Annotated in this window: 99 protein-coding genes and 1 tRNA gene (1 of these 100 running past the window's edge); 35 read left to right on the forward strand and 65 right to left on the reverse strand. The window is 68.2% G+C overall.

The genetic code is table 11. From position 1 onward, the window contains the following. The 5 genes from pstA to phoB all read right to left on the reverse strand — a co-directional run. Positions 1–1,028: the 5' portion of a phosphate ABC transporter permease PstA gene (gene pstA / locus LRF89_RS00765; protein WP_201167522.1), read on the reverse strand. Its footprint begins 649 nt before the window's first position; 1,028 of the gene's 1,677 nt are visible here — the first part of the coding sequence; it begins with the start codon at positions 1,026–1,028; the stop codon falls past the left edge of the window. A 19-nt stretch (positions 1,029–1,047) separates the two neighbouring features. Beyond that, positions 1,048–3,381, reverse strand: a complete 2,334-nt coding sequence (locus LRF89_RS00770; RefSeq protein WP_238635207.1) for an ABC transporter permease subunit — start codon at positions 3,379–3,381, stop codon at positions 1,048–1,050. Between the two features lie 185 nt (positions 3,382–3,566). Further along, entirely contained in the window at positions 3,567–4,532 is a 966-nt protein-coding gene (locus LRF89_RS00775) for a PstS family phosphate ABC transporter substrate-binding protein (RefSeq protein WP_274522047.1), read from the reverse strand. A gap of 68 nt (positions 4,533–4,600) precedes the next feature. After that, positions 4,601–5,941, reverse strand: coding sequence for a phosphate regulon sensor histidine kinase PhoR (gene phoR, locus LRF89_RS00780; RefSeq protein ID WP_238636435.1), 1,341 nt, complete (start codon positions 5,939–5,941; stop codon positions 4,601–4,603). Between the two features lie 24 nt (positions 5,942–5,965). Beyond that, positions 5,966–6,655 (reverse strand): phosphate regulon transcriptional regulator PhoB, encoded by a 690-nt coding sequence (gene phoB, locus LRF89_RS00785; protein WP_201242042.1) that lies wholly within the window; start codon positions 6,653–6,655, stop codon positions 5,966–5,968. Between the two features lie 197 nt (positions 6,656–6,852). Here phoB and LRF89_RS00790 point away from each other — a divergent pair, with 197 nt between their 5' ends. Beyond that, positions 6,853–8,034 (forward strand): OprO/OprP family phosphate-selective porin, encoded by a 1,182-nt coding sequence (locus LRF89_RS00790; RefSeq protein ID WP_238636436.1) that lies wholly within the window; start codon positions 6,853–6,855, stop codon positions 8,032–8,034. A gap of 155 nt (positions 8,035–8,189) precedes the next feature. Continuing rightward, a complete protein-coding gene (locus tag LRF89_RS00795; RefSeq protein ID WP_238636437.1) occupies positions 8,190–9,935 on the forward strand; it encodes an EAL domain-containing protein in 1,746 nt (581 codons plus the stop codon). An 85-nt stretch (positions 9,936–10,020) separates the two neighbouring features. Here the strand turns inward: LRF89_RS00795 and LRF89_RS00800 are convergent, their stop codons facing one another. Then, positions 10,021–11,925 (reverse strand): pyruvate kinase, encoded by a 1,905-nt coding sequence (locus LRF89_RS00800; RefSeq protein ID WP_238636438.1) that lies wholly within the window; start codon positions 11,923–11,925, stop codon positions 10,021–10,023. A 253-nt stretch (positions 11,926–12,178) separates the two neighbouring features. On the opposite strand from LRF89_RS00800, the gene LRF89_RS00805 reads away from it, so the two are divergent. The 3 genes from LRF89_RS00805 to phnE all read left to right on the forward strand — a co-directional run bounded on the left by LRF89_RS00805 (position 12,179) and on the right by phnE (position 14,807). Further along, positions 12,179–13,078: a PhnD/SsuA/transferrin family substrate-binding protein gene (locus LRF89_RS00805; protein WP_238636439.1), complete on the forward strand. Its 900-nt coding sequence runs from the start codon at positions 12,179–12,181 to the stop codon at positions 13,076–13,078. 79 nt (positions 13,079–13,157) lie between these two features. Continuing rightward, positions 13,158–13,949 (forward strand): phosphonate ABC transporter ATP-binding protein, encoded by a 792-nt coding sequence (phnC, locus tag LRF89_RS00810; protein WP_238636440.1) that lies wholly within the window; start codon positions 13,158–13,160, stop codon positions 13,947–13,949. Positions 13,950–14,003: 54 nt separating this feature from the next. Further along, positions 14,004–14,807, forward strand: a complete 804-nt coding sequence (gene phnE / locus LRF89_RS00815) for a phosphonate ABC transporter, permease protein PhnE (protein WP_201167561.1) — start codon at positions 14,004–14,006, stop codon at positions 14,805–14,807. A gap of 86 nt (positions 14,808–14,893) precedes the next feature. On the opposite strand, the gene LRF89_RS00820 is transcribed toward phnE, so the two are convergent. Then, positions 14,894–15,310: a CBS domain-containing protein gene (locus LRF89_RS00820; protein WP_238636441.1), complete on the reverse strand. Its 417-nt coding sequence runs from the start codon at positions 15,308–15,310 to the stop codon at positions 14,894–14,896. Between the two features lie 274 nt (positions 15,311–15,584). Here LRF89_RS00820 and LRF89_RS00825 point away from each other — a divergent pair, with 274 nt between their 5' ends. Next, complete coding sequence (locus tag LRF89_RS00825; RefSeq protein ID WP_201167567.1) at positions 15,585–16,208, forward strand: Yip1 family protein; 624 nt, start codon at positions 15,585–15,587, stop codon at positions 16,206–16,208. Positions 16,209–16,283: 75 nt separating this feature from the next. Next, positions 16,284–16,754 (forward strand): thioredoxin-dependent thiol peroxidase, encoded by a 471-nt coding sequence (bcp, locus tag LRF89_RS00830; protein ID WP_201167570.1) that lies wholly within the window; start codon positions 16,284–16,286, stop codon positions 16,752–16,754. Positions 16,755–16,778: 24 nt separating this feature from the next. Here bcp and LRF89_RS00835 read toward each other — a convergent pair whose 3' ends face one another. From LRF89_RS00835 to LRF89_RS00855, 5 genes are all read right to left on the reverse strand, one after another. After that, the gene (locus LRF89_RS00835; protein ID WP_238636442.1) at positions 16,779–17,990 is read right to left on the reverse strand and encodes a hypothetical protein; all 1,212 of its coding nucleotides are present in this window, start codon (positions 17,988–17,990) and stop codon (positions 16,779–16,781) included. 77 nt (positions 17,991–18,067) lie between these two features. Continuing rightward, the gene (gene sohB, locus LRF89_RS00840; protein WP_238636443.1) at positions 18,068–19,075 is read right to left on the reverse strand and encodes a protease SohB; all 1,008 of its coding nucleotides are present in this window, start codon (positions 19,073–19,075) and stop codon (positions 18,068–18,070) included. 97 nt (positions 19,076–19,172) lie between these two features. Then, positions 19,173–19,787 (reverse strand): hypothetical protein, encoded by a 615-nt coding sequence (locus LRF89_RS00845; RefSeq protein ID WP_238636444.1) that lies wholly within the window; start codon positions 19,785–19,787, stop codon positions 19,173–19,175. A gap of 297 nt (positions 19,788–20,084) precedes the next feature. Beyond that, the gene (locus LRF89_RS00850; protein ID WP_238636445.1) at positions 20,085–20,687 is read right to left on the reverse strand and encodes a hypothetical protein; all 603 of its coding nucleotides are present in this window, start codon (positions 20,685–20,687) and stop codon (positions 20,085–20,087) included. Between the two features lie 435 nt (positions 20,688–21,122). Beyond that, positions 21,123–21,199: transfer RNA gene (locus tag LRF89_RS00855), tRNA-Glu, on the reverse strand. 128 nt (positions 21,200–21,327) lie between these two features. Here LRF89_RS00855 and LRF89_RS00860 point away from each other — a divergent pair. The 3 genes from LRF89_RS00860 to LRF89_RS00870 all read left to right on the forward strand — a co-directional run bounded on the left by LRF89_RS00860 (position 21,328) and on the right by LRF89_RS00870 (position 24,215). Beyond that, entirely contained in the window at positions 21,328–22,827 is a 1,500-nt protein-coding gene (locus LRF89_RS00860) for an AAA family ATPase (RefSeq protein WP_201167582.1), read from the forward strand. Positions 22,828–22,900: 73 nt separating this feature from the next. Continuing rightward, positions 22,901–23,959, forward strand: a complete 1,059-nt coding sequence (gene fliK, locus LRF89_RS13445; protein WP_274522048.1) for a flagellar hook-length control protein FliK — start codon at positions 22,901–22,903, stop codon at positions 23,957–23,959. Continuing rightward, positions 23,946–24,215: a hypothetical protein gene (locus LRF89_RS00870; protein WP_201167585.1), complete on the forward strand. Its 270-nt coding sequence runs from the start codon at positions 23,946–23,948 to the stop codon at positions 24,213–24,215. Before fliK ends, LRF89_RS00870 begins: the two co-directional genes overlap by 14 nt. Here LRF89_RS00870 and LRF89_RS00875 read toward each other — a convergent pair. The 3 genes from LRF89_RS00875 to gltX are packed head-to-tail and all read right to left on the reverse strand — an operon-like array spanning position 24,176 to position 27,427. Continuing rightward, positions 24,176–24,601, reverse strand: a complete 426-nt coding sequence (locus LRF89_RS00875; RefSeq protein ID WP_201167587.1) for a DUF2802 domain-containing protein — start codon at positions 24,599–24,601, stop codon at positions 24,176–24,178. The genes LRF89_RS00870 and LRF89_RS00875 overlap by 40 nt on opposite strands. Before the next feature lie 13 nt (positions 24,602–24,614). Beyond that, entirely contained in the window at positions 24,615–25,994 is a 1,380-nt protein-coding gene (gene cysS, locus LRF89_RS00880) for a cysteine--tRNA ligase (RefSeq protein ID WP_238636446.1), read from the reverse strand. Further along, positions 25,994–27,427 carry a glutamate--tRNA ligase gene (gene gltX / locus LRF89_RS00885; RefSeq protein WP_201167591.1) on the reverse strand — a complete coding sequence of 478 codons (1,434 nt, stop codon included), beginning with the start codon at positions 27,425–27,427 and terminating at the stop codon, positions 25,994–25,996. The genes cysS and gltX overlap by 1 nt, the downstream gene beginning before the upstream one ends. Positions 27,428–27,542: 115 nt before the next feature. Here gltX and LRF89_RS00890 point away from each other — a divergent pair, with 115 nt between their 5' ends. After that, positions 27,543–28,271, forward strand: a complete 729-nt coding sequence (locus LRF89_RS00890) for a UDP-2,3-diacylglucosamine diphosphatase (protein WP_238636447.1) — start codon at positions 27,543–27,545, stop codon at positions 28,269–28,271. 19 nt (positions 28,272–28,290) lie between these two features. Here LRF89_RS00890 and dusA read toward each other — a convergent pair whose 3' ends face one another. Then, complete coding sequence (gene dusA, locus LRF89_RS00895; protein WP_201167595.1) at positions 28,291–29,277, reverse strand: tRNA dihydrouridine(20/20a) synthase DusA; 987 nt, start codon at positions 29,275–29,277, stop codon at positions 28,291–28,293. Between the two features lie 97 nt (positions 29,278–29,374). Here dusA and LRF89_RS00900 point away from each other — a divergent pair, with 97 nt between their 5' ends. The 3 genes from LRF89_RS00900 to LRF89_RS00910 are packed head-to-tail and all read left to right on the forward strand — an operon-like array spanning position 29,375 to position 30,566. Further along, positions 29,375–29,629 (forward strand): glutaredoxin family protein, encoded by a 255-nt coding sequence (locus LRF89_RS00900; protein WP_201167597.1) that lies wholly within the window; start codon positions 29,375–29,377, stop codon positions 29,627–29,629. Positions 29,630–29,634: 5 nt separating this feature from the next. Beyond that, positions 29,635–30,213, forward strand: a complete 579-nt coding sequence (locus LRF89_RS00905) for a L,D-transpeptidase family protein (RefSeq protein ID WP_207189875.1) — start codon at positions 29,635–29,637, stop codon at positions 30,211–30,213. A gap of 53 nt (positions 30,214–30,266) precedes the next feature. Further along, positions 30,267–30,566, forward strand: coding sequence for an Lpp/OprI family alanine-zipper lipoprotein (locus LRF89_RS00910; protein WP_201167612.1), 300 nt, complete (start codon positions 30,267–30,269; stop codon positions 30,564–30,566). A gap of 160 nt (positions 30,567–30,726) precedes the next feature. Here LRF89_RS00910 and LRF89_RS00915 read toward each other — a convergent pair whose 3' ends face one another. From LRF89_RS00915 to lipA, 3 genes are read right to left on the reverse strand one after another with little or no spacing between them, the layout of a single operon-like run. Beyond that, on the reverse strand, positions 30,727–31,761 hold the full coding sequence (locus LRF89_RS00915) for a L,D-transpeptidase family protein (protein ID WP_238635249.1): 1,035 nt from the start codon (positions 31,759–31,761) through the stop codon (positions 30,727–30,729). A gap of 36 nt (positions 31,762–31,797) precedes the next feature. Beyond that, positions 31,798–32,403 carry a CoA pyrophosphatase gene (locus LRF89_RS00920; protein WP_201167624.1) on the reverse strand — a complete coding sequence of 202 codons (606 nt, stop codon included), beginning with the start codon at positions 32,401–32,403 and terminating at the stop codon, positions 31,798–31,800. A 7-nt stretch (positions 32,404–32,410) separates the two neighbouring features. Beyond that, a complete protein-coding gene (gene lipA / locus LRF89_RS00925) occupies positions 32,411–33,415 on the reverse strand; it encodes a lipoyl synthase (RefSeq protein WP_201167630.1) in 1,005 nt (334 codons plus the stop codon). Positions 33,416–33,591: 176 nt separating this feature from the next. On the opposite strand from lipA, the gene LRF89_RS00930 reads away from it, so the two are divergent. Beyond that, entirely contained in the window at positions 33,592–34,722 is a 1,131-nt protein-coding gene (locus LRF89_RS00930) for a ChaN family lipoprotein (protein WP_238635250.1), read from the forward strand. A gap of 77 nt (positions 34,723–34,799) precedes the next feature. Here the strand turns inward: LRF89_RS00930 and LRF89_RS00935 are convergent, their stop codons facing one another. Both LRF89_RS00935 and LRF89_RS00940 read right to left on the reverse strand, forming a co-directional pair. Further along, positions 34,800–35,108: a c-type cytochrome gene (locus tag LRF89_RS00935; RefSeq protein ID WP_201167644.1), complete on the reverse strand. Its 309-nt coding sequence runs from the start codon at positions 35,106–35,108 to the stop codon at positions 34,800–34,802. Between the two features lie 209 nt (positions 35,109–35,317). Beyond that, positions 35,318–36,178, reverse strand: a complete 861-nt coding sequence (locus LRF89_RS00940) for an alpha/beta hydrolase (RefSeq protein WP_201243115.1) — start codon at positions 36,176–36,178, stop codon at positions 35,318–35,320. 102 nt (positions 36,179–36,280) lie between these two features. Between LRF89_RS00940 and pepN the strand changes: the two genes are divergently transcribed. Continuing rightward, positions 36,281–38,917: an aminopeptidase N gene (gene pepN, locus LRF89_RS00945; RefSeq protein ID WP_201243114.1), complete on the forward strand. Its 2,637-nt coding sequence runs from the start codon at positions 36,281–36,283 to the stop codon at positions 38,915–38,917. Between the two features lie 51 nt (positions 38,918–38,968). Next, on the forward strand, positions 38,969–41,089 hold the full coding sequence (locus tag LRF89_RS00950) for a carboxy terminal-processing peptidase (RefSeq protein ID WP_238632868.1): 2,121 nt from the start codon (positions 38,969–38,971) through the stop codon (positions 41,087–41,089). A gap of 39 nt (positions 41,090–41,128) precedes the next feature. Here the strand turns inward: LRF89_RS00950 and recJ are convergent, their stop codons facing one another. The 5 genes from recJ to alaC are packed head-to-tail and all read right to left on the reverse strand — an operon-like array spanning position 41,129 to position 47,560. Next, positions 41,129–42,862 (reverse strand): single-stranded-DNA-specific exonuclease RecJ, encoded by a 1,734-nt coding sequence (gene recJ / locus LRF89_RS00955; protein ID WP_201167657.1) that lies wholly within the window; start codon positions 42,860–42,862, stop codon positions 41,129–41,131. After that, positions 42,855–43,856 (reverse strand): hypothetical protein, encoded by a 1,002-nt coding sequence (locus LRF89_RS00960; RefSeq protein ID WP_238632870.1) that lies wholly within the window; start codon positions 43,854–43,856, stop codon positions 42,855–42,857. The genes recJ and LRF89_RS00960 overlap by 8 nt, the downstream gene beginning before the upstream one ends. Then, positions 43,853–44,992 (reverse strand): threonine synthase, encoded by a 1,140-nt coding sequence (gene thrC / locus LRF89_RS00965; protein ID WP_201167663.1) that lies wholly within the window; start codon positions 44,990–44,992, stop codon positions 43,853–43,855. Before thrC ends, LRF89_RS00960 begins: the two co-directional genes overlap by 4 nt. A gap of 4 nt (positions 44,993–44,996) precedes the next feature. Next, positions 44,997–46,307, reverse strand: a complete 1,311-nt coding sequence (locus LRF89_RS00970; protein ID WP_201167665.1) for a homoserine dehydrogenase — start codon at positions 46,305–46,307, stop codon at positions 44,997–44,999. Positions 46,308–46,357: 50 nt separating this feature from the next. Then, the gene (gene alaC / locus LRF89_RS00975) at positions 46,358–47,560 is read right to left on the reverse strand and encodes an alanine transaminase (RefSeq protein ID WP_238632872.1); all 1,203 of its coding nucleotides are present in this window, start codon (positions 47,558–47,560) and stop codon (positions 46,358–46,360) included. 101 nt (positions 47,561–47,661) lie between these two features. On the opposite strand from alaC, the gene LRF89_RS00980 reads away from it, so the two are divergent. Beyond that, complete coding sequence (locus LRF89_RS00980; RefSeq protein WP_201167668.1) at positions 47,662–48,033, forward strand: Mth938-like domain-containing protein; 372 nt, start codon at positions 47,662–47,664, stop codon at positions 48,031–48,033. Here LRF89_RS00980 and LRF89_RS00985 read toward each other — a convergent pair. Then, positions 48,030–49,850, reverse strand: a complete 1,821-nt coding sequence (locus LRF89_RS00985) for a diguanylate cyclase domain-containing protein (protein WP_201167684.1) — start codon at positions 49,848–49,850, stop codon at positions 48,030–48,032. The two genes, LRF89_RS00980 and LRF89_RS00985, sit on opposite strands and share 4 nt — an antisense overlap. A 35-nt stretch (positions 49,851–49,885) precedes the next feature. Further along, on the reverse strand, positions 49,886–50,671 hold the full coding sequence (mazG, locus tag LRF89_RS00990) for a nucleoside triphosphate pyrophosphohydrolase (RefSeq protein ID WP_201167694.1): 786 nt from the start codon (positions 50,669–50,671) through the stop codon (positions 49,886–49,888). Positions 50,672–50,769: 98 nt separating this feature from the next. Between mazG and LRF89_RS00995 the strand changes: the two genes are divergently transcribed. After that, positions 50,770–51,402, forward strand: coding sequence for a TetR/AcrR family transcriptional regulator (locus tag LRF89_RS00995; protein WP_238635269.1), 633 nt, complete (start codon positions 50,770–50,772; stop codon positions 51,400–51,402). Positions 51,403–51,437: 35 nt separating this feature from the next. Here the strand turns inward: LRF89_RS00995 and LRF89_RS01000 are convergent, their stop codons facing one another. Beyond that, a complete protein-coding gene (locus tag LRF89_RS01000; RefSeq protein ID WP_238636448.1) occupies positions 51,438–52,064 on the reverse strand; it encodes a glutathione S-transferase N-terminal domain-containing protein in 627 nt (208 codons plus the stop codon). A gap of 107 nt (positions 52,065–52,171) precedes the next feature. Between LRF89_RS01000 and ispG the strand changes: the two genes are divergently transcribed. Further along, positions 52,172–53,413, forward strand: a complete 1,242-nt coding sequence (gene ispG, locus LRF89_RS01005; RefSeq protein ID WP_201167702.1) for a flavodoxin-dependent (E)-4-hydroxy-3-methylbut-2-enyl-diphosphate synthase — start codon at positions 52,172–52,174, stop codon at positions 53,411–53,413. Between the two features lie 37 nt (positions 53,414–53,450). Here ispG and LRF89_RS01010 read toward each other — a convergent pair whose 3' ends face one another. From LRF89_RS01010 to LRF89_RS01025, 4 genes are all read right to left on the reverse strand, one after another. Then, a complete protein-coding gene (locus LRF89_RS01010; RefSeq protein ID WP_201167705.1) occupies positions 53,451–53,981 on the reverse strand; it encodes an Rrf2 family transcriptional regulator in 531 nt (176 codons plus the stop codon). A gap of 95 nt (positions 53,982–54,076) precedes the next feature. Then, the gene (gene thiD, locus LRF89_RS01015; RefSeq protein ID WP_201167708.1) at positions 54,077–54,892 is read right to left on the reverse strand and encodes a bifunctional hydroxymethylpyrimidine kinase/phosphomethylpyrimidine kinase; all 816 of its coding nucleotides are present in this window, start codon (positions 54,890–54,892) and stop codon (positions 54,077–54,079) included. Between the two features lie 2 nt (positions 54,893–54,894). Beyond that, positions 54,895–56,490 (reverse strand): AMP-binding protein, encoded by a 1,596-nt coding sequence (locus LRF89_RS01020; RefSeq protein WP_201167711.1) that lies wholly within the window; start codon positions 56,488–56,490, stop codon positions 54,895–54,897. A gap of 32 nt (positions 56,491–56,522) precedes the next feature. Beyond that, positions 56,523–57,440, reverse strand: a complete 918-nt coding sequence (locus LRF89_RS01025; protein ID WP_201167713.1) for an MBL fold metallo-hydrolase — start codon at positions 57,438–57,440, stop codon at positions 56,523–56,525. Positions 57,441–57,505: 65 nt separating this feature from the next. Here LRF89_RS01025 and LRF89_RS01030 point away from each other — a divergent pair, with 65 nt between their 5' ends. Then, the gene (locus tag LRF89_RS01030) at positions 57,506–58,666 is read left to right on the forward strand and encodes a PQQ-dependent sugar dehydrogenase (RefSeq protein ID WP_201167721.1); all 1,161 of its coding nucleotides are present in this window, start codon (positions 57,506–57,508) and stop codon (positions 58,664–58,666) included. Positions 58,667–58,674: 8 nt separating this feature from the next. Beyond that, positions 58,675–60,606 carry an ATP-binding cassette domain-containing protein gene (locus tag LRF89_RS01035; RefSeq protein WP_238632882.1) on the forward strand — a complete coding sequence of 644 codons (1,932 nt, stop codon included), beginning with the start codon at positions 58,675–58,677 and terminating at the stop codon, positions 60,604–60,606. Between the two features lie 31 nt (positions 60,607–60,637). Here LRF89_RS01035 and LRF89_RS01040 read toward each other — a convergent pair whose 3' ends face one another. The 3 genes from LRF89_RS01040 to LRF89_RS01050 are packed head-to-tail and all read right to left on the reverse strand — an operon-like array spanning position 60,638 to position 62,945. After that, positions 60,638–60,964 carry a hypothetical protein gene (locus tag LRF89_RS01040; RefSeq protein ID WP_201167725.1) on the reverse strand — a complete coding sequence of 109 codons (327 nt, stop codon included), beginning with the start codon at positions 60,962–60,964 and terminating at the stop codon, positions 60,638–60,640. An 11-nt stretch (positions 60,965–60,975) separates the two neighbouring features. Next, on the reverse strand, positions 60,976–62,178 hold the full coding sequence (locus LRF89_RS01045) for an iron-containing alcohol dehydrogenase (protein ID WP_238632884.1): 1,203 nt from the start codon (positions 62,176–62,178) through the stop codon (positions 60,976–60,978). 11 nt (positions 62,179–62,189) lie between these two features. Next, on the reverse strand, positions 62,190–62,945 hold the full coding sequence (locus LRF89_RS01050) for a c-type cytochrome domain-containing protein (RefSeq protein WP_201167729.1): 756 nt from the start codon (positions 62,943–62,945) through the stop codon (positions 62,190–62,192). A 294-nt stretch (positions 62,946–63,239) separates the two neighbouring features. Between LRF89_RS01050 and LRF89_RS01055 the strand changes: the two genes are divergently transcribed. Genes LRF89_RS01055 through LRF89_RS01075 form a run of 5 tightly spaced genes read left to right on the forward strand, consistent with a single transcriptional unit; the run spans position 63,240 to position 68,451 of the window. Further along, positions 63,240–65,429, forward strand: coding sequence for a hypothetical protein (locus tag LRF89_RS01055; protein WP_238636449.1), 2,190 nt, complete (start codon positions 63,240–63,242; stop codon positions 65,427–65,429). 31 nt (positions 65,430–65,460) lie between these two features. Continuing rightward, positions 65,461–65,802: a molecular chaperone DnaJ gene (locus LRF89_RS01060; RefSeq protein WP_201167733.1), complete on the forward strand. Its 342-nt coding sequence runs from the start codon at positions 65,461–65,463 to the stop codon at positions 65,800–65,802. Then, entirely contained in the window at positions 65,802–66,455 is a 654-nt protein-coding gene (locus tag LRF89_RS01065; protein ID WP_201167734.1) for a nucleotide exchange factor GrpE, read from the forward strand. Before LRF89_RS01060 ends, LRF89_RS01065 begins: the two co-directional genes overlap by 1 nt. Then, positions 66,455–68,194: an Hsp70 family protein gene (locus tag LRF89_RS01070; RefSeq protein ID WP_238636450.1), complete on the forward strand. Its 1,740-nt coding sequence runs from the start codon at positions 66,455–66,457 to the stop codon at positions 68,192–68,194. Before LRF89_RS01065 ends, LRF89_RS01070 begins: the two co-directional genes overlap by 1 nt. Then, positions 68,194–68,451: a hypothetical protein gene (locus LRF89_RS01075; protein ID WP_201167736.1), complete on the forward strand. Its 258-nt coding sequence runs from the start codon at positions 68,194–68,196 to the stop codon at positions 68,449–68,451. The genes LRF89_RS01070 and LRF89_RS01075 overlap by 1 nt, the downstream gene beginning before the upstream one ends. A 21-nt stretch (positions 68,452–68,472) precedes the next feature. On the opposite strand, the gene LRF89_RS01080 is transcribed toward LRF89_RS01075, so the two are convergent. The 5 genes from LRF89_RS01080 to LRF89_RS01100 form a co-directional block, all read right to left on the reverse strand. Then, on the reverse strand, positions 68,473–72,042 hold the full coding sequence (locus tag LRF89_RS01080) for a S41 family peptidase (RefSeq protein WP_238636451.1): 3,570 nt from the start codon (positions 72,040–72,042) through the stop codon (positions 68,473–68,475). Between the two features lie 80 nt (positions 72,043–72,122). Next, positions 72,123–72,719, reverse strand: a complete 597-nt coding sequence (locus LRF89_RS01085; protein ID WP_201167738.1) for a cytochrome b/b6 domain-containing protein — start codon at positions 72,717–72,719, stop codon at positions 72,123–72,125. Next, positions 72,716–74,350, reverse strand: a complete 1,635-nt coding sequence (locus tag LRF89_RS01090) for a tetrathionate reductase family octaheme c-type cytochrome (RefSeq protein ID WP_207190259.1) — start codon at positions 74,348–74,350, stop codon at positions 72,716–72,718. Before LRF89_RS01090 ends, LRF89_RS01085 begins: the two co-directional genes overlap by 4 nt. A gap of 140 nt (positions 74,351–74,490) precedes the next feature. After that, on the reverse strand, positions 74,491–75,339 hold the full coding sequence (locus tag LRF89_RS01095) for a PHP domain-containing protein (RefSeq protein ID WP_201167739.1): 849 nt from the start codon (positions 75,337–75,339) through the stop codon (positions 74,491–74,493). Further along, complete coding sequence (locus tag LRF89_RS01100) at positions 75,336–77,156, reverse strand: ABCB family ABC transporter ATP-binding protein/permease (protein WP_370645259.1); 1,821 nt, start codon at positions 77,154–77,156, stop codon at positions 75,336–75,338. The genes LRF89_RS01095 and LRF89_RS01100 overlap by 4 nt, the downstream gene beginning before the upstream one ends. Before the next feature lie 119 nt (positions 77,157–77,275). Between LRF89_RS01100 and LRF89_RS01105 the strand changes: the two genes are divergently transcribed. Further along, positions 77,276–77,716: a VOC family protein gene (locus LRF89_RS01105; RefSeq protein WP_201167744.1), complete on the forward strand. Its 441-nt coding sequence runs from the start codon at positions 77,276–77,278 to the stop codon at positions 77,714–77,716. 5 nt (positions 77,717–77,721) lie between these two features. Continuing rightward, the gene (typA, locus tag LRF89_RS01110; protein ID WP_201167746.1) at positions 77,722–79,539 is read left to right on the forward strand and encodes a translational GTPase TypA; all 1,818 of its coding nucleotides are present in this window, start codon (positions 77,722–77,724) and stop codon (positions 79,537–79,539) included. Here the strand turns inward: typA and LRF89_RS01115 are convergent. The 13 genes from LRF89_RS01115 to tssJ are packed head-to-tail and all read right to left on the reverse strand — an operon-like array spanning position 79,536 to position 96,929. After that, on the reverse strand, positions 79,536–81,500 hold the full coding sequence (locus LRF89_RS01115) for a contractile injection system protein, VgrG/Pvc8 family (RefSeq protein WP_238636452.1): 1,965 nt from the start codon (positions 81,498–81,500) through the stop codon (positions 79,536–79,538). The genes typA and LRF89_RS01115 overlap by 4 nt on opposite strands. Next, a complete protein-coding gene (locus tag LRF89_RS01120; RefSeq protein WP_201167763.1) occupies positions 81,500–83,563 on the reverse strand; it encodes a contractile injection system protein, VgrG/Pvc8 family in 2,064 nt (687 codons plus the stop codon). The genes LRF89_RS01115 and LRF89_RS01120 overlap by 1 nt, the downstream gene beginning before the upstream one ends. Then, complete coding sequence (locus LRF89_RS01125; protein WP_238635314.1) at positions 83,560–84,522, reverse strand: type VI secretion system baseplate subunit TssG; 963 nt, start codon at positions 84,520–84,522, stop codon at positions 83,560–83,562. Before LRF89_RS01125 ends, LRF89_RS01120 begins: the two co-directional genes overlap by 4 nt. Then, the gene (locus tag LRF89_RS01130; RefSeq protein WP_201167769.1) at positions 84,507–86,204 is read right to left on the reverse strand and encodes a type VI secretion system baseplate subunit TssF; all 1,698 of its coding nucleotides are present in this window, start codon (positions 86,202–86,204) and stop codon (positions 84,507–84,509) included. Before LRF89_RS01130 ends, LRF89_RS01125 begins: the two co-directional genes overlap by 16 nt. Further along, the gene (tssE, locus tag LRF89_RS01135) at positions 86,182–86,616 is read right to left on the reverse strand and encodes a type VI secretion system baseplate subunit TssE (protein WP_201167772.1); all 435 of its coding nucleotides are present in this window, start codon (positions 86,614–86,616) and stop codon (positions 86,182–86,184) included. The genes LRF89_RS01130 and tssE overlap by 23 nt, the downstream gene beginning before the upstream one ends. Positions 86,617–86,672: 56 nt before the next feature. Then, positions 86,673–87,158 carry an Hcp family type VI secretion system effector gene (locus LRF89_RS01140; protein ID WP_201167775.1) on the reverse strand — a complete coding sequence of 162 codons (486 nt, stop codon included), beginning with the start codon at positions 87,156–87,158 and terminating at the stop codon, positions 86,673–86,675. 34 nt (positions 87,159–87,192) lie between these two features. Continuing rightward, entirely contained in the window at positions 87,193–88,698 is a 1,506-nt protein-coding gene (gene tssC / locus LRF89_RS01145) for a type VI secretion system contractile sheath large subunit (RefSeq protein ID WP_201167778.1), read from the reverse strand. A 3-nt stretch (positions 88,699–88,701) separates the two neighbouring features. Beyond that, positions 88,702–89,289, reverse strand: a complete 588-nt coding sequence (tssB, locus tag LRF89_RS01150) for a type VI secretion system contractile sheath small subunit (protein WP_238636453.1) — start codon at positions 89,287–89,289, stop codon at positions 88,702–88,704. Positions 89,290–89,308: 19 nt separating this feature from the next. Next, complete coding sequence (locus tag LRF89_RS01155; RefSeq protein WP_201167784.1) at positions 89,309–90,805, reverse strand: type VI secretion system domain-containing protein; 1,497 nt, start codon at positions 90,803–90,805, stop codon at positions 89,309–89,311. Further along, a complete protein-coding gene (locus LRF89_RS01160; protein ID WP_238636454.1) occupies positions 90,802–94,248 on the reverse strand; it encodes a type VI secretion protein IcmF/TssM N-terminal domain-containing protein in 3,447 nt (1,148 codons plus the stop codon). Before LRF89_RS01160 ends, LRF89_RS01155 begins: the two co-directional genes overlap by 4 nt. Further along, a complete protein-coding gene (locus LRF89_RS01165; protein WP_238636455.1) occupies positions 94,245–94,955 on the reverse strand; it encodes a DotU family type IV/VI secretion system protein in 711 nt (236 codons plus the stop codon). The genes LRF89_RS01160 and LRF89_RS01165 overlap by 4 nt, the downstream gene beginning before the upstream one ends. Continuing rightward, complete coding sequence (gene tssK / locus LRF89_RS01170; RefSeq protein ID WP_238636456.1) at positions 94,952–96,304, reverse strand: type VI secretion system baseplate subunit TssK; 1,353 nt, start codon at positions 96,302–96,304, stop codon at positions 94,952–94,954. The genes LRF89_RS01165 and tssK overlap by 4 nt, the downstream gene beginning before the upstream one ends. 1 nt (position 96,305) lies before the next feature. After that, on the reverse strand, positions 96,306–96,929 hold the full coding sequence (gene tssJ / locus LRF89_RS01175) for a type VI secretion system lipoprotein TssJ (RefSeq protein ID WP_274522049.1): 624 nt from the start codon (positions 96,927–96,929) through the stop codon (positions 96,306–96,308). 278 nt (positions 96,930–97,207) lie between these two features. On the opposite strand from tssJ, the gene LRF89_RS01180 reads away from it, so the two are divergent. Next, the gene (locus LRF89_RS01180; RefSeq protein ID WP_238636457.1) at positions 97,208–98,830 is read left to right on the forward strand and encodes a methyl-accepting chemotaxis protein; all 1,623 of its coding nucleotides are present in this window, start codon (positions 97,208–97,210) and stop codon (positions 98,828–98,830) included. 93 nt (positions 98,831–98,923) lie between these two features. Here the strand turns inward: LRF89_RS01180 and LRF89_RS01185 are convergent, their stop codons facing one another. From LRF89_RS01185 to LRF89_RS01200, 4 genes are read right to left on the reverse strand one after another with little or no spacing between them, the layout of a single operon-like run. Next, positions 98,924–99,397 carry an FKBP-type peptidyl-prolyl cis-trans isomerase gene (locus tag LRF89_RS01185; RefSeq protein ID WP_201167811.1) on the reverse strand — a complete coding sequence of 158 codons (474 nt, stop codon included), beginning with the start codon at positions 99,395–99,397 and terminating at the stop codon, positions 98,924–98,926. Positions 99,398–99,416: 19 nt separating this feature from the next. Next, the gene (locus LRF89_RS01190) at positions 99,417–100,790 is read right to left on the reverse strand and encodes a hypothetical protein (protein ID WP_238635335.1); all 1,374 of its coding nucleotides are present in this window, start codon (positions 100,788–100,790) and stop codon (positions 99,417–99,419) included. Positions 100,791–100,792: 2 nt separating this feature from the next. Further along, a complete protein-coding gene (locus LRF89_RS01195) occupies positions 100,793–101,164 on the reverse strand; it encodes a DUF6164 family protein (RefSeq protein ID WP_201167814.1) in 372 nt (123 codons plus the stop codon). Positions 101,165–101,212: 48 nt separating this feature from the next. Next, positions 101,213–101,887, reverse strand: coding sequence for a haloacid dehalogenase type II (locus tag LRF89_RS01200; RefSeq protein ID WP_201167817.1), 675 nt, complete (start codon positions 101,885–101,887; stop codon positions 101,213–101,215). Positions 101,888–102,029: 142 nt separating this feature from the next. On the opposite strand from LRF89_RS01200, the gene LRF89_RS01205 reads away from it, so the two are divergent. Continuing rightward, complete coding sequence (locus tag LRF89_RS01205) at positions 102,030–102,839, forward strand: TatD family hydrolase (RefSeq protein WP_201167820.1); 810 nt, start codon at positions 102,030–102,032, stop codon at positions 102,837–102,839. Positions 102,840–102,898: 59 nt separating this feature from the next. On the opposite strand, the gene LRF89_RS01210 is transcribed toward LRF89_RS01205, so the two are convergent. Beyond that, entirely contained in the window at positions 102,899–103,546 is a 648-nt protein-coding gene (locus tag LRF89_RS01210; protein ID WP_238635337.1) for a copper chaperone PCu(A)C, read from the reverse strand. Between the two features lie 116 nt (positions 103,547–103,662). Then, positions 103,663–104,358: a zinc metallopeptidase gene (locus LRF89_RS01215; RefSeq protein ID WP_201167825.1), complete on the reverse strand. Its 696-nt coding sequence runs from the start codon at positions 104,356–104,358 to the stop codon at positions 103,663–103,665. Positions 104,359–104,521: 163 nt separating this feature from the next. Between LRF89_RS01215 and LRF89_RS01220 the strand changes: the two genes are divergently transcribed. After that, positions 104,522–104,884, forward strand: a complete 363-nt coding sequence (locus LRF89_RS01220; protein WP_201167827.1) for a hypothetical protein — start codon at positions 104,522–104,524, stop codon at positions 104,882–104,884. Positions 104,885–104,928: 44 nt separating this feature from the next. Here LRF89_RS01220 and LRF89_RS01225 read toward each other — a convergent pair whose 3' ends face one another. The 3 genes from LRF89_RS01225 to ilvD all read right to left on the reverse strand — a co-directional run bounded on the left by LRF89_RS01225 (position 104,929) and on the right by ilvD (position 108,056). Then, positions 104,929–105,768 (reverse strand): hypothetical protein, encoded by an 840-nt coding sequence (locus tag LRF89_RS01225; RefSeq protein ID WP_201167829.1) that lies wholly within the window; start codon positions 105,766–105,768, stop codon positions 104,929–104,931. Positions 105,769–105,842: 74 nt separating this feature from the next. Then, positions 105,843–106,280 (reverse strand): CBS domain-containing protein, encoded by a 438-nt coding sequence (locus LRF89_RS01230; RefSeq protein ID WP_201167831.1) that lies wholly within the window; start codon positions 106,278–106,280, stop codon positions 105,843–105,845. Positions 106,281–106,358: 78 nt separating this feature from the next. Continuing rightward, entirely contained in the window at positions 106,359–108,056 is a 1,698-nt protein-coding gene (gene ilvD / locus LRF89_RS01235; RefSeq protein ID WP_201243051.1) for a dihydroxy-acid dehydratase, read from the reverse strand. Positions 108,057–108,226: 170 nt separating this feature from the next. Here ilvD and LRF89_RS01240 point away from each other — a divergent pair, with 170 nt between their 5' ends. Continuing rightward, entirely contained in the window at positions 108,227–109,888 is a 1,662-nt protein-coding gene (locus tag LRF89_RS01240; protein ID WP_201167835.1) for an AMP-binding protein, read from the forward strand. A 20-nt stretch (positions 109,889–109,908) separates the two neighbouring features. Here LRF89_RS01240 and LRF89_RS01245 read toward each other — a convergent pair whose 3' ends face one another. Continuing rightward, a complete protein-coding gene (locus LRF89_RS01245) occupies positions 109,909–110,061 on the reverse strand; it encodes a hypothetical protein (protein ID WP_201167838.1) in 153 nt (50 codons plus the stop codon). Positions 110,062–110,194: 133 nt separating this feature from the next. Here LRF89_RS01245 and LRF89_RS01250 point away from each other — a divergent pair, with 133 nt between their 5' ends. Further along, the gene (locus LRF89_RS01250; RefSeq protein ID WP_201167841.1) at positions 110,195–112,321 is read left to right on the forward strand and encodes a mechanosensitive ion channel domain-containing protein; all 2,127 of its coding nucleotides are present in this window, start codon (positions 110,195–110,197) and stop codon (positions 112,319–112,321) included. A gap of 141 nt (positions 112,322–112,462) precedes the next feature. On the opposite strand, the gene petA is transcribed toward LRF89_RS01250, so the two are convergent. After that, entirely contained in the window at positions 112,463–113,068 is a 606-nt protein-coding gene (gene petA, locus LRF89_RS01255; RefSeq protein WP_201167844.1) for a ubiquinol-cytochrome c reductase iron-sulfur subunit, read from the reverse strand. Between the two features lie 240 nt (positions 113,069–113,308). On the opposite strand from petA, the gene LRF89_RS01260 reads away from it, so the two are divergent. Continuing rightward, a complete protein-coding gene (locus tag LRF89_RS01260) occupies positions 113,309–114,208 on the forward strand; it encodes a TIGR01777 family oxidoreductase (RefSeq protein ID WP_201167847.1) in 900 nt (299 codons plus the stop codon). Positions 114,209–114,239 lie beyond the last annotated feature (31 nt).

The raw sequence follows: 114,239 nt of genomic DNA on the forward strand, positions 1-114,239 counted from the left end.
GGCCCCTGCCGGGCGTACTCACGCAGGTAGATCGCCGCGAGCACGCCGAAGGGTGTGACAAAGACGGCCATGACGATGGTCATCAGCACCGTGCCGAAGATCGCCGGCAGGATGCCGCCCTCGGTGTTGGCCTCCCGCGGATAGCCGCTGACGAAGTCCCAGAAGTCGCCGACGTAGAAGCGGGCCTTGTCCCAGACGCTCATGGCGTTCGGTCGCCATGGCTTGACCACGTCGCCCATGGCGATGACCACCTCTTTACCCGCGGCGGTCTCCATCCCCACGGCGTAGCGTCCGACCTCCTCAAGCAGCTCGTTGCGCCGCTGCTCGAGCTCCGCGTACTCCCCCTCCCAGCGGTCCCGTTCGGCCTCCAGGGCCTCGAGCTGCTCGGTGCGCTCCTCCTCGCTCAGGGTTAGGTCGGCCTCGATTTGGCGCTCGGTCAGGCGGATCTCCTCGATCTCGGCGTTAACCGCGCCGATCTCCACGCGCTCGATGCGCTGGATCTCCTGGATCCGCGAGCGATTCTCCTCGTAGAGCTCCAGGAAACGGTCCCAGGTCGCGTCGCCCTCGTCGCTGACCGTCTCGACCTTCTCCCCGTCGATGCGCACGTCGCGCAGGTAGCCGATGAAATCCCCCCACTGCCGGCGCTCGATGACCACCGCATCCTTGGGGTGACTCCACTCCGACATGTTGACGTCGGCGTACCAAACAAAGTCCCGGCCATCGACGTCCCGGTTGCCGCGCTTGATCCGGTAGCGGGTGATCAGCGCATCGTCGTCGTCCACCTCGAAGCCGCGCTCGCGGGCCGCCGGCGCGGTCAGGGTCTCCGCGGCGTCGACCTCGCCGAGAACCTGCTCGGCGTCACGCCCGGGCTCTTGGTATTCGAAGGCCACGACATTGCTGGGCCAGAAGTGCTGCAGGCCGTTGTAGGCAATATGGCCGATGAGCCCCGCCACCATGACCAGTGATACGGCCACGGCCCCGGCGTTGAGCCAAATCCAGGGTGTTCCCTTGTTGAACCAGTCGCGCATCGTTGCGGCATCCTCCGTATCAGAGCGCGCTGTACTTCTTGCGCAGGCGGTGGCGCACGATCTCCGCCACGGTGTTGACCGCGAAGGTCAGGACGAAGAGCACTAAGGCGGCAAGGAATAGGATCCGGTAGTGGCTGCTCCCCTGCGCGGTCTCCTTCATCTCCACAGCGATGTTGGCCGAGAGCGTGCGCATGCCCTCGAAGAGGTTGAAATTGGTGACTGGCGAGTTGCCGGTGGCCATGACCACGATCATGGTCTCGCCGACGGCCCGGCCGAAGCCGATCATCACCGCCGAGAAGATGCCGGGGCTGGCCGTCAGCAGGACCACGGTGGCCACTGCCTGCCAGGGCGTCGCGCCGAGCGCCAAGGCCCCCTGCGAGAGGTGGCGCGGCACGTTGAACACCGCATCCTCGGAGATGGAGAAGATCGTCGGGATCACCGCGAAGCCCATGGCGATCCCCACAACCAAGGCGTTGCGCTGGTCGTAGTCGATCCCCTGATTGGTGAGCCACTGGCGCATATCACCGCCGAAGAAAGCGAGCTCCATGTAGGGACTGGCGGTGACGCCGAGCCACCCGACCCCGATCACCACCGGGATCAGCAGTGCGGCCTCCCAGCCCGGCGGCACCCGGCTGCGGATGCCCTCGGGGAAGACCCGGGTCCACAGCCAAGCGGCCATCACCATGGCGATGGGCAGGGCGATCAGGATGGAGAAGACTGCCGGGAGATTCCGCTCGAAAAACGGCGCAGCCCAGAGCCCCGCGAGGAAGCCGAGGATGACCGTTGGCAGCGCCTCCATGATCTCGATGGCGGGCTTGGTCATCTGCCGCATGCGTGCGGACATGAAGTAGGCCGAGTAGATCGCCCCGAGGATCGCGATGGGTGTCGCAAAGAGCATGGCGTAGAACGCCGCCTTCAACGTGCCGATGGTCAGCGGTACCAGCGAGAACTTGGGCTCGAACTCGTCGGTAGCGGAAGATGACTGCCAGACGTAGGCGGGCGCATCGCGACCCTCGTACCAGACCCTCTGCCACAGGGCCTTGAACGAAACCTCCGGGTGCGGGTTGTCGACGTCCAGGTAGTTGAACCGCTCATTGGCACCGACGGCCATCAGCGCGTTCTGTCGCGGCGCCATCGACAGCGCGGCCACTGAGGGGCCGCCCTCCAGCGCCAGCTGCGTCAACGTGCGCGACGAGGTGGCGTAGTGCAGCTGCAGCGTGCCGTCGGCGGCGCCGGTAGCGAAGCCTTTACGGGCGTGCTCCGGTGCGATGCCAGTCACCGCCGCCGGGTGGCCATCGAAGGTACGGATGCGCGTGAGCTGCCGATCCCCCGCCTCGTCCCGGGTCACCATGTATTGCGACACCGATCCGTCGGAGCCACCGGCGATCATCGACGCGGCCCCGAGCAGGAACTGAAGCTGCGTGACCTCGGCATCGTCCCCCTCGATTGCGCGCACTGTGCCGACCAGACGCGGGCGGTTCAGGTTTGAGACATCGAAGTAGTGCAACCGCCCCTTGGCATCGCCAACGAAGAGGTTACGCATGGTGGTGTCGAGGAGGATCCGTGTGACCTCGATCCCCGACTCCGGCCAAGGCAGGTCGTAGACCTCGCGCTCAACGGTCGCCTCGCCGGTGATGAAGTCCGTCTCCTCCTCGAAGAGCACCAGGCGCAGGGCCTCCTGCTCGTTGCTGGCACCCACCACGGCGGAGCCACGGCGCCCCCGCTGGACCCCGATGGCGTCGAGCGGATGGCCATCCTCGGCCCAGATCGCCAGGGGTTCGCCCTCGCCCTCCGGATAGGTGATCGACGGGGTGACCTGGCGCTCGCCGTCCGGGTAGCTGACGTCGTAGTCGTGACGGGCGAAGATCGCCGTGCCGTCATCGAGGCCGTAGCCCACCAGCCGATGGCGGGCTTCGGCCGTGTCGAAACTGCGGATCTGTGCCCCGGACGGCTTGTTCAGCTGCCCCTGCTCGATCAGCTCGCCACTGCGGGGATTGAAAAAGGCGTAGCCGGCCCGGTCGGTAAAGCGCACTCCGACCTCGCGGTAACGCTCCATGGCAACGTGGACCGTCTCGCCAAGCTCCGGTCCGCCGGGGGCGGCGTAGCTGGCAGCGGGCCGGATCTCCGGCTCGCCAAAGATGGGCATGGTTTCGGAGAAGAGGTAGACGAACATCAGCGCCAGCGCGCCGATGACCCCCACGCCGAAGGTGGCCACGCTGCCACGACTGATCCAGTCCTTGGCCCCGCGCCAGCGGCGCAGGCGGCGCCGACGGGCCGCGTCCGGCAGGCCCCGGGACGGACCCTTGCCACTGCCTCGGCCCGGTTCGGTGAGCCCTGTCGTCTGATCGCTCATGATCTTTGATCGCACCCTGCGAGAAATGAACGCTGACGCAGCCTAAGGGGGGCGGATGACGGTTTCGTGACGAAACGATGAACACCCGCTGAACCCCCTAAACAGAACGGGCCGGCGTAGGGCCGGCCCGCGTAGCGCTCAACGATGGTGCCGGGGCGTATGGGCCCCGGCCAGTGGGTTGCCCCTTACAGACCGAGACGCTCGCGCTCGCGCTCGGCGGCCTGTGCGGGCATGGGGATGAAGCCGTCGCGGCGGACCACGTCCTGGCCTTCCTCGGAGAGGACCAGTTTCAGGAACTCCCGCTCGATGGGCGGCAGTTCGCCGTTGGGGTCCTTGTTCACGTAGACGTAGAGGAACCGCGACAGCGGGTAGTCGCCGCTGACCGCATTCTCGGCGTTGGGCTCGTAGAGGTTGTCCTCGTCGTCGCCCAGGGCGATCGCCTTCACACCGGAGGTCTGGTAGCCGATCCCGGAGTAGCCGATGCCGTTGAGCGATTCGGACACACCCTGGACCACCGAGGCGGAGCCCGGCTGCTCGTTGATGGCGTCCTTGAAGTCGCCGTCGCACAGGGCGTGCTCGCGGAAGAAGCCGTAGGTGCCGGAGACGGCGTTGCGGCTATAGAGCGTGATGTCCCGATTCTGCCAGGGGCCGTCCAGCCCCACGTCGCCCCAGCGCGTGACATCGCTGCCACCACAGCGCTGCGTGGCCGAGAACATCCCGTCCACCTGCTCCATGGTCAGCCCGTCGATCGGATTGTCGCGGTTGACGAAGACCGCAATGGTGTCGATGGCCACCCGCACCTTGGTGGGCTCGTAACCGTGGGCATCCTCAAAGCTCTCGATCTCCGAGGAACGCATATCCCGGCTCATCGGGCCGAAGTTCGCAGTCCCCTCGGTCAGCGCCACCGGCGCCGTCCCCGAGCCGGCCCCCTCGATCTCCACCGAGACGTTGGGGTAAAAATCCTGGAACTCCTCCGCCCATAGCGTCATCAGGTTGTTGAGGGTATCCGAGCCCTGACTGCCCAGGTTGCCGGAAATGCCCGAAACCCGCTCGTAACTCGGCAGGTCGTCATCCACCTCGGCAGCACCCAGCGGCCCGCCGGCCACCAGGGCCATGCTGGCGATGCCCAGGAAACAACCTCTCTTCCACATGATCTCTGCTCCACTCAGCTTGTTCGGGAAGCCTGACTCCAGGCACGAAAGAGTCTGCGCCGCTTCCCTTACCGGCTCGTGAAGGCAGGGTGACGATTCGATGAAACGCCGTCGCGCTCCAAAGTCCGCGCCGGGAAGACCAACGTGAAGGTGGATCCCTGGTCGGGCTCGCTGCGCACGTTCAGCCAACCACCGTGGCGATGCATCACGTGCTTAACGATGGCCAGCCCCAGCCCGGTACCCCCGGTGGCGTTGGAGCGGGCCTTGTCCACCCGATAGAAACGCTCGGTGATCCGCGGCAGGTGCTCGCGCGGGATGCCGATGCCGCTGTCCGCGACCTCGCACCGGGCCGTGTGCGCATCGGCCTGCCAGCGCACGCGGATGGCACCACCGCCCGGTGTGTAGCGCACGGCGTTAGAGACCAGGTTCGCAACCGCGCTGCGCAACTCTCCGTACGATCCGCGCACGAACAGGCCCGGCTCCGCCTCAAGCTCGATCCGATGATTCTGGTCTCCGGAGAGCGTCCGCGCCTCGGCACAGACCTCCTCGAGCAGGGCCTGCATATCCACCGGATCCTCTTCCTCAGCCAGCGACCCGGTCTCCAGACGGGACAGGGTAAGCAGATCCTGGACCAGTCGCTGCATCCGCGCGGATTGCTCCTGCAGCAGCCGAATCGAGCCGGCCCAGACAGGCTGTTCCGCGGCCAACTCCTCACCCATCTCCTCGGCAACGCCGTAGATCACGGTCAAGGGGGTCTTGAGCTCGTGGGAGACATTGGCCACGAAGTCCCGCCGGATCGTCTCGAGCCGCTGCGTGCGGCTGATATCGCGGGCGATGAGCAACCGCTGATCGCGGCCGTAGGGGACCAGACGAAGCTCCAGTGTGATCCGCGGGTCGACCGGCGACGGCATGGTCAGCGGCGCGCTGTGTTTGGTGGCGGTATCCAGGAAGGCCCTGAACTCCGGTTGCCGGAGCAGGTTGCTGATACGCTGCCCCTCGTCGCCCGGCCAGGTCAGGCCGAGGAGCTCGCGTGCCGCATTGTTCCACCAGAGCAGACGATCATCGGCGTAGAGCACCATGGTGGCATCGGGCATCGCCTTGGCGGATTCCCGGTACTCGCGGATGACCCGGCGCAGCCGGTGCCTGCGCTCCCGCTGTCGGCGCTGGCGGCGATGCAGGGCATGGAACACCTCGCCCCAGACCCCGCGGGAGATGGGCGGATCCAGCTTGCGGCCGACCCGCAGCCAGCGCTCCAGCCGCCAGAGTTGATACTGGTTCCACAGGTAACCCAGCGCCAGCAGGATCGCCGCGGCCTCCACCCACCAGCCGGTGGCCAGCCCGGCAATCAACCAGACCGCCAGCGCGGCGAGGAGCGTCAGCAGAAACCCCGGCCAGGGATTGCGTGTCATGGGATCCGCTCTCTCAGCCGCGGATCAGGTCTGTTCCGAGAACCGATAGCCGGCCCCACGGACCGTCTGGACCAGGGCGTCGTGGCCCGTCGCGGCCAGGATCTTGCGCAGTCGGCGGATGTGCACATCCACGGTGCGCTCTTCGACATAGACATTGGTGCCCCAAACTTGATCGAGCAGCTGCGTGCGGGTAAAGACGCGATCGGGATGCGCCATGAAGAATCGCAGCAGCCGGTACTCGGTGGGACCGAGTTCCAGCGCCTGGCCGTGTCCGGTAACCCGGTGGCTGACCGGATCCAGGCGCAGGCCGGCCGCCTCCAGAGGGGCATCGGTTGTCGCCGGGGCCGTGCGCCGGAGGACGGCCTTGACCCGGGCAGCCAGCTCGCGCGGCGAGAACGGCTTGGTCACGTAATCATCCACCCCGGAATCGAAGCCCCGCACCTTGTCCTCCTCCTCACCCCGGGCGGTGAGCAGGATGATGGGGATCCCGCGGGTCTGCTCATCCTCCTTGAGTCCCCGCGCCCACTCGACACCGCTGACCTGCGGCAGCATCCAGTCGAGCAGAATCAGATCCGGCGGCCGCTCGCGCAGCTGCTCCGAGGCCTGCATGGCATCAACCACCGGTATGACGTCGAACCCCTGCCGCTCGAGGGAGGTGATCAGCATCTCACGCACCGCCGAGTCGTCCTCAACCACGAGTATCCTTGCTGCCATCAGGCTGTATCCCCTTTTTCGGCATGGCCGTTCATGCCCGCGTCATTAAAAGGCAAGCACATTGCAGGATTGTGACAACGCAAGCTTCACACAAACCCCACACCACCGTCATCGCGACGTAAGAAACACCGCCTAGCGTGTCCTCCGAGTCGGGGCCGTGCTCCCCGGCGACGCTCCAAACCCGAGGAGGACCCTTGATGACAACGAGACGAATCGCGCCGTACCTCTCGACCACCGCCCTGCTGGGCGCGGGCCTGGCCGTGGCCTTCCCCTACGAGGCTCTGGCCAACCCCGAGTTCGACATCCGCGGCCGGCTGCAGATGGACTACCACATGATCGACGAGGACGAGACCGACTTCGTCGACGGCTTCAACAACCGTCGCGCCCGCCTGGGCATGGACGGCAGCATTGACGAGCACTGGGACGGCCGGGTGGAGATCAACGTGGCCGAGGGTAGCGTCAGCGCCGCTGACTTCCGCCTGCGCCGCAGCCTCGGCCCGGGGCGGCTGTGGCTGGGTCAATACAAGGTGCCGCAGGGTCTGAACCAGCTGACCAGCTCCAACAACTACACCTTCATGGAGCGCTCCTCGGTCAGCAACATCATCCCCGACTCGCGGCGCATCGGTATCGCCTACGAGCAGACCGGCGACGAACTCGGCTTCAAGACCATGTTCTTCGGCCGGTCGCTGGGGGACGATGAGGGTGAAGATGAAGGCGGTGCTCACAAGGACTACCGAGGCAATCAACCTCAAGGTTATGCCATCCGCGGTGTCTACGCCCCGTTCCTGACCGCCTCCCGCCACAACGAGGCGCCGCGGCTGCACCTGGGCGCCTCGCTGGTCTACGAGGACCAGGATGACCCACTGGACATCGGCTTCAGCGATCGCCCCGAGCTGCGCGATGGCGACGGCGGCAGCCAGCGGCTTATTGGCACGACCGTTGAGGATGTCACGGACACCACCAAGCTCGGTCTGGAGGCGGCCTACATCTCTGGCCCCCTCTCCGCCGAGGCGGAGTACCTCACCGTCTCGATGAATCGCGACAACGGCGACGAGCCCACCTTCAGCGGCTGGCACGTCCAGGGCAGCTACGTGCTCACCGGCGAGAGCCGCACCTACTCCACCGGCGGCTTCGGCGGCGTCACCCCCAGCGGCTCCGGCGGAGCGTGGGAGCTGGCGGCCCGCTACAGCCACATGGACCTGAACGACTCCGGGTTCGCAGGCGGTGAGCAGAACAACCTCACCCTGGGCATCAACTACTACGCCAGCAGCAACCTGCGCCTTATGGGCAACGTCGTCTTCGCCGACGTCAAGGACCGCAATGGGGAGCCGGACGAGAGTCCGACCCTGGTCGGCGCCCGCGCCCAGTACAACTGGTAGGTGTCACTGCGACGGGAGGTCCCGGAGACCCTGACCGGGCCTCCCGTACATGCCATGGATCCCGGCAGCGCCGGGATCGGGTGCTCCCTCTGGCCACGGCCAGCTTTAGGCGGCGGTCCAGTCGGGGCGCCGCCGTTTTCTCGGTAGCCAACACCATGACCGAATTCGCATTGAAATCGGCGTCGCTCGATGCGGTCATCCAAGGTGGAGGGCTCCGCCCGTTCTTTCAGCCGATCCTGGATACCCGCAGCGGCGATATCTTCGGGTATGAAGCCCTGATCCGTGGCCCGGTCTGCACCGACCTGGCCACGCCCGCCGCCCTATTCCAGGCGGCGGCCGAGCAGGACAGGCTGCTGGAGCTGGACTGGGCGGCACGCCGCGCGTGTATCCAACGGTTCGCGTCGCTGGACCTACCCGGGCTCCTGTTCATCAATGTCATGCCCCAGTCCTTGCTCGACCCGACCTTCCAGCAAGGACTTACGCTGCATTTCCTCCATGAGTACGGCGTATCGCCACATCGGGTCATCATCGAACTCACCGAACAACACCCCATCCACGACTACACGCTGCTCGGCGAGGCTGTCGCTCACTACCGGCGCATGGGCTTCCGCGTGGCGCTGGATGACCTCGGCACCGGCTATTCCGGATTGCGCCACTGGTCGGAGTTGAAACCGGATTTCGTCAAGATCGACCGCCACTTCGTGCAGCAGATCGACCATGACGCGGGCAAGCGCCGTTTCATGGAGTGGCTTCAGGAGGTCGCCGCCGACCTCGACTGCCAGGTCATCGCCGAAGGGGTCGAGACGCAGGGGGAGTATGACTGCCTCTGGGCCCGCAATTGGCGCCTGATGCAGGGGTTCTTTTTCGCCCGTCCAAGCGCCGTACCGCCCCGGAAGCTCGATTGCGCCGCCGGATCGAATCGCCGACACACGAGCCCCCCACGGGGGACCGTCGCCTCGCTCTCCCGACGGTGCGCGACCGTTGCCGCGGAGACTCCGATGGCTGAAGTGGCCCAGCTGCTCCGATGTGCCGAACAGCCGCCGCGGACCATCGCGGTGACCGAGGGGACAGAGCCGGTCGGCCTGATCCGTACCTCCCGATTCCTGTCCCGATTCGCCAACCCCTACGCCCACTCCCTTTACGGCAGACGGCCTGCCCGGGCTTTCGCCGATCCTGAGACACGATTCGTCCAGGAGGACACCTCGCTCGAGGACCTCAGCCGGCAGCTCACCGAATGCAACGAAACCATCGAGGAAGATTTCATTATCGTGGACACAGCCGGCCGATACGCGGGAACCGCTTCCGCAATCGACCTGCTACGCGAGATCACCAACCTACAGTTACGCAATGCCCGGCACGCCAACCCGCTAACGGACCTCCCCGGCAACGTCCCCATCAAAGAGGAGCTTGCGCGCCGCCTGGCCACAGAGAGGGCATTCGTGGTCGTTCACTGCGATATCGATGCCTTCAAGGCGTTCAACGATTACTACGGGTATGCTCAGGGTGATCAACTCATCCAGGCCCTGGCGGACACACTCCGGCAACAACTGCATGAGCGCGACGACTTCCTCGGACACATCGGGGGCGACGACTTTCTCATGATCCTCGGACCGGAGTCCTGGCAAGCGAAGTGCGAATCCGTGCTGGCGCGTTTCGCATGGCTGGCGCCGGAGCATTACGACGCCCATGCCCGCGGCCGTGGCGGTATCGAAAGCATCGATCGACAGCAGCGGCGTCGTTTCTTCCCCATTTGCAGCCTGTCGCTGGCCGTCCTGCCCGTGACGGCGGCGCGCTACAGCCAGCCCCACGAGATCTCCGATACGCTGGCCGAACTCAAGGCTCAGGCAAAGCGTCAGCCCGGCAACTCGATCTTCGTGGAGCGGCGAACAGCCGCCGAGTGAGCCAGGCCTCGAATGAGGAAGGAGACGTAAGCGCGCCCGGTCACAGCCCCTCCCCCTTGAGCAAGGCGCCCGGGTCCCCCCAGCACTACTCGTCCGCCGCAGGCTGCGGCGCCGGCTGATTCTGCACAATGCCGAGCGCCCGCAACCGAGGGGTCTTCTTGCGCTGGTGCTGCTGCATTCGATGGAGGATACCGTCGAGCGTGCGCAGGGCCGTCACGATGTAGGGCCCCTTGTTCAGCATCACGCACTCGGCGCGGCCGGACATCGCCGCATCGGTCAGTTCCGGGCGCGAGGCAATGCCTTTCTTGGCCAGGCTCTCCAGGACCTGCGTGGCCCAGATCACCGGCACATGGGCAGCCTCGCAGAGCCAGAGCAGTTCCTCCTGAACCTCTGCAAGACGCTCGCCGCCGATCTCCACGGCGAGATCCCCCCTGGCGATCATCACGCCCAGATCGAAGCGCCCCATCCCGCCGAGCAGGATGTCCGGTAGGTTCTGCACGCCGCGTTGGGTCTCGATCTTGGCGATGACACCCAGGTCCACGGCGCCGCGCCGGGCCAGCGCCGCCCCCAGCCCTTCCAGATCCGAGCGGGACTCCGTAAAGGAGAGGGCCACCGTGTCCGCGAGCTCGGCGACGAAATCCAGATCCTGCTCATCCTGCGCGCTCAGCGCCGGCAACCCCAGATCGAGCCCTGGAAAGTTCAGGCCCTTGTCTTCATGCAGCACGGCACCCTGCGGACGGCTCCGCGTAATGCGCAACCGGGCGCCGTGGGCGTCGACACACTCCACCTCGGCACCGATCTTGCCGTCGTCGATCCACACCGCCTGGCCGGGGTCGAGCTGGTCGATCACCTGCGGGGGCGAGCACGCGATGCGCGCGGGCACAACCATCCCCCCGTCCTCGTCCCGCCGCCCGGGGGTTCCCGGCTCCGGCCGACGCAGGAGCACCAGGGTGTCCCCTTCAAAAAGGCGGATTTCCATCTGCGCTTCCACAAATCCCCCGCACCGGAGGCCGCGAATCACGGTCTGCCACTTACCAGCGCCCCGCCGCTGGAGGGCAAAGCGGGTCCTGGGCGTCACGTAAGCCGTGCTCCCGATATCCGCCCGAAAGCCGCCCGGGATCGCCTCGCGGACCGCCAGCAGGCGACTGGATTTCCGGGCATCCCGAAAGCGCAGACGGTCCCCGACCCTCATACTGGCCAGGGTTTCACCGTCCAGGCAGAGACGGGGGACACCGCCCCGGCCGGTGTCACCGGTCTGCTCAGGGTGCACCAGATCGACCTGTGCGCGTCGAACGGTCCGGCCGTAGGCATCCCGCATTGGTTTCAGCCGAACCACTGGAGTCCGCGGGGCAACAGGGCCGGTGCGCACCTTGTGGCCAGCCAGGTCCATGTGGACCCGACAGGAACGCCCGGTACGGGCCTCGGCGTCCCGCACATGCCGAGCCATGCGGCGCCACATGGCCGGATCGTCGTGGGCGCAGTTGATTCGCGCCATATCCATCCCGGAAGCGACCAACGAACGCACCAGGCCCGGATCATCGGCGGCGGCGGATGGCAGGGTCACCATGACACGGCTGTCACGGCCTTCCGGCACCGGACCGAGCAGATCGGCTGCATGCGTCGCCAGGCGGAGGTGGGCCTGCTCGAAAGTCGGTCCACCGCGCCTTCGTTGCGTCACCCGCCCGACCCGGGCACCTAGGGCCTCAATGACCTCATTCAAGCCCGCGAGTACATGGGGTTCGTGACGCCCCAGCGACGAAAGCCCGAAGCGGGCCAGGGAGCGCTGCACACTGCGCAGATCGCGGTTGCGCAATGCCAGGTAGTGGGCGAAGTTTTCGGCGCTGGTGGTGACCCCATCCGGGAAGGCGTCCTCGTAGCGACGCAGCCAACGCTCTGCGCCCTCCTCGATGTCCCAGCGCAGCGCCTCCAGGACGTCCAGCAAAGCCTCCGGCTGCCAGACAGAACCGTCGAATCCGGTTTTCTCGTTCATAGCGCCACCGAGGCTAACCCCGCGCGGTGACAGCCGCGTGACAGGCCGGTGACGTCCCGGACATCGTCCCACCGCTGGTGCTGCTCCTGAACCGGTCCCCGGTGCCATCGCTAGCCGCAGCCCGTGTGTCATCCGAACGTCATCGGCATTTCAAAGGCCTGTAAGCGGCATTGCATACGGTGCACCGCGAGTCACGACGGGACCACGGGACGGGCCGTCTTGAGTCCCCTACGGCAACCACCAGGAGTGATCGATGAGACCTACGAGCCAAGCCCTCAGCACCGTGACCGCCGTCGCCCTGCTCAGCGCCGGCATGACGGCCGCCCACGCCGACGTGGCCGAACAGTGTCCGAGCACCCTGCGCCTGGCCGATACCGGCATCGAGGGTGCCGAAGAGCTGCGCCGCGCTTTCGGTCCCTTTGCGGAGCAATTCAGCGAGATCACCGGCGTCAACATGGAGTTCTTCGCCGTCAGCAACCGCACCGCGGCCGCCAACGCCTTGCGCTACGACTCCATTGATCTGGCCCTGGCCGGCCCCTCCGAGTACGTCGTCATGAGCAGTGAAGCAGACATCGATGTCGCCTTCGGCCTTGAGCGCGACGCCTACGGGGCCAAGATTGTCGCCAACGCCAATTTGGGCGCCGAGGACATCGAGGATCTGCGGGGCACGACCCTGGCCTTCGGCGATGTCGGCTCGATGACCAACCACATCACCCAGGGTTGGATGATCGAAGACGCCGGCCTTTCCCTGGATCGTGACCTCGACACCGTCCACGCCGGCGATGCCCGCATCCAGGCTCTGGTCAACGGCGACGTGGACGCCGCCGCTCTCGGCTATCGCGACCTGGATCTGATCCCGGAGTACGACGCGGACTTCGATTACGACGTGGTCGCCGACAGCGGCACCATGCCCAGGGACCCGATGGTTGCCCGCGCCGAGCTCGGTGAAGGTTGCATCGCCGCTATTCGGGATACCGTCCAGGAGCACGAGGAGGAGCTCTTCTCGGCCTTCGTCGAGCCGGGCAAGGATGAGGGCTTCAACGAGGCCCAGGAGCGGGCGAAGTACCTCGGCGCCCGGTTCGTGTACGACATCTCGGACGACGAATACGACATGGTCCGGGAGGCGTACGACTACCTCGGATTCGACCTTTAACCCCTTGCCATCAGCGGGACAAGCCCGACCCCGGCAGCATGACCCGCTACCGGGGTCCCATTCATTGAGGTAGGCGGATATGGCCATCATCGAGTGCAACGACCTGCACAAGAGTTACGAAAAGCTTCGGGTACTGCGCGGGATCGACTTCCGCATGGAAGCCGGCGAGGGTGTCGTTCTCCTCGGTGCCAATGGATGCGGGAAATCGACCCTGATGAGGTGCATCAGCGGGCTGGAACGACCGCAACAAGGCGGCGTCCGTGTACTGGGTACGGATCTGGCCCAGGCCGGGCGCCGCTCACTGCGAGAGGCGCGCACCCGCATCGGTATGGTGTTCCAGAAGTTCAATCTGGTGCAGAACCTGAGCGTCTTTCAGAACGTCCTTTACGGGGCCAGCGGCCGCCACCGCAGTTTCTGGTCCGTCACGGCCCCCTTCGCGGCGGCCGAGGAACCGGACTACGCCATGCACTGCCTGGAGCGGGTCAACCTCGCCGATCGTGCTGGCCAGCGCGCCGACCAGCTCTCCGGCGGACAGCAGCAGCGGGTGGCCATCGCCCGTACGCTGATGCAGCAACCCACCGTCGTCCTCGCCGACGAGCCGGTTGCGAGTCTCGATCCGCGCTCGGCCCGCGAGGTCATGGAGCTGCTCTGGGGGATCGTCCGAGAGGAGCGACTCAGCCTGCTCTGCTGCCTACATCAACTCGACTTTGCCGAAGAGTTCGGTGAACGGGCCCTCGGCATGAAGGCTGGCCGAATCGTGCTCGACCGCCCCATGGCGGACATCCGCCGCGCTGAGCTTGACGCCCTCTACGAGGGCGCCGTGCGCGTCGATGAGGCGGAGACGAAACCCCGGCTCGCCGTCGCTTCCTGAGCCGGACCGCCCTACGTCAAACACCGCACCAATCCGTCTTCGAAGAGGTCAGCGATGACTAGCCACGAGCCCCGCTCGACGGCCACGCCGGAGCGTTTCCAGCGGCCGTCGGTCTTTACCTGGGTGGTACTCGTCGGGTTCCTGGCATTCCTCATCCAGGGACTGAGCACGATCGACACAACCTTCGAGCGGCTTCTGCAAGGCATGGGCAACCTGGGCGATTTCTTCGCCCGTGCAGTACCACCTGATTTCAGCCGCTTCGACAGCATCGCCGGGGCGATGCTGGAGACCCTCAACATGGCGGTGGTCGGCGTCACCGCAGGCGTCATCCTGAGCGTGCCCATGGCGCTGCTCTGCTCCCGCAACACCACACCGCACTGGAGCATCGCGTGGATCTCCCGGGGCGTCGTGGCCACCCTACGGACGGTCCCCGAACTCGTCTGGGCGCTGATCTTCGTAGCGGCCGTTGGCCTGGGGCCTCTGGCCGGCATCCTGGCCATCGTCATGGACACCATCGGCTTCGCGGCGCGGTTCTTTTCAGAACGCATCGAGGAGATCCCCAAGGGGCCCTCCGAGGCACTCGCCTCCACCGGCGCAAGCCGAACAGGGACGATCATCGGCGCCATCCTCCCGGAAGCGAGCGCGTCGATGACGGCCACCAGCCTCTACAGCATCGAGAAAGGGATTCGCTCGGCCATCGTTCTGGGACTGGTCGGCGCCGGCGGGATTGGGGTGGAACTGAGCACCGCCATGAGCATGTTCAACTACGACGCCGCACTGGCGATCATCATCGTGATCCTGCTGGTGGTCATCGGCGTCGAGCAGGTCTCTTCGGCGATTCGACAGCGGCTTCTCTAGCCGTCGGCACGCTGCGTTCCCTGCGCAGCCTGTGCTGCGCAGGGGACAGGCCCTTCGGACAGAGTCAAACGGGAGCGGCTCGCGATCTACGCGATCGTGGCCGCGCGACGCAGCAGGTCGATGGTGGTCACGATGCCGACGTAGCGTCCCTCTTCATCAACGACCAGGCACTCGTCCCCGGCCGAGGGCAGCCCTTCCCGGAAACGGCCGAGCATAAGGCGCCAGGGCTCCTCGGCGCGCCAGATGGCGCGTGGCGGTCGGGACAGCTCATGGACGCGACTCGGCCGTTCCACCGTCACCCAACCGTCGTTCTGGCGCACCCACGCGGTCAGTTCGTCCCGCCGCAGGATGCCAACCGGGAGCCCGCACTCATCAATGACCGGCAGACTACGCAACCCGTACCAGTACCCGGCCGATAGAGGGACCGCAACCAACGGGGCAGTGGCCGCGATGGCCGGCACCCGCCGGGCGAGTTCACCCAGCGTTGCGGGATGGCCTGCCATGGCCGGTGCCGGTTCGCGGATTCCCCCTGGGTCGGACGTCAGCGCGGAGACCGGGGCACGGTCCGGGGAACTTTCCAGGGACATCATCATAGCGGCACCTCCATTGCGGTCAGAAACTGTCGAGGAGGCTACCCGCCAATGTTGTCCGGAACGTGAATGTCGCGCGACTTTTGCGTTGCGCTTATCGACTTCACGACGGTAGCCAAGCACATCCGGCGTACTTAGCATCCTCCGTTCAGGCTGCCGACCCACATACAGACTCCGAGGACTATCGATGGCTGACGCCCCCGCGCTACCCGGTCGCTGGCACACCCTCGCCAGCGTCTTTTTCCGGCCACGCCGGATCCTGGAGGAGTGGCACGACGCCGATCCGGACGTGCCGTGGATCCTGGCGCGGCTGACGGTACCGTTGTTGCTGGCCAGCGTGCTCGGGGCCGGGATCGCCCACGCCCTGATCCCCAGCGGGTTCCCGCCAGAGACCCGCCCCGACCCCATCGGTTTCGGCATCTACAGCGCCCTGACCCAGTTTGTCGGCGTCATCGCCCTGGCGGCCGCAGCGCACTATCTTTGCGACCTATTCCAGGGCTATTCGGACTTCCGGCGTCCACTGACCGCGGTCTCCGTGGCTCTGATCCCCGCCTGGGTAGGCAACGTGGTGGCTGCCCTGCCCTGGCCGGTGGGGCCACACCTGGCCCTGTTGCTGATCCTCTACAGCCTGGGGCTGCTTTACGCCGCCTTTGCCGTCATCGCCGGGGTGCGCAAGGGCAACCGCCTGGGCCACTACCTGGCCGCGCTTGGCGCCGCCCTGCTGGTGACGTTTGCCTTCGGCTGGCAAGCCATGAGCCTGATCCCCGGGGCTGCACCGGAAGTTCGCCTGGGTACCACCTGGTTGATCTAGCGACGGGCTGCAACCCTGGCCTGGTGACGCTATCCTCCGTGCAAGAGCCCGGTGCCGCCCACGGAGAATACGCCCATGTCGATCGAAGAAGGCCAGCCCGCCCCCGATTTCACCCTGTCAGACGCCGACGGCAAGCACGTGACCCTCAGCGCCCTGCGGGGTCAGCCGGTGGTCGTCTACTTCTACCCCAAGGACGAGACGCCGGGCTGCACCAAGGAGGCCTGCGCCTTTCGCGATATCTGGGCCGATTTGCAGGAGACCGGAGCGGCCGTGCTGGGGATCTCCCCCGATGACGCAGCCTCCCACCAACGCTTCCGGGACCGGCACGAACTCCCTTTCACGCTGCTCAGCGACCCGGATAAAGAGGTCATGAGCCGCTACGGCGCCTGGGGCGAGAAGAACATGTACGGGCGCAAGAGCATGGGCGTGATCCGCTCTACGGTCTTGATCGACGCCGAAGGGGTTGTCCGCAAGCATTGGCGCCGGGTCTCGAAGGCCGAGGCCCATCCTCACAAGGTCCTGGAGGCCCTGCAGCAGCTGGTCTAGTCGCGCCCGGAAGCCGGTCGTGGATCAGTCGACCTGCCACAGGCGCAGGCGGCGGTCTTCGCCCACCGAAAGACCCAGCCCCCCGTCCTGAGTGAAGGCCACGCCCCACACCGCCCGGTCGTGGCCCGCATACCTGCGCACCGGCTCGACCGGCTGATCGTCCTCCGGCTCGGCTTCCAGGTCCCAGAGCTTGAGCGACCCGTCCCGAGCCCCGGTCAGCGCACGGTGGCCGTCAGGGCTGACGGCCACCGCCAGCACCTCCGCGCGATGGCCCTCCAGGCGCAGAGCAAGGTGGCCGCGGTCGAGCTGCCAGAGTTTGACCGCACCACTCTGGGTGCCGGCCAGCGCGTGCCGGCCACGCGGGGTGAACGCCACCGCCTCCACCGGCCCTGACTCATCCGGCGCAAAGGCGCCGATCGCGCGACCGTACGTGGCATTCCAAAGCACCAGGGGCTCATCGCCAGCCCCGGCGGAAAGGGCCCGAGCACCATCAGAGTCGTAGGTCACGGCGTGGAAGGCGGCCTGCTGCTCGCGGAACGTGCGCAGCTGACGGCCGCTGGCCGTATCCCAGAGCTGCAGCTTGCCCGCCTCGGTGGCCACCAGGGCCCGCTGCCCCCGAGGGCTCAGCGCCAGTGCACGGATCGGCGAATCGGCCTCAACCAGGGTTCGCTGCGCCTGATCCCGGTCGGTCTGCCAGAGCTTCACCACCCCGGCCGCATCGCCCGAGAGGAAGCTGCGCCCATCGGCACTGGCCGTCACCGCGTTCACCGCCGCGGCGTGCCCCGGGTAGGTGCGCAGCACCTGTCCGTCCTCCAGGCGCCATAGCTTGATCCGGCGGTCCGCCGACGCGGTGAGCACCCGGCCGTCCGGCAAAGACGCGACGGCCCGCACGGCGTCGCGATGCTCCCGGTAGCTGGCCAGCGGATCGCCCGGGCCACTCAGCGTCAGGTGGAAGGTCTGCTCGGTGTCGGCACGCAGGGTCACCTCCCGTTCGGCGCGCATAGCCTCGCCGTGCTCGGTCTCCTCGGCGGGGATCTCGGCCTCGATGCGATACGTGCCCGGCGGCAACCGGACCACAAAGGCATCCCGCGTGTGCGAGGGCGAGATCCCGTAGCGCTCACCGTCGATGCGCAGTTCTGCCTCGCCGGGATCCGTGGAGATGCGCAGCGTTGCGAGGGGATCGCTATAAGCCGCAGGCGCCAGCCCCAGCAGCGCCAGACATAGCCCCGCGATCACGACCCGGTAGCAGCGCGCATGACGTAGCCTCCCTGTCGATCCGTCCCATCGCCGTGCCGCGCTGCGGCCGGCGACGCTTACTCCAGGCCCGGCCCGAAACGTTCCATCGCGTTGCGCTGGCCGAACAACCGCTCGGTCACCACGGCCAGACGCTGGGACCACCCCTCCCGCTGGCGGTAGTCCACCTCCAGCAGGTGGGCCTGCTCCCGCTGGGCCATGATGCAATCGTCGCTGGTCTGCAGGGCGTCGATCAGGCCCGCTTCCAGGGCCCGCTCAGCCAGCCAGAACTCCCCAGTGGCCACCGTCTCAACATCCAGCTGCGGGCGGTAACGACGGAGGAACCCCTTGAACTGTTCGTGGATGTGGGCCAGGTCCTCGCGAAAGCGCTCCCGGTCGGCCTCGGTGTTTTCCCCGAACAGGGTCAGGGTCCGCTTGTACGCCCCGGCGGTATGCTGCTCGAAATCGATGTCACGGTTGCGCAGCCAGCGGTGGAAGTTCGGCAGGCTTCCGACCACACCGATGGAGCCGATCAGCGCAAAGGGTGCGGCGACGATGCGATCACCGACCACCGCCATGAGATACCCGCCACTGGCGGCGACACGATCGACACAGACGGTCAGATGGATGCCGGCCTCGCGCAACCGGGCCAGCTGCGAGGCCGCCAGGCCGTAGGCCGGCACCGCCCCGCCGGGGCTCTCCAGGCGCAGGATGACCTCGTCCTGACCGGGGCGCGCGGCGGCGATGATGGCGCTGATCTCCTCGCGCAGCCCCTCCACGGCACGCGCGCGAATGTCGCCGCGAAACTCGAGGATATAGACCCGCTTGTCCGGCAATTCGACAGCCCCGGGATCCGTCGAGCCGCGCTGCAGCTTTCTGCGCAGCCGGCCGCGCCAGGTGCTGGAGGCGCCGGCCCGACGCAGGGCCTCCGCTCGCTGCCGGAAAACACCGTTAAGCGGTCGAACCTGCAGCCGCCCCGGCGCCACGCCCCCTTCCTGGCGCATCCGGACGACCGCGGCGAGCACGAACAGGACCGCGAACACCAGCGTGACGGTCTGGGCCAGGAACAACAGGTATTCGTTCAGCATCCTTCGGGTCTCGGCAGCAGGATCGCTCCGCTAACCCTAGCATGCAGCGGGCCTTCTGCCGCCTCCCGGGAGCTCCTGGCAAGCGGCTCAGCCTGCATCAAAGCCGTTGGAGCGCGGTGCGCAGGGCGTCGCCCTGGTCCTTCGCCTTGAAATAGACCTCGTGATACGGCGTCTCGGGGTCGGTCAGGTCCACGCGGATGCGCAGTTGCCGGGCCAGGGGCATGGAACGGCTCTCCACCTTGCGGATCTCGTCGGCCCGAATCTGCAGCGCCCGGGCCGCTGTGACGAAAAAGGCATGACGGTGCGCGGTATCGACCACGGCCCATTCGCCTCGGCCCTGGTAGATGTCACCGACCTCAAAGCCCCTTTTGGCCAGTCCGGTCACGTTGCGCTGGCGAAGGAAAGGCGCCAGCAGCAGGTTGTAGAACACCCCCACCACCATCGAGACGAGCACTAGGGCGAAACCTGCGACAACCACATAGAACAACCGCACAGCGGCGTCCGCCTCAAGGCCCAGCTGGAGCAAACCGGCCGGCAAGACCCCATCGAACAGACCGAGCACCGCAGCCCAGGTCTCCGCGGAGAGGAAGACGCTGACAAAGGAGAAGACCAGCATCACGAGCACCCCCGTGATTGCCAACAGGAACAGCAGGGCCTCAAAGAGGACGCCGACAGGATTCTTGACGATCAGGCGCGAGAACACACTGGCCATGGCTGACACTGCCCCCTTGCTTGTTCATCGGGGCGACCGACGGCGCGCGGCTGCGCTCGGGGCCACCCCCTCGAAAACCGGGGGATCGTACCGCCGTTGGCGTGCGAATGGAATGAGACAGAGATACGCGGGGGAAAACGGTATCCCAGCCCCTTTGTCTTCGAAAACGCTCAAAAACTCGAACCCGTTTTCGCCCCCCATCGCGAAGCATCCCGGCCAAGGCAGCGGCGTTCCCGGCGTGACCGCATCGGCAAATCAACGATCCGTGTGACGCCATAAGCGCTTCACTGCTTGGCACTAAAATCGCCCGCGAATGCCGATGGCGGCATGGTATTCGTCACTCAGCACTTCGCCCCGAATGAGCAGCGATAAGTACTGGAAGTCGTCCGGGGCGCCGCTAAACTCAAGCCGCCCCCCCGCCTGGGAAGACCGGTCCGAATCCTCCGGGTACAGGACAACACCGCGCAAGTCCCCGCGGAAAAAACCGCCTCCCGCTTTGGCACCAGCCGTCCAGCCGCGCAGACCAAACTCCAAAGAGTAATCGGTTAGGCTCGAACTCTCATCCGGGTTGAGGTGCCGCGCCCCCAGTTCCGCGACAACCCCGGTGTGCTCCGTCCACGGCTCAAAAACGCCAATGCCTCCCGCCGCGCGCCTGGCTTCTACGTCAGTATCCTGACCCCTGAGCATCTCGCCCTCTAGGCGCAGCAGCAGCGGCCCGGGTGCTCCCTCGACCCGAAGCCCCCCGCCCGACAGGTCCTCATCAAGGCCATCGTAACTCGCCAGGGCACCATAAACATCAAGCGTAACCGCCGATTGCCGGTCCATGGCCGCATGTCCCACCGCAGCGGGCAACAGCGCAGCTGCTAAAACACCGATCCCCCAAACACTGGCTCCGCGCACTGCCTTCCCCTCCATAGAAAACCTCGAATAAGGCTAGGGTTGTTGTATCACAAGTTGAAGCCCCCGTGACCATCTGCCCACCCCAAATAGGATTGGTTTGGGAACAGCAGGCCGGCACTGCCATGGCCGAATCTAACTAGTGGAATGCCTTGGCAGCCTGGGCGCGACCCGGCGACACCTCGGCAGCTCGCTACTGCATGGCGGTGGGTTGGTCGGTCATGGCGACCCCCCTGTGACCGGCGCCGCAGCCTTTAGAGGGCGCATCCACGGACGGGCGTACCAAGGGGCAACGGGGTAACGGAAGACGCCGAAGGTGAAGCCGCTGAGGGACTGCCCCCCGTTTGATGCATCGAACGCGCTGGCAGCTGCGTTTGATGGATGTTTGATGCTGGGGGCGCTTGAGGGGCGGGGCCGCCCCTAACTACTTGATTTGTATGGCGTCCCCAACGGGATTCGAACCCGTGTCGCCACCTTGAAAGGGTGGTGTCCTAGGCCAGCTAGACGATGGGGACGCTGTGCCGTAAAGCGAGCGCAATGGTAAGGGCGGCTGACGGGGGTGTCAACACTTCCGGCCATGACGATCGCACCGGCTCTGTTAAACTGGCGGAACACTGACCGAAGAGCACCCTCCAGGTCCTGCATGGCTCCGCAAACCGGCACGACGTTACACCTCCCGGAGGCGGCCCTGTACCGACTGGGGCTGACCGCACAGCCCTTCGTCGGCATCCCCGACCCTCCCTTCGAGGACAGCGCCCGAATCACGCAGATCAACGTCACGCTGAGTCTCCTGCAAAGCGGCGAACGCATCGTGCTCATTAGCGGCGACGCGGGCCTGGGCAAGACGACACTCCTGCGCCGCCTGGCCGAATCTCAGCCCCCCGGGCTGAGCATGCAGCGGGTCCAGGGCGACGGTGCCGACATCGATACCCTGTGGGGCGCTCTGGTCGCCGCCGCGGAGGCCGAGGAAGGCACCCTGGCTCCTCGATCCCGCGAACAGGCCTTGAACTACGTGCGGAGTGCCCGCCGTGGCGGCGTTCGCCCCGCCCTGCTTATCGATGATGCCCACGCCCTGCCCGCACGGGAGATCGACGAGCTGCTTGGACTGTGGACAGAACTCGCCGAGGACGACGAGGCCTTCAGCCTCGCCATGGCCCTCGAGCCCGCCGGCCTGCAGAGCCTCCCGGAGACGCCGCCCGCGGAGCGGTTTCACACCACGACCCTGTACCCGCTGAGCCAGGAGCAGACCGGCGCCTACCTGGACCACCGAACCCGAAGCGCCGGTGCCGAGCACACCCTGTTCGACCCGCACGAGATCGAGGACATATTCCGGCAATCCGGCGGACACCCGGAGCGGATCAACGAGGCGGCCTATCGACGCCTGACCGCCCGGCTGGCCAGTTCCGACCAGCCGGCGCCCAAGCCGGGGCCGCGCCCGGCGAAATCGCCCGGGCTCCGCGGCACCGGCTTACGGTGGGCCCTGGCCGGTGTCACCGGGATCACGGCCGCGTCGGCGGGCACCTACTGGCTGCTCACGCACCAGCTATCCACCGGCCCGGCGACGGAGGAACTCGCCATCGAGGATTTCGAGGAACCCGAGGAGGAGACAGTCGCGGCCGAAAGCGAAGAGATCGAGCCGGCAAGCGACACACCCTTTGGCCTGGATCTACCCGGGCGCTACAGCTTCCGGGACAGCCCTGACGAACAGGAGCCACCCTCCCCCACGGGACAGTCGACGACCAACCTGCAGCTCCTCGACACCCCGGATGCTGCGCAAGGGCCAACTGACAGCGGCCCGACCGAGGGCGAGCCGGGCACCGAAACCGCGGAGGAGGACCTGGCCGATAGCGCGGACTGGATCCGCGGCGAGGACGGGGAGCGCTACACCATCCAGCTGCTGGCCGCCTCTGAGCCAGCTCCGCTGCAGGAATACGCGGGGCAACAGCCACTGGATGAGCCGACCCACGTGGTCGCTACGGAGCGCGACGACGGCGATCTGTGGTTCCTGCTATTACACGGCTCCCACGAAGACCGAGAGGCCGCTCACGCAGCCCTTGACGCCCTCCCAGAAGCGGTCGCGGAGCGCGGTGCGTGGGTGCGCTCCTTCGAGTCCGTAGCCGAGAGCCTGGCGGCCGAGGACTAGTCCGGCGTCACCAGGGCGACACCTGTAGCAGAGCGACATTTTTTTGACGCACCAGGGGTGTCAATTGCTTGACATGTCAGCACAACGTCCCACGGTGTGGATCCGCTTCCCAGAGGCCAGCGGCCGGCCGGATCTGCCGTTGCGCCTGGGGGACACCCTGGAGGCGCGGGCCCGGCTCACCGGGGCCGGGCTGATCCTGATCCTCGGCGCCCACCGCCTCCCCGCACGGGCCGATGTACCGGTGGCCGACGGCGATCGCCTGCGACTGCGTGTGGCCAGCGTGGGCCACCCCCTGGTGCTACAGGTCACCGACCACCTTGGCCCCCGCCCGGCGCTGCAGTGGACCCTGCGCCAGGCCCTGCCCCGCCAGGCCACTGCGGAATCGCTGGTAGGCGACCTGCGCAGCGCACTCCGGCGCCCTCTTACCAACCTTGATTTGCACACAGCGTGCCAAGAGTTCCAGGATGCCGTGCCGTCGGCACGCTCACTGAGCTCCGCCGCCGGTATCCGCGAGACCTTGGCCCACGCCGGCCTCTACTTGGAGGCTCGACTGGCCCACGGTGCCGACACGGGCGCGGATCTCAAGGGGCGGTTGAGCGCCTGGCTCGCTGCATTGCGCCCACGCCACCCGGAGGGGGGCGACCGCAAGAGGCCCACGCCGGAGTTCCCGCCGGCCGAGCGCGCCCTGCTCGACCAACTGGAGGCCTTCTTCTGGCGCATCCAGGCACTTCAGGCCCACCGTGCCCTCCACACCCGCGGGACACGCGACTGGACGCTCGACATCCCGGTACGCCAGGGCGACGCCCTGCACGCCCTGCGACTGCGCATCCGCCCCGCCACCGGGGCAGACGGCGGCGCAGCGTGGACCATCGAGGCCCGTCTGGCACTCGAGCGACTGGGCCCGGTGGCAGTCTCGCTGCACCTGGCCGGCGGGCGCGCCGATCTGGCCTGGTGGGCCCAGCGGCGTGTCAGCGCCGAGCGCCTGGCCAACGCGCTCCCGAAGCTTGAACAACGCCTCCGCGCCGCCGGCCTCGAACCCGGCGCGATTACCTGCTACCACGGGTGGCCGGCTCACGACGGTACCGCCCCTTCATCCACCGCAACCCAGGGGATCATCGATGAGCAGATCTGATCCGGAGCCGGACGAGTTCGGGCGGACCCTCCTGGAGCGAGCCGCAACCCGGGGCTTCGCGCTACCCGACGACCCCGACCTGGCCGCGGCACTGGCCCGCCTTGAGGACGACGCGGAACCACCCCCCGAGGTTGCGGAGGCCATCGCTGCCCTACTGGCGTTCACCTGGACGGTGGAGCAGGATGTCGGGCCCGCCGGCGCCGGCCCGTCACTCGATCACCCGGAGGCGCCGCCCTCTCCGCGCCCCGGACCGTGAAGCAGAACCACCAGGTCCGCCTCCACCTGACTGATCTCGCAGGTATCGGCGATCTCCCGGGCCTCGGCCCCCTTGCGCGCCATGCGGATCGCCTGATTGAAGCGGCTGCCATCCGTGCCGCCGGCTGCGGCCACCTGATCCAGACGCCGCCGCAGCCGGGCCAGGTTCTGCTCCAGCCGGGCCAGGTGCTCCCCCTGGCCGACCGCCCCCGCGGAGAGCCCCCGGAAGTGCTCGAGGATCTGCCGGGTCGTGGTCTCGACGCTCTCCATGCGTTGCTCAGCCTGCTGGACCCGCTCCAGGGTGCGCTGCACGCGGTAAACGGCATAGGCCGACGCCACCAGGGCACCGGCTAGAACGGCGAGCACTACCCCGATCAGCCACGCCATGCGGCCCTCCTCGTTAGCGGGTTCGCCGCCACTTGGTCCCCTCCGGCGTGTCCTCCAGCTCAATCCCCCGCGCCTGGAGTTCGTCCCGGATCCGATCGGCCTCGGCGAAATCCTTCGCCTTGCGCGCCGCTGCCCGCTGCGCCACGAGCGCCTCGATCTCGTCGACCTCGGCATCCGCAACATCGCCGCGCAGGTAGCTCTCCGGGTCCTGCTGCAACAGCCCGAGGACCGCGCCGAGCTCACGCAGCTCGGCGGCTGCCGCAGCAGCTCCTGCCTCGTCACCGCCCTCGCGCAGCCGGTTGATCTCACGGGCACTCTCGAAGAGCACCGCGAGGGCTTCGCGGGTATTGAAGTCGTCGTCCATCGCCTCACGGAAGCGCTCCCGCGCCCGGCTGCACGCCGGTTCTGCCTCCGGCAGTCCGCGCAGGGCGTTGTAGAGCCGCTCCAGCCCCCCGCGGGCCTCGCCCAGTGCATCCCCCGTGTAATTGAGCGGGCTGCGGTAGTGACTCGAGAGCAGGAAAAGACGGACGGCCTCGGCCGGATGCTCGGCCAGGACGTCGCGCACCGTAAAGAAGTTGCCCAGCGACTTGGCCATCTTCTCGTCATCGATGCGCACGTGGCCGTTGTGCATCCAGTAGTTGACGAAACGGTGACCGCTGGCGCACTCGCTCTGGGCGATTTCGTTCTCATGGTGCGGGAACTGCAGATCGACCCCGCCCCCATGGATATCGAAGTGGCTGCCGAGTAGGTCACGGGACATGGCCGAGCATTCGATGTGCCAGCCGGGCCGACCATCTCCCCACGGCGAGGGCCAGGCCGGCTCACCGCTCTTGGCCGCTTTCCAGAGGACGAAATCCACCGGGTCGCGTTTGGCCTCGTCGGGCTCGATGCGCGAGCCCGAGCGCAGTTCCTCCACCCGACGCCCGGACAGCTTGCCGTACGCCGGGAAGCTGGCCACCGAGAAGTAGACGTCGCCGTTCTCCCCGACGTAGGCGTGGCCGCCGGCGATCAGCTCCTCGATCAGCGCGATCATCGACTCAAGGCGCTCGGTGGCACGCGGCTCATGGTCGGGGCGCTCGACGCCCAGCGCCGCGCAGTCCTCGTGCATGGCCTGGATGAAGCGATCGGTCAGGGCGCTCATCGGCTCGCCGTTCTCCGCCGCGCGGCGGATGATCTTGTCGTCGATGTCGGTGATGTTGCGCACGTAGGTCACCTCGTAACCCTGCCAGCGCAGATACCGGACCACCGCATCGAACACCACCAGGGCACGGGCGTGGCCCAGATGGCAGAGATCGTAGACCGTCATGCCGCAGACGTAGATCCGCACCCGCCCCGGCTCAATGGGCCGGAACGGCTCCTTGGCTCCGGTCAGACTGTTGTGGATCTTCAGCATCACTCCCCCTGCGCGCCTTGCTCCGCGGCGAGGGTGGCGGCGCGCCTGAGCCGCTCAACCACCCGCTCACCGCCCATCAGGTCGACCACCGGCTGCAGCTCCGGACCGCTACATCGACCGGTAAGCGCCGCGCGCAGCGGCATGAAGAGTCGCTTGCCCTTGACCCCGGTGCGTTCCTTGACCGCCTCGGTCAGCCCCTTGAACCGGGTGTAGCCCTCCTCAGCGGCACCCACGGCAGCCTCGAAGAACTCCGGCCCCGCCGAGACGATGGCCGCCTCGGCGTCGGCATCGAGCCCCGGCGGCCCGGCGAAGACCCGTTTGGCCCAGTCCCGCGCATCCGCCGGGAAACGCACGTTATCGCGCACGGCGTTGACCAGGTCGTCGGCGTACCCCGGGGGCACCAGGGCATCGATCCCCATCCACGGCCGCAGGCGCCGCGCCGGGCTGCGGTGCACCGCCTCGTCCTGCCAGTGCCGCAGATGGTCCGGGTCAAAACGCGACGGCGCCGTGCTGATACGCGCCGGATCGAAGACCTCGGCCAAGCCGGCGAGATCGAGCAGCGCTTCGGACGCGCAGGTGTGCCCGACCCGGGCCAGGTAATTGAGCATGGCCTCGGGCAGATACCCCTCTCGAGCCAACTCACCGACGGAGCGACTGCCGTTGCGCTTGGACAGCGGCGCGCCATCGGCCCCGGTGATCAGCCCCATGTGGCCGTAACGCGGCGCCGACAGCCCCAAGGCCTTCAGGATGAGCAACTGCCGCGGGGTGTTCGTAAGGTGATCATCCCCCCGCAGGACATCGGTGATCCCCATCAGCGCGTCATCGACAGCGTTGGTGAACAGATACGCGGCGGTGCCGTCGGCGCGGCGGATGATGAAGTCGCCGATGTCATCCGTCCGGAAGCTCTGCTCACCGTGGATGCGATCATCGAAGCGCACCTGCTCACCGCTCGGCACCCGGAACCGCAGAGCCGGCTGCACCCCCTCGGCGCGCTTGCGCGCCACCTCATCGGCGCTGAGGCGTGCGCAGGTGCCGGGATAGCGCGGCGGCTGCCCGGCCGAGCGCTGGGCACGCCGGGCCATCTCCAGCTCGCGCTCGCTGCAGAAGCAGGGGTAAGCCCACCCCTCGGCCTCGAGCTGTCGGTAGTAGGCGTCGTAGAGAAATCCCCGGTCAAACTGGTGGTACGGCGGCGCCGGACCGCCCACCTCCGGGCCTTCCTGCCAGTCCAGTCCCAGCCAGCGCAGATCGCCCATCAGCGAGCGGGTCGCCTCCGGGCTGTAGCGCTCACGATCGGTATCCTCGATCCGCAACACGAACCGCCCGCCGTTGCCGTAGGCCAGCAGGGCATTGAACAGGGCCGTGCGCAGGTTGCCGAGGTGCAGGGCCCCGGTCGGGCTCGGTGCAAAGCGCGTCTTGACGGTCATCTCGTTCATGGCGGGGCATTTTAACAGCGTCGCCCTATTCCGGGGGCATCCCACGGCCTTGCCCGCGCTCCGCCCTCGAGGGACACTGGCGCTCCGTTAATGACACCGGACTCGGACCGACGCCATGCCCCAACCCGTTCTGGTCATCGCCGACCTGCACCTGGACCGCAGCCGCCCGGCTGCGACGGACACCTTCCTGCGCTTCCTCGAGAAGGAGGCGCCGGGCGCCGAAGCCGTCTACATCCTGGGCGACCTGTTCGAGGCGTGGATCGGCGACGACGCGGTCTCCGCCGACGACCCCGTCCTGCAGGCCCTCCGTGCAGCCGCGGCGAGCACGGATATCTACGTCATGCACGGGAATCGGGATTTCCTGCTCGGTGCCGATTTCGCCGCAGCCAGCGGCACCCACCTGCTCCCCGATCCCAGCGTGGTGACCATCCACGGCGAACACGCGCTGATGATGCACGGCGACAGCCTGTGCACCGATGACGCCGAGTACATGGAGTTCCGCGCCATGGTGCGCGATCCCGCATGGCAGCAGCACTTCCTGGCGCTGCCGGTGGCGGAGCGACTCGAGCAGGCGCGCCAGGCGCGCGGCGCCAGCACCGAGCGGAACCAGCAGCTGGACGAGGCCATCATGGATGTCACCCCGGTGGCGGTGGATGCGGCACTCAGGGAGCACCAGGTGCGCTGGCTCATCCACGGCCACACGCATCGTCCGGCCATTCACGACTTGGACACACCCTTCGGTTGGGGCAAACGCTTCGTGGTGGGTGACTGGTTCGATCAGGGCAGCCTGCTGCGCTGTCAACCAGAGGGCTGGAGGCTGGAGACCCTGCCCCACGACGCCTAGCGGGCAGCAGGCGCCGCCGTCATGCAGCCTCCCCATGGGCGACGCACTTCAGCGCGCGCTCGATCACGTCGGGGCCGGCCCCCGGCTGCTGACTGCCCTCGGTCAGGGTCCGACGCCAGGCGCGGGCACCGGGCAATCCATTGAACAGCCCCATGAGCACCTTGACCAGCTGGCTCATGGGCACCCCTTCGCGCCGGCGCGCCTCGACATAAGGCAGATACGCGGTCACCACAGCACGACGCCCGGGCAACTCGCCTCCGAACAGCATGCAATCCCACTGTGCCAGCACGTAGGGATTGGAGAAGGCCTCGCGGCCGATCATCGCCCCATCGACCCACTGCAGCTGCTCCCGCAGCGTCGCCGCATCCGCAATACCACCGTTGATCGCCACCTCCAGATCCGGCCGCCGCGCCTTGAGCCGATGCACACGGAGGTAATCCAGGGGCGGGATCTCGCGATTCTCCTTGGGGCTGAGCCCCGAAAGCCATGCCTTGCGGGCATGCACAATAAAGCTCCGGCACCCCGCTGCGGCCACGGCCTCCACGAAAGCGTCCAGGAAGGCCTCGCTGTCGTGATCGTCGACCCCGATGCGGGTTTTGACCGTCACCGGCAAGCGGGTGGCCGCCTGCATCGCGGCGACGCAGTCGGCCACCCGGGCCGGCTCGAGCATCAGGCAGGCCCCGAAACGCCCCGACTGCACACGGTCACTGGGGCACCCGACGTTGAGATTGACCTCGTCGTAACCCCACTGCTCGGCGAGGCGCGCCGCGTGGGCCAGCTCCTGCGGGTCGCTACCCCCGAACTGCACCGCCACCGGGTGCTCCGCCGGGTGAAACGGCAGAAAACGTTCCGCCGCCCCGTGCCAGAGCGCCACGGCCGGCACCATCTCCGTGTAGAGACGCACGTTGGGCGCCAGCAGGCGCAGGAAGTAGCGTGCCGGCGGCGTGGTCCACTCCATCATCGGGGCCACGCTCAAACGCCCGTGTATGCACGGCGGCTCGGTCATCAGTCCCTCTCTGCAGTCACTCAGCGATGGTTTGCCGGGGCCGGCCGGCTGGGTATTATACGCCAAGGTACGGTTGCCAGCGGCACACACGCCACCCATGACCCAATCCGTGACGCTCTACGGGACCAGCGGCTGCCACCTCTGCGACGAGGCGCGCGACCTCATCCGCCGTTATGCGGCCTACACCCCGCTGCAGCTGCACGAGGCCGACGTCCTCGACCACTTCCCGGACGACCCGGCGCTCCAGGAGCGCATTCCCTTCCTGGAGGGCGAGCACCCCGGCGGGCGCCTGTTCTGGCCGTTCGATGCCGGGGACCTGCACCAGTGGCTGCAGACCGGAGGCCGACCGTGAGCCGGATGGCGCGGCTGCTCCTTTGCCTGGCAATGCTTGCGCCGGGTCTGCTCGCGGCGCAGCAGGAGCCGCCGAACGACCTGCCGTTCAAGCCGGAGGACGATGAACGATGGGTTCTGGTGGACACCGATACCTACCGGATAACCGTGTTTGAAGGGGACCGCCCCTTCGCGCATTTTGAAAACCTCGCCGTGGGCCGCTACGGCACGGCGGAAACCCGCCGTCGCGGCGACCGGACCACTCCGCTGGGAAAATTCCGCATCAACCGGATCAATGAAGAGAGCCAGTACCATCTTTTTCTCGGGCTGAATTACCCAAGTCTGGAGAATGCGCGCAAGGCCCGGGATGACGGGACCATCGACCAAGAGGAGTATCTTGATTTTCTGGATGACTTTGCCCGCCTGGGTCGTCCGCCCCAGCGGACGGCTCTGGGCGGGCATATCGGCATCCACGGGGTGGGCGATGGTGATGTCCGGTTCCACCGGCATGTCAACTGGACAGATGGCTGCGTGGCGCTGGAAGACGATCAGGTCGAGGCGCTGGCCAGCCTTGTGGGCATTGGCACACGCGTGTATATCCGCTAGCATTCAAACACGAATAGGCGCAAAAAAACCTTCCCAGCACAAGGAGATACTCGATGCCTCAACGTTTCGCATCCGTTGCCAAGCTCGCGGCTGTCGGCGCCGCCTTCGGCCTGGTCGCCGCCTGCGCCACCGTGGATGAGGATCAGATTGGCGCCGCGGTGGACCGTGAGCTTGAGGACCTCTACGCCGAGATGGACGAAACCCGCGCCATCGCTGAAGACGCCCGCGACACCGCCGAGGGCGCTGACGAGCGGGCGGCCGAGGCACACAGCATCGCCGAGGAGGCGCTGCGCAAGGCTGAGGACAACGAGGAGAAGATCGACCGCATGTTCGAGCGGACGATGCAGAAGTAACCAACCGTCGGAACCCCGGGCGTTAACGCGACGCCCGGCATCCCCGGAAGCCCGGCCCCGCGCCGGGCTTTTTTTTCGCTCCGGGCATGGCAGCAAGGGTCGTCGACCCCACCGCGGCGCAGCACCCCGCCGATAGCCGCTATGCGGCTTGGGGGGTGGCTCACTCCCCGGACGGACGATGCGGGGTGGCGTTACTCCGGGACACACGGCGGATCCGGCCGTCCTGCTCATCGGCAGCCGCGCGGACCCGCGCGCCGTCCACCCGATGGGCCGTATCGCCGAGGGCGTGGGCGACACTCTCGACGGCCATCTCGACGCGCTCCGCCCGCGACGGATCGTCTTCCTCGAAGAACGGAAACGCCTGGAGGTGGAGCACCCCGTCGGCAGACCAACCTGCCTGGAACGGCTGATTGACGATCTTCACCGGCGTGCCCACTGACAGCTGATCGTAGAGGTACTCGATATCCCGCGGATGCAGCCGGATGCACCCGTGGGTGGCCCGCATCCCGATGCCCCAGGGGCGGTTGGTGCCGTGAAGCAGATAGCCACTGATGTCGAGCAGGATGGCGTGCCGACCCAGCGGGTTGTCGGGTCCCGGGGGCACTTCGCGTGGCATCGTTTCGCCTCGCTCCTCGGCCTGCTTGCGGATCGACTCCGGCGGGTACCAGGCCGGGTCCTCGATCTTCCCGGTGACCTCGGTACGCCCGAGCGGGGTTGACCAGTCCATGCGTCCGATACTGACCGGGAAGATCTCCACCACTTGCTCGTCTTCCGGGTAGTGGTAGAGGCGCATCTCGGCCAGGTTGATGACCACGCCTTCACGCGGCGCATCGGGGAGGATGTAGCGTGACGGGATGCGAACCTCCGCGCCCTCCCCCGGCAGCCAGGTATCGACGCCCGGGTTGGCCATGCGGATCTGCTCGTAGCCGACCGCATGGCGCTTGGCGACATCCAGCAGGGTATCCTCGGCATTCGCCCGGGCGGTCTGCTCCTCACCAACGACGTCGACGCCGTCCTGCAGCTCGAAGCGGTGAAGGGTCCGATCCCAGTCGTGCTCCTCGAAGGCGTCCTCGTCGACCACCTCGCCCTCGCCCGCCTGCTCGGGCGGAGGGGCTTCGTCAGCCACGACCGGCATCGCCAGCAACAGCAACCAGATCCCCGACCCGAGCAACCCTGCACCTCGCGCAGCGTCCATCCGACACCGCACCCTGCCCGCCATACGTCCCGCCATTTAGCCTATGCCCTGTAATGCTTCTCGGAGTTGCCAGAGCATACCTGCTGTCGCCCCCCAGATCAGCTGCTCCTGATGAATCAGCGCCGGGAAGCGCTCGATCCGTCCGAAGGGGCCGGGCACCCGGACCTCGCCGTCGACACGCCCCTCGAGCAGCCGTTCCAGGGGCAGCTCGAAGACCGACTCGACCTCGCCCGGATCCGGCCGCCAGATGACCGGGCTGCGAATGACGGCAACCACCGGCTGGATCACGAACCCGGTACCCGTATGGTAGCGGCCGAGCCGCCCGAGGACTCGCACCGCGTCGGGCTCAAGCCCAACCTCCTCGTGCGCCTCGCGCAGGGCGGTCGCCTCGGCGCTGGCATCGGCCGGATCGACGCGCCCCCCCGGGAAGCTCACCTGCCCCGGGTGATCACGCAGGCCGCCGGCGCGCCGCGTCAGCAGGATTCGCGGCTGATGCTGCGGCTCAAGCAGGGCGATCAGCACCGATGCCGGCACTGGGTGCCCCGGGGATCGGCGCCACCCGCGCTCAGGCCAGGCCTGCCCGGTCAGACGGGCCCGCAGGGCCTCCGGGCAACACGCCGGTCCGGACAGGGCGACGGGCATGGCACCGTCAACCAGCGTCCGGGCCGGGGGCTGGCAAGCCGACGTTGTTGCCCTCGAGCACGCGGTCCGCCCGGTAGCTCGAACGCACCAGCGGACCCGCGACGACCTCACGGAACCCCAGCCTCAGCCCCTCCTGGCGAAGGGCCTCGAACTCGTCCGGGCTCACGAACCGCTCCACCGGAAGGTGGTTGCGGGTCGGCTGCAGATACTGCCCCAGGGTGACGATGTCCACCTCCGCCCGGCGCAAATCCTCGAAGGCCTCATGGAGCTCGGCATCCGTCTCGCCGAGCCCCACCATCAGGCTCGACTTGGTCACCACGTCGGGGCGCAACCGCTTGGCCGCCCGCAGCACGTCCAGGCTCTGCTCATAGTCGGCACGCGGGTCGCGCACCTGCGGTGAGAGGCGCCGGACCACCTCGACGTTGTGAGCGAAGACTTCCAACCCGGACTCGACCACCGTCCGCACGGCCTCTTCATCGCCACGGAAATCCGGCGTGAGGGCCTCGACCGCGGTTTCCGGATTCTCCGCCTTGATAGCCCGAACGCACTGGGCGTAATGCTCCGCTCCGCCATCGCGCAGGTCATCACGGTCGACGGAGGTCAGAACGACGTAGCGCAATCCCATCAGGCGCACCGACTCGGCGCAGTGCTGCGGCTCCCGGTCATCCAGACGCCCTTTGGGGTTGCCGGTATCCACGGAGCAGAACCGGCACGTGCGCGTGCACACCGATCCGAGAACCATAAAGGTGGCCGTGCCGTGGCTCCAGCACTCGCCCAGATTGGGACAATGGGACTCCTCGCAGACCGTGCTCAGGTGGTGGTCGTGGACGATACCGCGCACCCGACGATAGCCCTCGCCGCCGGGAGCACGCGCCTTGAGCCACTGCGGCTTGCGTGCGCGCGGCGCCTGCTGCCCATCGCCGCGGCGCTTCACGCCGTCCTTGATAGTGCGCACCCCGTCGCGTTCAAAGACACTACCGCTGCTCACCGGAATCCCCTTGAAATCGGTCATACCCTACCCCTGGCCGCCATCGAAACCGCACCGGATGTACCATCCGGTAGGATCCCATTGTACGCGCAGCAGCGCTGCCCTGCCGAACCACCCAGCCGGGGACGAAGCCCGGCAGCGGTCGCCAACCCAGGCCAGGAGCCCTAAGATGGGGCCGAGGCCACAGGAAGGATCGCCCCATGTCCACGCCCCTGCTGCGCAGCACCACCCTGCTCGCCGGCCTTTTGTTTGCCGGCAGCGCCATCACCAGCCCCTGTGCCGAACCGGGGCAATGGTACGATCCGGGTCACCAACGCACCCTCGGCACCCATGAGGTGCTCGATGCCCTCGAGGGCGTCGATTTCATCCTGCTCGGCGAGCGCCACGACGATGCCGCCCACCACCGCTGGCAGCTCCATACCCTGGCCGCTTTGCACGGGCGAGGGGAGCTTGGGGCCATTGGCTTCGAGATGTTCCCACGCAGCAAACAGAAACCGCTAGAAGACTGGCGCACGGGCAACCTGACGCGCGAGGCGTTCCTCGAGGAGACCGAATGGCAGCGCGTCTGGGGCTACGACGCCGAACTCTACATGCCACTGTTCGAATTCGTCCGCGCGCACCGCGTGCCGGCCGAAGCCCTCAACGTTGAGCGAGACACCGTGCGCGCCGTGCGGGAACGCGGTTTCGACGATCTGGATGAGGACGAGCGTGAATCCGTCGGCCAGCCGGCAGCGGCCAGCGAGGCGTACCGGGACCGCCTGCAGGGTATCTTCCGTCATCACCCCGGCGCCGGCGAGAACGATGCCGACCTGGATCGGTTCATCGAGGCGCAGACGTTCTGGGACCGGGCGATGGCCGAGTCGATGGTCTCCGCCCTAGAGGCCTACGGCGGCCCGGTCGTCGGCATCGTCGGCAGGGGTCACGCCGAGTACGGTGACGGCATCGCCCACCAGCTCCGGGATCTCGGCCACGACTCGATCCGCATCCTGCTGCCGCTCGACGCCGCCGCCGCGTGCCCGGACGCCGATCGGGCGGACTTCGTCTTCGCGCTCGAACCCGAGCGCGCCACCCCCGATCCGCCGCGTCTGGGCATCGCCATGGAGGAGGACGATTCGAAGGTGACCATCCTCGAAGTCTTCCCCGATACACCCGCCGATCAGGCCGGGCTGGCCGCCGGCGACCGCATCGTGAAGGCAGCGGAGACCGAGATCCGGCATCCTCGCGACCTGCAGCACATCGTGTCCCGTCAGGCGCCGGGCACCTGGCTGCCGCTGGTCATCGAGCGGAATGGGGAGACCTTGGAGAAGGTGGCGCGGTTCCCCGCCGAGTAGCCGTGAGCGTTGGGCTGGGCTTCGCGCGGGGTTCCGCTTTGGCGGCCGGGCCCGGGCGACCCGGCCGCCCCGCAGGATCAAAGGGTCGAGAGCATGTACTCGATGGCCTTGACCAGATCCTCGCGGTCGGCACGCCCGTCGTAGGCCGGCATGGCGCCCTTGCCCGCGAGCGTGCTCTCGACCAGCTCGTCCACCGAGGAGGGCCGGTCGGCCCAGTCTTCGGGCGCGTTGAGCTCCGGTGCGCCGGCCACCCCGCGGTCATGGCACGAGGAACAGGTCGGTGCCGTGCCGTTGATGTAGATGGATTCGCCGTCGGCAAGGGCCGCCCCCATGCCGCCGAAGATCAGCGCGGTCGCGGTACCCGCGGCCAGAACAATGCGTTTCATGATCGGCTACTCCTCGGTCTTTTAGTCTCTATGCTTGATGCGCCCGGTAGCAGGGCCGCTCAATAGCCCGTCGAGCATCCCCTGGACGGGTGCCGGTGCGCCAGCCGACGTTCTCAGTGGCGCCCCTCGGGTTGGACTATCTCGATCAGTCTAGCCTAACGAGGCGCAAAGCGGTACCACGAATTCCCTGCTTTGTTGCCGGAAAACCTTCAGGACCGACCCGCCCCCGTCCGGACCAGATCGGCCAGCGCCCGTTCCAGGCAGTCCGCGCCGCGGCGCCAACCGGGCTCAAGCATGGTGGCGTGGCCGGCGCCGGGGATCCAGCGTGGCTCCACGCCATAGAGCCACGCCGTCGTGCGCACCATCCACTGCGGGATGATGACATCCTCCTCGGCCCCGATCACCGCCACCGGCACGGACACGCCGCCCCATCGCGGCCAGCGCGGGAAACCCATCTCAAACAGGGCCAGCTGCGACTCCGGCTGCATGCGGCTGGTGTAATCGAGCAGCACCTCCGGATCCATCTCTTCCGCAAACAGGGCCCGATGGGCCTCATCCACATCGACCCAGGCCGGTCCGAACCCCTGAAGAATGCCCATCTGCCAGAGCAGCCGCGGCTCGGTCAGCATCATCTGCATGCCGGAGGGGGCGAGCCCGGTTGGGGGCACCGAGGCCAACAGCACAGCGCCGGCGGCCGGTACGCCCTGGCGCAGGGCGATATCCACCACCAAACCGCCCATGGAGTGACCGATGAGCACCGGCGGATGTGGCAGCGACTCGACGGCTTCGGCCACGTCCTCGACGTAGTGGCTCAGGGAGGCCGAGTTGAGCGTCTCCCGGCCTGCGCTCGCCCCGTGGCCGCGGAGGCTCAGCGCGTGAGCCTCGTAGCCCAGGCCGGCGAAGTGCGGCAGGTAGTGGACCTCCCAGCACCAGGCACCGGCGAAGGCGCCGTGGATGAACAGCAGCGGCGGGAACACGGCATCCGATGCCCCGTCGCTGCCCGCGTACCGGATCAGCTCCAGCCCCGTCTCCGGGCCGCCGCCCCCGATCCCCCCGAAACTTGCGTACATTCAGCCTCCCGCGTTGGGTCACCCGTGTGCCCGGAGTGCCCTGATCAGGTAAGCTGCTTATTCCACACCGATCACCTCGCTATATTCAACACGAGCGTCCCCATGAGTGCACCCCGACCGCAGACCATCCGCCTGCGCGACTATCGTCCGCCCGCCTTTCTGGTCGACCGGATCCACCTCCGCGTGGACCTCCATGCTGGCATGGCCCGCGTGGAGGCGGCGCTGGAGCTGCGCCGCAACCCTGCGGCCACCGACGATGAGGCGCCGCTGCGCCTGGACGCAGAGTTCCTGGAGCTGGAAGCGCTGACCGTCGACGGGGTCGAACTGGAGCCCAGCGCGCACCAGGATGAGCAGGGGGCGGTGATCCTCTATGATGCCCCCGAGCGCTGCCGCGTGGAGACCGTCAGCCGGTTCGATCCCGCGGCGAACACCGCCCTCTCCGGCCTTTACCGCTCCGGCAGCATGTTCTGCACTCAGTGTGAGGCGGAGGGGTTCCGGCGCATCACGCCCTACCCGGATCGCCCCGACGTCCTGGCGCCGTTCACCACCACCGTGGTCGCCGACCGCGCCACCTGCCCGGTGCTGCTGTCCAACGGCGACTGCATCGAACGGGGAGAACTTGACGACGGGCGCCACTACGCCATCTGGCACGACCCCTTCCCCAAGCCGTCCTACCTGTTCGCGTTGGTTGCCGGCGACTTGGCCTGTCAGGAAGCGTCCTTCGTAACCGCCTCGGGCCGCGAGGTAGCCCTCCATTTCTATGTGGAGCCAGAGAACACGGGGCGTACCGATCACGCTCTAGCTGCGCTGCAGCGAGCCATGCGCTGGGACGAGGAACACTACGGCCTAGAGTACGACCTGGATACCTACATGGTCGTCGCCGTGGGGGACTTCAACATGGGCGCGATGGAGAACAAGGGGTTGAACATCTTCAACACCCAGTTCGTCCTGGCCAGCCCCGACACCGCCACCGACAGCGACTACGAGAACATCGAGGCGGTCATCGGCCACGAGTACTTCCACAACTGGACGGGCAACCGCGTCACCTGTCGCGACTGGTTCCAGCTCTCGCTCAAGGAGGGGCTGACCGTCTTCCGCGAGCACCAGTTTGCCGAGACCACCGGCTCCGAGGCGGTCCAGCGCATTGGTCAGGTGCGCCTGCTTCGTACCGCCCAGTTCCCGGAGGACGCCGGGCCCATGAGCCACCCGGTCCGCCCGGATGCCTACGTGGAGATCAACAACTTTTACACGGCCACCGTCTACGCCAAGGGTGCCGAGGTCATCCGCATGTACCACACGCTGCTCGGCGACGACGCCTTCCGGCGCGGCGTGCGGCGCTACCTGGAACGCCACGACGGTGAGGCCGCCACCATCGAGGATTTCCTCGCCGCCATGGAGGAAACCGCCGGGGTCGATCTCCAGCAGTTCGCCCTGTGGTATACCCAGGCCGGCACCCCTGAGATCGAGATCGAGGACGACTACGACCCGGAGCGGAACGAGTACACCCTGATCTGCCGTCAATCCCTGCCCGGCAACTCGACCCAGCCGCACCGGGATCCCATGCACATCCCGCTGGCCGTGGGGCTAATCGGCCAGGACGGTTCGCCGCTAGCGGTCCGCGAGGCCCGGGACTCCACCGCACACAGTCGCACCCGCGTACTCGAACTGCGCGAGTCCGAACAGCGCTTCGTTTTCGAGGACTGCCCAGAGCGCCCCGTGCCCTCGCTGCTGCGCGGCTTCTCAGCGCCGGTCAAGCTGCACTACCCGTACAGCGACGACGACCTCGGCTTCCTGCTCGCCCATGACACCGACCCATTCGCGCGCTGGGAAGCGGGGCAACAGCTGGCCATGCGCGTTCTCCTCGACGAGGCGCGGGGCACCCCGCGGCCCGACGGGGTGGAGCGGCTCGAGCAGGCATTCCGCACCTCCCTCGAGGCGCCCGAAGCCGACCCCGCGCTGGTTGCCGAGGCACTCACCCTGCCCGCCGAGACCTACCTCGCCGAGCAGGTGGAGGTGGTCGACCCGCAGGCCATCCACGACGCCCGCCAGCGCGTCCGTGCCCGCCTGGGCGAGGCGCTGGAGGGGCACTGGCTGATCCTGCACAGCCAGGCGACAGGCCCCTGGCGCTACAACCCGGACGAAGCCGCCCGGCGCCGACTGCGCAACCTGGCCTTGAGCTATCTCCACGCCGGCTCGGAACGCCACCTGAGCCGGGCGCTGGAACAGCTCGAGCGCAGCGACAACCTCACGGACCGGCTGGCTGCCCTGGCTGTACTGGCGGACAGCTCGCGCCCGGAGGCCGAGCAGGCGGTGGACGCTTTCTACGAGCGCTGGTCCGGGGAACCGTTGGTGGTCGACAAGTGGTTCCGGACGCAGGCCCTGGCCGATCGACCGGAGACCGTCCACCGGGTGCGCCAGCTCGCCGAGCACCCGGACTTCACCCTGGAAAACCCCAATCGAGCCCGGGCCCTACTCGGTGCGTTCGCCCAGGGCAACCCGGCCCACTTTCACAGCCCAGACGGCAGCGGATACCGGCTGCTCAGCGATCACGTGCTGCGCCTGGACCGGAGCAATCCGCAGCTCGCCGCCCGGCTGCTGGCACCGCTGACACAGTGGCGCCGCTACGACCCCGGCCGGCGTCGCTCGATGCGCCAGCAACTCGAACGGATCCTTGAGCGCGATACGCTGTCGAAAGACGTATACGAGGTCGCTTCCAAAAGCCTGGGGGCGATGAGCTAAAGTGAGGTAACAAGCCTCGCGGCAACCGAATACTTGGATTGGAGGCGTATTTTGGCCCGAAGTCACCTGTTGTTGACCCCTGTGCTGGCACTCGGCCTGGCCCTGTTCTCCACGGCTCCGCTGCCGGGATCACCGGGTATACCGACGGCAGCTGCCGGCGAGAACGGCGTGGTGCCCGGCCAGACCGAGTTCGAAAAGGCACGCGTGGTTGCCGATCTGCTCCAGCGCTACCACTACGGCGGTCCCGAGTCCGACGAGAAGCTCATGGAGCAGGCCACCGAGACCTACCTGAAGCAGCTCGACCACGGCCGCTTCTTCCTCCTCGAGGAGGACGTCGAGGCGTTCCGCGAGCGCATGGGCGAACTCGGCCCCGGTCAGGGGGACGCGATCCTCGAGGCGGCCTACGATTTGCACGCCCGCTACCGTGAGCGCGTCGCGGAGCAGACCCAATTCGCCCTCGGGCTTCTCGAGGAGGGGTTCGACTTCGACGGCGACGGCCGCTTCGAGCAGGACCGCAGCGAGGCCGACTGGGCGGCCGATCGCGACGCCCTCGACGACCTCTGGCGCCAGCGGGTCACGCATGATGCCCTGACCCTGGAGCTGGCCGAGCGCAGCACCGAGGAGATCCGCGAGAACCTCGAGCGGCGCTACAACACCCTTCGTGACCGTGCCGTGGATGCCGACAACGAAGACATCATGGACCAGTTCCTGAGCGCCTGGGCAGGCGCCTACGACCCCCACAGCACATTCCTCTCGCCCCAGCGCTCGGAGGAATTCGACATGCAGATGTCGCTGCAGCTCGAGGGGATCGGCGCCAAGCTGACCATGGACCAGGACTTCACCGAGATCGTCGAACTCATCCCCGGCGGTCCGGCCGAGCAGTCCGGTGAGCTGCGCGAGGGCGAGCGCATCATCGGCGTCGCTGACGGCGACGACGGCGAGATGAAGGACGTGGTCGGCTGGCGGCTCGATGAGATCGTGGACATGATCCGCGGCCCCAAGGAGTCAGTGGTCCGGCTCAACGTCCTGCCGCCAGCCGGGGCCAGTGAGAGTTCACCGCGCGAGGTGCGGCTGGTCCGCAACAAGGTCGATCTGGAAGACCAGGCCGCCCGCAAGGAGGTCATCGAGAAGACCGACGCTCAGGGCGAGGAGCAGCGGGTCGGCGTGATCACCATCCCGAAGTTCTACCGGGACTTCGAGGCCGCGCACTCCGGGCAGGACGATTTCCGCAGCACCACGCGTGACGTCCAGCGCCTGCTTGGGGAGTTGCTCGAGGAGGGGATCGACGGCCTGCTGATCGACCTGCGCGGAAACTCCGGGGGGGCCCTGCGCGAGGCCACCGCCCTCACCGCCATGTTCACCGGCGGCGGACCGGCAGTGCAGGTTCGCGACGCCCGCGGCCACCCCGAGCAGGTTGGCGAATCCAGGGGCGAGCCGGCCTACGATGGGCCCCTGGGGGTGCTGGTCGATCGACGCAGCGCATCGGCTTCCGAGATCTTCGCCGCGGCCATTAAAGACTACGGACGGGGCATCGTCCTCGGCGACCAGACCTTCGGCAAGGGCACGGTGCAGCAGATGATCGGCCTGGACAATTACGCCATCCCCGGCGAGGAGCGTTCCGGGCAGCTCAAGCTGACTCTGGCCCAGTTTTACCGGGTCACCGGCGAGAGCACGCAGCTCGAGGGCGTCAAACCGGATATCCACCTGCCCTCGGAGTTCAGCCACGAGGAGTTCGGCGAGCGCGCCACCCGGAACCCGCTGCCGGCAACGGAGATCGCCGGGCTCGATGTCACGGTGCATTTCGAACTCGAGACAATCATCGACGAACTGGCCCGTCGCCACCAGACACGGATGGATCAGACCGAGACCTTCCGCGCCCTGGAGCGGGAGCTTGAGGCCAAGCGCGAGATACGGGAGGACACCTCGGTCGCCCTGAACAAGGCCACCCGGCAGGAGGAGCAGAAGGTACGCGAGGAGCGGTTGCTGGAGCTTCACAATGAGCGCCGCAAGGCCCACGGCAAGGAGCCGGTGGAGCGTTACGCGGATGTTGACGCGGATGAGCTGCCGGACGCCCTGCTCAATGCCAGCGCAGCGATCATCGCCGATTTTGCGCAGCTCCTGCGCGAAGCGGGCGACGAGGTCCTCACCGCGGAGGCCCGGGAAGAAGACTGAGACCGGAGCCGGGAGGCGGCCGGACGGCCCGCCTCCCGGTCAACCTGCGGTGGTTAGGTACTCGATGCGCAGCTGCAGGGTGACACTGCCACGAAACCGGTTGACCTCCGGGCGGTAGATCGCGCGAACCGGACCCTCCAGTTGGTTCCAACCCCGTTCGACCCCACCGAAGGCGATGGCCGGGACAGTGGGCCCATTGCCATGGTCAGCATCCAGCTCCAGCCGCAGGTGGCCACCGCGCAGTTCCCGGCTCTGACGGATCCGGAAAACGCCGTCAAAGCACGGCTCGGGGAACCCCTGGCCCCAGGGACCGCCGTAGCGCAGGGCCCAGGCCGTCTCCAGGTTGAGCTCCTCCGGTTGCAACTCGCCGTCGGTCTCCACACGCAGCTCGGGCAACTCACCACCCAGCGCCTCATCCAGCGCACCGGCGAACTCGCGGCGGAACGCATCCAGCTGCCCGGATTCGATGGTGAGTCCAGCGGCCATCGCGTGCCCGCCGAAACACTCGATCAGCTTTGGCGAACGCCCGTGGATGCGCGCCAATAGGTCGCGGATATGCAGCCCGGGCACCGAGCGCGCTGAGCCGCGCAGCATCCCCTGGTCTGCCGGAGCGAAAGCCACCGCCGGGCGGTGATAGCGCTCTTTCAACCTCGAAGCGAGGATCCCGGTCACCCCCTGGTGCCAGCCCTCCGCCGCCACGCACACGCCGAGGCCTACATCCTCGGCGCGGGCCTCGAGCCCGGCCAGTGCCTCCTCAGTCATCTGCGACTCCACCGCGCGGCGCTGACGATTCAGGTCATCCAGCGCGACCGCCCGCTCCCGGGCTCGATGCGGATCTTCCTCGAGCAGGCACTCGACCCCGGCGGTCATGTCGTCCATGCGCCCGGCTGCATTCAGGCGCGGCCCGACGGCGAAAGCCAGATCGGCCGCCGTCGCCTCGGCAGGCTCGCGGCCGGCCTGCTCCAGCAGCGCGACGATGCCGGGACGGGCAACACCGGCGCGGATCCGGCGCAGTCCCTGCTCGACGAGGATGCGGTTGTTGTGATCTAACGGAACCAGGTCTGCCACGGTCCCCACGGCGACCAGATCCAGCAGCCCCAGCAGCGAGACCGGTTCCTCGCGGAGCCACCCGTCCGCCGCAAGGCCACGCTGCAGCGCCAGAGCCAGGTAGAAAGCCACGCCCACCCCGGCCAGGGCCGTACTCGGGAAGTGGTCGTCATCGCGTAGCGGATCCACAACCGCCTCGGCGGCCGGCAACGCTGCGCCGGGCGCGTGGTGATCAGTCACCACCACGCCCATGCCCGCCTGGTGTGCCGCAGCGACCCCCTCCAGACTGCTGACGCCGTTATCCACCGTCACCAGCCAGGCCGGCTCCGTGGGGCGCAGCCGTTCGACGACGGCCGCGCTCAAGCCGTAGCCCAGCGAGAACCGATCCGGAACGAAAGACTGGACGGCCGTCGGATCACCGCCAGCCGCCGCAGCGAGACGTCGGAGCGCAAGGACCATGAGCGCGGTCGCTGTCGCCCCGTCGGCATCGTAATCGCCGACGACCACGATGCGCTGGCCCCGGCTCAGGGCCGGAACCAGCGCAGCCACCGCACGGTCCAGATCGGCCATGCCGGTCGGCGGTTGCAGCCGCCGCAGGCTCAGATCCAGCTCCGCGGCATCGCGTAGGCCGCGGCGCTGATAGACCCGCCGCAGGACCGGGTGCAGGTCCTGCGCAACGCCGTCCGGAAGTGCACCCGCCGGACGCCGCCGGATGCGCTCAGGCATCCTCGCCGCCCTCCCGGACCCAGGCGCCGAGGGGCCGGGGCCGGCGCCAGAACCGACGCAGCTCCCGCCGTCCCAAAGTGACACCGTGGTCATCGGCCCCAAAACACAGTTCCAGCGCATCCCAGCGCGACCCCTGCGCAGCGGCCTCGCGCAGCGCCACCAGCGCCGGCGCGGCGATCGCGCGCTCAACCGCCGCCACGGCGTCGATCCACGCCGCCCCATCATCCACGGCCAGCGCCTGCTCCGCCCAAGGGACCGCGACCAGCGTATCCGGCCCCGGGAGGATGGGCGTCGATCCAGCCAGATCCGCCACCTCGGCCCCAGCCAGCACCCCGAGCCCCAACCAGGCCGGATCGTCGCTGAACAGGCGCTGCCAGGGAAACGACGCCGGGGGCGTAGGGCACCGCCCGCTACCCCACGCCCACAGGGCGTTGATGGGCGGCTCGCCGCGCTCTTCCCGATCGCGGTTGACCGGGTGGTCACACAGGGCCATCTCGACTTCGTTGAAGAGCGTCGCCCACCTCAGGGCGTCGCCTCCCCGCGGCAGGTAGGCGTCGATGAAACGGCCGCAGACTTGTTCCGGTGCGGGACGTTCCGGCAGCGGCGCCTGGCTCTGCAAGTACCAACGCCCGGCGGATGTCCGGTGCAGCTGCACGCGCCGTCCGGCCAGCAGATCGGCCAGATCGGTCTCCAGCCGCGCGGCCTCGAACTCGTTGATCGCGACCTGCACCAGGCGCACACCCGCTGCCTCCGGGCGCAGGTGCAATGGCTGCGCACGGCTCCAGTAAGCCTCACAGCCCGGATCCCCGCCGTCGGCCAGCCATCCCAGGGCACCGGCCGCCTCGGGCACCGGCGACGGCGTCAACGGGCCGTGCCGGCCCCGGGCCAGCCAGGTCTCCAGCGCCGGCTGGCGTGCCAGCACCCCGGGAGGCAGCCGCCCGGGAAGCGGCCCGAGCAGCCCCGGAATCCGCAAGCGTAAACGGTGGGCGTTCAAAGCCGCTTCAGAATGGCCTCGCGGACGGCCTCATAGTCGGCATCCACGGTCTGCACCGCATCCCCGGCCTGGGCGCTGGCCACATCCGGGTCCTTGAGGCCATGCCCGGTCAGGGTACAGACCACCGTGCTGCCCTCGGGGATGCGGCCGCTGCGGATATCGCGCATGGCCCCCGCCACCGAGGTCGCCGAGGCCGGCTCGCAGAACACACCCTCATGATCGGCGAGCATCCGCTGCGCCCGGAGGATCTCCTCGTCACTGAGTTCATCGAACCACCCACCGGACTCCTCGCGAACGGCCTGGGCGTAATCCCACGACTGCGGATCGCCGATGCGGATGGCCGTCGCCACGGTTTCGGGCTCAGCCACTGGCCCGCCCCGCAGGAAAGGTGCGCTGCCGCTCGCCTGGTAGCCGACCATGCGCGGGCGCCGATCCACCAGTGCGGACGCGTAACGACAATGCCCCTCGCAGAAGGCGCAGGCAGCGGTCAGCTGCTCGTCACCCTTGCGTCCGGCGCACTCGCTGTAGCCGATCCAGTGGGCCGTGATGTTGCCGGCGTTGCCCACGGGCAGGCAGTGGTAGTCCGGGGCGCGTTCAAGCTCCTCGATCACTTCGAAGGCCGCCGTCTTCTGACCCTGCAGCCGATACGGGTTGATGGAGTTGACGATGGTCAGCGGCGCGTGCTCGGCCAGCTCCTTGACGAGGCGCATGCCGGCGTCGAAATTGCCGCGGATCTGCAGCACCTGCGCACCGTGCATGATCGCCTGGGCCAGCTTACCCATGGCGATCTTGCCATCGGGAATAAGCACGAAACAGCTGATCCCGGCGCGGGCCGCATAGGCCGCGGCCGAGGCCGAGGTGTTGCCGGTCGAGGCGCAAATGATCGCCTTGGCCCCCTGCTCGACCGCCTTCGTGACCGCCATGGTCATGCCGCGGTCCTTGAACGAGCCGGTGGGGTTCAGGCCCTCGAACTTGACGTAGAGGTCCACGTCGCGGCCGAGCTCCGCCGGGATCCGCGTCAGCTGGATCAGCGGCGTATTGCCCTCGCCCAGCCCGAGAATCCGGGCATCATCGCTGATCGGTAGCCGATCCAGATACTTGGCGATCAGTCCAGTGTAGCGGGGTCGGAAGGGCATGCTCTCACTCCAGGCTCTCGACACGGATGCGCACGACGCGTCCATCGACCTGCTCCAGGTGCTCCAGGCGTTCGATGGCCGCGTCCATGTGACGCTCATGGATACGGTGGGTCAGCAGGATGATCGGGACGTGATCGGCCCCGGCCTGCGGCTGTTTCTGGATGATGGCCTCGATGGAGATCCCGAAATCCCCGAGCACGCGGGTGACGTCGGCCAGCACGCCGGGCTCGTCCCGCGCCGAGAGCCGTAGGTAGTAGGCCGTCTCGACGTCGCGCATGGGCAGCACCGGCTCCCGCGAGAGGGACTCGGTATGGAACGCCAGATAAGGCACCCGGTTCTCGGGCTCCAGGTTGAACTCGCGCACCACGTCGATCATATCGGCCACCACCGCCGAGGCGGTCGGCTCGGCGCCGGCACCGGCGCCGTAGTAGAGCGTCGGCCCGACGGCGTCGCCCTTGACCATGACGGCGTTCATGACGCCGTCGACGTTGGCCAGCATGTGCCGTCGCGGCAGAAGCGTCGGGTGCACGCGCAGCGCGTAGCCGTTCTCCTCATGGAAGGCCAGGCCCAGGTGCTTAATCCGGAAACCCAGCTCCTCGGCGAAGGCCACGTCCTCGCGCGTGATATGATCGATGCCCTCGACATAGACCTTGTCGTACTGCAGCGGGATGCCGAAGGCGATGGAGGCCAGGATGGTCAGCTTGTGGGCGGCGTCGGTGCCGTCGACATCGAAGCTCGGGTCCGCCTCGGCGTAGCCCAGGCGCTGCGCCTCGGCGAGGACGTCTCCGAAATCCCGGCCCTCGTAGAACATCTCGGTGAGGATGTAGTTCGAGGTCCCGTTGATGATCCCCGCGAGCCACTCGATGCGGTTACCGGTCAGCGCCTCGCGCACGGCCTTGATGATCGGGATGCCGCCGGCCACCGCTGCCTCGAAGGCCACCGTAACACCGTTCTCCCGCGCCCGGGCGAAGATCTCGTTGCCGTGGGAGGCGATCAGCGCCTTATTGGCGGTAATAACGTGCTTGCCGTTGTCCAACGCACGCAGCACCAGCTCCCGGGCCGGCTCGTAGCCGCCGATCAGCTCGGCGATGATCTCCACTTCCGGGTCGTCGACCACCTCGAACGGATCGGTGGTCAGGCGGATCCCCTCCAGGCGGCAGCTGCGCGGGCGCTCCGGATGGCGCGCCGAGGCGTGGGTAACGCGGATCTCGCGCCCGGCGCGCCGGCTGATCACATCGGCATTGCGCTCGAGGATATTGACCACCCCCGAACCCACGGTACCGAGGCCGAGCATCCCCACATTAACCGGTTTCAATCCTCACCTCCGAATCTGAGCGGTTCCAGCCCGCCGCGCAGGGCGCGGGCTCAGCAAGCATCATCACGCCGCAGCATCTGTTTGATGCCGCGAATCGCCTGACGCGTGCGGTGTTCGTTCTCGATCAACGAGAAACGGACATACTCATCGCCGTAACTGCCGAAGCCGATCCCTGGGGAGACCGCCACCTTGGCATCGGCCAGCAGCTTCTTCGAGAACTCCAGCGAGCCCATCTCCCGATACGCCTCGGGGATACGGGCCCAGACAAACATGGTCGCCTTCGGCCTTTCCACGGGCCATCCGGCCGCCTCCAGCCCATCACAGAGGACATCGCGCCGGGCCCGGTACATCTCGCGGATCTCCTCGACGCAGTCTTGCGGCCCCTCCAGCGCCAGGATGCCGGCGACCTGGATGGGCGTGAACATACCGTAATCCAGGTACGACTTCATCCGTGCCAGGGCGGCGATCAAGTCCGGATTCCCGCAGACGAACCCGATCCGCCAGCCGGGCATATTGTAAGTCTTGGACAGGGAGTAACACTCCACCGCCACGTCCTTGGCACCCGGCACCTGCAGGATCGACGGGGCCTTGTAGCCGTCGAAGACGATCTCGGCGTAGGCCAGATCCTGCACGACCCAGATGCCCTCCTTGCGGGCGATCTCGACCACTTTCTCGAAGAAGTCCAGCTCGACACACTGCGCCGTCGGGTTCGACGGGAAGTTGAGGATGAGCATCTTGGGCTTGGGGTAGGTATCCCGGATCGCCTTCTCGAGCTCCACGAAGAAGTCCCCGCCCGGGATCATGGGCACGTGGCGGATATCCGCTCCGGCGATCACGACGCCGTAGGGGTGGATCGGGTAGGCGGGGTTGGGCACCAGCACGGCGTCCCCCGGCCCCAGAGTGGCCAGGGCCAGGTGGGCCAGGCCTTCTTTGGAGCCGATGGTGACAATGGCCTCGCTCTCCGGGTCGAGGTGCACATCGAAGTTCTGGGCGTACCAGTTAGCCACCGCCCGACGCAGTCGCGGGATCCCCCGCGACATCGAATACCGGTGCGTGTCGGGTCGCTGGGCAGCCTCGCAGAGCTTGTCCACGATATGCTGGGGCGTCGGCTGGTCGGGATTGCCCATCCCGAAATCCACGATATCCTCGCCCCGCTGGCGTGCGGCCGCCTTGAGTTCGTTGACGATGTTGAAGACGTACGGAGGCAGCCGCTTGATCCGAGGGAAGTCGGCTTTCGGCAGATCGGAGTCCACGGGCGAACCTCAAGGAATGCAGTGTAGGGACCGGGGGCAATGAAGCCTGTGAACGTACTCACCCGGGGCAGGACTGTCAAACGAGATCGAGGCTTGAGCCCATGAAACTCGCCCAAGATCACGGCAATGCCGGTTACCGGATCCGCGCCTTCGAACCGGGCTGGATCCGCATCAATCAGACCGAGTACCAGACCAGCGTCCTGGTGACACCGACCTTGCTGAGCACGGATATCCGCGCCGAGCGCCTGGAGGAACTCACCCTCGCCGACCTGCAGCCGGCCATCGACCTGGAACCGGAGCTGATCCTGCTCGGCACCGGAAGTGAGCAGTCCTTCCCCGATCGCGAGCTGATGCGGGCGCTGATCGGCTCCGGGATCGGTTTTGAAGCCATGGATACCCGCGCCGCCTGCAGGACATTCAACCTCCTCCTCGGCGAGGACCGCTCGGTCGCCGCGGTGCTCCTGCTGCGCTAGTCCGCTGTATACGGTCCGGCCAGGGGCGCCCCGAAGGCGTAGGTACTGCACGAGCGATCGGCCTTAGCGGCGTACATGGCGTCATCGGCGACGCGCTGGAGCTCGTCCGCCGAGCTTCCGTGCTCGGGATACAGGGCAATGCCAATGCTCAGCGAGACCGGGAAAGCCAAGCCGTTGACGGTCACCGGCTCGTCGAGGCTGGCGACGATGTTGTCGGCCACCCGCTCGGCGGCGCGCCGGCTGTCCACGCCCTCGAGCAGGATGACGAACTCGTCGCCACCGTGGCGGGCCACCGTGTCCACCTCCCGCACAGCACCGGTCAGGCGCGTGGCCAACTCTTGGAGGACCCGGTCTCCGACCTCGTGGCCGTGCTCGTCATTGATCGGCTTAAAGTGGTTCAGATCGATGAACAACAGCGCCACCGACTCGCGGTTGCGCCGCGCCCACTCCAGCGCCTTCTCCAGGCGATCGAGCAGCAGCGCCCGGTTGGCCAGACCGGTGAGGTGGTCGTGCAGGGCCATATGTCGCATCTGCTCTTGGCTCCGCTCGGCCTCAGCCAACGCCTGCATCCTCTCGGTGACGTTGTAGGCGAGCCACAGCACCGAGGGGCGCGCCTCCAGCCCAGGCGGCAGCGGGTAGATCCGCGCCTCGAACCACTGGCGCCCGCGCGGTCCGTGCTCGCCGCCGCCCTCGACCTCATCCATATCGAGTTCGTAGTCCAGCGTCACCAGCCGCCGCTCGGCCAGTGCCTGCTGGATGCTCTCAAGAAAGCTCTCGGCCAGCTCGAAGCGCAGCACCTGATGCAGCCGCCGCCCGACCAGGTTGCGCAAATCCCGGTAAAGGCGCCGCTCCTGCCCGCCGAAAACCTCCCGGAACTGCCCACGATCATCAATCACGAACCCCAGATCGGGGATGGTGGCCATGATGGCCTCAAGCCGATTCTTGAGAAAGCGCAGCCACAGGGCCTGGCGAGCCACCACACCGCCTAGCAGGGCCAGCATCACGCCGCCGCCGGCCCAGACCCACCACCACCAGGCCGGCAACGAGGCCTTCGCCTGCCATCCGCCCTCGGGAATAGCCGCCAGCTGCCAGCTGGATGCCCCGAACGTGATATCCATGCGCACCGGATTCCGCTCGAAGACAAGCGGTTCGCCGAAAAAGACGCCGCCCTTCCGGCCGAGCCCGTCCCGCCCGCGCAGGGCAATCTGCAAACCGGATTGCTCGATCTCCCGCAACCCGGCAGCACGGTAGAAGCTGTCGAGATCCAGCGGGACACTGGCCACCCCCCAGTAGCGCCCATCATCCTCATGGACTGGAACGCGCACGATCAGCGCCTCGCCCCCCTGGACCAGCTCCGTCGGACCAGCAACCACCGGGGCGCTGGTGGCCATGACGCGCTGGAGACTGGGACTCTGGGCCGGATGCTCGCTGATATCCAGGCCCAGGGCCCGGACGTTGCTGGCCAGCGGGTAGACGTAGCGGATCACATTGTCCGGGGCCAGCGTGATATTGCGGATGTGAAACTCGGGGCGCATCATCCGCTGCGCGATCGCGGCGAATCGCCGCCCGTCGATCTCGGGATCCGCCCCTACTAGGACGCCCAGCCCCGTGACCAGCGACACGGAGGCGTTCAGCTCCCCCTCAATCCGTCCCCGCAGCGCCGAAGCCTCCTCGGTCACCTGCGAGCGCGCCTGCTCCAGGCGATACTCCTCCAGCCAGTGCGCGAGCACGCCGGCAAGGATCAAAACGGCGACGAAGACCCCGAGGGCGAGCAGGAGCGGGACGACCCGGCTAAGCCCCTGCACTGCCGGCGGCATACGCCGCTCCCTCCCTGGATCTGCCGCCGACCCGGTCACGTTCCCCCTTCCCTCCCCTTCGTCCTCTGCCAAGCCGCCTCCAGGGCATCGATCGACTGCGCCCCGAGGGTTTCACCACGCGCGGCGAACTCCGCCTCCACGCCACGAAAGCGCGCCTCGAAACGCTGACCGGCACGACGCAGGGCCGTTTCCGGATCGACGTCGAGATGGCGCGCCAAATTGACTACGGCAAAAAGCAGATCGCCGACCTCGGCCTCGCGACGCTCGGGGCTCCCGTCCACCTCGGCCTCCGCTTCGGCCAGCTCTTCACGGATCTTCGCAGCCGCGCCCCGGTAGTCCGGCCAGTCGAACCCTACCCGCGCCGCCCGGCGCTGGAGCTTGGTGGCCCGAGCCAAGGCCGGCAGTGCCGTCGCCACCCCATCGAGGGCGCTGTCGCCTTCGCCCCGATGCTCACGTTCCTGCTCCTTGATCGCCTCCCAATGATGGGTCACGGATTCCGGTTCAGCCACCCGCGCAGCCCCAAAGACATGCGGATGCCGGCGGATGAGCTTCGCCTCGAGCGTCTCGGCCACCGACTCCAGGTCGAAGTGCCCGCCTTCCTCGCCCATGCGCGCGTGGAAGACGACCTGCAGCAGCAGGTCACCGAGTTCATCCCGCAGCGCATCCATGTCGCCGCGCTCGATCGCATCGAAGACCTCGTAAGCTTCCTCGACGGTATGCGGCGCGATAGAGTGGAAATCCTGCTCCACGTCCCAGGGACACCCGCGCTCGGGGTCCCGCAGGCGCTCCATGATCTGCAGCAGGCGGTCGACGGCTTGCACGGGGGCACCTCCTCACTTCCACGTTTCCCGGCAGATTTGACAGGGTTAAACCGGCCAACTTAATTTGAGCAGGTTAACCAGCCAATTGCGGGATGGCCATGGAGAAGACCAGACCCGGTTTGACCCAGGGGGTGGGGCCGGCCACGGAGCGCGGCGAGCGCACGCGCCGCAACCTGCTCGCCGCCGCCGAGGTGGAGTTCGGCGAGAAGGGCTTTCACAACGCATCGATCAGCAGCATCACCCAGCGCGCCGGGGTGGCCCAGGGGACGTTCTACCTCTACTACCGCTCCAAGGAGGAGATCTTCCGCGCGCTGGTCGAGCACATGAACCGCACCATGCGCCGCTATCTCAGCGAAGCCATCGAGGGCGCGGCAAACCGTGCCGAAGCTGAGCGCATCGGCCTGGAGGCGTTCCTACGCTTTTGCCGCGAGCACGAAAACCTTTACCGGATCGTGATGGAGTCGCAGTTCGTCGATCCGGAAGCGCATCGGTGGTACTTCCAGACCCTGGCAGGAGGCTACGCCGAGCGCCTCGAGGCAGCACAGGCCCGCGGCGAAGTCCGCCGCGGGGATCCCTACACCCAGGCACTGGCGCTGATCGGGATCGCATTCTTCATGGGCAAACGCCACCTGATCTGGAGCGAGGACGGCACCCCCGAGAGCGATGTCCTGGCAGCAGCCACGGAGATCATCCAGCACGGGATCACCCCGGACCCGGGTAAACAACCTTAGCGCGGCCCACCCGGGCCGCGCCCCGGGGCCCCAGCCTACTGCTGCCTAAGCACCGCCATCCCCCGCTCCACCGCAGGGCGCTCGCCGATCTCATCCGACCAGCGCAGCACGTTGGGGAAGTCGCCCATGCGCTGCCCCAGGCGCTCGGCCACCTGAACCCACGGATAGGTCGCCATGTCGGCGATGCTGTAGGCCGCCCCACCCAGATAGGGCACCTCGCCCAACCGACGGTCCAGAACCCCGAGCAAGCGCTCCGTTTCCTGGGTGTAGCGCTCGATGCCGTAATCCACCCGCTCCGGCGCCTGGTTGCGGAAGTGGCCCGCCTGACCGAACATCGGTCCGACGCCACCCATCTGGAACATCAGCCACTCGATCACGCGCATCCGCGCGGCCGGATCCGTCGGCAGAAACCGCCCGCTCTTCTCCGCCAGATAGATGAGGATCGCCCCGGACTCGAACACGGAGAACGGCTGCCCGCCGGGCCCCTCGCTATCGACGATCGCCGGTATGCGGCCGTTCGGGCTGATGCGCTGGAACTGCTCGGCAAACTGCTCGCCCTTGCCGATATCCACACCGTGGACCCGGTACGCGAGCCCCATCTCCTCGAGGGCGATGTGCACTTTCTGTCCGTTGGGGGTTGGCCAGCTGTAGAGTTCGATCATGGTGCCTCCCAGGTTCGTGTCGCCACGGCGGGGACACCGCGGCCTTTTGGCATCGTAAAAGACGAATGTTTTCCGGGTCGACGACGGATTGGGCTACAATACCGGCCATGGATGCAGAAACCCGTCCCCTGGAAGCCGAGCCGGCGCCCCGGCGCCGCAGTCGAACCGTCCGCATCGGTGACCTGAGCATCGGTGGCGATGGACCGATCGTGGTCCAGTCGATGACCGACACCGACACCGCTGACGAGGTGAGCACCGCGGTCCAGGCCGCCGATCTGGCCCGGGCCGGATCGGAGCTCGTGCGGGTCACCATCAACAACGAGGAGGCCGCCGCGGCCGTGCCGCGCATCCGCGAGCGCCTCGCCCGTATGGGGGCCGAGGTACCGCTTGTCGGCGACTTCCACTTCAACGGGCACAAGCTGTTGCGCCGCCACCCGGAGTGCGCTGAGGCCCTTGCCAAGATGCGCATCAACCCCGGCAACGTCGGCAAAGGGAGCCGACGCGACCCGCAGTTCGCCGAGATGATCGAGATCGCCTGCACCTACGACCTGCCTGTGCGGATCGGCGTCAACTGGGGAAGCCTCGACGACAGCGTCCTCACCCGGCTGATGGACGCCAATGCGGCGCGAACGGAGCCGCTGCCGCCGGAGACCGTCATGCGCGATGCGGTGGTCACCTCGGCGGTGGAGAGCGCGCAACGCGCCGAGGAGCTGGGCCTGCCCGGTGATCGCATCGTGCTCTCCTGCAAGATGAGCGGCGTCCAGGATCTGGTGGCGGTCTACCGCGACCTCGCCCGGCGCTGCGATTACCCCCTCCACTTGGGCCTGACCGAGGCCGGCATGGGGGTGCCCGGCGTAGTCGCCTCCTCGGCGGCCCTGGCCATCCTGCTCCAAGAGGGGATCGGCGACACCATCCGCGTCTCGCTCACGCCGGATCCCGGAGGCGCCCGAACCCGCGAGGTCGAGGTAGCGCAGCAGGTGTTGCAGAGCATGGGGCTGCGCGATTTCACGCCGCGGGTCACGGCCTGCCCCGGCTGCGGCCGCACATCCAGCGACTTCTTCCAGCGTCTCGCCGAGCACATCCGCAGCCATATCGATGCCCGCATGCCGGAGTGGCGCGAACGCTACCCCGGTGTCGAGGGGCTGCGCATCGCGGTGATGGGTTGCGTGGTCAATGGCCCCGGCGAGAGCCGCCACGCCGATATCGGCATCAGCCTGCCGGGCGCCGGCGAGCAGCCCTCGGCCCCAGTCTTCATCGACGGCGAGCGCTCCGTGACCCTCAAAGGGGAGCGCATCGCCGAAGAGTTCGAGCAGATCGTCGAATCCTACGTCGAGCAGCGTTTCGGCTGACCGCCCCGGGGGACCCCCCCCCCCGGCGGAGGCGGTCCTACCGCGCCCGTCGGGAACGTCCCGCCCGATGACCGGCATGCTTCGGGCCCCGCTCGGTGAGCACGCCGCACACCTCGCACCGCCACGGACCGGTTCGATACTGCCGCGCAAGCCACTCCCGCGCCGCCGGACGCTCCACCAGATCGGCCACGGTGAGCCGCTCCATGAAGTGGGCAATATCCGCCATCAGCCGGCTCCAGACCGCACCCTCAAGCGCGCTGCGGTAGTGGGTTCCGGCCTCGCGCCGCTCCACCGCCGCGATGATCTCCGCCACCGTCACCTCAGTCGCCGGACGGGCCAGCCGGTACCCGCCCCCCGGCCCGGGGATGCCCTCGATGATCCCGTGTGGCCGCAGATCGGCGAAGATCTGATCCACGTAGGAGGTGGAGATATTCTGACAGACCGAGATCTCGGCCAGCGGGACCGGGCCGATCTCGTCGTGGAGCGCGATGTGCAGCACTGCGCCAACGGCGTAGCGACCACGGGCGGTAACCTGCACCAGGGTGTTCGGATCGGCGTTCGCGTACATGGCACAGCCCTCACGGTTTTGAGCGATTCTATTGTGGACCATTCTAGTCCATTTTTCGTTCTGTGCCAATTTGCCGCATCACGCCACCCCCTCAATCAATAAGGGGGCACATTGAAGGCGTGGTTCACCGGCCCCGCCCCGGATCCAAGGCCGCGGGCCGTGCGCAGGGCTTCCTGGAGGTAGTCCCGGGCGCGGGCGACGGCATCGGCCATAGGCAGCTCCCGGGCGACCCCGGCAGCGATGGCGCTCGCCAGGGTGCACCCGGTGCCATGGTTGGAGGTCGTGTCGATCCGTCGGCTACGAAAGCACATCTCGCCGTCCGGCGTAGCCAGGCAATCGATAACCTCTTCACCGGCCGCATGCCCGCCCTTGACCAGGACCGCTCCGGGGCCGAAACCGCGCAGGGCTCGGGCCGCCTCCCGCAGGCCGGCCTCGGTGCCCGGCACGGATCGGCCGAGTAGTACCTCCGCCTCGGGCAGATTGGGGGTGAGGAGGGTTGCCCGTGGCAGCAGCACATCGCCGAGCCGCTCGGCGGCCGCTTCGGCCAGGAGTCGATCGCCACTCTGGGCGACCATCACCGGGTCCACCACCAGCGGCACGCCGGGCGCCAGGGCGTCGAGTTCGGCGGCCACCGCATCGATGACCGCAGTGTCGTGGAGCATGCCCGTTTTCACGCAGTCGGCACCGATGTCGGCGAGGACCGAGCGCATCTGAGCAGCCACAAAACCGGGCGGGATCGTGTGCACATCCTGGACACCCCGGGTGTTCTGCGCCGTCAGCGCGGTAATCGCCGTGCTGCAGTAGCCGCCGAGCGCCATCACCGCCTTCAGGTCCGCCTGAATGCCGGCCCCGCCCCCGGAGTCGGAACCCGCCACCACCAGCACCCGCGCGTTACCGAATCGATCCGTCATGCCTACTCCTCTCCCGATGACGCCCCTGCCTCCCCGGCAAGCTGCTCGCGGACGCGGTTGCGGTCCACCTTGCCGGCGCCGGTCAGCGGCAGATCCTCGTAAAAGCGAATCAACCGCGGCACCTTGTACCGTGCCAGCTCCCGCTCGGCAAACTGTAGGATCTGCGCCGCATCGACATCGGCACCCTCGCGTGCGACCACCGCAACCGCCGGCACCGCACCCCAGCGCGGGTCGGGCACGCCCACCACCGCCGCCTTGCGAACACCGGCGTGGCGCAGCAGGACCTGCTCCACCTCCTCCGGGGCGATGTTCTCGCCGCCGCTGATAAACATGTTGTCCGCGCGGCCGACCAGGCGCACATAGCCCTCAGCATCCTCGTGAGCCAGGTCACCGCTGTAGACCCAGCCGTCCGCGAGCAGCGCCCCGGCACTGCGCTCGGGCTCGTCGAGGTAGCCGTCAAAGTTGTGGGGGCTGCGCATCAGCAGCACGCCGACCTCACCCCGGCGCACCGGCTCTAGCCGTTCGGGATCGACGATGCGGTAGTCCGTGTGAAACATCGAGGTGCCCACCGAGTCGTGGTGCTCGCGCAGTTCATCGATGCCCTGATCATCACCGACATAGAGGAAGTTCGACGGACCCGCCTCGGTCATCCCGTAGGACTGACTGACACGGATCCCCCGCTGCCAGAACGGCTGCATGGTCCAGGAGGAACAGGGCGCACCGGCAGTCGTGATCTGCTCCAGCGTGCTCATATCCACCCCGGCGAAGCGCGGATGCTCGGCCATTAACTGCAGCATGGCCTCAACTGCACCGAAATGGGTGATCCCCTCCACCTCGATCAGCTCCAGGGCCTGCCCGGCGTCGAAGCTGCGCGGCATGACGGTGTAGCCGCCGGCGTAGAACACCGGAGTTAGGGTGTTCCAGCCACCGATATGGAACAACGGAAAGGTCAGCAGCTCCTGCTGAGGCCCGAGCGATCCGCCACTGCTGACCAGAATGTCCACGGCGTTCCAGACCATCTGCCGATGGGAAACCACGCAGATCTTGGGCGTGGCCGTGGTTCCACCGGTGTGCACGTAGAGACACGGGTCCGAGAGGGCCAGCGGACGGTTCTGACCGGTGCGCGGATCCTCGCCCGCATCCACGGCCTCGAACCACCGGCCGCGCCCATCGGCCAGCTCGACACGCTGGGCGCCGGCGGGCAAATCCAGGTCCGCGGCCAGCTCGGCGAAGGCCTCATCGTAGAACAGGGCGCGCGGCGCAACCCGCCGGACCAGGTCGTTGAGCTCAGGTTGCGCCAGGCGGTAAGACAGCGGCGCCAGGATCACACCGGTCTTGCCACAGGCAAGATAGAGATCGACCGCCTCGAGCCGATTGCGCGACAGAAGGCAGACCGGTTCGCGGGGGCCGATCCCCAGGGTCTCGGTCAACAGGGCCGCAGCACGCTCGGCCCGCTGATCGGCCTGGCGATAGGTGATGCAACGCTCGCTGTCCGGCTCGTAGAGCGCCATCCGCTCCGGGGTCAGCGCAGCGCGCCGCCCGGCCCAATTGCCCACCCACTCCATGGGCAGATCATCGTAGCTAGACCCCGCTGCCATGCAGCCTCCTCGTCGTATCGGGATGCAGGACGTCAGCCCTGCTTCTGCTTCCAGTAGCGCCGCAGCCCCAGTGCGGACATCCAGGCCGGATTGATCGCCTGATGCCCGGCCCAGTCCGCCGGATCCAGCCCCTGCTCCAGCGCCCACGCCTCTAGCCAGGCGGTGTAACGGGCCTGCAGATCGGCGACATCGTTCGCCTCGGCCACCGTTTCGTCCGCCCAGCGCGTCAGGTCGCGCAGGCCACGGCGCAGGGCCGCCAGATGCTCCGGCGGATCCAGGAACAGGCCAAAATGGGTCAGCGCCAGGTACTCCGGTTGTTGCGCAGCGATGTGCGCCAAGCTCTGCCGCCACCGCTGCGGGTCGAACTCCGGTGGCGGCGCGGGCGGGATGACCACCCCTGAGTGGGGCATGCGCACGCCGCCCACGTCACCGGTGAAGCAGACATCGTCGAGCTGGAAGGCCAGGTGGTGCTCGGCATGCCCCGGCGTGTCCAGGGCGACCACGCCGACTCCGCCCACGGCGACCTCGTCACCGTCATCGAGTGTGGTGATCTGCTCCTCGGGCACCGGCAGGCACTCCCCCCAGAGCCGATCCATGTCGTCTCCATAGATCCGCGAGGCGCTATCGAGCAGACGGCCGGGGTCGATCAGATGGGGGGCACCCCGCGGGTGCACGTACACATGGGCGCCCTGACGGGCCAGCCAACCGGCGGCACCGGCGTGGTCGAGGTGAATATGGGTGAGCAGCAGGTGGGTGATATCCGTCGGCGCCAGGCCCCGCCGCCGAAGCTCGAACTCCAAGCCGCCGATCGTGCTGCCGGGGCCGCTCTCGATCAGCATCGCCCCGCCTTGATGACGGATCAGGAAACTGGCAATGCGCCCGGCCTTGCCCTGGAAGTGGAGATCGATCACCTCCACCGGAACGCCGGTTCGCGAGCGTATGCTGTCCACGACGGACCTCCTCTGCTTGAATGGTAAGGGCCGTATAAGGTCTACGCTAGCATGGAGCAGGCGCCATGGTCCGAGTCACGCCGCGTATCGCCACCCTGACCGGGTTCTCGCTGATCGGCGGGGCCGCCCTGGCCGAAGAGGTCATCGAGGCTCATCACGATACGGAGTATCACGGTGTGCGCATCGTGCAAGTCGCCACCGATTTGGAACACCCCTGGGGACTGGCTTTCCTGCCCGAAGGTGGCATGCTGGTCACCGAACGGCCGGGTCGCATCAATCGGGTCGAAGACGGCCGGGTGGAGCGCTTGTCCGGCGGGCCCGACCGCATCCACGCGCGCAACCAGGGCGGGATGCTGGATATCACCCTGCATCCGGACTTCACCGACAACCGCTGGGTGTACTTCACGTACGCGCGGGGGGATGCCAACGAAACCACCGTGGCCCTGGCCAGGGCGCGCCTCGATGACGGCGCGCCGCGGCTGACCGACCTCGAGGAGATCTTCGTGGCCGATGCCGCCGCCACCCCGGGCCGCCACTACGGGTCGCGGATCGACTTCAAGCCGGACGGCACCCTGCTGATGACCGTCGGCGATCGCGGCGACGACGAGCACGACCCGGATACCCACCGGGCGCAGGACACCGGCGACCACGTTGGTACCACCCTGCGCCTCAACGACGACGGCTCGGTCCCCGGGGACAATCCGTTCGTGGCCGACGACCAGGTGCGCGACGAAATCTACTCCTACGGCCATCGCAACGCCCAGGGCCAGTTCATCCACCCCGAGACCGGCGCGATCTGGCAGACTGAGCACGGCCCGCGAGGCGGCGACGAACTCAACCGGGTCCAGGCGGGGTACAACTACGGCTGGCCGATCATCTCCCACGGCCGCGACTACGCCACCCAGGAGCAGATCGGCATCGGGCGCCACGCCGAGGGCATGGAATCCCCCATCCGTGACTGGACACCGGCGATCGCCCCTTCAGGGCTGGATCACTACAGCGGCCAGGCGTTCCCGCGCTGGGAGGGAGATTTCCTGGCCGGCGCCTTGGTGCGTCCGGCGATACGCCGCGTGGTCATCGAGGACGAAACGGTCGTCCACGAGGAAGAGATCCTGCGCGATACCGTGGGCCGGGTTCGCGCTGTTGAGGAAGGGCCCGGGGGCCATATCTACCTGCTGACCGACGAATCCGATGGCGGGATTTACCGCCTGGAGCCTGCCGACTGAGGGAGCCTGTGCCGCTACTCGAGCTACGCAACGTCCAACTCGCCCTGGGGCACCACCCCCCCTTGCTGGAAGACATCAACCTGACCGTCGAATCAGGCGAACGCGTCTGCCTGGTCGGACGCAACGGCGCCGGGAAATCTACCCTAATGCGCATTCTCACCGGCGCCGTCGAACCCGATGACGGCCAGGTCCTCTGCGACCCGGGCGTCCGGGTCGCGCAACTGGCCCAAGAGTTGCCCGAGGACACCAGCGGCACCGTCTATCAACACGTGGCCGCAGGCCTCGGCAAGCTGGGAGAGACCGTCGAGCGTTACCACCGGGTCGCCGAGGCCGTTGCCGCCGGCGACACTGATCGCCTCGACGAGATGCAGGCCTGCCAGGACGCGCTGGACGCCCAGGGCGGATGGGACCTGAAGCAGCGAGTCGAGGCCGTGATCTCCCGCCTGGACCTCGACCCCGAGGCAGCCATGGCGAACCTCTCCGGCGGCGTGCAGCGTCGCGTGCTGCTCGGCCGCGCACTGGTCACGGCCCCGGACCTGCTCCTGCTCGACGAGCCGACCAACCACCTGGACATCGAGGCCATCACCTGGCTTGAGGGGTTCCTCCGCGACTGGCCAGGGGCGCTGCTGTTCATCACCCACGACCGTGCCTTCCTGCAGAGCCTGGCCACGCGCATCGTGGAGATCGACCGCGGAGCACTGATCAGCTACCCGGGCGACTACCAGAACTACCTGCGCCGCCGCGAAGAGCGCCTCCACGCCGAGGAGCAGCAGCGCGCCGAATTCGACAAGCGCCTGGCCCAGGAGGAAGCCTGGATCCGACAGGGCATCAAGGCCCGGCGCACCCGCAACCAGGGACGAGTCCGGGAACTCCAGCGCATGCGCGCCGAACGGGCCGAGCGCCGTGAGCATCAGGGCAAGGCGCGCTTCAGCGTTCAAGAAGCGGAGCGCTCGGGCAAGATTGTCGCCGACGCCGAAGCAGTAGACTTTGCCTACAACGACGCCACCATCATCCGGGATCTGAACACCACCGTCCTGCGCGGCGACAAGGTGGGCCTCATCGGACCCAACGGCTGCGGCAAGACCACCCTCATTCGGCTGCTGCTCGGGGCACTGGAACCAACCCACGGGACCATCCGCCGCGGCACCCGGCTGGAGATCGCCTACTTCGACCAACAGCGCGCCGTGCTCGACGAGGACGCCAGTGTTCAGGACAACGTCGGCGGGGGGCGCGAGCACATCGAGATCAACGGCCAGTCCCGCCACGTGCTCAGCTACCTGCAGGACTTCCTGTTCCCGCCGCAGCGCGCCCGTCAGCCGGTGCGGGCACTCTCAGGCGGGGAGCGCAACCGCCTGTTGCTGGCCCGGCTGTTCAGCCAACCGGCCAACCTTTTGGTGCTCGACGAGCCAACCAACGATCTCGATGCCGAGACCCTGGAACTGCTCGAGGACCGACTGCTGGATTTCTCCGGGACGGTGCTGGTGGTCAGCCACGACCGCGCCTTCCTCGACGCGGTGGTCACGCAGAGCCTGGCCTATGAGGGCGATGGCCGCTTCCGCGAATACGCCGGCGGTTATACCGACTGGCAGCGACAGCGCCCCGGACCGGCCGCGCAACGCCGCTCCGAGCGCGGCGCCAAGGCATCGCCGGACAACGACGCCCCGGACACTGGCAGGCGAACGTCGGGAGGGCGCAGCTCAGGTGCGCCGAAGCGACTGACCCGGCGCGAGGAGCAGGAGCTGGCCGGCCTGCCGGAGCGTATCGAGGCCCTTGAACAGGAGCAGGCACAGCTGCACGAGCGGTTGGCCGATCCCGCACTTTACCAGAGCGACGATGGGCATCTTGCCTCGCTGCAGGAGCAGCTGGGGGAGCTTGAGTCGCGCCTGGAGGCCACCTACGAGCGCTGGCAGGAACTCGAGGCGCGCAACCAGTCCCAGTAATCGGCCGACCAGCGACGGACCACCTGGGGCGTCAGTCGGGCCGCTGGTACATCCCGCTGCCCCCCTCGGCTCCGGGGGCGCCACGCGTGTCCCCGGCCGGCGCTGTGATTTCCTCAACCTCCTCCGGCGAGACCTGCTCCACGTCACCCCAGGGTGGTGGCCCCTGCGGCCGACGCTCCATGACGTGTTCCAGGGCCACGGGCTGCAGCACCGTGCCACCATCGATGCGGAGCTCGTGGATCTGCGGAGGGTTCAGGGCGGTACCGAGGGCCGCCAAAGCCAGCGCGGCTGGCGCCAGGATCCAATGCGCCGGACAAGCGGGCCGATCTGCACCATTGAGATCTTCGTAAGCATGCATTTCTGAGGTACCTACAGGCTCTCTTCCAGAATGGACCGCCACTGCTCGGGGCTCAACGCAACCGCGTTGCGCCGGTTCGACCCCTTCTCGACCACGGCGTCCAGGTGGCGATGGTCGATACCGTAGCCGGCCAGCCCGGAAAGGCCGGCGTGCAACCGGGCCTGGTGACGCCAGTGGTCGAGGGCTTCGATCAGCTCGTCGGCCCGGGAACCGCCGCCAAGCTGGACCGAGACCGCAGCCATCCGCTGCTCCACCCGCTCCTGCGTCGCGCCACCTACGGCGCGGGCCTCGGCGAGCGTCTGACGCATCGCCGGCGACAGCACGTTGGCACATGCCACTCCGTGCGGGACCGGCGCCACCGCTCCAAGCGGCCCGATGAGCCCGTGCACGATGCCCAGGCCCGTATGGGTCAACGCCACACCCGAGACAGTGGCGGCCAGAGCCATGGCGTGGCGCTGAGCCTCCAGATCCGCGTCCCCATGGCGGCAGATCAGTTCCGGAAGCGCCGCACCTGCCTGCTCAAGCGCATACATCAGCCAACAATCCAGCAACGGCGAGGTCGTGGGCGCCAGGTAGCTCTCAAGCAACTGCGAGAAGGCGTCCATCCCCGCGCTGGCCACCACCGCCCGGGGCACTGAGGCCGTCAGTCGTGCGTCGAGGAGCACCCGGTCGGCTACGTACCCGGGGTGGCGCAGCGACTTCTTGTAGCCCCGCTCCAGCCCGGGTTGACCGAGTACGGCGTTGTGGGTCACCTCACTGCCGGTGCCCATGGTGGTCGGCACGGCGATCCATGGGACGCGGCGCCCGGAAGGTGCGCGATCCCCGACCCCCTCTAGATAGGCCCGCGTCGGGCCCTGCTCGCAGGCCATCGCCGCCAGGGTTTTGCCGACATCTAGGACACTGCCCCCGCCGAGCGCCACAACCAGGTCGACACCCCCAGCAGGCAGGTGCTGACGCTGCTCATCCACCCACTCGGCGCTCGGCTCACCGCTGACGGTCACCGTCGCCAGGCTCCATCCCCGGGCCTCCAGTTCGCCGACCGCCTGCCGGGCCGCCGGCAGATGCGCGAGCGTAGCCCGCCCGGTGACCAGCACCAGGGTGCCGGGCCCGGGGCAGAGCTCTTCGGCCCAGGGTCGCAGCCACTCCACGGCCCCGGGGCAGTGGGCCATGCGCGGCAACTGGATCGGCTGGAGGATCGGCGGCGCCTCGCCCATACCCTCTTCCTCTAGTCCTTCTCGGCGCCCTGCTCGACCCAGCGGATGATCCGGTCCTTGTCGCGCTCGGAGAGGCTGCCGCCAAGCGGCATCTGCACATCGGCCGTGCCGTCGATGCGCTTGACCAGCTCACTCTCGCCGGGCTCGCCGGGCACCACGATCGGGCCGTTCTTGCTCCCGTCCATGAGCGCTTCGTACGAGGTCAGATCCAGGTCCCAGATGGCGTTCCCGGGAGCATGACAGGAGACACAGGCATCCCGCATGATCCGGTCGATCTGCGCGTAGGAAACCCGGGCATCCGGGTCTTCATCCACCTCCTCGTCCGCGGCCGGACTGGCCGAACCGTGGACCAGCTCACCGCCGTAGTAGCCGAGTACGACCACCACCAGGAACGACGCCAGGTAGCTGGCCAGCACCGCCGGCGAGCGGTAGGTCAGCCTGGCCGGAAGAATAGCCGCGATTCCCAGCAGCACGGCGAGCACGATGCCGAACGAGACCTTGATCTTGAAGGTGGTCGTCCAGTTGCCCCCGTAGTAGTAGAGCCAGTCCATGAAGCCGAGCAGGATGGTCGGGAAGACCATGATGAAGCCCAGCGTCACGCAGTGACGCGCCGTGATCGCGTACTTCTCGTACCGCGGTGACCGCGCTACAAGCGCGAAGACCAGCGCTGCCACCACCAACCCGATGGTGACGTGGACCGCGATCGGGTGCACCGGATGGGTATACCCGAGGCCCGCCAGGAAGTTATAGAAGAAATCGACGCTCATGCCTCACCTTGTATTGATCGTGCGCTGCCCAGCCTGCGGTGCATCGGCCCGGAGCCGCCCTGCCCGCTCAGTAGCGGACCGGGACCGGAAGGCATCGCGCAACAACTTATCAGTCAGCACTCTTTTTGACCATCATCAATGCTCTTTTTCGTCACCCAAAACCATCCTGGCGGCACCGCCCCTGCGCCGTCCACGCCGTGCAAGGATGAGCGCAGCTGCCTGCACGCGTATCATGCTCCCCACGGGCCCGCGACGTCGGGTGCCCGCCACCGGAGCGGCAAGCAAGGGGTCGACGTGTCCGAGCAACTGTCCTCGCGGCAACAACAGCAGCCGCCGCTGCACACCGCGCGCATGACGGTGGAGCCGTACGCGCGCCAGGCGCTCGCAGCTGGGCGCTACCGAGAGGCCATCAAGCACTACCGCACCCTGGCGCAGACCGAGCCAGAGAGCACCTGGGCCGAGGGCCTCGCCGCAGCCTACCGCGGGCGCGCCCTGGAACTCGCTGCCAAGGGCATGCCCCGCGAGGCATTGGCCATTTGGGAGAACCGCGAGTGGCGTTGCCCCGGCGCCCTGCCGGAACCGGAGCAGATCCGTCTACTGCTGGAACTCGACGAGGCCGAAGCCGCACAGGCTGCCTACATCCGCATGTGCGAGGCCGGAGCAACGGAGCCGCTGAGCCGGGCCCGCCCTCACCTCGCGGCTTGCTACCTCGCCGCCCCCGAGCGCCTGGCAGAGCTGGATCCCGAAGACCCCGTGCGCGCCGATGGCGATACGGCACTGGCAGCCCTGGCGGCTTACTGTACGGGTCAGGATGAGGTCGCCGCCCAGCATCTGCGGACGATCCCGTACCGCTCGCCCTACCGCGACTTCGTGACCGTGCTCAAGGCGCTCATGATCGAGCCGGAGCAGCAGCTGTCCGCCGAACGTCTGCTCGAGGGCGTCGATGACTCCTCACCCTTCGCCCCGTTGGCCGAGGCCGCACGGCTAGCCCGACTCCCCGACCCCGAGCTGCTGCCGGCACTGACCCGGGTCGACGAACCCCTACGCCGCTTCGCCACTGCGCTGCGTGGCTGGTCGACGCAGCGTTACGAGCTTTGGCGCGAGCTCTTCAGGCCCGAAGCACCGCAGCCAGACGCCGATCTACCCGCCGTCCTGGCGGACTGGCGAAGTGAGCTCGGCGAGCAGTGGTCCCGTCGGCAACGAATCCGCCTCGCCTTCCAGGAGGTGGCCGTCCATGGCCGCGCACTGGTGCTGCCCGAAGAGGCCGACGAGTTCGAGCAGGCGCTCCTGCAGGCCTGGTGCACCGAGTGTTTCCAGGCCGATGACTACACCGCTGTCCTGGCAGCCTGGCAGGCAGTAATCGCCGCGCTTCGCGCCGATGCCGAGCCGGTCCCCGGAGACCAGAACGCCTTGCGTATCGCCGCAATCCAGCGCCGCTTGGCCAGCGAGCTGGGTCTGCTCCACACCCCCCTCGCGGCCGAAGCCGAAAACGCCCTGGCCGAGAGCGTCACCCTGGATCCGGATCATCTCCCCGGCCACCGGCTGCTCATCCAGCGCCACCGCGACTGCGGCCGCATCGCCCAAGCCCGCCGATCGGTGGATCAGGCCCTGGCCCGCTGGCCCGAGGATCGCTCCCTGCTCCAGGAGGCACTGGAACTCGCGCTGCACGGTGAAGATTTCGAGGGGGCTGCGGACTTCGCCCGGCGAATCCTCGAACGCGACCCGATCAATCGCCGGGCCCGGACCGTGCTCCACGACGCCCTGCTGTCCCGCGCACGCTCCGCCTGCGCCGAGGGGAACCCGGAGGCTGCCCACACGGCCCTGGCCCAGGCGGAGACCTGGGCGGACTCGGCGGCGGCGCAGGCCCAGCTCGAACGGCTGCGTACCGTCGTCGACGCCACCCACGGCAGCGGCACCAAAGCCCACCGTTGGCGTGCTCGGACCCTCACCGACGGCCGCACCCTCGGCCACGCCCTGGCGCTGGCCACCGAGGCCGAACTCGCCGGCCAGCCGGCCGCGACAGTGCTCGTGCAAAGCGGCCTGAACCCCCCGAAACGGATCGACCGGCAGCAGCTGCGGGATCTCTGCGAATGGATTCACGAAGTCGCCGCGGAGGCCGGTGGCATCCTCGACCGCGCCCTGGGGCCCTTCGCCCCGGCCCTGCGCCGAGCCGTCCGCATCCGGACCCTCGACCTGGACGATTACGCTGCGGTCTGCGAGGCGCTGCGTGCGGCGGGCCAGGAGGAGCTGCGCGGCCACTTCGCCCGCGAGGCACTGCGCCACCGCCTGGAGGACCCGCTGTTCACCGTGCACAACCTAGAGGCACGATACGCGAACGAGGAAGCCGGCCGCCCCACCAGCCGGGAGCTCGACCAGCTCCGCCGGGCCTTCCGGCAGGCGCGCCGCAGTGATGACAAGCGTACGGCCCACCGGGCCGGGGTTCTGATCAAGCGGCTGATCCCCGACCCGGAGCACGGTGCCTGAACGACGCAGGCCCTTGACCCGAGCACCGTCTATGGATAAGACCCTGAACCCGATGCCAAGGCCCGATCTCGAACACGCGGACCCATACCTCTGTCTGGGCGTCGAGCGCGACGCCGATGACGCGGCCATCCACGCGGCGTATCTGGCCGCGGTCCGAGCCTGTCCGCCGGAGCGCGACGCCCGACGCTTCGAGGCCCTGCGCCAGGCGTACCAGGCCATCCGGACCGAGCGGCTGCGCCTGGCCCAGGAGCTGTTCGATACCCGGCCGGCTACGGCAATCGATCTCCTCGATCGGGCCGCGCCCACCGAGGCGCCGGGACGCCCCGATGAGGAGACCTTCCGTGCGGTACTGGGGCCAAGGGGCAAGCGGTGATGGACAGCAGTGAGCGCGAAGCCCTGGTCGATCGCTTCCGCGACTATCTCGAGCGCAGTGCGGAAGCACCGCAGCCGGAGCAGACGGCCCCGGCGCCGGACCTCCATACCCTGCTCACCGAGATGGCAGCGCTCAAGAACGACGTTCGCCTGGAGTCACGCCAGTACAAAACCGCACTGGATCAGCTCAGCGAGGACTGTGAGACACTGCGTCAGCAGAACCGGCAGCTGCAGGAACACCTGGAGCGGGAGCGCCGCCGCGCCGATCTGGCCCACGACGACGCCGAACACGCCCTCCTCCAGGAACTGATCGACCTGCGCGACCGTCTCGCCGCCGGGCACCGCCAAGTCACGAGCCACCGGCCCGGCTGGCTGGCCCGGCTCGGTGGGGCGCGGCGCTACCTGGGCCGCATGGCCCAGGGCATGGAGATGAACCTGCGCCACCTGGATGAGATCCTGGCGCGCCGCGGCGTACAGGTCCAGGAGACCGTGCGAAAGCCCTTCGACCCGCAAACCATGCACGCGGTCGACACCGCCACCGAGCCGGAAACCGATCACGGCGTGGTCCTGCGCGAGGTCCGCCAAGGCTTCCTGCGCGGCGACCGGGTCCTGCGGACCGCCGAGGTTATCGTCAACAAGAGGGACAGCACGTAGTGAATGACATCATCATCGGCATCGACCTAGGCACGACGAATTCCGAGGTTGCCGTGGCCCGCAATGGCCGCGTGCAGCTCATCGAGGTCGAGGATGCCTACCTGATGCCCTCCGCCGTCGGGCTCGACGAGCACGGCGCCCTGCTTGTCGGCCAGGCGGCCCGCAACCAGCTGGCCCTGCACCCGGAGCGGACCGTGCGCTCGATCAAGCGGCGCATGGGCGAAGACATCAAGATCCCGCTGGGGGATCGCAGCTACACGCCCCAGGAGATCTCCGCGGTGATCCTGGCCCGGCTCAAACAGGCGGCCGAGGTGCAACTGGGCGAACCGGTCCGCAAGGCCGTCATCACGGTGCCGGCTTACTTCTCCGACGCCCAGCGCCAGGCCACCCGCGACGCTGGCACGCTGGCCGGACTGGACGTGGTGCGCATCATCAACGAGCCTACCGCCGCAGCGCTCGCCTACGAAGGGGATCAGCCCGAACGGCGCCACATCCTTGTCTACGACCTGGGCGGCGGCACCTTCGACGTTTCCGTCGTGCGCATGGAGCAGGACGTGGTGGAGGTCCTCGCCAGCCACGGCAACAACCACCTCGGCGGCGACGATTTCGACGCCCTGATCGTCGATCAGCTGCGTGCCCACGTGAAGGACGACCACGGGGTCGACCCGGCCGACGATCCGCGCGCCATGGCTCGGCTCCGCCACGCCGCCGAAGCCGCCAAGATGGACCTCTCCGGTACGCCGATCGCCCGCATCGAGGAGGCCTACCTGCTGGAGGGCCGGCAGGGCCCGATCAACCTGTCGGTGGACCTAACCCGGGCCGATTACGAAGAGATGATCGAACCGCTGCTCGACGAGACCCTGGAGGCAGTGCGCATCGCCCTCGAGGACGCCGAACTGGCGGTGAACGACCTCGATGAGATCGTGCTTGTCGGCGGCACCACCCGCACCCCGCGGATCCAGCAGCGCCTGGAGGAGTTGCTCGGCGTTCAGCCGCGCGGAGAGATCGACCCGGATCTGTGCGTGGCGATGGGCGCGGCGATCCAAGGCGCGGTGATCGCCGGGGAGCAGGTGGCGAGCATGCTCGTCGACGTCACGCCGTACACGTTCGGCACCAGCGCCATCGCCGAACTCAACGGCGAGCGCTATCCCTACTGCTTCATCCCGGTGATCCGCAAGAACACACCCATCCCGGTCACCCGCAGCGAGGCCTTCTTCACCTCGTACGACGGGCAGGAGGCCATCGACGTCCGGGTCTTCCAGGGCGAGGACCCGGATGCGCTCAACAACACCCAGATCGGCTCGTTCCGCATCGAGGGACTCAGCGATGTGCCCGCCGGTAACGTGATCATCACCACCTTCTCCCTGGACGTAAATGGCATCCTCCACGTCTCCTCGGTCGAGAAACTCACCGGCAAGCGCAAGGAGATCACCATCGACAGCGCCACGGCCCGCTTTGAGCGCGAGGAGATGGGTGCGGCCCGCGAGCGGGTCCAGGACCTGATCGACAGCGACGCCGAGTCACCCGGCCGGCAGGCCGTGGCGGATTCGCCCGGGAACCGGACCGCGGAGTTGATCGAGCGGGCGGAACGACTCTTGGATCAGGCCAACCCCGAGGATCGCGAGGACCTTGTCGACGCCATCGAGCAGCTGCGCGACGCGCTCGAGCAGGAGAACGCGGCCGCCATCGAGCAGGCCCGCGAGGCCCTCTCCGACCTGGTGTTCTACCTGGAGTCCTAATGAACCGCTGCCCCAACTGCCGCGCCCGGACCGAGGAGCACACGGAGCACTGCCGGCGCTGCGGCATGGAGCTGGCCCTGCTGCGCCGCACCGAGCAGGCCGCCGAGCAGTGGCTGCAGGAGGCGGTCCGGCGGCTGGCCGCCGGCGAGCCGAGCGCGGCGGAGCAGGCGCTGCAGCGCGCCCGCACTCTGCAGCCCGATCCCCTGGCCGTGCAGCTGATCGGTTTCCTACGCTCCCGCGCTACCGGTTCCGACTGAGTCCACGGGCGTACGCCGGACTCACTCGCGGTCGCCGAGCCGCTCGAGCATGTCGTCCACAGCCGCCTTGAGCTGGCGATCACGCCCCGCCACCTCATCCTCCGGGCGCTGACGGACCCGGATCTCCGGCTCGGCGCCGTGGTGCTCCATATCGGTGCCGTCCGGCAGGTACCAGCCGCGGAAGGGGCGCCGCACCGTAGCGCCATCGATCAGGGTGTGCCGCCCCGTAGAGATCACGCCGCCGTAGGTCTGCTCACCGACCAGGGTCCCCCGCTCCAGGGTGTTGAAGGCGTGCGCCAGGATCTCGGCGTTGGAATAGCTCTTCTGATTGGCAACCATGTTGATCGGCAGCGTGTAGCGGGGGGCGTCCAGGCGGTCCTGCGGGTAGTGTCCGGTGCGCCCCGGATCGGCTCCTGCGGGCACGGTGTAGGCGTGCTCCGCCGCCATGATCGAGGTCAGGATCCGGTCCGTGGTGTGCCCACCACCGTTGTTGCGCACATCGATTACGAGCCCCTCTTTTCCGTCGGCCGCCGCGTACAGGCTCCCCTGAAAGGCCTCCAGGGAGGCCTGGTTCATGGCCTGGATGTGAATGTACCCGAGCCGGCCCTCGGAACGATCCTCGACGAGCCGGCGGCGCTCCTCCCGAAAGGCGTCGTAGCGCAGCTCCGCTAGCGCCGGATAGTCGACCGGGGTCACCAACGTGTGCAGCAGCCGACTGCCGTCACCGTCGGCCTCCGGGCGGCGGAAAGCGATGAGCAGCTCGTCACCGACCCGGCCGCGCAGGCGCTGGAGAAGGGTCTCGTCCGGATCCAGGTCCCGCCCGTCAATAGCCACGATGGTATCGCCGCGCTGCAGGGGCATGGGTCCGTGGGCGGCGGGCGCGTCGGGAATCACCGAACGCACCCGGTACCCCGCACGGCCATCGGCCAGGGCCACGCGCTCGTGGCGGATGCCCAACCGACCGGAGGGCTCGCGCAGCGCCGATCCGGGCCCCGGATTGCTCACGCCGGTATGCGAGGCAGCCAGTTCCCCCATCAGGCGGTTGGCGATGTCACTGAATTCGCTGGCCGTCCGCGCCCGGCGGATCAGCGCCTCGTAGTCGGCCACCAGCGCCCCCCAGTCCAGCCCCTTGAGGTCCGGCTGGTAGAAACCCTCCTCGATGACGCGCGCCGCCTCGCGAAATTTCTGGACGGCCTGGGCCTGGCGGTCGATGCGGATCCGGTCACTGATGTCGGGGCGCTGGTGCTCACCGCCGGAGAGCTGCACCACGCCGGCGCGCCCCCCGGCGACGTACACCACCCGGTCGCCGCGCAGGCTCAGGTGCTGGATATTGGCCACGGGCCCCAGGCGCCGGCGCTCGCTGCCGTCCCAATTCATGACCATCAGCCCCTCGCCGGCACTGTTGAAGACGTAGCGGTCGCCGGCGGGGGTCATCCGGTTCGCGTATTCGTTGCCCGCCGCGCGGCTCACCCGCTCGACCCGCCGCCACGCCCCCTGCAGATCAAACTCCGGCGGATCCTCGGCACCCGTGTCGTCCCGCGTAACATCCACGCTGCCGGCGGCCAGGACCGGCAGCGGCTCACGCTTCTGCTGCGCCTCGCGCCCGCGGCGATAGTAGCGATCGAGCTCCAGGCGGCTGTAACGCGCCAGATCCGGATCCAGGTAGACCCGGTAGAGGTCGTAGCTATCGCCGCTGCGGTTTGATACGAACGTCAGCACGCGCCCGTCGGCGGACCAGCGCGGGTTGAGGTCGTTGCGGGGGTGGCGCGTGATATTGATTGGGTCCGCCGAGCCGTCGGCAGGGACGATGAAGATGTTGGCGCTGAAGTCCAGATCGTTCTGCGCGTAGGCGATGTACCGGCCGTCCGGCGACCAGCGCCAGTCAATGGTGGCATCCCAACCTTCGACCAGCGTGTGCGCTTCGTTCCCGTCGATGCCCTGGACAACGAGATCTCCACGGCCCCGGCGAAACGCGATCCGTGTCCCGTCCGGGGATGGCCGCGCATCGCGCTCGTTCGCCTCGGTCTCAACCAGCGGTCGCACGGTGAACTGCAGCGCGTCGTGCCAGCGCTCCGGATCCGCAGCCGGAGGCACCGAATCGGCCTCCAAGGCGGATAACGGCTCGGACTCCGGGGCCGGCTCCGGGTCGGGCTCCGGCGGCGAAACCGGGTCCGTGGGTCCGGGGTCGAGGCGCGGATCGCCCGGTTCCGGCGGCGGGTCCACCGGATCGGTGGGCGCGAACGGGTCGTCCGGATCAGACGCCGCACCGTTGCCGTTGCCCTCCTGCACCGGGGGCCGCTCCCCGGCCTCGGGGGACCGCTCCACGCCCGCGGATGCATCAGCCTCTGCCGGGCTCACCCAGCCCCGACGGACCTCGCCGCGGGTCAGGGCCACCCCAGCGGTGTAGATCGACTCAGAGTCCCCGCTATCCCGGGTGAAGTAAAGCCGCAACCCGTCCGGCGACCAACGCAGGTCTTGGTGACGGGCGTGGGTGTCCGGGGTGACGGGCCGCGTGGGGCTATGCTCGTCCATGTGCCGTATGTAGACCCGGCCGTAGGCAATGTACGCCATTACCTGGCCGTCGGGGCTCAGCGCCGCCTCACTGACCTGGCGCCCCACCGAACGCAGCTCGTAGCGGTCATGTCCCGGATCTCCAGCGCGCAGGGCGACCGGCTCCGGAGCGGGATCCGCCGCCTCGAGATCGAGGAGGTAGAGCCGGTCCCAGACCTGGAGCACCGCCCGGCCCGCCTCCGGGGCCACGTCGAACGCCTGCACGTCACGCTGATCGAAGTCGGTCAGGCGTTCGACACCGCCGGACTCACCCTCCAGGCCGATGCGGAAGAGATTCACCGTGTCGTCTTCCCGATCCGAGAGGAAGACCAGCGTCTGATCGTCCAGCCACTTTGCGCGCCCGTCATCCCCCTCGCTGCGCCGGGTCAGGGCAGCGAAGGCATCCTCGTCACGATCGTACAGCCATAGATCCCGGGCGTCCGGACCGCGGTAGTGCCGCCGACTCCAGCCGTGATAGGCCCCTCCCCGGGTAAACGCGACGTGGCGGCCATCCGGGGAGACGCTCGGTTCGGATCCGAAGGCGTCGTGCAGCCGCTGCGGCTCACCGCCATCTGGCACCACGCCATAGGGGCGCTGGTCGCGGTAAACGTCGGCCTCCAGCTGCCCCGAGAAGGTAATCAGCGGTTCGCCGTCGCGGTCCACACCAAACCCGGGGCTGCGCAGGAAGCGATCGCCGTGGGTAACCTGCTGCAGCCCGGTTCCGTCTGGTCGCATGCGCCAGAGATTGAGATAACCGTCACGCAAGGAGGCGAAGACCAGTTTCTGCCCGTCGGCGGACCAACTGGAATGGAGATCGTCGAGACGATGGCCGGTCAGCCGGGTCGCGGTCCCGCCGGTGGCGCTGACCCGCCACAGGTCGCCGCCCCAACTGAACACCAGTTGCTCGCCGTCGGGGCTGATCGATGGGAACCGCGGCAACTCGACGTCGGTCTCGGACTCGCCGGCCCCGGCCGCCAACGACAGGGCCAGCCCGAGAATCGCTGCGAGCCCGACAACCAGGGGTGGGATCAAGCTTCGCATGCCCTGACGCTACCATCCGCGGCGTCGCCCCACCACACCGCCCAAGCCACCCGCGGGGGCGCCCGGGCGGCTGGCAACGGCTACTCCCTGTGATAGCCGGTGGCCATGGCGCGCAGGTACTCGTACCAGGGGTTGCCCGTGGTCGCAGCCATGTAGATGTGCCCGATCAGGAAGACGATCATGGCAAAAGCCGCGGCGAGATGGACGCCGGCAACGGCCCCGAGGGGCAGGAGCGCCCCGAGGAGGGTGTCGTTCCAGAAGTTGTAAAAAAGCAGCAGCAGTCCGGAGATCCACAGCGCCGGGGCGATCGCCGCCTTGAACCCGAAATAGGCAAGCCGCTGCAGCGGGTTGTGCTTGGCCGACGGCGACTTGGCAAAGGGCTTCGCCTCACCCGAGAACATGCCGTAAGCGTAGTAGCCCGCAGTGCGGCCCAAACCACTGCCGGTCGGTACGTACTGCCGCCACTCCCCGGTGGTCAGGTGCCAGAAGATGGCAAAGGCCCACAGCCCGATCAGTGCCCAGGCGAGCACGATGTGGGTGGAGAAGGCGGCGCCGAAGCCGAGCAGCGAGTAGCTGCCGTGCATTTCCAGACCCGTGAGCAGCAGCCCGAAGATGAGAACGGCCTGCGCCCAGTGCCAGAAGATCTCGAAACGGGTGAAGATACGTACTTGGGTCACGAGCCCTCCCCCTCCTCGCCCGATCGGCCGTCGGGGCGCTCCCGACGGTAGAGATAGTAGCGCACGCCGCCGTGGCCGAGCACCGCGAACAAGGTCAGCCAGACGGCCGCCCAGCCCACCGCTTCAATCCGCGGGTGGCGATCCTGGCCCGGGACGTAGACCCCTTCCAAACCGGCCATGCGGCCGTCGCGACTGTGACAATCGACGCAGGCCACACTCGCCTCCGCCGGCGCAACCATGTGGTTGACCGGCCAGTACATCCGCGTCTCGACGAAGCCGTACGCACCGCTGTAGGCCACCTCGGTTTGACCGACGGCGCGCGCTTCCTCCATGCCGGCCTCGATGGCGCGGTCCCAGTCGTAGCTGCGCCAGAACGCGTCATCATCGCCCTCCTTGCCGAAGAGTTGCGGTACCAGGAGCGTATGATGCTCGGCATCGTAGAGCTGCTTGCCGTACATGATCTTGAACGGCCAGATCTTGGCGCCGCCCTCGCCCGGTCGCCCCTGAGGCCGGTTGACGGGGACCTCGCCATCGGGGTCGATGGTATCGTCCGGCAGGGTGTAGACCATGTTGCCGTCGAACCAGCGGTAGTCCGGCGGGTAGTCTTCCTTCCACTCGAACACGCCCTTCATGCCGTCGTAGATCACGCGCCCCTCGTCGTCCTTCTCGACGACAGGCTGGCCGTCGTCATCCAGCCGACCGGCCTCCGACCAGTCCCAAAGGGTCTTGGTCGGATAACCGCCGCGAGCGATCTCCGGTACGTGACAGGTCTGACAGGCGATGAAATCGCCGTGGGCGTTGAGCTTGTCGTGGATGCGTCCCTCGTGCGGCTCGCTGCCGTGGCAGGCCACGCACGCGGGCTTGTCCTGTGGCCGAGCCGGAATCGGCGCGTCGTCGTAGTCGGGCACCGTCAGGTGGTAACGACTCCCGCTCTGGATGTGGCCGGTGAACTCGTGGCAGTTCGAGCAGCTGAAGTCCGCCCCCTCCGGCGTCATATGCACATCGACCGAGCGCGGCGGGTCAAGTAGTGAGCTGTCGAGATCGCCGTGCTTAACGGCGTTGCCACCACCACCCTCAAAGTGGCAGCTGCCGCAGGTCGCACGGCTGGTGTCTCCGACGTTCTGAGCCACATGGGCGAGATCCGGCGCCTCGAACAGGATGCCGCGGAATTCGGTGTCCTCGTAGGGCGGATGGCCGGCCGCAGTGGGGAATTTCACATACTCGCCGGTGGTGTCATGGCAGACCAGGCAGTCGACCTTCTCCTCGGCCGTGAAGTCGAAGTGCCGGTCCTCCCAGCCGTAGCCGACATGGCACGAGGAGCAGCGCTCATAGCTGCCGGCGATCCCCATGCACAGATTATTGAGCACGTAGCGCTTGCCGAGGGTCTGCTCCGTTTCAGGCTGTTCGTAGGTCCAAGTCCAGTGGATACTGCTGTGGACCTGCTTCGCCGCTTCGGTGTGGCACTGCAGACACGCTTCGGTCACCTCGGGACCGGTCTCGAACGGCCCCTCCAGCAGGGAGAACTTCGTATGGTCGGCCGTGGATCCCGGCTCCGTCGGCGCCTCTTCACCGGGGATCGGCGGCTCGAACTCCTCGGCACCCGCCGCGAAACTCGTGCCCGCCAGGACCATCAACAGACCTGCCAGCCAACACCGAGCTATCACTGTGATCACCTATCCTTCCGCTTAAGGATAGACCATACCGCAAGACGAGCCATGGCGCGAGGTGCCCGCCCTGCCACCCTCGGAGCCGACCGGGCCAAGGGTGTCGTTCACCCTCCCCGCTCGGGGAGTGCCTCCAGCACCGAGGGCAAATCGGCCGGCAGGGCCGGCGCACCGCCGATCTCCCGGCTCGGATGACCGGGACCGTGGAAATCCGAGCCGCTGGAGGCCAGTAACGCATACCGCCGACACCATCCGCCGAGCTGCTGCACGTGGCGCGGCTCGGGCGAGGTTCCGCAGGCGACCTCCATCGCTTCGCCCCCCGCCGCGGTAAAAGCATCCAGCGTCCGCCGGATCCACGCCCCCGTCAGATCGTAGCCGAGCGGATGGGCGAGGACCGCGATGCCCCCGGCCCGGCGAATCCACTCGATCCCCTCCTCCATGGCCACCCAATCGCCGTGCACATAGCCCACCCGGCCACGACGCAGGTAGCGCTTGAATGCCTCCTCGTAGCCACGCACATTACCGCTCTCGACCAACCACCGCGCATAGTGCGCCCGGGTGATCTCCGCGGTGCCGGCCGCCTCCCGTGCGCCCTCCCGCGCGCCACTGAGTCCGGCACGTTCCAGGCGCTCGCCGATGGCCTCGCCGCGCTCCTGCCGGGCCCGCTGCATCCGCGCCAGACCATCCTGCAGCCCGGGCTCGCCCGGATCGACCCCGAGGCCCACGACATGGAACGTCCGGCCCTGCCAGAGCACCGACAGCTCCAGCCCGGCGATCAGTCGGATCCCTGCAGTCGAGGCCGCCGCCTGCGCGTCGCCGAGGCCCGCCACCGTGTCATGGTCGGTCAGCGCCAGGGTGGTCACGCCCTGGTCCGCCGCGCGATGGACCACCGCCGCCGGCGTCAGGTGCCCGTCCGAGGCGGTGGAATGGCAGTGCAGATCGTGCGAAGCGCTCATCGAGCCACGCCCTCCTGATAGCGCCACAGACGGGCGTAAGCGCCGTCACGGTCGAGCAGTTCACGGTGGGTCCCCGCCTCGATGATCGTGCCGCCATCGATCAGCAGGATCTGGTCAGCGTCCTGAATGGTGGACAGGCGATGGGCAATTGCCAGCGTGGTGCGCTGCGCGGCCACCTCTTGCAGCGTCGTCAGGATGGCACGCTCCGAGGCGGAATCCAGCGACGAGGTCGCCTCGTCGAGGATCAGCAGTGGCGGGTCCTTGAGCAGCACCCGGGCAATGGCGATGCGCTGCTTCTCGCCACCCGAGACCTTCAGGCCCCGCTCACCGACGAGGGTATCCAGCCCCTCGGGCAACTCGCTGATGAACCCGTCGAGATGCGCCCGGCGCACAGCCTCGTGGATCTCGGCCTCGCTGGCGTCCGGGCGCCCATATGCAATGTTGTAGCGGATGGTGTCATTGAACAACACGGTATCCTGCGGCACCACCCCGATCGCGGCACGCAGGCTGTGCTGGGTCACGTCGCGCAGATCCTGGCCATTGATCGTGATCCGCCCGTCATCGACGTCATAGAAGCGGAACAGCAGCCGGGCGATGGTCGACTTGCCGGCCCCGCTGGGTCCCACCAGGGCCACCTTCTGGCCCGGCTCCACCGTAAAATCGACGCCGCGCAGGATGGGCCGGTCCGGCTGATAGCCGAAACGTACACCTTCGAAGCGGATGCGTCCGCCATCCGGGGCCAGGGGCACTGCATCGCTCCGGTCGGGCACCTGCGGGTGCTGGTCCATGAGGCCGAACATGCGCTCGATATTGATCAACGACTCGCGCATCTCCCGATAGACGAACCCCAGGTTGTTGAGGGGGATGAAGAGCTGCAGCAGGTAGGCGTTGATCATGGTCAGATCGCCCAGGCTCATGCGCCCTTCCAGGACCTGGAGGGTGGCCATCCCCATCATCACCGTGATCGCCGCGGCCACGATGAAGGCCTGACCGGAGTTAAGGGCGGCCAGCGAGAGCCGGTGCTTGATGCGTGCCTGCTCCCAGGCGGCCAGATCGCGATCGTAGCGCTCCGCCTCGTAACGTTCGGCGTTGAAGTACTTGACCGTCTCGTAATTGAGCAGGCTGTCCACGGCCCGGGTGTTCGACTGGTTGTCCATCTCATTGGCCTCGCGCACGAAACGCGTGCGCCACTCGGTCACGGCCAGCGAGAAGGCGATGTAGAGGGCCACGGCCAGCATCACCGTGAGCACGAAGCTCCAGTCGAAGGCGATGGCCAGGATCAGCGCCACCAGCGCTACCTCGAGGAGGGTGGGCCCGATGTTGAACACCAGGGTGCGCAGCAGGAACGACATGCCGCTGGTGCCGCGCTCAATGTCACGGGCCAGGGCACCGGTCCGTCGAGCCAGGTGGAACCCCAGGTCGAGCCGATGCAGGTGCTCGAACACGCGCAGCGCCGCTCTCCGCATGGTCCGCTCGGCCACCCGGGCGAAGACGGCATCCCGTAGCTCCTGAAACAGCGTCGACGCGAAGCGCAGCAGGCCGTATCCGAGCACGAGAGCCAGGGGTACGAACAGCGCCGCCTCGGCGGTGCCCCGAACCTCGTCCAAATGGTCGACGAGGAACTTCAGCGCCACCGGAACCAGCACGTTCGCCACCTTGGCCAGCACCAGCAGGGCGAGGGCGAGCAGCGCCCGGTTCCGGAACTCGTTCAGGTAGGGCAGGACACTGGCGATGATCCGCCAGTTGGGACGTCCTCCGCTGTAGCTGTTGTTCCGAAACTTGCGCAAAAGAGGCCCCGGACGACTTGACGCGCTCATGGTACTGGCTTGGCCGGGCCCGGCGCCAGTCGGCGGCGGCGGTCATATCGGGGGCCCTCGGGAAGCTGTTAGACTGCGCGGTTACCAGTTAGCGGCAAGCGCTTGAGAGGCGCGGTACCATGCAGTACCTGCACACGATGGTCCGGGTTAGCGACCTCGAGGCCTCCCTCGATTTCTACTGCAACAAGCTCGGCCTGATCGAGATCAGCCGCCGCGAGAGCGAGCGCGGCCGCTTCACGCTGGTCTTTCTGGCGGCCCCGGACGACGTCGAGCGCGCCAGGGCCGAGAAGGCCCCCATGCTGGAACTGACCTGGAACTGGGACCCGGAGACCTACACCGGCGGTCGCAACTTCGGGCATCTGGCCTACCGGGTCGAGGACATCTACGCCACCTGCCAGCGTCTACTGGACGCCGGCATCACCATCAACCGCCCGCCCCGGGACGGCCACATGGCCTTCATCCGTTCCCCGGACGGGATCTCCATCGAGCTGCTACAGGCCGGTGACCCCCTGCCCGAGCAGGAACCCTGGGCCTCGATGCAAAACACTGGAACCTGGTAAACCGAATGGTCGAAAACCTCCGCAACATCGCCATCATCGCCCACGTTGACCACGGCAAGACGACCCTGGTCGATCAACTGCTCCAGCAGTCGGGCACCCTCGACGCCCGCGGCGGCGACGCCGAGCGGGTCATGGATAGCGACGACCTCGAGCGCGAGCGGGGCATCACCATCCTGTCCAAGAACACCGCCATCGACTGGCAGGGGTACCGGATCAACATCGTCGACACCCCAGGCCACGCCGACTTCGGCGGCGAGGTCGAGCGCGTGCTCTCCATGGCCGACTCCGTGCTGCTGCTCGTCGACGCCCAGGACGGGCCGATGCCGCAGACGCGCTTCGTTACCGAGAAGGCCTTCGCCCTCGGGCTCCAGCCGATCGTCGTGGTCAACAAGATCGACCGGCCCGGCGCACGACCCAACTGGGTCATCGACCAGACCTTCGACCTGTTCGCGGACCTGGGCGCCACCGAAGAACAGCTGGATTTCCCGGTCATCTACGCCTCGGCTCTGGGCGGATACGCCGGCGAGGAGCCGAGTATCGATAGCGGTGATATGACGCCGTTGTTCCAGACTATTGTCGACCAGGTGCGTCCCCCGCAGGTCGACAGCGACGGCCCCTTCCAGATGCAGATCACGACCCTGGACTACTCCAAGTACTTGGGGCAGATCGGCATCGGTCGGATCAAACGGGGCCACGTCACACCGGGTACTACGGTCACCGTGGTCGACCGCGAGGGGAACCAGCGCAGCGGACGGATCCAGACCCTGCTCGGCTTCCTCGGCCTGGAGCGGGTGGAGATCGAATCCGCCGACGCGGGCAACCTGGTGGCGATCACCGGCATCGACCCGCTGGACATCTCCGACACGCTCTGCGACCCGCAGCAGGTGGAGGCGCTGCCGGCGCTTACCGTGGATGAACCGACGGTGAGCATGGGCTTCGAGGTCAACAAATCGCCGTTCGCCGGCCGCGAGGGACGATATGTGACCAGCCGCCAGATCCGCGAGCGCCTCGACCGTGAGCTCAAGTCCAACGTCGCCCTGCGCGTCGAGGCCACCGACGACCCGGACCGCTTCCACGTCTCCGGCCGCGGGCTCCTCCACCTGTCGGTGGTCCTCGAGAACATGCGCCGCGAGGGCTATGAGATCGCCGTCTCCCGTCCAGCGGTCATCACCCGCACCGGCGAGGACGGCCGCACCGAAGAGCCCTACGAGCACCTGGTCGCCGACATCGAAAGCGACCACCAGGGCGCGGTCATCGATGCCCTCAACGAGCGCGGCGGCCGCCTGCAGGATATGCAGGTCGACAGCAACGGACGCGTCCGCCTCGAGTACACCATCCCGGCGCGGGGCCTGATCGGTTTCCAGACGGACTTCATGAGCCTGACCTCCGGGACCGGCATCCTCACCCACGTCTTCGATCACTACGGTCCCCGGAGCGACAAGGAAGTCGGCCAACGCCGCGAGGGGGCGATGATCTCCGGCAACGACGGCAAGGCGGTCGCCTACGCGCTGTTCAACCTGCAGGAGCGCGGACGCCTGATGGTCTCGCCCAACGACCCGGTCTACGAGGGGATGCTCATCGGCCTGAACAGTCGCGATGCCGACATGACGGTCAACCCGCTCAAAGCCAAGGAGCTGACCAACGTCCGGGCAGCCGGCAGCGACGAGAACGTCATCCTCACTCCGCCCATGCAGCTGACCCTGGAGTACGCGCTGGAGCTGATCAACGACGACGAACTCGTCGAGATCACCCCGGAATCCATCCGTATGCGCAAGCGCCTGCTCACCGAGAGCGAGCGCAAGCGTCACAAGCGGGCCAGCTAACTGCTGCCGCCCCGGTAGTGGACCTCGGCGTCGAGGCGCAGCGCGTCCTCGGCGTCGAGCACCACCCGCCACCCCCAGATCCGGATCACGCCATCTGCATCCACGGCGATGCCTGCCGACCCGGATGCGTTACGCAGGGTCACCGTCCCGTTCCGACTTCGCAGGGACACGTCCCCGCCCGCCACCAGGCGTAGATCGCCACGCTCCACCTGCCAGTCGCCATCGCCGCGCCGGGTCCGCAGCCGGGTTCCGTCGCCGGCCAGAACCCGAAGCGTGTCGCCAGCCCGCAGGTGCAAATCCCGACCGGAGCGGGCCGCCACCCCGCCGGCACCGCCAAGGCGTACCGGCCCGGTGGCCTGCACGGCGGTTGCCCGTTCGCTCCGACCGGCGACCCCGGACTTCGCCGAAACCCGCCGACTCCCACCAACCCGTTCACGGCGCCGGGCACCGGCACGCTCGCGGAGGCCTCCTGGACCGGCAAGGAGCTCGAGCGGCCCCGCCCCGGCATCCAGCGCCACACGGTGCCCGTGGTCCGCACCACCCCTGACCGCAAGCGCCCTCGCCCCGCCATCCCCGGCATCGAGCACCGCACCGGCGGAGTGCCTGTCCCCACGGTCTCCGGCCCCGGGGAAGAACACCCCGCGGCCGGCGCGCGTAGCGTAGGCCGCCACACGGCCACCGCTTTCGATGGCGGGATGCCGCTGACCGGAGACCGGCAGGCTGCCGAGGATCACCGGCGCGTCCGGATCGCCATCCAGGCAGGTCACCAGCACCCGCTCCCCGTCGACCAGCGGTGCGTGCCAACCACTGCGGCCCCCGCCGCGCGGCAAAGGCAGCAGGCGCACCACGGACTCGGGCAGATCCAACCCGCTGCGCCGCTCATCCCCGGCCACCAACCGACCACCATCGGTGCAAATCCGTGCCGGTACCGGCTGACGCAGGGGGAACTGGGCCGGCTCCGGCGGTCTGTACGGCAGCGCCGTGGCACCGACAACCTCCGGCACCGCCTCAAGCTCGGCCCGGTACCCGAAGAGCGCTGCATCCGCAACCGTATCGTCCTCGCACCAGAGGCTGTGACGGACCCGGGTAATCAGGTACCAGCGACCCCAGTCCGCGATTTCGCGGTCGCCACCCTCCCCGACCACCAGCACTGGCGTCCGCAACCCGGCACGCGGCCCGACCTGCCGAGTCGCTAGCGCCAGCCACCGTCGCCGGGCTGCCTGCGCCTGGCGCCGCATACGGGCCAGATGCACCGCCACCGCATCGTCGAGCCCGGGCGGCACCGGCCGCGGCGAGCCGGTCTCCTGCAACCGCACACACCAACCCGGCTCCGTCAGGCCCGGGCCGGCCCCGCCCCCTGGCAAGCGCAGCGCCCCATCCGCCTGCGGAAACCCTGCGGCCGTGTCGGTCAACAGCGGGCGCTCATGGACCCCGTCCTGCCAAGCCAAGGTCACGCCGGCCTGTGCCCAGAGTCGCTGCAACAGGAGCAGGTCGCTTGCCCCGGCCTGCAGCACCTGCCGTCGCCACGCCGGCGCCTCACTCACCCGCCAGACTGGATCGGCCCACGCATAGCCGACGCCCGCGAGCCAGCAACGGGTCAGCTCCTCCAGGTTGATCCGGGGAAAGAACCGGTGGGCCCCACCAAGGCCCAACCGCGCCAGGCGCGGCTCAATGACGGCTTCGAAGCGATCGCGCTCCCCTCCGGCGCCGGACCCACGCCGCCAAGCCGTCAGCTGCCCGGCCAGGCAGCGCCAACCACCGAGACCATCCCCCCAACGCAGCCGAACCGTGCACCCCGGGGCCCCAGCGCCCCCTCCCCGATCCCCCGCTGCCGTGTACCCCGCGACCCGGAAACGAAAGGGCTGCGAGAGCATCTCCTCACCCCACAGCTCCCGCAGCGGGTGGCATTTCCCTTCCAGCTCCAGCTCGGCCCACGGACGAGGCTGCGGCACGGCCCCCATCAGCGCCCCTCCTCGATGCAGGCGGCGGCGATCACCACCTCGTCGGCGCTGAGCTCAATCCGCTGCCCTTCCAGGCGGACCTCACCGCTGTCCTCGACGCGCAAACCGAACCCGTCGCCGACCTGCAGACGCCCGCCGCCGGTGCTCACCAGGGTGACATCGCCGGCCGCCTCCAGGTGCAGGGCTCCCCCTTCACAGCGCCAGTCGCCGTCTCCCTGCCGGGTGACCAGCCGCAACCCCGAGCCGGCATCCAGCGATACCGCCTGCGCCGCTTCCAGGCCCACCTCCCCTTCCGCGGCCTCCTGGAGCAGATCCCCCTGGCCAGTCTCCAGGCGCAGGGTCTCCCCGGCGAACCAGCGCAATGTCCCGTTCTCCGTCTCGAGGTGACAACTCTCCTCGACCTTCACCTGATAGGTCCCGGCCACATCGAGCCGCTGATCGCCGCCGCTGCGCAGACGCTGCTCGCCACCACTTGCAAACTCCAGGCAACCGTCGGGGGCTTCGAGCGCGGCGCCCGGCGCATCCTCGCGCCCCTGCAGGGTCAACCGGGCCGCCTCGCCCACCGCCAGTTCCGCGCGCTCGGCCCCGGGCCGGTCATCAAGAAGCAATCGCTGCCCGGCCGGGGTCTCGATTAGGTGCTGGTGGGAGTTGTCGCTGCTCACTGGGCCCGGCTGGTCCTGACCGCTGAGGGCCCCCAGGATGACCGGCTGCTCAAGATCGCCATGCAACCCCGCGACCGCCACGCGGGTACCGGGTAGCAGCGGCAGGTGGAGGCCATGGTCGGCACCGGCGCTCGGCTGAACCGCCCAGACCGGCGGTCCGGGCGGGGCGGCCTGCGGGGTACCGTCTGACTCGGGCTCATCGGCCAGGCGAATCCGGTACGCCCCGGCCTCGTCGAGTTCCGCGCGCCCCGGGTCACCGCCAGCCACGCGTGCCACGGTTACGCCGGGGACGGCGGGCGGGGAGACCGGCGCTGGTCGATAGCCCGCATCGAGGGGCAGGAGCTCCACCCGCCCGCGGTAATCCACCCGGTCCACGCCGCCCCCACCGTGGATGGCGGCACTCTGATCGCCCTCGTGCTCGACGTTGTACACCCAGTAAACGCCGTCCAGGGCGGCTTCCGGGTGCCCGCGAATCACCACCCGCATCCCGGGCAGCACCGGGGTCCCCACACCCGCCACGACCCGGTGCCGCCGCACCTCCGCCGCCTGGCGCACCCCTTCTGCCCACTCCGCATGGGCCGCCTCGCCGCCAGCGGTAACTCCGTAGAGCCCAAGCAGCGGATCGGCCGCCCGATGCCGTTCGCCGCCCGCCGTGGCATCACGGCTGCCATCGGGCAACGCCGGATCGAAACCGCCCACCCGCACCTGCCCTGGCTGCAGGCTGCAACAATGAGCAACATCCCAGATGACCGCCCGCGTGGGCGGCGTCGGTCCGCCGCTGGCACACCACGCCAACCCCACATCCTCCAGACCGGCCCGCGCCAGGTGGTCGACGAGGCGCACCTCAGCCCGTCCTCCGGCATCCCGGACCACCGCGAAACAGCCATCCCGGGCCAGCACCCGGCCGAGGAAAGCCAGGTCATCCGCAGCGCCCTGAACCACCAGAGGCCGTTGCGGCAGCGAGCGCTCCACGCCCACCGCGACGGACACGCCACCGGGCAGGGCACCGTCCAGGAGATCGCGGGCGATCTCCACCCCCGAGCAATTCCGATAGACCGCACGACGGAACGAGCCGGTCAGCGGATAAAGCGGCGAGCGCACGGTCAGATTGGCCACCCTCGGTCCTGGGCCATCACCGGTCAGGACCACCTCGCTGACAAACCCATGTACGGTTTGCGCGGTATCCCCTTGCCCCAGGGTGACCGCCACGAGTTGCCCGGGCCACCCGTGGGCCTCATCCCCGATCGGACCGCGCACCCGTACCTCGAGGCGATCAAGGCCCTCCAGGGCCTGTTGGCCGACAACCCGTTCGACCTGCAGCGCTGCCGGGTCCACTCCGGGGAGTCGGATCCCGAACAGGGCGTGTCCAGCGCCTTTGCCTTCCATGGTATGACTGATCATCTCCGCTCTCCTCTCGCTCTCGCCTCGGGAGCCGCCGACACCGATACCGGGAACGGCAAGGACGTCTCCCGAGCCGCCCACTCGCCGACCCACGTGGCCGCGCCGAGGGGCGCGGACGCGCCGAGGTACCACGCAGGCAACCGGCCCGGGGCGGCGATGATGCGCGCGCGGACCTGCGCCACCGGCCCGAGGTAGCGGCGCAACCACGCCCCGAGATGCCTGGCGCGGGCCTGTTCAACCCGCGCCGACGCAGTGGCCGGGGGCACCGGCCCCACCCGCACACCCACGAGCCCGCCGGCGACCATCGCAACGCCGCCCAGCCCCCAACCATCGCCCAGCCGCGGCGCCTGTCCGCCGCCCAGCGGCCGCTCGTCAAGCCGCTGCGCGACCGGCTGCCGGTCCGCCACTGCCACTCGCTGCTCCCCAATCACCCGCTGCAACAGGCAACGCAGGCCGGCACGGCTCGGACGTCGGGCCAGGTGCAGATCGAGGCCGCCCAGCCCCCGCTCCGGCACGGTTCCGAGAGCCGCCAGGGATTGTGCCCAAGGAGCGGACGACGCTGGCCCGTCCAGCGCCCGCCACCCCGCCAGCAACCCCGCATAGACCGAGGCATTCAGCGTGCGCAGCAGGGAACGGATCCGCTCACCGACGGGATCCTCGCGCGCCGCCAACTCCAGCCAGTAGCCAGGTAGCGGCGCTTCCGCCCCGAGCAGGGCCAGCACGTTGGCCTCGATCACGACCCGCCGGTCACCGACCCGCCGACAGCGCCGGATCTCAGCTGCCGGGAAGGTCCATTCGGCCGCCGGCTCGATGCGATACCCCGGACCGGACTCGCCAGCACCCAGCGCCGACAGGCCGGCCTGCTCGAGCTGCCAGACTGCCTCCCGCAGCCCCAGCCTCGCGCCCCGGGTCACGACCCGCGCCACGGCGGACTCCGCCGGTTTCAGCTCCGTGGCCACTGCGCGACCTCATCGCCGGTCTCCAGGCGCAACCCCAAGACCACGAACCGATCCAGAGGCGCCCAGGCGGCCAGCACCCGATAAACCCCCTCCGCGAAGAGATACGCCTCACCCGGGTCCCGCCACGGTCGCGGGTCGAGCTCCAGGACCACATGCAGCCCCGTCTCTACCACGCCCTGCCGAACCCGAACCGTCGGGCGGCAGGTCACATCGCGCAACGCGGCCCGACAGGCCTCGGCCGCCGCGCTGTTCGGCGCATCCGCCAGAGCAGCGACCAGTTCCAAAATGCCCTCCCGGGTCGCCCATCGTTCCGCATCGCCCCGAATCAGACGGGACAACGCCTGGAACCGGCCGACCTCCAGAGCGGCCCACTGGAAACGACTCGGCCGCCGCAGGTTGGTCACCGCCACCCCGTCAGGCACCCCCGTCCCCGGCTGCTTGACGTCGCCCCGGCCGAGGCAGCGCCGCGGCAGATCGCCGTGCGAATACCGCACCCGGGCCCCGAGCGTACCCGGACCCGCCGGGGCGTCCAGGCGCACGGCCACATCCTCGCCGCCCCCCTGCTGGCGACGCTGGACCCGGAACATCCCAGTCGGCTCCGGGTCCAGCCCGGATTGCCAGGGCGGTTGATACACATGAACTCGTCCACTGCTCGCCTCCCGCAAACGCAAGTCGAGCACCTGGTGGACGATGCGGCAGCCAGGGCCATCGGCGTCACTGCACACGCTATAAGGCCCCGGGCCACCCTCGATCCACTGCGCTTCGGCTTCGGCGGACCCACTGTTGACGGCCGGCAGGCAATTGGCACGCAGCAGCTGCTGCACCCCCGCCGCGGCAGCCGGCGCAGGCCAGTTCATTTCGCAACGCACCTCCAGGCGCTGACTCCCTGCCGGCAGTTCCACCCCGTCCAACCCCCTCAGTTGGATGAAAGCGAGCAGCGGCCGGGCCAGAAAGAAACACCGAAAGTGGTCCAGAGCGGCGACGATCGGCTCGCCCGCCCCCGCCTGGACACCCGCCACCGGCCACGGGGTCAGCAGTTCTCCACCGCCGATGATCCGCCCCGGCTCCCCGTCACCACGGCTAATCCGCACCCGGCGGGTGCCGTGCAGCAGGGCCGCACGCAGGCGCTCCCAGAGACCCGCCTCGGCGTCGATGAACAGAGGCAGGTTCGCCGGCGGCTCGGGCGCTCCAGCGTCGGCTTTCGAGAATCGAAGCACCAAGCGCACCTCGCTGCCGCCCTCGTCACCCGGCAACCACTCGGCGCGCTCGACCTCGATGGGTTCGACGGTTCCGGCCGCAAGCGTCACGAAGGGAATCGCCACCCCTTCGGCACACTCGGTGGCCGACCAAACCTCAGTGTTTCTCGGCAACGCTACGGGCTCGACCACCGCATCATCCGCCGAGAACGCCAGCACCGTGGCGCTGGGCCAGGGCTCGGCCAGTTCCGGGGCAGCCAGGTGCAGCAGCTGCTGATGGAGATCCTCGACCCCGGCGGCGAGCTCGGCGTGGACACCGGCCGTCAGAAAGGCGACTCCCTCGAGGAGTCGCTCCACATACGGATCACGATCGTTGGGATCTTCCAAACCGAGCATGCGCGCCTCCGTCGGGAAGGCCCGGGCGAAGGCCGCGCCGGCCTCACTCAGCCGGCGCATCTCCTGCTCAAACGCACGCCTCAGATCCATCTTCATCTCCGTTCAGCAGATGCACGGCGGCGTTCCCGTCCACCGCCAACTCCAGCGTCACCCCATCCCCGCAGTGAAGCTGCGCATACAACCGCAACCCCAGCACGTAGCCCGCATCCACCGGTGCAGGCCACGCCCGGACCGCCACCCTCGCCACACGCGGCTCATAGCGTGGAACCAGCTCGCGGGCAGCCTCGGCCAGGCACGCAGCGGCACCGTCCAGATCGTGGTAATGCGACGACAGATCCGGCAGACCGTATCCGGCCAGGTGCGCCGGGCGACCGCGGCGCGCCCCAAGCAGCCGGAGTATGTGCCGGGCAACACTCGAGCGGCGGTTGTGCCGGCCCGCCCGGGCAGGGCGGGCTGTGCGCCCGCCGACACCCTCAAGCACATCGAGCAACCCTTCGGTCACGTTCTACCTCCCGAGCCGGGCCGGGGCCAGCGGCCCCGGCGTGCGCTCCCGACCCTTCAGCGGGCCTCCGTCCAGGAGTCCGAGAACTCGATGTTTCCGTCCACGTAGGCCCAGGTAATGCGGCCGTAGCGGATCGCCACCTGCTCCATGTGCGGGAAGCGCTCCTTGTCGGCCTCCTTGACGTTATGCATCACCGGGCGGACCGAGGTGATCTTCACGTCGTTCAGGGTGTGCCGGAAGTATTCCTGTTCGTTGCCCGATTCATCGATCTGGTACCAGCTCAGCACCAACTCCTCGAGCGTCTGCCCCTTGCTGCACGCCTTGTACAGGTACGGCGAAGCGGCATCGAAGGCCTTGGTGAAGACGAAGGGCTCGTGCTTGCGCGTGCCGGTCAGGGCCCCCGTGTCGCTGTCCGTGGGGATGCGCAGTTCGTGCTCGAAACCGAGTACCTCGATGCTGCCCTCGCGGTCGGTGACGGTGACCGAACCCTCGATCTCGTTGCCCTGATCGTCCTTGAGCCACATGTAAGCGGGAATCGCCATGGTTTCGCCTCCTCTTCCTTGAGCCTTGGCGGTTTTAGGTCGGCAGCTGCGACACCAGCGAGAGCTTCAGGTCGATACCCTCGATCTGGAAGTGCGGCATGACCGACATGTTGACCCGGTAGAAACCGGGGTTCTCGGGGACCTCCTCGACCTCGACAGCCCCCTCGCGCAGCGGACGGGTGGCCACCAGATCGGGGTCGGGATTCTGCATCTTGGTCACCAGCCCCTGCAGCCAGTCGTTGAGTTCGTTCTCCAGATCCTGCCGACTCTTGGCCGAACCGATGTTCTCCCGCTGGAGGACCTTCAGGTAGTGGGCCAGGCGGGAGACCAGGAAGATATACGGAAGCCGGGCATTGATCCGGGCGTTCGCCGTGGCCGCCGGACTGCTATAACGGGCCGGGCGCTGCGCCGAGTTGGCCGAGAAGAAGCAGGCGTAGTCGCTGTTCTTGTAGAAGCTCAACGGTATGAAGCCGGCCTCGGCCAGCTCGAGCTCGCGGTTCTCGGAGATCAGCACCTCAGTGGGGGTCTTGGTCTGTGCTCCGCGCCCGAGATCGAAGACGTGAATCGGCAGCTGCTCCAGCTTGCCACCCGACTCCGGTCCGCGGATGTTGACCGTCCAGCCGTGGGCCTTGAATGAACGCGCCATGTTGGCGGCGAAGGCGAAAGCGGCATTGCCCCAGAGGTAGCGGTCGTGGTCCGGCCCGGTGACGTTTTCCCGATAGCCGAAGGCGCGAGTGGGGTTGTCTGGCCCATAGGGCAGGCGCAGCAGGAACCGGGGCAAGGTTAGACCGACGTAACGGGCATCTTCGGTGTCCCGGAAGCCTCGCCAGCGAGCGTATTCGGCCTTGTCCAGGTAGCTGGCGATGTCCGGAATTCGCACCACCTCGTCGAGGGAGGCCTTGCCGAAAAAGTCCCGGCCAACGGCTCCCAGGAAGGGGCAATGGGCCGCTGCCGCGATCCGCGACACCTCCGTGAGCAGATTGATATCCGCCGCTGAGCAGTCGAACTCGTAATTGGAGACCATGGCGGCCAGCGGTTCACCACCCGGGGTGTCGTACTCCTGAACATAGACGTGCTGATACAGGCCCGACTGGGTGATGTCCGTAACATCCTCGAGCTCCCCGGCCAGCTCCTCCTTGGAGACGTCGAGCAGTTCCAGCTTGATGTTCGCCCTCGGGTCACTGCGCTCGACCAGGAAGCGCAGGCTGCGCCAGGCCGCTTCGACGCGCTGGAATTCCGGGTGGTGAAGGACGGCGTCGAGCTGCTCGCTCACCGCGGCATCGATGCGGGCGATATATTCGTCGAGCAGTGCCTTGTCGATACGCTCGACCAGCTCGGCATCCTGACTGGCCAAATCGAGAAAGACCTGCAACGCCGCGGTCAAACGGCTTTCCGAGGGGATGTCGGCCATGACCGCGGAGTCCTGAAAGGTCGCGATCTCAAGGGCCCCGGAGACCGGCTCGACCTCGGCAAGCTGGCACAGGCGGGCGTAGCTCGCCTCGGGGGCGGCTTCGGCGCTGTTCTCGGTCTGCTCCGTCATGGCTCACTCCTGCCCTTCCCCATCGGTGTCCGTCGCCGCCCCCGATGGGCCATGATCGCCGCCCTCGCCGGTCTGTAGGGGAGCAATCTGCTGGAGCTCGCCCATCACCCCCTCGAGCTCCTGCTGGTTCTGCACGATACGCTCGAGTTCACGGCGAAAACGGGCGTTGTCAAGGACGTTGGACTTGAGATCCTTGAGCAGGTTGCGCATCGCCAGCAGGTTGTTCACCTGGGGGATCTGGCGCGCCACGGCCTCGGGCGTGAAGGCATCAAAACCGTCGAAGCTCAGCGACACCCGGATCTGCGAGCCATCCGCACGGAAGGTGTTGGGCACGGTCACCTGCAGCGACGGATGGAGATCACCGAGTACGGCGTCAAGATTGCCCCGGTCGATGGGGACCCGCTCACGCTCAGCCAGCCGGCCACTGGCCTGACCGTTGCTGAAGTCGCCCAGGACCAGCATCTTCAGGGGTAGCTCCAGCGTCTTGCGGGCATCCCCGGTCTCCACATCGAGGGTGATGTTCACCCGCGACTTCGGCACTTCCTGTTGAAAGCTCTCCATGGCCTGCTCCTTGGCATCGATGGACTCCACCGGAGCTGTCACGCTCCGGTCAGGGGAAGGCGATCGCCGCCTCCAGGTCGATACGCGCCACTCGCTGGCGCAGGTCGAGCAGACGTCGCCGCGCCTGCTCGGACTCCAGTTGACCGTCGCGCTCACTCGCCCGCAGGACCAGCGCCAGCACCCGCCAAACGGCCAGCGCCGAATCCGGATCCCACTCCTCCAGCCCGCGGTGTTCGATTTCGGCCTCCAGCGCTTCGAGCCGTGCTCGGGCCAGGCCGGGGTAACCGGCATCTAGGCAGAGACGGGCCCGGATCACCTCCCGCGCACAACGTTCACGTCCGGTGCGAGACGGGCTGGCGTCGATCCGGCGCAGCCCCGCCGTGAGCCCTTCACGGCGCGTCAGCGCGAGCACTTCCTCGAGCTCCACGGGCGCGTAATCGGCCTCGCGGCGACCCGGCCCCTCCGCCGGCTCAAGGCGCTCATTAACCCAGGCGATCTGCTCAGGAGGCACCAGCGGGCTATCATCGCTGAAGCGCATTTCGGGCAGATCCGGCTGGCGCCGGAGCAACTCCGCGGCGGCCGCCCGGATATACCCGGCGATGTCGTCACGCCCGAGCGCCGTTGCCGAGCGCTCGGCGACGGCCTGAATCTCCATTTGCAGGTGTCCGCCCGGCTCCAGGAAGACTGATTCGGCAGCCAGGAACGCCGCTTCCCAGGATCCCTCGGCGAAGTGGGTGCGCATCGCCGTCAGCGCCGGCTGGCGGGGCGGTTCGATACGTAGACGCCCCTCGGCGGCCCCCAGCGGCGCAAGCCGCCCCCAACGCCAGGCCCGAGCCAGGGCGGCCATCGCCAACCACTCGCCCTCGCCGCGCAAGTACTCCACGGCCTCCCGCAACTGCCTGGCCAGCTCCTGTCCACTACTTGGACCGCGCACCACACGGTCATCACCTGCTTGCTCCCGTGCCTCCGGCGCAGCCCGCTCGGCGGACACCGCGACGACGTTTTTTTGCGCCTCCACCCAGTCGCGCAGCGGCCGCAAGGCCGGCGGATCGGCCCACCATCGCTCGAGTTCAGCCCCAAGCCGCGCGAGCTCGACCTCCAACCCCCGGAGCTGATCCGTATCCTCGCGCCCGTCAGCCCGGTCAAGCAGCGCCAGCATGCGTCCCCCGCAGAGCCACTCGATCGCCGCCCGCCGGCCACTGTCCCGCTGCGGGTGGAGCCGCTCACCAAATGCGACCAGGCAACCGTGGAGTGCCGCCAGCGCGGCGCGGAACCCTGGAACCCCGCGCGCCTGGAGCTCAGCCAGACACAGATAACCGAGCACGCGCAGATCCTTAGCCTCGTGCTCGAGCAGAGCCACGGCTTCCTCGGCTACCGCGGAGAACTCCACCCCGCCCGGGCGCTCAACCGCCTCGCGCAGACGCCCGAACCGCTCACCGTGGCGGGGATCCTGTCCGCACGCCTCCGCCCCGGGCAAAGCCGCGAGGACGCGCCCCGGCAGTCCCAGTGCATGTTCGGGCGCTTCGGTCTGCCACTCGTCGCTCACGCCCCCTCCCTCTCGATCAACCGGGCAGGCAGCCGAAAGCGGGTCAGATCACCCCAATGGAGCAACGGCGTGCTGCGCTCGGTCCGCAGCACGAACTCCACCGCCTGATGCGAAACCTCCCGTCCGTCGTGCAGGGCCCAGCGCGCCCGAACGGCATTGGAGCGGAGCCGCTCGCGCTCATCGGCGCGGCTCAGCAAGCGGAACAGGGCCCAGGGGCCGTCAGCCTCAACATCGCGCATCGCACCATCGTGTGCCGAGACAGCGGCAATACGCCCGGGCTCTGGCGAGGACGGCGACCAACTCAGGTCCACCGAAACCGGGGGGCCGTTGCGATAGCGCAGCGTCTCGCCTTCCGACTCCCAGCGCATGTCGGTCAGGTCAGCGTTGGCAACCGGCGACACGCGATAGCGCAGCTGCGCCTGACCGGATTCATCAAAGAGCCCGTCCCGGATCCGGGCGGCAGCGTCGAGGGCCTTCGTCACCTCGGCCGCGATGCCCAGCCCGGCACCCCGCCAACGCCGCTCACCGCCCTGACCATCGGCACCGCGCAGGAACGGCGCCATTTCCTCAGTTTTGAATACCCAGAGGGTGCCCCGCTCCGGCGCGAAGAAGGCCTCGAAGTCGCCCGGGGCTGCATCGGCGCCGTCGGCCTCCAGCGGGAACCGGCCGGCAAGGCGGTCGCGGTAGACGTCGAGCACCTCGACCTGCCAACGCTCCTCAAGCTCCGCGGCGGCCTCCGCCCGCACCTGCAACCAAGCGGCGTCGATACCTCCAAGCAGCAGCGGCTCCAGCGCTCGCTGCACGGGCCCCGAAGCGGCCTGTACGGCCTGGCGGAAGGCGCCCTCCGCGGCACGCAGCGAACAGCGCTCCTCGTCCCCTCTCAGGGCCAGGGCGGCCCGCTTCAGCGCCTCCTCCCCGGGATCCGCCGCGGAGGCCAGTGCCTCGAGCTGATCGGCCGCTGCGCCGAGCGCCACCCCGACCTCGGCCAGCGGCGGAACCTCTCCGTCGTCGTCGGGTGCCACCAGCGTCAGCAGTTCCCGGCCCCTCGGATCGTGTCGATAGCGGCCGAGCGAACGCCCCAATTGTTGACCCAGCGTCGCCACCGGATCCGCGTCCGCGTGCGCAGTCAACTGGCCATGAACACCCTCGAGCAGAGCCGCCAGCGCCCCGCCCTCGACCGCCTTCTCCAGCTGCACGACCTGCTCCCGCACGCCCTCCGCCGAGCGCCACTCCAACGCCTCGAACCATTCCAGCCAGTAATCCACGAAGGCGCGCAGGTAGCGGGCCTCGACGGCCTTTGCCAGGGCACGCGCCTGTGCCGGTCGGAGCGCCTCCGCCTCACCGCGGGCCAGAACGGGATCCGGCCGCCGCAGCGCATCCAGATGCTCTTCCAGCGCCGGTTGCAGCCGGTTTCCCCATGCCTCGCCCCGGAAGACGCCTGCAACCGGCCGTTGAGCCACCCAGACAGCCGAGGCACCTCCGGGGGCCATCGCCTCCAGGGTCAGAGGCGGCAGATCAATGGCCGCCTCTGCAAGCAGGCGCCTTTTGATCGCCTCCGGCCGCGGCGGGGTACGCAGCTGCTCCCGCGCCTGTTCCACCAGGCGGCGCTCCGCCGCTGTATCGACGCGGCCACGGGCAGCGACCCGCTGCGACCGATCGGCCAGCGCCCGTTTGAGTCCCCGAGCCAGCGGTCCGTCCACCCCTGGCGTCGCGAGCCCCTGCTCAGCGGCGACCAGGCGCGCCAGGAGCCAGGCAGCCCGGTCGTCCCCGATGGGCACCTGCTCGCCGGATAGCCGTAGCCAGACCGCCAGCGCCTCGCGATACGCATCACGGCGCGCCGCACGCTCCGACGGTTCCAGGGCCGGCCACTCGTCGACGAAGCCCTCGAGTTCCAGCTGTAGTACCTGCAAGGCCTCCGGCAGCAGCTTCTCTCCCGCCACATCGATCAGCAGCGTCTGCAAGCGCGCCTGCAATTCGGCGATGCTGCTGCGACCGGGATCCAGCGCCAGGACCACCTCGCGCTCCGCCCCGGACTCCCCCCGGATTTTGTCCTCAAGCGCCTGAAGCCGGTTGACCGCCTCCAATGCCGCACCAGGGTGTCGGTCTCCGGCCGCCATCGCCTCGGCCACGGCAGCCGCGCCCTCCGCGACCGCGGCACTCTGGGCGAGACGGTCGTGATACCGCTCAGCGGTGCCGTAGGCCAACAGCGCAACGCCCCCGAGAACACAGGTAAACAGCGCCGCCTGCACAAGACGTCTGCGAAATCGTCGCGAAGGTGTCGGGCGCAGCCGCTTCGCCAGCGGCACGACGCCCTCGGTGAATAGCCCCGGGGACAAGCTCGGCTGCCCGGGCGCGTTGCCGGTGAGATACACCGCCTCCACAGCGGGCGGGCGACGGTAAGGGTCACGGCGCTGCAGCAGGCGCAGGAGATCGGCCAGCGGTCCGGTGATTGCGCGCATTTCGGCGGCGAAAGCGAACACCCCGGTCGCATCCCGCTCCCCGGCGGAGGTGGCCATCACCGCCCGACGGGCCTCCTCGGCCTGAGCCTGCAACCGCTCCGCCGCCCGACCCGGGTCGCTCTCGGCGTCCGCCGCTGCAACCCCCCAGGGCCCGGACCACGCCCCGCCCCCGGCAGCTGTCAAAAAGGCCTCGTAGCCGGAGAGGCGATCCAGCCCGGTCACGATCAGGAGCACCGGTGGCCGGACCCCCAGACGGAGCTCGAGTTCGGCGAGGCGCTCTCGAAGCACCCGGGCACGGCGCCTCAGGCCCGATGCATCCAGGGCACTCAACTCGTCGGCGGAGAGCGTGACCAGCACCCCGTCCACCGGGCGACGCCGCCGAGCGCGGCGCAGCAGGCGCAGGAGATCGTGCCAGCCTGTCTGCTCGGGCGGCTCCGTCGTGTAGCGCCCGGCCGTATCGAGAAAGAGCGCGCAATCCGTGAGCCACCAGTCCCAGCACCCGGTCCCTCCCTCGCCACGGGCGCACAGCCATTCATCGTCGTCGTAGGGAAAATGCAGGCCGCTGCTGCGGATCAGAGTGCTCTTTCCCGATTCGCCGGCTCCCATGAGCAGGTACCAGGGAACGCGATACCGACCGGCGGTCCCCAAGAACACTGTTCCGGTCGGACGGTCAAGCAGGCTCAGGGGCCGGTCCATCGCCGCAGCCAAAGCCAGGGCTTCGTCTCCCGGCACCTGTCGTTCCCGCTTCCGGCCGCGAACAAGCACCACCGCCCCGAGCAGGGCGCCGACCAGCCCGAGCAACGCCAGCACACCCGCCAATCGCAGCGTCACGCCTTCAACGCCGACCCGCGGCAGGCCGAACCAGACGGCCCCCGCAGCGAGCAGCACCGCCACCGAAGCCCACCACACCAGCGGCCGGCGTAGGAGGGGCGACAGCCTCCGCGCCCCGCTGGCAGCCCCATCCACCGTCACCGGCTCACTCATGGTGCAGCCTCCGGAACGACTTCGCGGGCGGCCTCGATCTCCTCCATGGCGGTACCGACGGCCCGCTCGATCTGCATCCCGGCGTGGAGGTAAGCCAGCAGTAGTAGAGCCAGAGCGGCCACTACCGACCAGAACCAGCCTACGCGGTGCCCCTCTCCATCCGGATCAGGTGGCACAGGGGAGCGGAGAGCCCCAGCAGCTCGGCCTTCACCCAGCCACTCCCCCAGGCGCCGTCGATATTCGTCAAGCAGCGCCTGCTCCTCGAGCGCATGCACACCCTGGAAACCAAGCCACAAGCAGGCCAGGTAGAGTTCGAGCACCGCATCCGGTGGCGCCTGCTCCCGCGGCCCCTGCAGCCGCTCGAAGAACTGGGTGCCCGCGGAACGCTCGCCGAGGCGCTCGGCTTGCAACGGCTGCGCCAGCCAGGCCGCCCGTTCCGGGTGCGCCGAGGCGATCACCGCCTCGTCGACAAATGCTGTAACCGCCAGTTCAGCATCCGCCAGGGCGGCCCCGCCCAGCCCATCGGCCTGGCCCCGCTCACGCAGGCGCCGAAGTGTCTGGCGGGCCCGCTCGCGCAGCATCCCTGCGTCGCCGGCCACTCCGCCCCACCCCTGGCGCAGAGCCACCGCCTCGAGCAGCAGCGGTTCGGCGATATTGACCAGCGGCGACGGATCCCCCCGGCGCGCTTCTTCGGGTGCGGCGCTCATGGGGAGACCTCCTCGCACAGGGCCACCATCTCCAGCTGCAGATCGGCAAGCTCCGACGGCCGATAGACGGCCAGCGTCTGCTCGCGCCGGACCTGATCCCAATGGTCGCCGGCCGGCTCCAGACGGAAGTACTCGTAACCGCTCTTGACCGGCAGCTGCCCGGGCGGCCTGGGGCAATGACTCAGGCGGACTCCCGCCGCCCCGGCGGCCACCAGGCGCTCGAGTGCCTCCCGTGTCCCGATGCGAAGATCCGCCGGGAGCCGTTCGATCCAGCCGGCATCGGGCGCGGCATCCCGACGCGCAGCGAGAAAGAACGTCCACCCCTCGGCCAGGGGATCCTCACCCCCTTCGGCAACCAGCACGGCCTCGGACTCGCGCACCAGACGAATCCCCCGAGTCTGACGGGGCATGGCCTGATCCAGCAGGTGCCCAAGCGCCGATTCCAGTTCGGCAAAAACCGCCTCCGGGCGCTGGTGATCGTAGACCGGTACCATCTCCGCGGGCGACGCAGCTTCGACCAGCGCGCAGAGCGCGGCGATGAGACGCGCCAGGGTGTCGTAGAGCTGCCAGGGGTGGCTGCCGGGATTGGCCCGGAGCGAGCGCAGGGCGCCGGCGGCCGGCTCAAGGCTCTGACGCAGCAGCAGTCGCGCCACCTCTCCCGGCTCGAACGCACCGACACGGCCGGCCGCCCCCTGCTCCTCACGCAGGCGGGCACAGCGATTCTCCACCCGGGCCGTCACGCGGCCGAGCAGCGCCTGCCAACCGTCTGCAGCGTCCAGCCGGCACGCCACCGGCAGGAAGTCCGGGTCGAGCCGGAAGCCGGCGGACTCACCCGGGACCACCCGCGCCACCGCCACTCCCACCCGGGCGCCGGAAGGCGGCTGCACGCCCAGCGCCAACTCCGGCGAAGCCAGCATGACCTCCCGTTCACGCTGCTCGTCATGGTGATCGACAAGCTCCGCAAAGCGGGGGCGCCAAGCGGCGCCGCCGCCGGTTTCCCGGTAACCGGGCAGATCACGGACACGATCATTCCGCGGCAAGGTCAGATAGATGACGCCTCCCTGCGCCGGCAACCCGCCGAGATCCAGCTCAAGGGGATCAGCGTGGCCGTGGGCGACCAACCGCCCGTCGGGCAGCAGGGCCTGGCACGCCTGGAGCCGGAAGACCCCCTGTTCCAGGGGCCCGCCTTCAATCGCGAGGCTGAGCAACCCGAAGGCGTGGGGGGTAGCGACACTCAGCCGGAATGCCTGGGCCGCTTCGAGATAGCGGTCCCAGCACTGAAAGTGCTGCTGCCCCAGCAACACGCCCTCGGCCCAAACCGGCCTTTGCAGCAGTGCCGTGGTGTCCATCTCAGCGCCCCGCCGACCGCCGCTGCCCGGTGGCCTCGTCTCGCGGCCAGGCGGCCCGTTTGCGCTCGGCGTCGCGCCCCACCCAGAGCGCACCGCCGTCCAGCGCGAGCGTGAGCCGCTGACCGGGACGCAGCCCGAGGAAGGAGTCCGGGAGCGGCTCCAGCAGGCGCCAGCGCTCGGCCTCAACGTCCAGGAAGAAGACAGCCAGCGCCAGGTAACTGGCTTCGTCATCCATCTCCAGCTGCACTTCCTGGCGCTGACCGGGCTGCAGGATCAGCTCGCGCCGCTGTAGCCAGCCATCCAGCACGGCCGCGTCGTCCCGGGCCAGCGCCGGCCGCTCGGCCTCCTCGAAAGCAGTCCGGTCATCGAGCTGATAGACCCGCAGAAGTACCGGGAGCGGCTCCCCCCCCGGCCCGGGATTGAGCCGGGGCCCGGCAGTCATGTCGAGCTCGAGCCGGGGTGCGCACCCGGCGATGAGGCCGGCGAGCGTGATCAGCAGGGCCCCTAGATACAGGGCGCGCCTGGTTTCAGGAGGTATCAGCGGGAACGATGTGGGCACGGCGGACCAACCGGCCGTGCGCCCGGGGGCCCGCCCCCGGGCCGAATCCCTGCGCTTAGAATCCATGGTTCTACCCTCGTCCCTGAGGTTTCTTGGGAGGCCGTCATCGACCAACCCCACCCGCGCCTCTTCCCTGAGGCGTTACGGACACCTGTACTACGCCAGATTCGAGCGCCCTCCCGCAACCCCTCGCGGCAGGGGGAAACTGGCGGCGCTCGGCATCACAACGTGGCACATTGGCGCATGATCCGGGACCTCCCTGATCGGCTCCGGCTCGCGTGGTAATGTGCCCGGCGGCCGCTGCTCGCGCAGGAGGCACCCACGGCAAGGAGAGGATCTATCCAATGCTCGCTAGCTGGCCCGTGCGCTACAAACTCGGTTTTTCCTTCGGCCTGATCGTGATCCTCATGGCCGTCAGTGGCCTGCTTGCCCACTCGGCCCTGCAGAACACAGCCACCGAGAGCCGAGCAGCCATGGCGTACATGGAGCAGTCAGCCATGCTCGTTGAACGCGAGGTCGACCACCTGGGTTGGACCAACGACATGGCGGACAGCCTCCTGCTCGAAGAGACCTTCTCTGGGGAGCTCGATTTCACCTCCTGCGCCTTCGGCCAGTGGTTCTACGACTATCAGGATTCGGAGCATTACAAGTCGGCCAGCGAAGAGCTGCGCCAGGCCGTCGATACCCTGGAGGAACCACACATCGCGCTCCACGAGGCCGGTGAGCGGATCGTCGAGCTGCAGGAGGCGGGCCGCTTTGATGAGGCCGAGGCCTTCTACCACGGACAGGCCCGATCCATTCGCGAGAACTTCCAGAACCAGCTCGGCGAGTTGCGCGATATCCTCGAGGCCGAGCGCGACCGGCACATCGAGCAGGCCGAGGCACAGCAGGCACAGGCCGCACGGGTCACCGCGGGCAGTCTGGCGGTGACCCTGCTCGTCGCCATCGGCCTGGCCGCGGCGGTTTCACGCCACCTCACCGCCCGCCTGCGCGCCGCCGTGAATGGCCTCGAGGACATCGCGGCCGGCGACGGCGACCTCACCCAGCGGCTCGACGCCCATGGCCGCGACGAAATCGCCGAGCTGGGTGCCGCTTACAACCGCTTCGTCGACAAGATCCAGGAGATGGTCCGCGTCGTTCAGGACTCTGCCGCACAGATGGCCTCGGCCACGGAGCAGCTCCAGCGCAGCGCCGACGAGGACCAGCAAGGGGTGCAGAACCAGCAGGAGCGCACCTCCGAGGTAGCCACGGCGATGAACCAGATGAGTGCCTCGATCAACGAGATCGCCCGCAACACCCAAGACACGGCCACCGCGGCAGGGGATGCGAGCCAGCAGTCACGACACGGTCAGGAAGGGGCCGGCCGCACCATCGAGGCCATTCATGGGCTGGCGGGCAATGTCCGTGAATCCGCCGATGCCATCCGCGCCCTCGACGAGCAGAGCGCCCGCATCGGCCAAGTCCTGGAGGTCATCCGCGGCATCGCCGATCAGACTAACCTGCTCGCCCTCAACGCGGCCATCGAGGCGGCACGTGCCGGCGAGAGCGGACGCGGCTTCACCGTGGTCGCCGAGGAGGTACGCAAGCTGGCGCAGAAGACCCAAGACTCCATCGGAGACATCCAGGAGATGGTCGAGGGCATCCAGAACGGCACCCAGGAAGCGGTGCAGGCCATGGAGCGCAACCGCGAGCAGGCCGAAAACACTGTTGAGGAGGCCTCCGCTGCCGGCAGTACCCTCGAGGAGATCACCCGGGTGGTTGCCCGGATCGAGGACATGACGAGCCAGGTCGCCAGCGCGGTGGAACAGCAATCCCAGGTTGCCGAAGAGGTCAACCGCAACCTGACGCTGATCAGCGATACCGCCGAGCAAACGCGCAGTTCCGTGCAGGATACCGGTCAGGTCTCACAGCGCCTTTCCCAGCTGGCCGAGGACCTGCGCGACCAGGTCGGACGGTTCCGGGTCTGAGCCGGCACAGCCACCGTCCGCAATTAAAAAGGGCCGGCCCCGCGCAGCGGGACCGGCCCTTTTTACGTACCGGCCTTGTCCGGTCCGGTGCGGTTACGCGGCGTCGTTATGCGGATGCCCGTGCTCCAGCTCCTGATCGGTGGCATCCCGAACATCGACGATCTTGACGTCGAAGTTCAGGGTCTCACCGGCCAGCGGGTGGTTCGCATCCACGGTGACTTCCTGCTCACCGACCTCGGCCACGGTAATCGGGATGGGGCTGCCGTCCGGCCCCTGAGCCTGGAAACGCTCGCCGACGTTGATCTCGGCCCCCTCGGGGAACGCCTCCTTCGGGACACTCTGCATCAGTCGCTCGTCACGCTCGCCGTAGGCCTCGGCCGGCTCCAGGGTGACGTTCAGCTCGTCGCCCGGCGCCTTGCCATCCAGTGCCTTCTCCAGCCCGGGAATGATGTTCTGACTCCCGTGGAGGTAGGCGAAATGGCCACCCTGGGACTGGTCGATCACCTCGCCCTGACTCCCGGTCAGGGTGAAATCGAAAGTGACGACCTTTTCACTAGCTACCTGCATCGTTAAGTACTCTCGCGCGTCATCGTGTCTCAGTCATGCTACCAGAGAGCCCCCGCCCATGCCCAAGGATGACGTCGTACACGGCGCGGGTCCGCTCTTCGGCCTGCGCATCCGCTTCTTCCCAGTCCCCGGGCCCAGGAAAGCTCTCCCCGGCAGCGTAGCCGTTCCCCAGACCCATGACCAGAGCCGCACGCGTTTCCACGGATGCGTCACGATCACGCACCTCGCCACTGGTGTAATCGAGGCTGGCGACGACGCGACCGTCAATCAGCTGATGGACCAGCGCGCCCTCAATGAGCCGGTCAATGGCCGCACCGATCTCCTCGCTCAACCCGGGGCGCCGGCGCTCGAGGAAGCGGCTGGTGCCCTCGTTCTCGCGCAGTAGCGCGAACCCCCCGGTAAGATGGTGCACCCAGCGCCACTGCGCCTGGACGTCGACACGGTCGCTGTCCGCCAGCGCGTGACCATCCTCGAAGCGCACCCGCGCCGGCAGCCCCCAGGGCTCGGCCACCCCGTCCTCGCCCAGCACGGCCTCAACCAGGCGCGCGGCGCGTTCGAACAAGCGCTCGGCCTGCCGCTGATCCTCTTCATCCCCGAAGACGTACAGTAGCTCGTAGAGTCCTTTATGGCCCCGGATCAACGACCCCAGGGCATCGAGCTCCCAAACCGGCCCGTCGCCCAGATCGTAGGTACCCGCTCCGGTATCCCAGGCCTCGTCGAGGACCTGCGCGGCGTCACGGGCCACCATCAGCGCCTCGGGAACCTCATGCCCGAACCACTCCCGCATCTGCTCGGCGCTGAGCAGCCCCATGTCGTCCGCTCCGCCGGGCTTCTTCCAGCGCACCCAGGCGTAGGCCACCCCGTGGAAGGCGTCCAGACCGTAGGCCATGCTCTGCGGGGTCCATGTCCCTTGCCCGGCATCGGTGTGGAACCGCCCGCCCTCCTGGAGCGACTCCATAACGAAGCGTCCGTTATCGACCAGGAGCGCTGACGGAGCGTGGGTGATCGGGTCGAACAGTCCGTGCTCTTCGAAACGACCGGCGCTGTGGTGCATGTGGTAAAGGTAAGTGGCATCAGCGTAATGCCGCGGCTCGGCGCCCCGCAGCCCTTCTTCCGCACCTTCACGATAGGAGGCGTCCAGCGCCTCGAGCAGGGCCAGCCAGCGTTCGCCAACGGCGCCCATGGGGCTGCCGCTGAGCGTATCGTCATACGCCGGGTGGCCCATCTCGCTGTCGCGCATGGTGCGCCCCTTGACGGTGAGCGCGTTCATGACCGCCAGGTGCTCCGCCAGCGTCTCCGGAGAATCGACCGCCTGTTCGCCGGCTCCGGCCGTGGTGACGGCCGAGAGCGTCAGGGCAGCCGCAACGAATAGATTTCTGGGGGCTGTTCGCATGGTCACCCACTCAACGCCAGATGTAGGAAGGGGATCGTCATGAAGGCGAGGATCACCGCCATGAGCAGGAAATAGATCAGAAAGCGCAGCGGCTCGCGCAGGATGCGCTGTGTAACGGTCTCCAGCTCCCCTCGCCGGCGCATCGCCTCGTGCTCGCCACGCACCCGCTCGAAACGGCGCCGCTGGTACTCGTCGAGCAGACGCTTGGCCTGCGGGTACTGCTCGGCATCGCGCAGCCAGATGCCTCCCTGGGTGATGCCCCAGCGGTTGGGCGGGGTCTCGTAGTAGTCCAGGTGGTACTGCTCGAGCAGACCGCGCACCTCATCGGCCTCATCCTCGGGCACACCACGCAGGTTGAGCAGCAACTTTGCCATGGCCCCTGATTCTCCGTCAGCCGGTAGCGCCGGGCAAGCGGCCGGGGGTCAGGCCGGCGGCAGAACACGCCGGATGTCGCATAGCGATGCCACGGTTGCATTCGGTTCCGGGCCCCAGGGATCGAAAACCGCCCCAGGCAGACGCCGCACCCAGATCGCGTTCCAGCCACTGGCACGGGCTCCGATGACGTCGAACGGATTGCCCGAGACCAGCCAGGTCTCTTCGGCCCGGCTGCCCGCCTCGGCGAGGAACGCGTCGTAGGCCCGGGGGCTGGGCTTGAACGCCTCCACGACCTCGACGCTGACGATATCTTCGATGTAGGTGCGCAGGGCGTTGTCCCCGAGCAGTTTGCTGACCGTCTCACGGCTCCCGTTGGAAAAGGCGTAGCCGGTGTAGCCGGCCTCGTGGAGTTCGCGCAGAGCCAGCTCGGCCTCCTGGTAGGCCGGCAAGCGCTGATAGCTGCCGAGCAGGACATCACGCTCACCGCTACTCAGGCTCAGACCGAACGAGCGTGCCGTATGGTCCAGGGCGTCCGCGATGCACACCGAGAAATCCGCATACTGGCCCATGACCGTGCGCCGATAGGCGTACTCCAACTGACGCTCCCGCCAGCCGCGTGCGAAGGCCAGCGCCCGATCCCCGAGATGCGGGCGCAGCGCCTCGGTCACGCCGTGGGTATCGATCAGGGTGCCGTAGACATCGAAGGCCAGCGTCGTTGCCATTTTTCTGCCTGGATCCTCTCCCGGTGCGCCGGCTCCGGCGGAGCCGCGGTGGTCGTCCGCAGCACCTTAGCACTCCTGGCCGGCGCTTTGCGCGCATGCCGGGGTGGCCTCGGCGGCCACCCGACCGTACAATTGCGCGGCTATGGAATGGATCGACATCGGCGCCAACCTGACGCACCACACCTTTCGCAAGGATCTCCACCAGGTCCTCGAGCGGGCCGACGCCGCTGGAGTCAGCCAGCTCTTTGTGACCGGCACCGACGAGGGCGAGTCGATCAAGGCCCAGGCCCTCGCGGCGGATCATCCGGGGCGACTTTTCGCTACGGCTGGTTTCCACCCGCACATGGCGAAGACCTTCTCCAGCGACTCCGAATCGGTCCTGCGCGAGCTGGCCGCGCGGCCGGAGGTGGTCGCCATCGGCGAGACCGGTCTCGATTTCTACCGTAACCACTCCCCGCCGGAGGTTCAGCAGCGCGTCTTCGAGCGCCACCTGGAACTGGCCGCGGAGCTGCAGCTGCCGGTATTCCTGCACCAGCGTGATGCCCACCAGCGCTTCAGCGAGATCATCCGGGCCTACCGCGACCACCTGGTCGACGGCGTAGCCCACTGCTTCACCGAGGGCCCCGAGGTGGCGCAGGCGTATCTGGATCTGGACCTGCACATCGGCGTCACCGGCTGGATCTGCGATGAACGCCGCGGCCAGGCGGTGCGCGATGCGGTTCGCGTCATCCCCCCGGAGCGGCTGATGGTCGAGACGGACTGCCCTTACCTGCTGCCCCGCGACGTCAACCCCGAGCAAGTGGGCCTGCCGGTCAAGAACCGGCGCAACGAGCCCTGCCTCATGCCGCACATCGGACGCGCGGTGGCCCACCATGCAGGCCGTGACGTCGCCGAACTGGCGGAGACCTCGAGCCAGGTGGCGCGCCGCTTCTTCCGGGTCGCCGCCCCCTAGCCCGGCCGTTTACATTCCGCCGGCGGGCAGCACCTTGGGCCACCCCTAGCTTGGGCCGCTCAGGGCATCGGACGCCGCACGGGGGCCTCCACCCGCTTGCGGCTACCGTCCCCGAAGTAGAAATCGAGGGTGATGGCTTCCCCCTCGGCAAGCGGACGGCGCAGATCGACCAACAGCAGCCGCGGCCCTCCGGGGCGCAGTTCGACCTCTTCTTCCGGGGGCAACAGCAGGCCGTCCAAGCGCTGAACCTGCCGCACGCCGCCGCGATGCTCCACCGTATGGAGCATGGCCTCCTCAGCCGCCGTGGTCAGCACTCGTACCAGCCGGTGGGACTGCTCCGCGGTATTCCGCAACGCCGCCTCGCCCTGGACCACGCCCTCGCCGGCAGCGGCGGCCGAAACCCGGATCCGGTCGACATCGACCACCTCCGCAGCCGCATCGGGTTGCGGCTCTTCGGGCACGGGCAACTGGGGGACCGGAAGCGGGGACCGTGCGGCCAGCTCGGGACCCGGCGGTTCGCGCTCGCGCAGGCGACGCTCGACCTCTTCGGGCCGCGTGCGCAACAGATCAATGGCCTCTCGATCAGGCCCCAATACCGGCAGCCGGACGCCATCCCGCGGTCCGGCTTCGTCCTGAGCCGGCGCTTTGCCCAGCGAGCCCACCACCAGCACAGCGCTGGCCACCCAGATCCAGTGTCGTTGCGTCATGCCCATATCCAACCGCCTCCCTCGCTACGCAGGCTATCGGCCCGCGCCCCACGCCCTTGAACAGCCAGCCGGCCCCGCACCCCCAACGGTGCATCCGGCACCCGGGCGCGCAGGCGTCACGGGCCTGGCCGCAGCACCCGCAGCCAGGTCCAGAAATTGAGCAGTGACGCCAGCGACTGCGCCACGTAGGTCAGCGCAGCGGCACTGAGGATCCGGCGCGCGTGGGGTGGATCGACGTCCGGATAGAGATAGCCACTGCGATGCAACAACGGCAGGGCACGGCGGAAGCTGGCATCGACTTCGGTGGGCAGGGTGACCAGGTGCACCACGACCCCCGATCCCAGGCTGAGCAGGCCACCGACCGCAAACAGCAGGGCCACCCCGGGCACCCGCAGCACACCGGCAACCACCGGGGCAGCAAGCAGCAGGATCGCACCGAGCTGCTGTGCCCGGCCGGTGGCACGGACCAGCCGCTGGCGCCAGACGAAGGGCGCGTAGCCGGAAGCGTGCTGGAGTGCATGCCCAACCTCATGGGCAGCAACCGTGAGCGCCGCCAGCGAGCGGCGGTCGTAGTGCTCCGGCGAGAGCCGCACCGCGGCGGCGGCGGGATCGTAGTGGTCACCCTGCTGGGTGCGCTCGACCCGGACGCGACTCAGACCACAGCCGTCGAGCAGCTCGCGGGCCAGCCCACCCCCGCTGACTGCGTAACGATCGGCAGGCTCGGCGTACCGCCGCATGACGCGCTGAACCCACAGGCCGGGGCCGTAGAGCGCGCCAAGCAGCAGGAGCATTACAAGGACCCAGATCATCACCCCATTGTGCCGTGGTGACGGCCACGGCGCATGTACCGTCCTTGACACACATGATGAACGGTTCACATGTCAGGTAACTGGTAGTAAAATTTGTTGCAGGACAGCATAAGCTTTCCTTTGCTTAGCCATACAGGGCGTGATCACGCCCGGGAGTCATACGGCCATGTTTACCGCACTGGTCAGCCCGCAATACGCGGAACGCAACGGCCAGGCCACCACCGTCGCGGGCGGATTCATCGCCCACGGCCTGGTCCCCCCACACCGTGACAACGGCGAGCAGACGGGCTGGTTCTACGCCCTGCTGCCCGGTCGCCCGGACTCGGCCGACCCTGAGCACGTCCGCCCGTTCCCGGCCGACCGGCTCGAAGCCATCCTGGACGCCGAACGGGAACGCTACCTGGAGATGGCGAACGCCGACGGCGACGCCGTCTGGGCCGATGCCGCCGCAGCGATCGGCGACATGATCGGCTGCCTGCACCGCGCCCGACTCCACGAGGACTCGCAGCGCACGGCGGTCAACGAGTGACCGCAGGGCGCGCACCGTCACGGCCCTGGACGGGCCGCCGGTAGTCAGTCGCCGTCGTCACCCTGATCGAGGAGTTCGGCCTCGGTGAGCACCGGCACGCCTGGCGGATGGTTGTGGGAACGGGATAGAAAGACGTCGCGGTACGAAGTGTAGAGGACGGCCCCGAACAGCGGCAGCAGCAGGATCCCCAGCCAGCCGGCGGTGAGCACCGCCACGCCCACCGCGCCGAGCAACAGCCCGAGCATGCCAGTTAAAGGCACGGGGTTGCCGGCGTAGGCGCGGACGCTCATCCACATGGCCATGCCGGGATGCGCTCCGTGCAGGGCCACCATGGGCAACAGAAACCACTGCCCGAAGGCCAGCAGCCCCGCCAGCGCACCCAGCAGCGCCAGGGCCCAGACGCCGCCCGCGACGAACACCGGACCAATGACATAGGCCTCCTGGGGTGGGGGCGCCGGTGCCCCCGAGGCCAAGCGCTCCTCGTAGAGCCCGAACCCGATCAGAACCGCCTCGAGGGAGTCGGCCAGCGGCCAGAACAACAATGGCCCCAGTGCGCCGTAGGCGGCGAACAGAGCCGCCCCCACCGTCAGCGCCACAGCGCCGTCGAGATTGCCCGGCAGGACATAGAGGGGGCGGGGATCCCGGTTGTAGTCGGCCACCAGGGCCAACCGCACGAACAGCACCAGGGCCAGGACGACCACCAGCAGTGTGACCATCCCGCGCAGGGGCGCCCAGGCCACCGAGTGGGCAATCAGCAGGGCTCCTGCGACACCGGCGGTGTAGGCAAGGAAGGCCAGCGGACGGCGCATGAGCAGCCCGAAGGCCTCCCGCAGCCAGCTCTGCCAGGCCTCGGGCTCAGTGGGACGCGGTCCAAGCGCAGACAAGCACCCCCCTCCCCGTCACGACCCCGTCGCCCGGCGGCAGCCCCGCCGCAACCCTGCGGAAGCAGCGCGGCGGTTCAGCCCACACCCTCCGGCGAGCCGAACTTGTCGAGCAGCTCCTCAAGGATTTGGAGCATATCCACGGCGGAGACCATGCCCACCAGCCGCTGCTCCTTGTTGAGCACCGGCAGCGCACCGAAACGGTTCTCTCGCATGAGCTGGGCCGCCCGCTGAACCGGATCGTAGGTGTGGACAACGACCGGGTTGCGGGTCATGACGTTCTTGAGCGCCATGTTGTCGTCCAGGTAGTAGACATGGGCAAGATCCGGCGCCTCATCCACCCAGTCCGGCCGCCGCAGATCGCGGTCGGTCACGATGCCGAGCAGCCCCATATCCTCATCCACTACGGGCAGATGGCGGATGTGGTTGTAGCGCATCTTGAAGAAGGCCTCCCGCACCCCCTCATCGGGATGCCCGGTGACCAGCTTGTCCGTCATAATCTCGGGGAGCTTCATCGCTTCCCTCCTGGGTACGCGTGGCTGTAGCTGGTGCCGTCGCCGACGGCACCGCTGTGCTTCGGTGCCTCGTCCCGCCTAGTCCTGATCGGGGAAGAGATCGGCGTCGGTCACTGCGCCGCGACTGGCCGAGGCCGCCAGGCGCGCGTACTTGCCCAGCACCCCGCGGCGGTAGCGCGGCCGGGGCACCTGCCACTGGCTGCGGCGGCGCTCCAGTTCGGCTTCGTCCACCTCCACCTGCAACAGATTGCGGTCGGCATCGATGGTCACGGTGTCGCCCTCGGCGACGAGCGCAATGGTACCGCCGTCGTAGGCCTCCGGCGCCACGTGACCGACCACCATCCCGTAGGTACCGCCGGAGAAGCGGCCGTCGGTGATGAGGCCCACGGCGTCGCCGAGGCCCTTGCCGATGATCGCCGAGGTGGGCGCCAGCATCTCGCGCATGCCCGGACCGCCCTTGGGCCCCTCGTAGCGGACGATGACCACATCACCGGCCTGCACACGGTCGGCCAGGATCGCCTCCAGACACTCCTCCTCGGAGTCGAACACCCGGGCCGGGCCGCTGATGCGGCGCTGCTTGATGCCGCTGACCTTGGCCACAGCCCCCTCCTCGGCCAGGTTGCCGCGCAGGATCGCCAAGTGGCCCTCCGGGTAAAGCGGCCGATCGAAGGGCATGATGATCTCCTGATCCGCCGGCGGTTCCGGCGGCAGGTGGCCGATCAGCTCCTCGATGGTCTGCCCGGTTATGGTCCTGCAACCGCCGTGGAGCAGCCCCTGCTCGAGCAGGATGCGCATCACCTGCGGCGTACCTCCCACCTCGTGGAACTGGCTGGTCACGAAACGACCGGAAGGCTTGAGATCGCAGAGCACTGGCACCTTGCGGCGAATCCGCTCGACATCGTCGAGGTCGAACGGGACCTCGGCGGTATTGGCGATGGCCAGCAGATGGAGCACGGCATTGGTCGACCCGCCCAGGGCCATGACCACGGCGAACGCGTTCTCGAACGCCTCTCGTGTCAGGATGGAGGATGGCCGCCGATCGTGGTGGACCGCGTCCATGAGCACCCGCGCCGCCTCGGCGGCCACATCCCGGGCCTCGTCATCTTCCGCGGAGACGGTCGAGGAACCCATCAGGCTCATGCCCATGGCCTCGAAGGCGCTGGACATGGTATTCGCCGTGAACATGCCGCCACAGGAGCCGGCTCCGGGGCAGGCGTTCTCCTCCACGCCCCTGAGATCCTCCTCGGAGAGATTGCCAGCGTTGTACTGCCCTACTGCCTCGAAGGCGCTGACCACGGTCAGGTCCTCGCCCTTGTAGTGGCCGGGCTTGATGGTGCCGCCGTAGACGAAGATGCCGGGGATATCGAGCCGGGCCAGGGCGATCATGGCGCCCGGCATGTTCTTGTCGCAGCCACCGGTGGCCAGCATCCCGTCCATCTGCTGGCCGCCCCCGACCGTCTCGATGGAGTCGGCGATCACCTCGCGGGAGACGAGGGAGTACTTCATACCCTCGGTGCCCATGGTGATGCCGTCGGAGACCGTGATGGTGCCGAATTTCATCGGCATCGCCCCCACCTCGCGCAGCGCCTCCTCGGCGCGCCGCGCCATGGCGCCGATCCCGACGTTGCAGGGAGTGATCGTGCTGTGTGCGTTGCCGACCCCGATGATCGGCTTCTCGAAGTCCTCATCCCGGAAGCCGACGGCCCGCAACATCGCGCGGTTCGGGGTTCGGGCCACACCCTGGGTGATCACTCGGCTGCGACGGTTATCCGCCATGGATGACTCCTCTGTCATAAACGGTTGCAGGCAATCTGCATAGGGTACCTAAGAACGGGGGCGTCGCGGGAGTACCACCTCCCCTGAACGCCACCGCTTCGCGGCCTGAGCGACACAAAGGCCGCCCCGCCCCCTTGCGCTGCAACAGAAGGCGGACTCAGGATAGCGGGATGGTCAACAGTCGGGATAATGGACCGCCGATGGGCGCAGAAGGGGCCTCATTCTCTTGGGAGAGCGTAGAACGGGAGTGGCTGGGCGCCCAGGATGACGGCGGCCTGAACCTGGCGTACCAGTGCCTGGAGCGGAATATCACCGCCGGCCGCGGCGATCAGGAAGCTCTGATCTGGCGCGGCGCTGAGGGCGAGCGGCGGGTCTACAACTACGTAGACCTGCTCGACGGCGCCCTGCGCTTCGCCCGGGCGCTGGAGCGTCGCGGCGTGCGCCTTGCCGAGCGGGTCTGCACCCTCGGGCCGCGCCGCCCCGAACTCTATCTGGCCGCGCTCGGCACGCTTCGCCACGGGGCGGTCTACGCGCCTTTGTTCTCGGTCTACGGTCCCGACCCCATCCGCCGCCGCCTCGAGCTCGGCGAAGCGCGTGTCGTGGTCACCACCCGGCAGCTCTTCGAGGAGCGCATCGCCCCGGTGCGCGGCGCACTGCCGGCCCTGGAACACATTGTACTCGTCGACGGCGATGCCCCCGGCGCCGAGTCCTGGCAGACTTTCTGCGCCGATGACGCTGCGCCGCAGCCCATCGCGACGGGCGCCGAGTACCCGGCGCTGCTCCACTTCACCAGCGGCACCACCGGTCCGCCCAAAGGCGTGCTCCACGTCCACCGGGCGGCAGCGGCGCATCTGGCCACAGGGCGCGAGGTCCTCGGCCTTGCCCCCGGGCAGCGCTACTGGTGCACCGCCGACCCGGGGTGGGTCACCGGCGTCTCCTACGGCATCCTGGCACCGCTGCTCTGCGGAGCAACCCTGGTGGTGGATGAGGGCGAGTTCGACGCCAGGCGTTGGTACGGAACCCTCGCCGCAGAGGGCATTGAGTGCTGGTTCACGGCGCCTACGGCGCTGCGCATGCTGCGCCGGGCCGGCCCCGAGGCACTGGCCGGGCATGATCTGTCACGCCTGGAGCGGATCTTCAGCACCGGCGAACCGCTCGATCCAGCACTGACGGAGTGGACCGAGGAACGCCTCGGCCTCCCCACCCGCGACGCCTGGTGGCAGTCCGAGACCGGCGCGATCATGACGGCCCAGTACGGCAATGCGCCGGTGCGCTCCGGCCGCATGGGCCGCCCCGTCCCCGGCGTCGAACTGATCCTGGCCAACGTGGAAGGTAAGACGGTGAACCCCGTTACGGAGCCGGGCGCCACCGGCGAGATCCTCATCCGTCGGGGCTGGCCGTCGATGTTCCGCGCCTATCTCGGTGCGCCGGAGCGTTACCGCGATGCCTTCGTCGACAACTGGTACCGCTCCGGCGATCTCGCCCAGTGGGACGAGCAAGGCGAGCTGCGTTTCATCGGCCGCGCCGACGACGTGATCAAGACCGCGGGTCACATGGTCGGACCGGCGGAGGTCGAGGCCGTTCTGAATCACCACCCGGAGGTGGCCGAATGCGGGGTCAGTGGTGTCCCCGATGCGGTGGCCGGCGCCCTGGTCGCGGCCTGGGTCGTCCCGCGCCGCCCGCCGGAGGCCCCGGAACAGCTGCAGCGGGATCTGATCGCCCACGCAAGACAACGCCTCGGTGCCGCAGTCGCACCACGCGAGATCCACTTCGTCGACGAGCTGCCCAAGACACCCAGCGGGAAGATCCTGCGCCGTCAGCTCGGCGCCTGATCCAACGGGGACGGGCCCGACTACTTCAAAACGCGGCGCAGCGCCCGCCCGGCAGCCTTACCGGTATCGTAGCCACTGACCCGGCGACCGCCACGCTCACGCCGGACCTGCTCCGCACTGCGCGCCAGGCGCGCCGCCCGCAACGCCCAGGGCACCACTCTGAGCCAGTTCACGGTGGTCTCCTCCCTTTCGGACTCCAGATCAAGTTTAATCGATCGGCGCCCCCGCCTGAAGGCCAGGGACATGGCCACCGCCACGGCTCAACCGTTACGCTTGACGGCATCCATCCGGAAAAGGAGATGCCGCGTGTCCACACGAACCCCGCTTGCCTGGCTGATCGGCGCCCTCGCCACCCTACTCCCCGCTCGCCTTCTGGCCGAGACCCCGGCAGAGTCTCCGGCACGCAGCGTTGCCGAGCTCACTCAGGGGGCCGCTCAGACCATCGGGCAGGAGCTTCGCGAGATCGGGGAACTGTTCCGGGATATCGAGGGCGAGGCCATCGGCCCGCAGCTCTGGGCGCTGGCCCTGGAACTGGCCGACCTGGGCCTGATCATTGTCGTCACCATCGGCCTGCTCCTCGTGCTGCGCCCCCTGGCACGCCCCGTGTTCAACCGCGCCGAGGGCTGGGCCCAGCGCGGCGACGCGCGCCTGCGCACGGTGCGGCGCACCGTCGGCGTGCTCGGCGCCGCCGCGGCCGACCTGGCGACCATCTTCCTGGCCTGGATCGCCGGGTACGCCATCGCCCTCTCGCTGGTCGGCGAGGTGGGCGGCATCGAGGCGCGGGAATCCCTGTTCCTGAATGCGTTCCTGATGGTCGAGGGCTTCAAGGCCCTGCTGCGCATTCTGTTCGCACCGCGCAACCCCCACCTGCGGCTGATCGCCACCGACGATGAGCACGCCACCTACTGGGGCAAGCGGCTGGCCCGCATGTCCGGACTGATCGGTTACGGCCTGCTGTTCATCGGTCCCTTCGTCACCATGGCCGTTGCCGAGGGGCTGGGACAGCTGGCGGTGCTCCTTGTCATGGTGCTCGCCTTCGGCTATGCGGTGGTGATCGCCCTGCGCAACCGGCACGACGTGCGCGAGCGGCTCCAGGCCAGCGCCGCCGAGTCCAGGGTGCTGTTCACCCGGACCATCCTCTCGTCGCTGGCCTGGGTCTGGCACTGGGTCGTAATCCTTTACTTCGGCGCGCTCGCCGTAGTCACCATCACCCAGCCGGATGCCGCTCTGGCCTTCATGGCCCAGGCGACCCTGCAGACGGCACTGGCCATCGGCATCGGGGCCTTCCTGGCCATTGTCCTGACCCAGGCCACGGCCCGGCGTATCCGGCTTAGCGAACGCAACCGGCGCCACTTCCCACTGCTCGAGCAGCGCCTGAATAGCTACCTGCCCATCGTGCTGAAAATCGCACGGACCGCCATCCTGATCGTGGTCATCGCCACCGTGCTCGATGCCTGGCAGCTGTTCGACTTCACCGGCTGGCTCGCTTCCGAGGGCGGCCTGCAGACCCTCGGGGTGATCCTCTCGGTTACCCTGGTCCTGCTCGCCGCCACGGCGGTCTGGCTGCTGGCGGCCAGCTTCATCGAGCACCGCCTGAATCCGGACGTGGGCCACGGCACCCCCTCGGCGCGGGAGCAGACGCTGCTCACCCTGTTCCGCAACGCCATCGCCATCGTCCTGGTCACCATGACGACGATGATCGTCCTCGCCGAGATCGGGATTAACATCGGCCCGCTGATCGCCGGTGCCGGTGTCCTCGGCCTCGCCATCGGCTTTGGCGCGCAGAAGCTGGTTCAGGACATCATCACCGGCGTGTTCATCCAGCTCGAGAACGCCATCGACGTCGGCGATATCGTCACCGCCGGCGGGGTCACAGGCACGGTGGAGAAGCTCACCATTCGCTCGGTGAACATCCGCGACCTGTTCGGGACCTACCACTTCATCCCGTTCTCTTCAGTGGACAGCGTCTCGAACTTCACCCGCCACTTCGCCTACCACGTTGGCAGCTATGGGGTGGCCTACCGAGAGGATGTCGACCAGGTCACCCCGGTGCTCGAGGCCGCCTACGAAGACCTCAAACAGCATCCGGATCCCGACATCCGCAATGCCCTCTACGGCGACTTCGCGGTAGACGGGGTGGTCTCGCTGGGCGACAGCTCGGTCAATATCCGGGTGCGCATCAAGACGGCACCGGGGATGCAATGGGCCATCGGCCGGGCCTACAACGGGCTGGTCAAGAAGCGCCTGGATGCCGCCGGCATCGAGATCCCCTTCCCGCACCGGACCCTCTACTTCGGGGAGGACCACCAGGGGCAGGCCCCGCCCCTGCGCCTTGCGCGCGCGGGGGCAACGTCCCCCAACCATGCCGCCGGCGCTACTCCGACGGCACCAACCGCCAGCGACCGCGTCCACCACGACCCCACGGACGATTAGGGCTGTGGGGCACCGGGCGCCGGTGCCCCACCCGATACCGCACCCATGAAAAAACCCGCCCCCGAGCTTCGGGGGCGGGTTTTTTTATACAGTCCTGGACGGCTGCGAAGCCGGAAGAGCGCGCGCCGCGCCAGAACCGAGCTACGCGTCGGCGTCCTCGGGATGCTCGCCAATGACCAGCTTGTCACCATCCTGCCGGTGCGGCGGCACCTCCAGGTTCCTCGGCGCAGGCTGCGCCCGATACACCCGGCCAGCCATATCGTAGCGCGCGCCGTGGCAGGGGCAGAAAAACCCGCCGAGCCAGTCGGCGTCGAAGTCCATCGGCTCGATCTCGGGGTAGTACGTGGGGATGCAGCCCAGGTGGGTGCAGATCGGCACCACGACAAAGACCTCGGGGTCCACGGACCGGTGCTTGTTCCGGGCGTAATCCGGCTGCTGATCCCGCTCGGAGTCCGGATCGCGCAGGCGGTCCACCATTTTATCCAGCGTCTCAAGGTGCTCCTGAGTACGGCTGACCACCCAGATCGGGCTGCCCTTCCACTCAAACTCCAAGCGCTGCCCGGGCTCGAGCTTGCTCACATCGACCTCGATGGGCGCACCCTCCGCCTGCGCCTCCACGCTGGGGCGGAGAAAGCCGATGAACGGGACCGCGGCGAAGACCACGCCGACGCCACCGACCACGCTCGCCGCGCCGGTCAGGAACCGCCGTCGCCCACGATCCAGATCATCCGGTGCCTCGTTCGTCATGTAGACCCCCTGTTGCTACTTAATCCATTCATGCAACGGTATCGCCGGTTACGGCATAACGTAAAGGTTGCGGCGTGGAATGCAAGGCGCGGCCCTGAACCAGCCTGCGGCATTTTACCGCACACGCACTGGCGCGGGGCAGCCACCGCCTGCAACACCGCACCACCGGGCTTGCCTGCCTCCACCGTCGCGGTAGGCTGGACAATACTATACGCAGGAATTTCCACACGGGAGGGTGTCATGCGAATTCTGATCACCGGCGGCAGCGGCTTCGTCGGCAAGCCGTTGTGCGCTCGCCTCCACGAGCGCGGCCACGAGCTGCTGGTCGTCTCGCGCAACCCGGAGCGCGCACGCGCTGCCCTGCCAGCACGGACCGACATCCGCCCGAACGTGGCCGATTTCCTCGACAGCCAGCCCGAGGCGATCATCAACCTCGCTGGCGAGTCGATTGCCGAGGGACGCTGGACCGAGGCCAAGAAGCAGCGCCTGCTCGACTCCCGACTGAACACCACCCAGGCTGTGGTCGATCTGTGCGGCCAGCTCGATACACCACCCAAGACCCTGATCTCCGCTTCCGCGATGGGGTATTACGGCGATCAGGGCGACCGAGAGGTCACGGAGGAGACCCCGCCGAACCCCGAGTTCGTTCACGAGCTCTGCGCCCGCTGGGAAGAGGCGGCACGGCAGGCCGAATCCCATGGGGTCCGCGTGGCGCTGATGCGGATCGGACTGGTGCTGGACCGCGACGGCGGCACCCTCGCCAAGCTGCTCACGCCCTTCCGGCTGGGCCTCGGTGGGCCGTTGGGCAGCGGCAAGCAGTACATGCCGTGGATCCACCGCACCGATCTGGTGCGCATCATCCTCTTTCTGCTCGATCAGGAGGCACTCGCAGGCCCGTTCAACGCAGGCGCCCCGGAACCGGTGACCAACGCCGAATTCACCCGGACACTGGCGCGCCACCTGCATCGCCCGGCCTTCCTGCCCGCTCCGGCTCCAGCCCTGCGTCTGGCCTTCGGCGAGATGTCCCGGATCCTGCTCACCGGCGCCCGCATGCGCCCCCAACGCCTTCAGGAGGCCGGTTTCACCTTCGAGTATCCGACCCTGGATGAAGCCCTGAGCGAGATCCTCCGCAGCCGCTGACGAGCGCACCCCGCCCCCCCGGGGGGGGGGG

The sequence above is a fragment of the Halorhodospira sp. 9621 genome, from assembly GCF_022228055.1.
Lineage (GTDB): Bacteria > Pseudomonadota > Gammaproteobacteria > Nitrococcales > Halorhodospiraceae > Halorhodospira > Halorhodospira halophila_A.

What these genes read in the sequence shown, in the direction of transcription:
- LRF89_RS00985 (WP_201167684.1), bottom strand. Translation starts at nt 49,850, where the DNA reads ATGCCGCCGGCAGTGCAGGGGCTTAGCCGGGTCGTCCCGCTCCTGCTC.
- LRF89_RS00915 (WP_238635249.1), bottom strand. Translation starts at nt 31,761, where the DNA reads ATGGACGCTGCGCGAGGTGCAGGGTTGCTCGGGTCGGGGATCTGGTTG.
- LRF89_RS00905 (WP_207189875.1), top strand. Translation starts at nt 29,635, where the DNA reads ATGGCGCGGCTGCTCCTTTGCCTGGCAATGCTTGCGCCGGGTCTGCTC.
- LRF89_RS00860 (WP_201167582.1), top strand. Translation starts at nt 21,328, where the DNA reads ATGGCTCCGCAAACCGGCACGACGTTACACCTCCCGGAGGCGGCCCTG.
- tssK (WP_238636456.1), bottom strand. Translation starts at nt 96,304, where the DNA reads ATGGACACCACGGCACTGCTGCAAAGGCCGGTTTGGGCCGAGGGCGTG.
- LRF89_RS01000 (WP_238636448.1), bottom strand. Translation starts at nt 52,064, where the DNA reads ATGATCGAACTCTACAGCTGGCCAACCCCCAACGGACAGAAAGTGCAC.
- LRF89_RS00995 (WP_238635269.1), top strand. Translation starts at nt 50,770, where the DNA reads ATGGAGAAGACCAGACCCGGTTTGACCCAGGGGGTGGGGCCGGCCACG.
- LRF89_RS01100 (WP_370645259.1), bottom strand. Translation starts at nt 77,156, where the DNA reads ATGAGCGCGTCAAGTCGTCCGGGGCCTCTTTTGCGCAAGTTTCGGAAC.
- LRF89_RS01050 (WP_201167729.1), bottom strand. Translation starts at nt 62,945, where the DNA reads ATGAGCGTCGATTTCTTCTATAACTTCCTGGCGGGCCTCGGGTATACC.
- thiD (WP_201167708.1), bottom strand. Translation starts at nt 54,892, where the DNA reads ATGACGGATCGATTCGGTAACGCGCGGGTGCTGGTGGTGGCGGGTTCC.
- LRF89_RS00845 (WP_238636444.1), bottom strand. Translation starts at nt 19,787, where the DNA reads ATGGCCAGTGTGTTCTCGCGCCTGATCGTCAAGAATCCTGTCGGCGTC.
- pepN (WP_201243114.1), top strand. Translation starts at nt 36,281, where the DNA reads ATGAGTGCACCCCGACCGCAGACCATCCGCCTGCGCGACTATCGTCCG.
- LRF89_RS00930 (WP_238635250.1), top strand. Translation starts at nt 33,592, where the DNA reads ATGTCCACGCCCCTGCTGCGCAGCACCACCCTGCTCGCCGGCCTTTTG.
- LRF89_RS01165 (WP_238636455.1), bottom strand. Translation starts at nt 94,955, where the DNA reads ATGAGCGCCGCACCCGAAGAAGCGCGCCGGGGGGATCCGTCGCCGCTG.
- LRF89_RS00920 (WP_201167624.1), bottom strand. Translation starts at nt 32,403, where the DNA reads ATGCCCGTCGCCCTGTCCGGACCGGCGTGTTGCCCGGAGGCCCTGCGG.
- LRF89_RS00890 (WP_238636447.1), top strand. Translation starts at nt 27,543, where the DNA reads ATGCCCCAACCCGTTCTGGTCATCGCCGACCTGCACCTGGACCGCAGC.
- LRF89_RS01260 (WP_201167847.1), top strand. Translation starts at nt 113,309, where the DNA reads ATGCGAATTCTGATCACCGGCGGCAGCGGCTTCGTCGGCAAGCCGTTG.
- LRF89_RS00940 (WP_201243115.1), bottom strand. Translation starts at nt 36,178, where the DNA reads ATGTACGCAAGTTTCGGGGGGATCGGGGGCGGCGGCCCGGAGACGGGG.
- phoR (WP_238636435.1), bottom strand. Translation starts at nt 5,941, where the DNA reads ATGACACGCAATCCCTGGCCGGGGTTTCTGCTGACGCTCCTCGCCGCG.
- LRF89_RS01240 (WP_201167835.1), top strand. Translation starts at nt 108,227, where the DNA reads ATGGTCAACAGTCGGGATAATGGACCGCCGATGGGCGCAGAAGGGGCC.
- LRF89_RS01020 (WP_201167711.1), bottom strand. Translation starts at nt 56,490, where the DNA reads ATGGCAGCGGGGTCTAGCTACGATGATCTGCCCATGGAGTGGGTGGGC.
- LRF89_RS01040 (WP_201167725.1), bottom strand. Translation starts at nt 60,964, where the DNA reads ATGCATGCTTACGAAGATCTCAATGGTGCAGATCGGCCCGCTTGTCCG.
- ispG (WP_201167702.1), top strand. Translation starts at nt 52,172, where the DNA reads ATGGATGCAGAAACCCGTCCCCTGGAAGCCGAGCCGGCGCCCCGGCGC.
- phnE (WP_201167561.1), top strand. Translation starts at nt 14,004, where the DNA reads ATGACTAGCCACGAGCCCCGCTCGACGGCCACGCCGGAGCGTTTCCAG.
- LRF89_RS01120 (WP_201167763.1), bottom strand. Translation starts at nt 83,563, where the DNA reads ATGATCAGTCATACCATGGAAGGCAAAGGCGCTGGACACGCCCTGTTC.
- thrC (WP_201167663.1), bottom strand. Translation starts at nt 44,992, where the DNA reads ATGCCCTTCCGACCCCGCTACACTGGACTGATCGCCAAGTATCTGGAT.
- phnC (WP_238636440.1), top strand. Translation starts at nt 13,158, where the DNA reads ATGGCCATCATCGAGTGCAACGACCTGCACAAGAGTTACGAAAAGCTT.
- LRF89_RS01130 (WP_201167769.1), bottom strand. Translation starts at nt 86,204, where the DNA reads ATGGATCTGAGGCGTGCGTTTGAGCAGGAGATGCGCCGGCTGAGTGAG.
- LRF89_RS00775 (WP_274522047.1), bottom strand. Translation starts at nt 4,532, where the DNA reads ATGTGGAAGAGAGGTTGTTTCCTGGGCATCGCCAGCATGGCCCTGGTG.
- LRF89_RS00900 (WP_201167597.1), top strand. Translation starts at nt 29,375, where the DNA reads ATGACCCAATCCGTGACGCTCTACGGGACCAGCGGCTGCCACCTCTGC.
- LRF89_RS00980 (WP_201167668.1), top strand. Translation starts at nt 47,662, where the DNA reads ATGAAACTCGCCCAAGATCACGGCAATGCCGGTTACCGGATCCGCGCC.
- LRF89_RS00790 (WP_238636436.1), top strand. Translation starts at nt 6,853, where the DNA reads ATGACAACGAGACGAATCGCGCCGTACCTCTCGACCACCGCCCTGCTG.
- LRF89_RS01200 (WP_201167817.1), bottom strand. Translation starts at nt 101,887, where the DNA reads ATGGCAACGACGCTGGCCTTCGATGTCTACGGCACCCTGATCGATACC.
- LRF89_RS01095 (WP_201167739.1), bottom strand. Translation starts at nt 75,339, where the DNA reads ATGAGCGCTTCGCACGATCTGCACTGCCATTCCACCGCCTCGGACGGG.
- LRF89_RS00795 (WP_238636437.1), top strand. Translation starts at nt 8,190, where the DNA reads ATGACCGAATTCGCATTGAAATCGGCGTCGCTCGATGCGGTCATCCAA.
- LRF89_RS01045 (WP_238632884.1), bottom strand. Translation starts at nt 62,178, where the DNA reads ATGGGCGAGGCGCCGCCGATCCTCCAGCCGATCCAGTTGCCGCGCATG.
- LRF89_RS01090 (WP_207190259.1), bottom strand. Translation starts at nt 74,350, where the DNA reads ATGGTCCTGGCGGGCACGAGTTTCGCGGCGGGTGCCGAGGAGTTCGAG.
- lipA (WP_201167630.1), bottom strand. Translation starts at nt 33,415, where the DNA reads ATGACCGATTTCAAGGGGATTCCGGTGAGCAGCGGTAGTGTCTTTGAA.
- LRF89_RS00820 (WP_238636441.1), bottom strand. Translation starts at nt 15,310, where the DNA reads ATGGCAGGCCATCCCGCAACGCTGGGTGAACTCGCCCGGCGGGTGCCG.
- LRF89_RS00870 (WP_201167585.1), top strand. Translation starts at nt 23,946, where the DNA reads ATGAGCAGATCTGATCCGGAGCCGGACGAGTTCGGGCGGACCCTCCTG.
- LRF89_RS01195 (WP_201167814.1), bottom strand. Translation starts at nt 101,164, where the DNA reads ATGGCAAAGTTGCTGCTCAACCTGCGTGGTGTGCCCGAGGATGAGGCC.
- LRF89_RS01065 (WP_201167734.1), top strand. Translation starts at nt 65,802, where the DNA reads ATGGACAGCAGTGAGCGCGAAGCCCTGGTCGATCGCTTCCGCGACTAT.
- petA (WP_201167844.1), bottom strand. Translation starts at nt 113,068, where the DNA reads ATGACGAACGAGGCACCGGATGATCTGGATCGTGGGCGACGGCGGTTC.
- tssC (WP_201167778.1), bottom strand. Translation starts at nt 88,698, where the DNA reads ATGACGGAGCAGACCGAGAACAGCGCCGAAGCCGCCCCCGAGGCGAGC.
- fliK (WP_274522048.1), top strand. Translation starts at nt 22,901, where the DNA reads ATGTCAGCACAACGTCCCACGGTGTGGATCCGCTTCCCAGAGGCCAGC.
- LRF89_RS00910 (WP_201167612.1), top strand. Translation starts at nt 30,267, where the DNA reads ATGCCTCAACGTTTCGCATCCGTTGCCAAGCTCGCGGCTGTCGGCGCC.
- gltX (WP_201167591.1), bottom strand. Translation starts at nt 27,427, where the DNA reads ATGAACGAGATGACCGTCAAGACGCGCTTTGCACCGAGCCCGACCGGG.
- LRF89_RS00800 (WP_238636438.1), bottom strand. Translation starts at nt 11,925, where the DNA reads ATGAACGAGAAAACCGGATTCGACGGTTCTGTCTGGCAGCCGGAGGCT.
- bcp (WP_201167570.1), top strand. Translation starts at nt 16,284, where the DNA reads ATGTCGATCGAAGAAGGCCAGCCCGCCCCCGATTTCACCCTGTCAGAC.
- LRF89_RS01230 (WP_201167831.1), bottom strand. Translation starts at nt 106,280, where the DNA reads ATGAAGCTCCCCGAGATTATGACGGACAAGCTGGTCACCGGGCATCCC.
- LRF89_RS01210 (WP_238635337.1), bottom strand. Translation starts at nt 103,546, where the DNA reads ATGACGCAACGACACTGGATCTGGGTGGCCAGCGCTGTGCTGGTGGTG.
- ilvD (WP_201243051.1), bottom strand. Translation starts at nt 108,056, where the DNA reads ATGGCGGATAACCGTCGCAGCCGAGTGATCACCCAGGGTGTGGCCCGA.
- LRF89_RS01180 (WP_238636457.1), top strand. Translation starts at nt 97,208, where the DNA reads ATGCTCGCTAGCTGGCCCGTGCGCTACAAACTCGGTTTTTCCTTCGGC.
- LRF89_RS01140 (WP_201167775.1), bottom strand. Translation starts at nt 87,158, where the DNA reads ATGGCGATTCCCGCTTACATGTGGCTCAAGGACGATCAGGGCAACGAG.
- tssJ (WP_274522049.1), bottom strand. Translation starts at nt 96,929, where the DNA reads ATGGATTCTAAGCGCAGGGATTCGGCCCGGGGGCGGGCCCCCGGGCGC.
- LRF89_RS01010 (WP_201167705.1), bottom strand. Translation starts at nt 53,981, where the DNA reads ATGTACGCGAACGCCGATCCGAACACCCTGGTGCAGGTTACCGCCCGT.
- LRF89_RS01190 (WP_238635335.1), bottom strand. Translation starts at nt 100,790, where the DNA reads ATGCGAACAGCCCCCAGAAATCTATTCGTTGCGGCTGCCCTGACGCTC.
- LRF89_RS01160 (WP_238636454.1), bottom strand. Translation starts at nt 94,248, where the DNA reads ATGAGTGAGCCGGTGACGGTGGATGGGGCTGCCAGCGGGGCGCGGAGG.
- LRF89_RS01075 (WP_201167736.1), top strand. Translation starts at nt 68,194, where the DNA reads ATGAACCGCTGCCCCAACTGCCGCGCCCGGACCGAGGAGCACACGGAG.
- recJ (WP_201167657.1), bottom strand. Translation starts at nt 42,862, where the DNA reads ATGCCTGAGCGCATCCGGCGGCGTCCGGCGGGTGCACTTCCGGACGGC.
- cysS (WP_238636446.1), bottom strand. Translation starts at nt 25,994, where the DNA reads ATGCTGAAGATCCACAACAGTCTGACCGGAGCCAAGGAGCCGTTCCGG.
- LRF89_RS00875 (WP_201167587.1), bottom strand. Translation starts at nt 24,601, where the DNA reads ATGGCGTGGCTGATCGGGGTAGTGCTCGCCGTTCTAGCCGGTGCCCTG.
- LRF89_RS01220 (WP_201167827.1), top strand. Translation starts at nt 104,522, where the DNA reads ATGTTTACCGCACTGGTCAGCCCGCAATACGCGGAACGCAACGGCCAG.
- LRF89_RS01115 (WP_238636452.1), bottom strand. Translation starts at nt 81,500, where the DNA reads ATGGGGGCCGTGCCGCAGCCTCGTCCGTGGGCCGAGCTGGAGCTGGAA.
- LRF89_RS01185 (WP_201167811.1), bottom strand. Translation starts at nt 99,397, where the DNA reads ATGCAGGTAGCTAGTGAAAAGGTCGTCACTTTCGATTTCACCCTGACC.
- LRF89_RS01060 (WP_201167733.1), top strand. Translation starts at nt 65,461, where the DNA reads ATGGATAAGACCCTGAACCCGATGCCAAGGCCCGATCTCGAACACGCG.
- LRF89_RS01205 (WP_201167820.1), top strand. Translation starts at nt 102,030, where the DNA reads ATGGAATGGATCGACATCGGCGCCAACCTGACGCACCACACCTTTCGC.
- typA (WP_201167746.1), top strand. Translation starts at nt 77,722, where the DNA reads ATGGTCGAAAACCTCCGCAACATCGCCATCATCGCCCACGTTGACCAC.
- sohB (WP_238636443.1), bottom strand. Translation starts at nt 19,075, where the DNA reads ATGCTGAACGAATACCTGTTGTTCCTGGCCCAGACCGTCACGCTGGTG.
- LRF89_RS00805 (WP_238636439.1), top strand. Translation starts at nt 12,179, where the DNA reads ATGAGACCTACGAGCCAAGCCCTCAGCACCGTGACCGCCGTCGCCCTG.
- LRF89_RS01030 (WP_201167721.1), top strand. Translation starts at nt 57,506, where the DNA reads ATGGTCCGAGTCACGCCGCGTATCGCCACCCTGACCGGGTTCTCGCTG.
- LRF89_RS00825 (WP_201167567.1), top strand. Translation starts at nt 15,585, where the DNA reads ATGGCTGACGCCCCCGCGCTACCCGGTCGCTGGCACACCCTCGCCAGC.
- phoB (WP_201242042.1), bottom strand. Translation starts at nt 6,655, where the DNA reads ATGGCAGCAAGGATACTCGTGGTTGAGGACGACTCGGCGGTGCGTGAG.
- LRF89_RS00770 (WP_238635207.1), bottom strand. Translation starts at nt 3,381, where the DNA reads ATGAGCGATCAGACGACAGGGCTCACCGAACCGGGCCGAGGCAGTGGC.
- LRF89_RS01080 (WP_238636451.1), bottom strand. Translation starts at nt 72,042, where the DNA reads ATGCGAAGCTTGATCCCACCCCTGGTTGTCGGGCTCGCAGCGATTCTC.
- LRF89_RS01105 (WP_201167744.1), top strand. Translation starts at nt 77,276, where the DNA reads ATGCAGTACCTGCACACGATGGTCCGGGTTAGCGACCTCGAGGCCTCC.
- dusA (WP_201167595.1), bottom strand. Translation starts at nt 29,277, where the DNA reads ATGACCGAGCCGCCGTGCATACACGGGCGTTTGAGCGTGGCCCCGATG.
- LRF89_RS00935 (WP_201167644.1), bottom strand. Translation starts at nt 35,108, where the DNA reads ATGAAACGCATTGTTCTGGCCGCGGGTACCGCGACCGCGCTGATCTTC.